Annotated in this window: 81 protein-coding genes, 2 tRNA genes and 1 other RNA gene (1 of these 84 cut by a window edge); 52 read left to right on the top strand and 32 right to left on the bottom strand. The window is 66.4% G+C overall.

Annotated features, from left to right (window positions below; genetic code table 11):
• Nucleotides 1-123 carry the 3' end of an ATP-dependent chaperone ClpB gene (clpB, locus tag BFE01S_RS06350; RefSeq protein ID WP_028224753.1) on the top strand. The gene continues 2,475 nt to the left of window position 1, outside the view, so only the last 123 of its 2,598 coding nucleotides appear in the window; its start codon lies beyond the left edge, outside the window; the stop codon is at nt 121-123.
• Between the two features lie 98 nt (nt 124-221).
• Here clpB and BFE01S_RS06355 read toward each other — a convergent pair whose 3' ends face one another.
• The 3 genes from BFE01S_RS06355 to BFE01S_RS06365 form a co-directional block, all read right to left on the bottom strand.
• Complete coding sequence (locus BFE01S_RS06355; protein WP_028224754.1) at nt 222-656, bottom strand: YidB family protein; 435 nt, start codon at nt 654-656, stop codon at nt 222-224.
• A 58-nt stretch (nt 657-714) separates the two neighbouring features.
• Nucleotides 715-1,308, bottom strand: coding sequence for a ComEA family DNA-binding protein (locus BFE01S_RS06360; protein WP_028224755.1), 594 nt, complete (start codon nt 1,306-1,308; stop codon nt 715-717).
• A gap of 280 nt (nt 1,309-1,588) precedes the next feature.
• Complete coding sequence (locus BFE01S_RS06365; RefSeq protein WP_028224756.1) at nt 1,589-3,553, bottom strand: sigma-54-dependent Fis family transcriptional regulator; 1,965 nt, start codon at nt 3,551-3,553, stop codon at nt 1,589-1,591.
• A gap of 461 nt (nt 3,554-4,014) precedes the next feature.
• Here BFE01S_RS06365 and BFE01S_RS06370 point away from each other — a divergent pair, with 461 nt between their 5' ends.
• From BFE01S_RS06370 to lipA, 5 genes are all read left to right on the top strand, one after another.
• Nucleotides 4,015-5,073 (top strand): ATP-NAD kinase family protein, encoded by a 1,059-nt coding sequence (locus tag BFE01S_RS06370; RefSeq protein ID WP_028224757.1) that lies wholly within the window; start codon nt 4,015-4,017, stop codon nt 5,071-5,073.
• Between the two features lie 169 nt (nt 5,074-5,242).
• Entirely contained in the window at nt 5,243-6,226 is a 984-nt protein-coding gene (locus BFE01S_RS06375) for a thiamine pyrophosphate-dependent dehydrogenase E1 component subunit alpha (protein ID WP_028224758.1), read from the top strand.
• A 47-nt stretch (nt 6,227-6,273) separates the two neighbouring features.
• Nucleotides 6,274-7,278 (top strand): alpha-ketoacid dehydrogenase subunit beta, encoded by a 1,005-nt coding sequence (locus tag BFE01S_RS06380; RefSeq protein WP_028224759.1) that lies wholly within the window; start codon nt 6,274-6,276, stop codon nt 7,276-7,278.
• A 4-nt stretch (nt 7,279-7,282) separates the two neighbouring features.
• On the top strand, nt 7,283-8,404 hold the full coding sequence (locus BFE01S_RS06385; RefSeq protein ID WP_028224760.1) for an acetoin dehydrogenase dihydrolipoyllysine-residue acetyltransferase subunit: 1,122 nt from the start codon (nt 7,283-7,285) through the stop codon (nt 8,402-8,404).
• Nucleotides 8,404-9,390, top strand: coding sequence for a lipoyl synthase (lipA, locus tag BFE01S_RS06390; protein ID WP_028224761.1), 987 nt, complete (start codon nt 8,404-8,406; stop codon nt 9,388-9,390). The genes BFE01S_RS06385 and lipA overlap by 1 nt, the downstream gene beginning before the upstream one ends.
• On the opposite strand, the gene BFE01S_RS06395 is transcribed toward lipA, so the two are convergent.
• From BFE01S_RS06395 to trxA, 9 genes are all read right to left on the bottom strand, one after another.
• Complete coding sequence (locus tag BFE01S_RS06395; protein WP_028224762.1) at nt 9,387-10,760, bottom strand: MATE family efflux transporter; 1,374 nt, start codon at nt 10,758-10,760, stop codon at nt 9,387-9,389. The two genes, lipA and BFE01S_RS06395, sit on opposite strands and share 4 nt — an antisense overlap.
• A 7-nt stretch (nt 10,761-10,767) precedes the next feature.
• Nucleotides 10,768-12,522 carry an ArnT family glycosyltransferase gene (locus BFE01S_RS06400; protein ID WP_028224763.1) on the bottom strand — a complete coding sequence of 585 codons (1,755 nt, stop codon included), beginning with the start codon at nt 12,520-12,522 and terminating at the stop codon, nt 10,768-10,770.
• Between the two features lie 292 nt (nt 12,523-12,814).
• Nucleotides 12,815-13,078: a type B 50S ribosomal protein L31 gene (locus tag BFE01S_RS06405; protein ID WP_028224764.1), complete on the bottom strand. Its 264-nt coding sequence runs from the start codon at nt 13,076-13,078 to the stop codon at nt 12,815-12,817.
• On the bottom strand, nt 13,075-13,239 hold the full coding sequence (locus tag BFE01S_RS44055) for a hypothetical protein (protein ID WP_156966927.1): 165 nt from the start codon (nt 13,237-13,239) through the stop codon (nt 13,075-13,077). Before BFE01S_RS44055 ends, BFE01S_RS06405 begins: the two co-directional genes overlap by 4 nt.
• A gap of 10 nt (nt 13,240-13,249) precedes the next feature.
• Nucleotides 13,250-14,092 (bottom strand): M90 family metallopeptidase, encoded by an 843-nt coding sequence (locus BFE01S_RS06410; protein WP_028224765.1) that lies wholly within the window; start codon nt 14,090-14,092, stop codon nt 13,250-13,252.
• A 32-nt stretch (nt 14,093-14,124) separates the two neighbouring features.
• Nucleotides 14,125-15,714 (bottom strand): MFS transporter, encoded by a 1,590-nt coding sequence (locus tag BFE01S_RS06415; protein WP_028224766.1) that lies wholly within the window; start codon nt 15,712-15,714, stop codon nt 14,125-14,127.
• 4 nt (nt 15,715-15,718) lie between these two features.
• A complete protein-coding gene (locus BFE01S_RS06420; protein WP_028224767.1) occupies nt 15,719-16,240 on the bottom strand; it encodes a MerR family transcriptional regulator in 522 nt (173 codons plus the stop codon).
• A gap of 159 nt (nt 16,241-16,399) precedes the next feature.
• Entirely contained in the window at nt 16,400-17,662 is a 1,263-nt protein-coding gene (rho, locus tag BFE01S_RS06425) for a transcription termination factor Rho (RefSeq protein ID WP_027797263.1), read from the bottom strand.
• A 330-nt stretch (nt 17,663-17,992) separates the two neighbouring features.
• Nucleotides 17,993-18,319, bottom strand: a complete 327-nt coding sequence (gene trxA / locus BFE01S_RS06430) for a thioredoxin TrxA (protein ID WP_027797264.1) — start codon at nt 18,317-18,319, stop codon at nt 17,993-17,995.
• Nucleotides 18,320-18,751: 432 nt separating this feature from the next.
• On the opposite strand from trxA, the gene ffs reads away from it, so the two are divergent.
• From ffs to BFE01S_RS06465, 8 genes are all read left to right on the top strand, one after another.
• Nucleotides 18,752-18,850: signal recognition particle sRNA small type (gene ffs / locus BFE01S_RS42220), an RNA gene on the top strand.
• A 229-nt stretch (nt 18,851-19,079) separates the two neighbouring features.
• Nucleotides 19,080-21,476, top strand: coding sequence for a DNA polymerase III subunit gamma/tau (gene dnaX / locus BFE01S_RS06435; protein ID WP_028224768.1), 2,397 nt, complete (start codon nt 19,080-19,082; stop codon nt 21,474-21,476).
• 71 nt (nt 21,477-21,547) lie between these two features.
• Nucleotides 21,548-21,874: a YbaB/EbfC family nucleoid-associated protein gene (locus BFE01S_RS06440; protein WP_028224769.1), complete on the top strand. Its 327-nt coding sequence runs from the start codon at nt 21,548-21,550 to the stop codon at nt 21,872-21,874.
• Nucleotides 21,875-22,000: 126 nt separating this feature from the next.
• The gene (recR, locus tag BFE01S_RS06445) at nt 22,001-22,597 is read left to right on the top strand and encodes a recombination mediator RecR (protein ID WP_028224770.1); all 597 of its coding nucleotides are present in this window, start codon (nt 22,001-22,003) and stop codon (nt 22,595-22,597) included.
• Nucleotides 22,598-22,716: 119 nt separating this feature from the next.
• A complete protein-coding gene (locus BFE01S_RS06450; protein ID WP_028224771.1) occupies nt 22,717-23,955 on the top strand; it encodes a CaiB/BaiF CoA transferase family protein in 1,239 nt (412 codons plus the stop codon).
• 58 nt (nt 23,956-24,013) lie between these two features.
• Entirely contained in the window at nt 24,014-25,054 is a 1,041-nt protein-coding gene (locus BFE01S_RS06455) for an ABC transporter substrate-binding protein (protein ID WP_028224772.1), read from the top strand.
• Nucleotides 25,055-25,135: 81 nt separating this feature from the next.
• Entirely contained in the window at nt 25,136-25,948 is an 813-nt protein-coding gene (locus tag BFE01S_RS06460) for an ABC transporter ATP-binding protein (RefSeq protein WP_028224773.1), read from the top strand.
• Nucleotides 25,949-26,037: 89 nt separating this feature from the next.
• On the top strand, nt 26,038-26,862 hold the full coding sequence (locus BFE01S_RS06465) for an ABC transporter permease (RefSeq protein WP_028224774.1): 825 nt from the start codon (nt 26,038-26,040) through the stop codon (nt 26,860-26,862).
• Between the two features lie 48 nt (nt 26,863-26,910).
• Here BFE01S_RS06465 and BFE01S_RS06470 read toward each other — a convergent pair whose 3' ends face one another.
• Entirely contained in the window at nt 26,911-27,882 is a 972-nt protein-coding gene (locus BFE01S_RS06470) for an NADPH:quinone oxidoreductase family protein (protein ID WP_028224775.1), read from the bottom strand.
• A 249-nt stretch (nt 27,883-28,131) separates the two neighbouring features.
• On the opposite strand from BFE01S_RS06470, the gene surE reads away from it, so the two are divergent.
• The 5 genes from surE to BFE01S_RS06495 are packed head-to-tail and all read left to right on the top strand — an operon-like array spanning nt 28,132 to nt 32,893.
• Nucleotides 28,132-28,893 (top strand): 5'/3'-nucleotidase SurE, encoded by a 762-nt coding sequence (gene surE / locus BFE01S_RS06475; protein WP_028224776.1) that lies wholly within the window; start codon nt 28,132-28,134, stop codon nt 28,891-28,893.
• Nucleotides 28,890-30,080, top strand: coding sequence for a protein-L-isoaspartate(D-aspartate) O-methyltransferase (locus BFE01S_RS06480; protein ID WP_028224777.1), 1,191 nt, complete (start codon nt 28,890-28,892; stop codon nt 30,078-30,080). Before surE ends, BFE01S_RS06480 begins: the two co-directional genes overlap by 4 nt.
• A 5-nt stretch (nt 30,081-30,085) precedes the next feature.
• Nucleotides 30,086-31,003 (top strand): peptidoglycan DD-metalloendopeptidase family protein, encoded by a 918-nt coding sequence (locus BFE01S_RS06485; RefSeq protein ID WP_028224778.1) that lies wholly within the window; start codon nt 30,086-30,088, stop codon nt 31,001-31,003.
• A gap of 13 nt (nt 31,004-31,016) precedes the next feature.
• Nucleotides 31,017-32,099 carry an RNA polymerase sigma factor RpoS gene (gene rpoS, locus BFE01S_RS06490; RefSeq protein WP_028224779.1) on the top strand — a complete coding sequence of 361 codons (1,083 nt, stop codon included), beginning with the start codon at nt 31,017-31,019 and terminating at the stop codon, nt 32,097-32,099.
• 17 nt (nt 32,100-32,116) lie between these two features.
• Nucleotides 32,117-32,893: a 3'-5' exonuclease gene (locus BFE01S_RS06495; RefSeq protein WP_028224780.1), complete on the top strand. Its 777-nt coding sequence runs from the start codon at nt 32,117-32,119 to the stop codon at nt 32,891-32,893.
• Nucleotides 32,894-32,930: 37 nt separating this feature from the next.
• On the opposite strand, the gene BFE01S_RS06500 is transcribed toward BFE01S_RS06495, so the two are convergent.
• Both BFE01S_RS06500 and bamE read right to left on the bottom strand, forming a co-directional pair.
• Nucleotides 32,931-33,791, bottom strand: coding sequence for an endonuclease/exonuclease/phosphatase family protein (locus BFE01S_RS06500; RefSeq protein WP_028224781.1), 861 nt, complete (start codon nt 33,789-33,791; stop codon nt 32,931-32,933).
• Nucleotides 33,792-33,899: 108 nt separating this feature from the next.
• Nucleotides 33,900-34,190: an outer membrane protein assembly factor BamE domain-containing protein gene (gene bamE, locus BFE01S_RS06505; protein WP_028224782.1), complete on the bottom strand. Its 291-nt coding sequence runs from the start codon at nt 34,188-34,190 to the stop codon at nt 33,900-33,902.
• A 327-nt stretch (nt 34,191-34,517) separates the two neighbouring features.
• Here bamE and rlmD point away from each other — a divergent pair, with 327 nt between their 5' ends.
• The gene (rlmD, locus tag BFE01S_RS06510; protein WP_028224783.1) at nt 34,518-35,924 is read left to right on the top strand and encodes a 23S rRNA (uracil(1939)-C(5))-methyltransferase RlmD; all 1,407 of its coding nucleotides are present in this window, start codon (nt 34,518-34,520) and stop codon (nt 35,922-35,924) included.
• A 117-nt stretch (nt 35,925-36,041) separates the two neighbouring features.
• On the opposite strand, the gene BFE01S_RS06515 is transcribed toward rlmD, so the two are convergent.
• Entirely contained in the window at nt 36,042-36,899 is an 858-nt protein-coding gene (locus BFE01S_RS06515; RefSeq protein ID WP_407668188.1) for an outer membrane protein assembly factor BamD, read from the bottom strand.
• A gap of 82 nt (nt 36,900-36,981) precedes the next feature.
• Here BFE01S_RS06515 and BFE01S_RS06520 point away from each other — a divergent pair, with 82 nt between their 5' ends.
• The 10 genes from BFE01S_RS06520 (at nt 36,982) to BFE01S_RS06565 (ending at nt 48,713) form a co-directional block, all read left to right on the top strand.
• Complete coding sequence (locus BFE01S_RS06520; protein WP_028224785.1) at nt 36,982-38,232, top strand: RluA family pseudouridine synthase; 1,251 nt, start codon at nt 36,982-36,984, stop codon at nt 38,230-38,232.
• Nucleotides 38,229-39,098, top strand: coding sequence for a peptidoglycan editing factor PgeF (gene pgeF / locus BFE01S_RS06525; protein WP_028224786.1), 870 nt, complete (start codon nt 38,229-38,231; stop codon nt 39,096-39,098). Before BFE01S_RS06520 ends, pgeF begins: the two co-directional genes overlap by 4 nt.
• Before the next feature lie 391 nt (nt 39,099-39,489).
• The gene (gene phaC / locus BFE01S_RS06530; protein ID WP_084169583.1) at nt 39,490-41,424 is read left to right on the top strand and encodes a class I poly(R)-hydroxyalkanoic acid synthase; all 1,935 of its coding nucleotides are present in this window, start codon (nt 39,490-39,492) and stop codon (nt 41,422-41,424) included.
• Between the two features lie 81 nt (nt 41,425-41,505).
• Nucleotides 41,506-42,687 (top strand): acetyl-CoA C-acetyltransferase, encoded by a 1,182-nt coding sequence (locus BFE01S_RS06535; RefSeq protein WP_028224788.1) that lies wholly within the window; start codon nt 41,506-41,508, stop codon nt 42,685-42,687.
• A 174-nt stretch (nt 42,688-42,861) separates the two neighbouring features.
• The gene (locus tag BFE01S_RS06540) at nt 42,862-43,602 is read left to right on the top strand and encodes a 3-ketoacyl-ACP reductase (RefSeq protein WP_028224789.1); all 741 of its coding nucleotides are present in this window, start codon (nt 42,862-42,864) and stop codon (nt 43,600-43,602) included.
• A 144-nt stretch (nt 43,603-43,746) separates the two neighbouring features.
• The gene (gene phaR, locus BFE01S_RS06545; RefSeq protein WP_028224790.1) at nt 43,747-44,331 is read left to right on the top strand and encodes a polyhydroxyalkanoate synthesis repressor PhaR; all 585 of its coding nucleotides are present in this window, start codon (nt 43,747-43,749) and stop codon (nt 44,329-44,331) included.
• A 239-nt stretch (nt 44,332-44,570) separates the two neighbouring features.
• Nucleotides 44,571-45,908: a 30S ribosomal protein S12 methylthiotransferase RimO gene (rimO, locus tag BFE01S_RS06550; protein ID WP_042337286.1), complete on the top strand. Its 1,338-nt coding sequence runs from the start codon at nt 44,571-44,573 to the stop codon at nt 45,906-45,908.
• A 5-nt stretch (nt 45,909-45,913) separates the two neighbouring features.
• Complete coding sequence (locus BFE01S_RS06555; RefSeq protein WP_028224792.1) at nt 45,914-46,840, top strand: sugar kinase; 927 nt, start codon at nt 45,914-45,916, stop codon at nt 46,838-46,840.
• 52 nt (nt 46,841-46,892) lie between these two features.
• Nucleotides 46,893-47,495, top strand: a complete 603-nt coding sequence (locus BFE01S_RS06560; RefSeq protein WP_028224793.1) for a hypothetical protein — start codon at nt 46,893-46,895, stop codon at nt 47,493-47,495.
• A gap of 33 nt (nt 47,496-47,528) precedes the next feature.
• Nucleotides 47,529-48,713 (top strand): cystathionine beta-lyase, encoded by a 1,185-nt coding sequence (locus BFE01S_RS06565; RefSeq protein ID WP_028224794.1) that lies wholly within the window; start codon nt 47,529-47,531, stop codon nt 48,711-48,713.
• 64 nt (nt 48,714-48,777) lie between these two features.
• Here the strand turns inward: BFE01S_RS06565 and serB are convergent, their stop codons facing one another.
• Nucleotides 48,778-49,617, bottom strand: a complete 840-nt coding sequence (serB, locus tag BFE01S_RS06570) for a phosphoserine phosphatase SerB (RefSeq protein ID WP_028224795.1) — start codon at nt 49,615-49,617, stop codon at nt 48,778-48,780.
• 302 nt (nt 49,618-49,919) lie between these two features.
• On the opposite strand from serB, the gene ligD reads away from it, so the two are divergent.
• Both ligD and BFE01S_RS06580 read left to right on the top strand, forming a co-directional pair.
• Nucleotides 49,920-51,008, top strand: a complete 1,089-nt coding sequence (gene ligD / locus BFE01S_RS06575) for a non-homologous end-joining DNA ligase (protein ID WP_028224796.1) — start codon at nt 49,920-49,922, stop codon at nt 51,006-51,008.
• Between the two features lie 184 nt (nt 51,009-51,192).
• Nucleotides 51,193-51,774: a DUF6013 family protein gene (locus BFE01S_RS06580; RefSeq protein WP_042337287.1), complete on the top strand. Its 582-nt coding sequence runs from the start codon at nt 51,193-51,195 to the stop codon at nt 51,772-51,774.
• Between the two features lie 22 nt (nt 51,775-51,796).
• Here BFE01S_RS06580 and BFE01S_RS06585 read toward each other — a convergent pair whose 3' ends face one another.
• Together BFE01S_RS06585 and BFE01S_RS37665 are read right to left on the bottom strand one after the other, a co-directional pair.
• Nucleotides 51,797-52,627, bottom strand: a complete 831-nt coding sequence (locus BFE01S_RS06585; protein ID WP_028224798.1) for an ABC transporter permease — start codon at nt 52,625-52,627, stop codon at nt 51,797-51,799.
• Nucleotides 52,624-53,400, bottom strand: coding sequence for an ABC transporter ATP-binding protein (locus BFE01S_RS37665; RefSeq protein ID WP_042337294.1), 777 nt, complete (start codon nt 53,398-53,400; stop codon nt 52,624-52,626). Before BFE01S_RS37665 ends, BFE01S_RS06585 begins: the two co-directional genes overlap by 4 nt.
• A 171-nt stretch (nt 53,401-53,571) precedes the next feature.
• Here BFE01S_RS37665 and BFE01S_RS06595 point away from each other — a divergent pair, with 171 nt between their 5' ends.
• On the top strand, nt 53,572-56,025 hold the full coding sequence (locus tag BFE01S_RS06595) for an AsmA family protein (RefSeq protein ID WP_028224799.1): 2,454 nt from the start codon (nt 53,572-53,574) through the stop codon (nt 56,023-56,025).
• Nucleotides 56,026-56,033: 8 nt separating this feature from the next.
• On the opposite strand, the gene BFE01S_RS06600 is transcribed toward BFE01S_RS06595, so the two are convergent.
• Nucleotides 56,034-56,531, bottom strand: coding sequence for a hypothetical protein (locus BFE01S_RS06600; RefSeq protein ID WP_028224800.1), 498 nt, complete (start codon nt 56,529-56,531; stop codon nt 56,034-56,036).
• A gap of 381 nt (nt 56,532-56,912) precedes the next feature.
• On the opposite strand from BFE01S_RS06600, the gene BFE01S_RS06605 reads away from it, so the two are divergent.
• The 3 genes from BFE01S_RS06605 to BFE01S_RS06615 all read left to right on the top strand — a co-directional run bounded on the left by BFE01S_RS06605 (nt 56,913) and on the right by BFE01S_RS06615 (nt 61,200).
• The gene (locus BFE01S_RS06605) at nt 56,913-58,634 is read left to right on the top strand and encodes a sensor histidine kinase (protein ID WP_028224801.1); all 1,722 of its coding nucleotides are present in this window, start codon (nt 56,913-56,915) and stop codon (nt 58,632-58,634) included.
• A gap of 49 nt (nt 58,635-58,683) precedes the next feature.
• Nucleotides 58,684-59,157, top strand: coding sequence for a response regulator (locus BFE01S_RS06610; RefSeq protein ID WP_028224802.1), 474 nt, complete (start codon nt 58,684-58,686; stop codon nt 59,155-59,157).
• Between the two features lie 63 nt (nt 59,158-59,220).
• Nucleotides 59,221-61,200 carry a hybrid sensor histidine kinase/response regulator gene (locus BFE01S_RS06615; protein WP_028224803.1) on the top strand — a complete coding sequence of 660 codons (1,980 nt, stop codon included), beginning with the start codon at nt 59,221-59,223 and terminating at the stop codon, nt 61,198-61,200.
• 81 nt (nt 61,201-61,281) lie between these two features.
• On the opposite strand, the gene mscL is transcribed toward BFE01S_RS06615, so the two are convergent.
• The 4 genes from mscL to mfd form a co-directional block, all read right to left on the bottom strand.
• On the bottom strand, nt 61,282-61,728 hold the full coding sequence (gene mscL / locus BFE01S_RS06620; RefSeq protein ID WP_028224804.1) for a large conductance mechanosensitive channel protein MscL: 447 nt from the start codon (nt 61,726-61,728) through the stop codon (nt 61,282-61,284).
• A gap of 167 nt (nt 61,729-61,895) precedes the next feature.
• Complete coding sequence (locus BFE01S_RS06625; protein ID WP_028224805.1) at nt 61,896-62,933, bottom strand: threonine/serine dehydratase; 1,038 nt, start codon at nt 62,931-62,933, stop codon at nt 61,896-61,898.
• A 38-nt stretch (nt 62,934-62,971) separates the two neighbouring features.
• Complete coding sequence (gene argE / locus BFE01S_RS06630; RefSeq protein ID WP_028224806.1) at nt 62,972-64,213, bottom strand: acetylornithine deacetylase; 1,242 nt, start codon at nt 64,211-64,213, stop codon at nt 62,972-62,974.
• Between the two features lie 267 nt (nt 64,214-64,480).
• On the bottom strand, nt 64,481-67,948 hold the full coding sequence (gene mfd, locus BFE01S_RS06640; protein ID WP_028224807.1) for a transcription-repair coupling factor: 3,468 nt from the start codon (nt 67,946-67,948) through the stop codon (nt 64,481-64,483).
• 324 nt (nt 67,949-68,272) lie between these two features.
• On the opposite strand from mfd, the gene ispD reads away from it, so the two are divergent.
• The 3 genes from ispD to BFE01S_RS06655 all read left to right on the top strand — a co-directional run bounded on the left by ispD (nt 68,273) and on the right by BFE01S_RS06655 (nt 70,859).
• Nucleotides 68,273-68,986, top strand: a complete 714-nt coding sequence (ispD, locus tag BFE01S_RS06645) for a 2-C-methyl-D-erythritol 4-phosphate cytidylyltransferase (protein ID WP_028224808.1) — start codon at nt 68,273-68,275, stop codon at nt 68,984-68,986.
• Nucleotides 68,987-69,020: 34 nt separating this feature from the next.
• Nucleotides 69,021-69,500, top strand: coding sequence for a 2-C-methyl-D-erythritol 2,4-cyclodiphosphate synthase (gene ispF / locus BFE01S_RS06650; RefSeq protein ID WP_028224809.1), 480 nt, complete (start codon nt 69,021-69,023; stop codon nt 69,498-69,500).
• A gap of 195 nt (nt 69,501-69,695) precedes the next feature.
• Nucleotides 69,696-70,859 (top strand): acyltransferase family protein, encoded by a 1,164-nt coding sequence (locus tag BFE01S_RS06655; protein ID WP_042337288.1) that lies wholly within the window; start codon nt 69,696-69,698, stop codon nt 70,857-70,859.
• Here the strand turns inward: BFE01S_RS06655 and BFE01S_RS06660 are convergent.
• The 3 genes from BFE01S_RS06660 to ompR all read right to left on the bottom strand — a co-directional run bounded on the left by BFE01S_RS06660 (nt 70,856) and on the right by ompR (nt 73,665).
• Nucleotides 70,856-71,404 (bottom strand): peroxiredoxin, encoded by a 549-nt coding sequence (locus tag BFE01S_RS06660; RefSeq protein WP_028224811.1) that lies wholly within the window; start codon nt 71,402-71,404, stop codon nt 70,856-70,858. The genes BFE01S_RS06655 and BFE01S_RS06660 overlap by 4 nt on opposite strands.
• Nucleotides 71,405-71,538: 134 nt before the next feature.
• Complete coding sequence (locus BFE01S_RS06665; protein ID WP_028224812.1) at nt 71,539-72,888, bottom strand: ATP-binding protein; 1,350 nt, start codon at nt 72,886-72,888, stop codon at nt 71,539-71,541.
• Nucleotides 72,889-72,930: 42 nt separating this feature from the next.
• On the bottom strand, nt 72,931-73,665 hold the full coding sequence (gene ompR, locus BFE01S_RS06670) for an osmolarity response regulator transcription factor OmpR (RefSeq protein ID WP_027814652.1): 735 nt from the start codon (nt 73,663-73,665) through the stop codon (nt 72,931-72,933).
• A 260-nt stretch (nt 73,666-73,925) separates the two neighbouring features.
• Here ompR and BFE01S_RS06675 point away from each other — a divergent pair, with 260 nt between their 5' ends.
• The 3 genes from BFE01S_RS06675 to BFE01S_RS06685 all read left to right on the top strand — a co-directional run bounded on the left by BFE01S_RS06675 (nt 73,926) and on the right by BFE01S_RS06685 (nt 77,307).
• A complete protein-coding gene (locus BFE01S_RS06675; protein ID WP_245621044.1) occupies nt 73,926-74,243 on the top strand; it encodes a hypothetical protein in 318 nt (105 codons plus the stop codon).
• Between the two features lie 237 nt (nt 74,244-74,480).
• Nucleotides 74,481-76,028 (top strand): DUF1800 domain-containing protein, encoded by a 1,548-nt coding sequence (locus BFE01S_RS06680; protein ID WP_084169592.1) that lies wholly within the window; start codon nt 74,481-74,483, stop codon nt 76,026-76,028.
• Nucleotides 76,029-76,086: 58 nt separating this feature from the next.
• Nucleotides 76,087-77,307, top strand: coding sequence for a DUF1501 domain-containing protein (locus tag BFE01S_RS06685; RefSeq protein ID WP_028224815.1), 1,221 nt, complete (start codon nt 76,087-76,089; stop codon nt 77,305-77,307).
• A 53-nt stretch (nt 77,308-77,360) separates the two neighbouring features.
• Here the strand turns inward: BFE01S_RS06685 and BFE01S_RS06690 are convergent, their stop codons facing one another.
• Complete coding sequence (locus tag BFE01S_RS06690; protein WP_028224816.1) at nt 77,361-78,194, bottom strand: squalene/phytoene synthase family protein; 834 nt, start codon at nt 78,192-78,194, stop codon at nt 77,361-77,363.
• A 299-nt stretch (nt 78,195-78,493) separates the two neighbouring features.
• On the opposite strand from BFE01S_RS06690, the gene BFE01S_RS06695 reads away from it, so the two are divergent.
• A tRNA-Leu gene (locus tag BFE01S_RS06695) sits at nt 78,494-78,580 on the top strand.
• Between the two features lie 178 nt (nt 78,581-78,758).
• On the opposite strand, the gene BFE01S_RS06700 is transcribed toward BFE01S_RS06695, so the two are convergent.
• Together BFE01S_RS06700 and BFE01S_RS06705 are read right to left on the bottom strand one after the other, a co-directional pair.
• A complete protein-coding gene (locus BFE01S_RS06700; RefSeq protein ID WP_028224817.1) occupies nt 78,759-79,205 on the bottom strand; it encodes a MarR family winged helix-turn-helix transcriptional regulator in 447 nt (148 codons plus the stop codon).
• 169 nt (nt 79,206-79,374) lie between these two features.
• Nucleotides 79,375-80,532, bottom strand: a complete 1,158-nt coding sequence (locus tag BFE01S_RS06705; RefSeq protein ID WP_028224818.1) for a glycerate kinase — start codon at nt 80,530-80,532, stop codon at nt 79,375-79,377.
• Between the two features lie 712 nt (nt 80,533-81,244).
• Here BFE01S_RS06705 and tig point away from each other — a divergent pair.
• The 7 genes from tig (at nt 81,245) to BFE01S_RS37670 (ending at nt 89,844) form a co-directional block, all read left to right on the top strand.
• On the top strand, nt 81,245-82,591 hold the full coding sequence (gene tig / locus BFE01S_RS06710; RefSeq protein WP_028224819.1) for a trigger factor: 1,347 nt from the start codon (nt 81,245-81,247) through the stop codon (nt 82,589-82,591).
• Nucleotides 82,592-82,752: 161 nt separating this feature from the next.
• Nucleotides 82,753-83,406: an ATP-dependent Clp endopeptidase proteolytic subunit ClpP gene (gene clpP, locus BFE01S_RS06715; RefSeq protein WP_028224820.1), complete on the top strand. Its 654-nt coding sequence runs from the start codon at nt 82,753-82,755 to the stop codon at nt 83,404-83,406.
• Between the two features lie 247 nt (nt 83,407-83,653).
• Complete coding sequence (gene clpX, locus BFE01S_RS06720) at nt 83,654-84,925, top strand: ATP-dependent Clp protease ATP-binding subunit ClpX (RefSeq protein WP_028224821.1); 1,272 nt, start codon at nt 83,654-83,656, stop codon at nt 84,923-84,925.
• A gap of 196 nt (nt 84,926-85,121) precedes the next feature.
• Nucleotides 85,122-87,551 carry an endopeptidase La gene (gene lon / locus BFE01S_RS06725; protein ID WP_028224822.1) on the top strand — a complete coding sequence of 810 codons (2,430 nt, stop codon included), beginning with the start codon at nt 85,122-85,124 and terminating at the stop codon, nt 87,549-87,551.
• Between the two features lie 242 nt (nt 87,552-87,793).
• Nucleotides 87,794-88,120, top strand: coding sequence for an HU family DNA-binding protein (locus BFE01S_RS06730; protein WP_281177391.1), 327 nt, complete (start codon nt 87,794-87,796; stop codon nt 88,118-88,120).
• Nucleotides 88,121-88,219: 99 nt separating this feature from the next.
• Nucleotides 88,220-88,295 (top strand) — tRNA-Val (locus BFE01S_RS06735).
• Between the two features lie 205 nt (nt 88,296-88,500).
• Nucleotides 88,501-89,844 (top strand): tyrosine-type recombinase/integrase, encoded by a 1,344-nt coding sequence (locus BFE01S_RS37670; RefSeq protein WP_048995066.1) that lies wholly within the window; start codon nt 88,501-88,503, stop codon nt 89,842-89,844.
• Between the two features lie 288 nt (nt 89,845-90,132).
• On the opposite strand, the gene BFE01S_RS06745 is transcribed toward BFE01S_RS37670, so the two are convergent.
• Nucleotides 90,133-91,059, bottom strand: a complete 927-nt coding sequence (locus BFE01S_RS06745) for a LysR family transcriptional regulator (RefSeq protein WP_028224823.1) — start codon at nt 91,057-91,059, stop codon at nt 90,133-90,135.
• A 195-nt stretch (nt 91,060-91,254) separates the two neighbouring features.
• Between BFE01S_RS06745 and BFE01S_RS06750 the strand changes: the two genes are divergently transcribed.
• Both BFE01S_RS06750 and BFE01S_RS37675 read left to right on the top strand, forming a co-directional pair.
• A complete protein-coding gene (locus BFE01S_RS06750; protein ID WP_028224824.1) occupies nt 91,255-92,886 on the top strand; it encodes an FAD-dependent oxidoreductase in 1,632 nt (543 codons plus the stop codon).
• A 51-nt stretch (nt 92,887-92,937) separates the two neighbouring features.
• Nucleotides 92,938-94,326 (top strand): MFS transporter, encoded by a 1,389-nt coding sequence (locus BFE01S_RS37675; RefSeq protein ID WP_049019178.1) that lies wholly within the window; start codon nt 92,938-92,940, stop codon nt 94,324-94,326.
• 4 nt (nt 94,327-94,330) lie between these two features.
• Here BFE01S_RS37675 and BFE01S_RS06760 read toward each other — a convergent pair whose 3' ends face one another.
• Nucleotides 94,331-95,698, bottom strand: coding sequence for a citrate synthase (locus BFE01S_RS06760; RefSeq protein ID WP_028224825.1), 1,368 nt, complete (start codon nt 95,696-95,698; stop codon nt 94,331-94,333).
• Nucleotides 95,699-95,914: the final 216 nt, after the last annotated feature.

Here is a 95,914-nt window from a genome sequence, read left to right on the forward strand (position 1 = left end):
ATCCAGCAGGAGATCGAAAATCCGGTCGCCAAGCTGATCCTCGCGGGCAAGTTCGGGCCGAAGGACGTGATCCCGGTGGACGTTCAGGACGGCAAGTTCGTGTTCGAGCGCGTCGTGCACTGAGCACGGGCGCCAGCAACGCAAAGGGCAACGGAGCGATCCGTTGCCCTTTTTTCATGCTCGCGGGCCAGGTTCTGCCCGCATCAAGCGCCGTTCAGCGTTCAGCCCTGCTTGTTGCCGCCGAAGAGCGAAGCGAGGCCGCCCAGCGTGCCCAGCACGCTTGCGGAGTTGATCTGGCCGCCGGCCGGCACTTCGCCGTTCGGCGTGCCGGCGTTGACCACGTGCGGCAGCACCTGGGCGAGCATGCTGCTCACCTGGTCGGGCTGCAGGCCGACCTTCTGCGCGAGACCCGAGACCGCGTCCGAGCCCAGCACGCTTTGCAACTGGTCGCCCGAAATGGCCTGGTTCTCGCCGTTGCCGACCCAGGACTGCACCACGTCGCCAAGGCCGCCTTGCTGGAACTTCTGGACCAGCCCGTTCAGGCCGCCGGGCTGGTTGTTGACGAATTCCATCGCCGCAGCGATGACTTGCTGCTGGCCGCCGCCTTCTTGCGACGATCCGCCGAGCAGGGATCCAAGGGTGTCTAGCAGGCTCATATCGATCTCTCTGGTGGTTGGCCGGCACGGGGGTGCGCGGCCGGAAAATACATGCGGATCAGGCGCCCGATGCGGCCGATGCCGCCTGGCCCTTCTTCGACTTCTTGCTCTTCTTCGCCTTGGTGTCGGAGGCCGCCGCCGGCGCGGAGGCCGCAGAACCGGCTGCGGCCGCGCTGGCTGCCGCAGCGGCCTTGTCCTTCTTGCTCTTGCGCTTCGATTTCGTCGCCGTGGCGTCCGACGCCGCGTTGGCGCCCGTCGTCGTTGCGTTAGCCGCGTTGGTGGTATTGGCCGTCGTAGCCGGTGCCGTCGTGGCGGCGGCGGTGGCCGCTGCCGTCTTGCTGCTCTTCGATGCGGACGCCTTGCCGTTGCCGGCCGGCGGCGCCGACGAGCCGTTGACGGTCAGGCCCGCGGCTTCGAGGTTCTGCACCGACTTCGGGCCGATGCCCTTGACGCGGCTCGCAAGGTCGTCGGCGTCCTTGAATGGGCCGTTCTTCGTGCGTTCGTCGATGATCGCCCTGGCGTGAACCGGGCCGATGCCCTTCACGGACTCGAGCGCGGTTTCGTCGGCGGTGTTCACTTCGACGGCGGCGGCCATCAGCGCAGACAGGGACAAGCCGAGCGCAACGAACAGCATCAGCAGCTTTTTCAGCATGGCAATCACTCCATTGAGGGCAAATCCAGTTAGCCGGGAACGGACGACGCATCCAGTCGTTAGTGCTGCGCTACAAGGATAGGACAGTTGGCGTATCCGTGGACGGGAAGCGGTCGATTTATACCGATCGATTGGTGGCAAGTAAATCGTGCCGCACAATCTTTAATACTTTTGTGGTGGGACCGTGCGACGGATGGGGGCGTGTGCAACGAATGCGTGCGCTTTTGCGGTGCAGGCGCCAGGCCGGTTGCCGTGCCTCGGCGCGCAGCCTCAGGCCGATTTATGCGCGGTGGGGCGGGACGATTCCGAGCTTTGCGATGCGCCGGTACAGCGTGGCGCGCGAGATGCCGAGCGCTTGCGCGGCGGCGTTGGGGCGCCAGTGATGGGCGCGCAGCGCGGCGACGATGCGCTCGCGTTCGCCGGGTGGGTCGCTGGCTTCTGGCGCGGCGGCGCCATCGGCGCCGTGCGCGGCGCGAGGCAACTGCGCGGCGAGATCGCCCGGAAGATGGCGCGCCTCGACGCGAACGGTGTCGCAAACCGCGCACGCGTAGCGCAGCGCATTGCGCAACTGGCGCAGGTTGCCGGGCCAGGGCCCGGCGGCGAGCCGCACGGCAAGCGCGCCGTCGAGCACGAGCGGGCGCCCGGCGGCCTGGGCCTCCTCGGCGAAAACCGTATCGATCAGGGTGCCGATATCGCGCCGTTCCCGCAGCGGCGGCAGCGTGAGCACCGCGCCGCAGAGCCGGTAGTAGAGGTCCTCGCGGAATTCGCCTTGCGCGGCCATGCCCGCGAGATCGCGATGCGTCGCGCAGATCACTTCGAGATCGACGCGCACCGGCGCCTCGCCGCCGAGCGGCACGACCTCGCCTTCGGCCAGCACGCGCAAGAGGCGCGTCTGGAGGGCGAGCGGCATGTCGCCGATCTCGTCGAGAAAGAGCGTGCCGCCATCGGCCATGGCGATCTTGCCGCGCGCGCCGTGGCGGCGCGCGCCCGTGAAGGCGCCCGGCGCATAACCGAACAGCTCGCTCTCGATCAGCGATTCGGGCAGCGCACCGCAGTTCACCGCGACGAAGGCGCGATGGCGGCGCGGCCCCGCGTCGTGGACCGCGCGCGCAAACACTTCCTTGCCGGCCCCGGTCTCGCCGAGCAGCAGGATGGGCAGCCGTTTGCCCGCAACGCGCTGCGCAATGCGGGCGTTCTCCGCCACGCGGGGATCGGCGCTGCGCAGAAAGGGGCCGAGCGCACTGCTGTCGTGCCGCGTCGGCGCACGCTCTTCGCGCAGCGGCACGGCGCCGTGCACGGCGGTGGCCGCCGTCGCGTGGCTGCGTCCGAGCGGCGCGCGGATGCGCGCATAGAGCATCGCGCCGTTTGCGCGCATCCGCAGCGCGGCGATTGCTTCGAGGCGGCCGACATCGCGCAGCTGCACGTGCGACGAATCGAAAATTTCGTCGATGTGGCGCGGCGCGTCGAGTCCCGCGATGCATTCGCGCGCGCGCCGGTTCGCGGCGACCACGTTGCCGTTCTCGTCGAAGGCGATCAGCAGTTCCGGCTGGGCCTCGACATAGTTGCGGCTTTGATGGCCGAACAGGATCCAGCACGAGGACGTGCGGTGCAGAAAGTAGCCGTCCTCGATGAGCGTCGCGCTCTGGCGCACGAGCTGATTGACGATGCACTGGCTGTCGCGGTTGTCGGGCGAGTGCACGGCCGAGGCGTCGAGCACGCCGATCAGTTCGCCGCCCGGCGAGAAGATCGGCGCCGCGCTGCAGGTGAGGGTCGTGAACGCGGCGCGAAAGTGATCGGTCTTGTGGACCGTGATGGGGGCGAGATCGGTCAGCACGCTCGCGATCCCGCAGGTGCCTTCCTCGCTTTCGGACCAGCACGAGCCGATGTAGAGCCCCGCGTGCTTGAAGTCGTTGCGGCGCTCGCGGTCGATGCGGTAGTCGATGGTGACGCCGTGGGCATCGGTCAGCATCACGCAGTAGTCGGCGTCGCGCACGGTTTCGTGCAGGCGCGTGAGGCATTGCCCCGAGGCGCGCAGAAAGGCTTCCTCGCGGTCGCGGATCTCGCGCAGTTCGCCCGCGCTCAGCACGCGCGGCCCGATCACCGAGCCGGGGTCGAGCTGGTAGCGCTCGAACGAGCGTTGCCACGAAGAGACGAGGCGTGCCGAATCGGCCGGCGCGGGCAGGCGGCCTTCTACGGCGCCGCGCACGCGTTCGGCGTGCCGGCTGGGCCCAATGGCGTAGGGCATGGCGGTTCCGGACTCTGGCGTCGGGCATGCAGCGCATGCGGAGGAGCTTTTTGTAGCACATCCGCGCCGGGCAATCACACCGCATTGCAGCATGCGAGACGCCTGAGACGTTCGTCTCACACCGTCGCACGCCGCTCGGACGGCGGCTGCGACGAGCGCCTGGCCTTGCGGCACAGGCGCGTGCAGCGGGGCAGCGCCGCGCGCTATCGGATCCTGTCTCGCCTCGCTGGCCGGCGCGGGCGGATCTGAGACGCCACCGGGCCTGCCGCTCGCGGGCGTCTGGCGAGGAGGGCAACGCTTTGAGGCCCGCCCCGGGCGGCTTCGCGGACGATGCCCGCCAATCGCGCGCAATTGGCACAACGCTTGCAGAGTCGGTCTCCAGAGGCGGCACGCGTACGCACCGCCTTCGATAAAGCCGTTCGCGCCACCCCGATGCGAACGGCACACAGGAGACAACGCTCGTGCCGAAGCCCGTGACCGCAGGCGTCATCGTGAACCCCGCGTCGGGGCGCGATATTCGCCGCCTGACCACGCATGCCTCCGTTTTTCCCACGGCAGAGAAGGCCAATATGGTCGTGCGCCTGCTCGCCGGCCTCGGTGCGCTGGGCGTCGCGCGCGTGCTGACCTTGCGCGATCGAACCGGCGTCGCGGCGTTGCTGCTGCGCGCCATCGAAACACACGAGGCGCTCGCCGCGGACGAACCTTGGCCGCACGTCGAATTCGTCGATCTGCCGATTGCCGATAGCGTGGCCGATACGCACGCGGGCGTCGCCCACATGGTTCGCGAAGCGGTATCGCTGATCGCGGTGCTGGGCGGCGACGGCACGCATCGCGCGGTTGCCGCGCATTGCGGCGATACCCCTTTGCTCGCGCTGTCCACCGGCACCAACAATGCGTTTCCCGAATTGCGCGAAGCGACCGTGGCGGGTCTTGCGGGCGCGCTGGTCGCCACCGGCACGGTGCCCGCGGACGTCGCGCTCGCGCGCAACAAGCGGCTCGTTGCGCGCTGCGTGGAAGGCCCGAACCGCGGGCACGAGGAAATCGCGCTCGTGGACATTTGCGTGGCGCGGCAGCCCTTCATCGGCGCACGGGCGATCTCTGAAAGTTCGGATATCGAAGCAATTTTTCTGGCGTTCGCGCAGCCGGACGGCATTGGCCTGTCTTCGATCGGCGGGGCCTTCGCGCCGGTGGGGCGCGATGCATCGCACGGCCTGCACATGACTTTCGCGCACGCGGGCGAGGCGGACGGCGTGCCGCTCATCGCACCCATCGCGCCGGGGCGCATCGAACGGCTCAACCTGCGCACCTGCCAGCGGCTCGAAGCCGGCGTGGCGCTGCCGCTCGACGCCGGCCACGGCACGCTCGCCTTCGACGGCGAGCGCGAAATCGAGCCCGCGCGCGGCGATCGCTACGAGGTATCGCTCGACTGGGGCGGCCCGCTCACGGTCGATGTCGTACGCACCTTGCGCTATGCGGCCTCGCATCAATTGCTGCGCGCGATGGCGGCAAGTCCCTCCTGACCCGCTTCCCTCCATCCATTCACCCGCAAAGGAGACACCCGATGACCCCATCGCCCATACGCTCGCCCACGGGCGCGGCGCCCTCGACCCGCCGCGGCTTCGCGTTGCACTGAAGCGCGGCTTGGCACCCGCAGGCAAGCCAGATTCCACCAACAGGAAGGAGACAACCATGTCTGTTACGACCCAGTTGAACAGGGAGCAGTTGCTGAAGGCCTATCGCTCGATGCGCACGATCCGCGAATTCGAGGAGCGGCTGCACGTCGAGTTCGCGACCGGCGAGATTCCGGGCTTCGTGCATCTGTATGCCGGCGAAGAGGCGTCGGCGGTCGGCACGATGACGCATTTGAGCGACGCCGACTACGTGGCGACCACCCACCGCGGCCACGGCCACTGCATCGCCAAGGGGGTGGACGTGCACGAGATGATGGCCGAGATCTACGGTCGCGCCACCGGGTCGTGCCGCGGCAAGGGCGGCTCGATGCATATTGCCGATTTGTCGAAGGGCATGCTGGGCGCGAACGGCATCGTGGGGGCGGGCGGCCCGCTCACCTGCGGCGCGGCGCTCGCCGCGAAACAGAAAAAGACCGGCGGCGTGGGCGTGTGCTTCTTCGGTGACGGCGCCTCGAACCAGGGCGTGATCTTCGAATCCATGAATCTCGCTTCGGTCTGGCGCCTCCCGGTGATCTTCGTCGCGGAGAACAACGGCTACGCCGAGGCCACCTCCTCGACGTGGTCCGTCGCCGCCGACAACATTGCCGATCGCGCCAACGGCTTCGGCATGCCGGGCGTGATCGTGGACGGTTTCGATTTTTTCGCCGTGTATGAGGCCATGGGCGAGGCGATCGCGCGTGCGCGCAACGGCGGCGGCCCGACGCTCGTCGAAATGAAGCTCTCGCGCTACTTCGGCCACTTCGAAGGCGACGCGCAGACCTATCGCGCACCGGGCGAGGTGCAAAAGCTGCGCGAAGAGAAAGACTGCCTCAAGCGCTTCGAAGAACGCGCGGTGCGCGCCGAACTCGTGAGCGCCGACGACTTGCGCAAGGTGGACGCGGAGGTCCGCCAACGGATCGACGACGCCGTGGCCAAGGCGAAAGCCGCGCCGCTGCCGGCCGACGAGGCGCTGCTCACCGACGTCTACGTGTCATACCCGTAATCGGACGGCACCCGAATTCATCAGGATTCCAGATCAAGGAGACGAAAATGGCACGGAAAATTACCTATTCGCAGGCGATCAACGAGGCGTTGGCGCAGGAAATGGCGCGCGACGATACCGTGATCGTGATGGGCGAAGACAACGCGGGCGGGGCGGGTTCGCCCGGCGAGCAGGATGCATGGGGCGGCGTGCTCGGCGTGACGAAAGGGCTCTATGGCAAGTTTCCGGGCCGCGTGCTCGATACGCCGCTCTCGGAAGGCGGTTTTATCGGCACGGCGGTCGGGGCGGCGGCGTGCGGTCTGCGCCCGGTGGCCGAGCTCATGTTCATCGACTTCATGGGTGTCTGCTTCGACCAGATCTTCAACCAGGCCGCGAAATTCCGCTACATGTTCGGCGGCAAGGCCGTCACGCCCGTCGTGATCCGCACGATGTACGGCGCCGGGCTGCGCGCGGCGGCCCAGCACTCGCAGATGCTGACCTCGCTGTTCACGCACATTCCGGGGCTCAAGGTCGTCTGCCCGGCCACGCCCTACGACGCGAAGGGCTTGCTGATCGAAGCGATACGCGACAACGATCCCGTCATTTTCTGCGAGCACAAGCTGCTCTACGGCATGGAGGGCGACGTGCCGGAAGAGTCGTATTCGATTCCCTTCGGCGAAGCGAACATCGTGCGCGACGGCGGCGACGTCACGATCGTGACTTACGGACGCATGGTGCACTACGCGCTGGATGCTGCGCAAAAACTCGCCAGGGAAGGCATCGAGGCCGATGTGATCGATCTGCGCACGACTTCGCCGCTCGACGAGGAAACGATTCTCGAAAGCGCCCGCCGCACGGGCCGCGTGGTGGTGGTGGACGAGGCCAACCCGCGTTGCTCGATTGCGACCGATATCGCGGCGCTCGTCGCGCAGCGCGCGTTTCATGACCTCAAGGCGCCCGTCGGCATGGTCACGGCGCCGCATACGCCGGTGCCGTTCGCGGGCGTGCTCGAAGACCTCTACATCCCGTCGGCGGACAAGATCGCCGAAGCCGCGCGCGCCGCAAGGAGCTGAAGTCATGCCGATCCACATGATCACGATGCCCAAATGGGGCCTCTCGATGGAGCAAGGCCAGGTGAACGGCTGGCTGAAGTCGGTGGGCGACACGGTGGGCAAGGGCGACGAACTGCTCGACGTCGAGACCGACAAGATTGCCTCGGGCGTCGAGTGCGCTTTCGAGGGCGTGCTGCGGCGGCAGATCGCTCAGGAGGGCGAAACACTGCCGGTGGGCGCGCTGCTCGGCGTCGTGGCCGATGCAGAGGCGTCCGACGCCGATATCGACGCGGCCGTGGCGGCCTTCCAGCGCGATTTCGTCCCGGCCGCGACAGCGCAGGACGATGCGGGACCGCAGCCCGAGAAGGCGCAGATCGGCGGGCGCACGATCCGCTATCTGAAGCTGGGCGAAGGCGCGGGCGTGCCGGTCGTGCTGATCCACGGCTTCGGCGGCGACCTGAACAACTGGCTCTTCAATCACGCCGATCTTGCGGCGGGGCACACGGTCTGGGCACTCGATTTGCCGGGACACGGCGAGTCCGGCAAGGCGGTCGAGTCGGGCAGCCTCGACGAACTCGCGCAAAGCGTGATCGATTTTCTCGACGCGCAGAAGATCGAGCGCGCGCATCTGGTGGGGCATTCGCTCGGCGGCGCGGTCGCGATGACGGTTGCGCAACGCGTGCCCGCGCGCGTCGCGTCGCTCGCGCTGATCGGCAGCGCGGGGCTCGGCAACGAGATCGACGGCGCGTATATCGAGGCCTTCGTCGCGGGCACCAACCGCAACGCGCTGAAGGCACCGGTCACGAAGCTCTTTGCCGACCCGGCGCTCGTCACGCGGCAACTCGTGGAGGACCTCGTGAAGTACAAGCGGCTCGAGGGGGTGCAGGATGCGCTCAGGAAGATCGCGGATGAGGCGTTCGAGGGCGGGGCGCAGCGCCACGTCCTGCGCGAGCGGCTCGCAACGCTTGCGCCGCGCGTGTTCGTGATCTGGGGCGACGCCGACCAGATCATCCCGGCCCGTCATGCCGAGGGGCTGCCGGAGAGCGTGCGCGTAGTGGTGATGCCGGGCCAGGGCCATATGGTGCAGATGGAGGCGGCCGCCGAGGTCAACCGCCTGCTCAAGGCCTTTTTCGACGGAGAGGGCTGATGGAGGCCGCCGCCCCGTTCGACACGCCGCGCGAGGGCGCGACCGCGCTCGGCCAGCGCGGCCTGCGCAGCCGCGAGAAGCTCGCGCGCATTCCCGTGAAGGTCGTGCAAGGCGAGGCGGCGTTGCCGAAGCCGCCCTGGCTGCGCGCGCCGCCGATGATGAGCGAGCGCGTCGCGGACCTGGCGGCCGTGCTGCGCGCGCATCGTCTTCATTCGGTGTGCGAAGAAGCCATGTGCCCGAATATCGGCGAATGCTTCGCGCAGCGCACGGCCACCTTCATGATCATGGGCGGACTCTGCACGCGCCGCTGCCCGTTCTGCGACGTGGCGCACGGCCGGCCGGAGCCGCTCGACGCCGGGGAACCCGGGCATCTCGCCCGCGCCGCCGCGGCGCTCGGCCTGCGTCACGTCGTGATCACCTCGGTGGATCGCGACGATCTGCGCGACGGCGGCGCGGCGCACTTTGCACGCTGCGTGGCGGCCGTGCGCGAGCAGGTGCCGGGTATCGGCGTCGAGTTGCTGACGCCGGATTTTCGCGGGCGCATCGGGCGCGCGCTCGATGCGCTTTCCTGCGCGTGGCCCGACGTGTTCAACCACAACATCGAAACCGTGCCGTCGCTCTACCGGGCGGCGCGGCCCGGCGCCGACTACGCGGGCTCGCTCGATCTGCTTGCGCGTGCGAAGGCCGCGTGCGCTGCGCTCGTCACGAAGTCGGGCTTGATGGTGGGGCTTGGCGAAACCGATGCCGAACTGCTTGCGACGCTGCGCGATCTGCGTGCGCACGGCGTGGAGGTGCTGACGATCGGGCAGTATCTCGCGCCGTCGCGGTTTCATCTGCCGGTGCGGCGTTACGTGAGCCCGGACGAATTCGCTGCGCTGCGCGATGCGGGGCTGGCGATGGGCTTCAGGGAGGTCGTGGCCGGGCCGCTCGTCCGTTCTTCGTATCACGCGGCACAGACCGTGGAGGCGGCCAGGGCGGCCGGCTAGCTCCGCGGGCTCTCGCGCAGATACCGGGTGCTCACGCGGGAGAGATACGCGGTGAGCCCCACGCCCGCGATCATCAGGCTCGCCGTGTTGGCGAGCCAGAAGCCGCGCGCCCCCGTGGCCCAGGCGGGCAGGTTGCCGGTCACGTCGAAGCCGAGCGCGTAGCCGCCGCCGAGACCCACGCCCCAGAGCGCGACGGCGTAGATCACGGTCGGCACGACGGCGACCTTGTACGCACGCAGCGCGAAGGCCGTGGTGACCTGCAGCGCGTCGAAGATGTGATAGAGCGCGACGATGGCCACGAGCGGCATCGCGGCCGCCGCGACCGCCGGGTCGGGCGTGTAGCCGCCGATGATGAGCGGGCGCAGCAGGAACACGGCGAGTGCGAACGCGCACGCGATCGTCAGGGCGGTGAGAATGCCGTGCCGCGCGAGCGTGCGCGCCTCGGCCGGGCGATTGCCGCCCAGCGCCTGGGCCGCGAGCGTCGAGGTCGCCACGCCGATGGCGAGCGGCGTCATGTACAGCACGGCGCCGATGTTGCCGGCGATCTGGTGCCCCGCGAGCGTCGTCGTGCCGAGGCGCGCGATGAAGATCGCCATGAACGTGTACGAGGTCACCTCGATCAGATACGAGAGCCCCATGGGGATGCCGAGCTTGAGCAATTCGGCCTGGCGTTTCCAGTGCGGCCAGCAGAAGTGCCGGAAGATGCCGAACGGCTCGAACACGTCGATTTTCGTGAGCGCGAGCACGGCGAAGGCGGCCAGTGCCCAGTTGATCGCCGTGCTGGCGAGCGCGCAGCCGGGGCCGCCCAGCGCGGGTACGCCGAGGCCGCCGAAGATGAGCCAGCGGTTGAGGGCCACCTTCAGCACGAGCGCGCCCACCTGGAGGAACATCACGAGCCGCGGCCGGCTCACGGCGTTGGCGAGCGAGCTGTAGATGCGGAAGAGGAGCCCGGCGGGCAAGCCGAACGAGAGCAGCCGCAGGTAATCGACGGTGCGTTCGCGCAGCGCCTCGGGCGCGCGGGCGAGGTCGAGCAGCGGACCGGGGAAGTAGAGGATCGCGCCGCCGATCACCATCAGCACGAGGGCGAGCCAGAGCGCCTGGCGCACCTCTTCGCCGATCTCGGCATCGCGCTGCGCGCCGTAGAGCTGCGCCGCGACGGGCTGCAGCGCAGTCAGGATGCCGGTGAGGCTGATATAGACGGAGACGTAGATCGACGAGCCGAGCCCCAGCGCCGCGAGATCGAGCGCGGCATAGCGGCCGACCATGGCCGTGTCGATCACGCCGAAGGCGATGATCGCGAGCTGCCCGACCAGTACCGGCCAGGCCAGCGCCGCTATGCGGCGGACGTCGCCGGATACCGTACCGGTCACGGCGGGCTCAGTCCGGGCGTGGGCGCCAGACGCGGCGCTTCGCGGGCGGCTGCGGGCGATCGATGCGCACGTACAGGCGGAAGCGCTCGTCGCGGTCGGCCGCGCGGCGGCCTTCCCAGACCAGCTTCCAGACGAAGTTCGACATCGAGCTGGGCTCGCCGTAGTCCTGGGTGTCCTGGCGCAGGATCACGTCGCAGTCTTCGTCGAACGAGAAGTGCATCTTGCCGAAGTAGGCGAAGGTGGCGATCTGCGCGTCGCCGAGCCGCACGGGCGAAATGCACGAGTAGTCGGCGGGCAGGTGCGCGGCAATCTGCTGCGCGACGTCGCGATAGGTCCGGCTGTAGTTGACGACCGGCAGCCAGAGCGTCATCAGCAGGACCCACATGAGCGTGGTGCCGCCGCTCGAAAGCACGACGCTGCGCCAGAGCACCTTGGGATGGCGCGCCACGCGCCACTGCACGAGCACCATCCAGCACACGGTCACGGCCACGGCGCAGGCAAACGAGAGGATCTTGAACTGCGGCGTGAAGCCCGGAGCGAGGCGTGCGAGGTTGCGCGCGAGCGGCGCCGGGAAGCCGGATATGCCCGCGAGCCACACGAGCCACACGAACGTACCGAGGATCGTAAAACTCAGGACGGCGAACCAGTCGATCGCGTTGATCGCGCCGCGCTTGAGCGTGGGCAGCGCGAACGCTGCGAGCACCGAAAGCGCCGGCAGCACGAGCATGAAGAGGCGATTGGTTTCCTGGCTCTGCACGACCACGAGGATCAGGAGCGGCACGATCACCGAAAGCGGAATGGCGATATGCGGGGCGCGGCGCAGGCCGGCCCAGCTGAACCAGGCCCACAGTGCGAGCGGCCACGCGGGCCACGTGAAGAGCGGCAGGTTGCGCACCGCGTAGAGCAGCACCGCCCCCGGCGGCCCGGCAAAGGCATTGACGCTCGAATGGGTCCACTGGTCGAGGAACCACACGGCGTCGTCGGGATAGAGGTGCAGCGCCGCGAGCGGCCACGAAGCCGACACGGCGAGCGCAACGGGCAGCCCTGCGACAAGGAGCCAGCGCGAGCGCGTTTCGGGAGCGATGGCGAGCATCGCGAGCGTGCCCACGAGCAGGGCGCCCACCAGCACCGGCCCGCTCGACAGCATGACGATGCCGAGCGCGAGGCCCCACCAGAGTGCGCCCTGGATCGGCTTGTCGATGGCGCGCACCACGCCGTAGAGCAGCATTGCAATGCCGACGAACTGCATGAGCTGCGGGGTCGTTTCGTGGCCGCGCGCGGCGAGGCCGAAGCAGGCGAGCAGGATGAGCAGCGCGCCGTCGGCGAGGGTGCGGCCGTAGTCGCGCGGCTCGGGCTCGCCGCCGAAGGCGTACTTGAACGGCTGAACCTCGGGGCGGCGCCCGAGCAGATAGGCGCTGTACCAGACAAACGCGCAGGCAAGGCAGAACAGCACGCCGGTGGCGACGCGCGAGGCATTGCTGGCGTCCACCCACGGTGTCAGCACGCGGATGCAGAGCGCGCCCAGCCAGTAGCCGAGCGGCCCGTTTTCCGTGATGTACTTGCCGACGAGGTTCGGCAGCAGCCAGTCGTGCGAGGTACCGCCCGCCATGGTCCACATCACGCCGAAGCCGGCTGCGTCCTCGTTCTTCCACGGGTCCCGGCCGAACAGGCCGAACGACGCGAACACGATACAGATGGTCAGCAGCAGCCAGCGCGGCAGGGCGCTGGTGGCGGAGGCGGTCAGTCGAATGGCTGGCTTCATTCAGTACGAGGTGAGCGGGTAAGCGGAGCGGCTCGCGGGCGCAGCGTGGCGGTCACCGCCGGCCCGAATCCGGCATTCTAGCCGGGCCGGCGCACGCGCGTCACGGCGGGAGCCGCGCCGAAATGCATGGAAACGACTGAAACAGGGCCGTGATCCTCCGGCGTTCGCGAGAAATCCGGGAGCGGGCGGCCCTGAGGCGAACCGCGATGCGGGCAATAAAAAAGGGCAGCAAACGCTGCCCTTTTTTCGGTCCGGGACCGGCGCCAGGGCCGGTTCAGGCGTTTTACGAAGCTTACTTCGTAGCCTTGCCCGTGGCGCGCGCGCCGAACTTCTTGTTGAACTTCTCGACACGGCCGGCCGTGTCCATGATCTTTTGCGTGCCCGTGTAGAACGGATGCGATTCCGACGACACTTCGATCTTGGCGAGCGGGTAGGTCTTGCCGTTGAATTCGGCGGTTTCGCGCGTCTGGATGGTCGAGCGGGTCACGAAGCGGAAGTCGTTCGAAACGTCGATGAACAGGACTTCGCGATAATCCGGGTGAATGCCTTCTTTCATGGTTTTTCCTTAAATCTGGCGGTAGCCAACCCGCGTGCCCGGCTGCGGGATTGCAGCACAAAGCGCTTTTGCCTGAAATCAGGCGCGAGCCACTTGCCCAAGTTCGAAAAACGGCGATTATGCCAGAAAATCAGCCGGTTGGCGAATTTCAGCGCGCGCATTGCACGCAATCTACGCCGCGCCGCTTAACCCCGCCAGCGCACCGGTTCGGGCCGGGTCCTGGCGGTAATAGCGCGCGAGCAGCCGGTACAACTCGGGATATTCGGCCTCGAACTCGCGCGGCTTCACGAACAGCGCCTCGCTGCACACGGCGAAGAACTCGGACGGATGATCGGATGCATAGGGATCGATCAGCGATTCGCGCTCGAAGCGCGCCCAGCGGCGCTCCGGCACGGCATCGACCTTCGCGCAGAACTGGTCGTAGGCATGGTCGAACACGTCGCCCCACATGGCGCCGTCGAGCGGGGCGTGCCAGCGCCGATAGAGGGGCGGATGGCCGTCGGTCTCGCCGTTGAGCATGTCGATCTTGTGGGCGAACTCGTGAATCACGACGTTGTAGGCGTCGCTGCCGTCGGTCATCTGCGCGTCCTCCCACGAGAGGATCACGGGGCCGCCGTCCCACGCCTCGCCGCTCGCGTCGTGCTCGACTTCGTGCACCACGCCGTCCTCGTCCTCCACGGTCTTGCGGATCACGAATTCGCCCGGGTAGACGATCACGCCGACCCATCCGCGGTACAGATCGAGCGAGAGGTTGAGCACCGGCAGCGACGCCTGGACGGCGATCGCCACCACCATCGCGTCGGTCAGTTCGAGATCGTGAGCGGTCGAGAACTCTTTTTGCGCGATGAAGAGGCTCGTGAGTTCGCGCAGGCGCACGAGGCCGGCGGCGTCGAGATGGCCGAGGAAGGGCAGGCCCTCGAGCGTGGCCTGCCAGAGCGCGTCGTCGATGGCGTGGGTGCGCAGGGCCTTTTCGCGGCGGCGCGCGCCGAACCACTGGGAGAGTTTCGATAGCATCGCCGGTGGGCTTCGTGAGGTGAAGTGCGTCGTCAGTTGATCTGCTTCTGCCAGGCCGCAAAGATACCACCGCAGACCGCCACGCCGATGAGGAAATAGAAGCCGTCGAGCGAGCTCAGGAAGCTCGCCTGCTGCGCGACCATGCGGCTCATCTGCACGATTGCGAGCCCGTGCGCTTCGCCGGGCGGGCGGCCGGGCGCCTCGAAGGCCTGGGTGAGCGTGGCGAGCGTGTTCTGGTAGACGGGGTTGAACGGATTCACGAATTCGGCGAGGCGCGACTGGTGCAGCGCCTGCCGGTGCTGCTCGATGATGATGACACTGGAGGTCGCGAACGACATGGTGATCTGCCGCACGATGTTCTTGAGCCGGTAGCCGTGCGTGAACTCCTCGATGGCGAAGATGCTGAACGTCACGTTCGCGACCGGCAGCACGATGAAGAGCAGCAGGAGGCCGCGCAGCAGGAGGGGCGCGATGAGCCACGATTCGCTGACGTCGGGCGGCATCTGCGTCATCCACAGAGAGACGCACGCGGCGAGCACGAAGCCCGGCACGATGATCCACTTCTTGCGCGTGACGAACTTCGCGTAGCGGAAATACAGGAAGAGCGCCGAAGCGGAGATCAGCGAGGTGATGCCGGTGAGTCGGCCGGCGTTCTCGACCGGATAGTTGAGCCCGCCTTCGAGAAAGCGCGAGACGAGATAGCTGAGCGCGGTGCTCTGATAGTAATAGACCACGTAGAGCAGGATGCCCGCGCGGAAGGTCTTTTCGCGCAGCGCGTGCAGGCGCATCAGGGGCTTGGGGTGATGCCACTGCTGCCAGCCGAACCAGGCGAGCGCGACGATGCCGCCCACGGTAAGCAGGATCAGGCCGGGCGACGTGCTGAACAGTTCGAAGCGGACCTGCTGCATGGCGATCTGCAGCGCGCCCTGCGCGAGCGCGAAGATGATGTAGGGCCAAAAATGCGTGCCGCCGCGCGCTTCGGGCAGCACGTGGCCCGAGTCGGGCAGGGCGAGGAGCGCAAGCACCGCGAACAGCACGCCGGCGGGCGCCGTGCAGAGAAAGAGCGCGCGCCAGTCGAACTGCGCAACGAGCATGCCGCCCACCAGCGGCGCGAGGGCGCTGGAGAGCACGATCAGGATCAGGAACGCACGCGTCGCCACGGGGCGTTGCTGCGGCGTGAAGCTGCTCTGGATGAGAATGCGGCAGGTGCCCATCATCGGGCCGATGAAATAGCCCTGGACGCCGCGTGCGAAGGCGAGTTCGATCGACGATTCGCAAAGTGCTGCGGCGACCGACCCCGCTGCGTAGAGCAGCAGGCAGCCGCCCACGTAGCGGCGGTAGCCGAGCCGCTCGACCCACCATTGCTGCTGCAGGATGCCAAGCACGGCGGCAACGGCGTAGGCGCTCGACGACCAGACCAGTTCGTCCGGCGAAGCGTTGATGCCGCCCGCGATGTAGCTCGTGAAGAACGAGAAGATTGCGTTGTCGAAGTAGTCGAGGCCGGTGGCGAGCGCGAGCACCCAGGGGAAGAAGTCGCCGCGCAGGCGCCCGGCGCCGAAGAGCGGCTGACGGCTTTGCGGCGGGGTCGGCGGCGGGCTGGGTGCGGCGGGTGCGCTGCTCATCGGTTCACGCCCCGGCGTTTCCGTCGCCGCCGTCGGAGGCCGGTGTCTTGTGACGCTTTTTCCTTGCGGCCAGACGCTCGTCGATCAGCGTTTCGGCGGGTACGCCCGCAAGGCGTTTTCCGAGGTAGTCGAGATCGCCGGCGAGTTCGGCGCGCACCGTCTGCGCTTCCTTCAGCTCGCGCCGCACGGCGGCGATGCGCGCGTCGAGCGTTTCGATCTGCCGGGTCAGCGCGTCGGCAATCTGCCGCAGCGAGTCCTGCGAATAGCGCCTGCGTCCGTCGTCAGCGGATTCGAGCGGGCGCTTGAGCATTTCGGCGATGCCGTGCAGCGAAAAGCCGAGCGAGCGCAGCCGCAGGATGCGCGAGAACTGCTCGATGTCGTCTTCGTTATACAGGCGGTAGCGGCCCTCGCTGCGCGTGGGCGTGACGAGACCCCGCTCCTCGTAGTACTTGAGCGTGCGCGGCGTGACGTTCAGGCGCAGTGCGGCGTCGCGCACCGTGAGCAGCGCGGGGGTATCCCGGGACATGGGCAACCGGCCGGATGGCGGCAGTGGAATCAGGTCGCCATTATAACCAGACGTGAACGTTCACGTACAGGTTGTGGCCGGGTCCGGCAGCGCCTGAAAAGGGTCGCCAGAATGAAAAACGCCCGCTTGCGCGGGCGTTCGTGGCGATGCGGGAGGGGCTTAGCCGCCGCGGCGCATCATGTCGAAGAATTCGGAGTTGTTCTTCGTCTGGCGGATCTTGTCGAGCAGGAATTCCATCGCCTCGACTTCGTCCATGTCGTGGATGAACTTGCGCAGCACCCAGATCTTCTGGAGGATGTCCGGCTTGATCAGCAGTTCTTCGCGACGCGTGCCCGACTTGTTCAGGTTGATCGACGGATAGACGCGTTTTTCCGCGAGGCGGCGCTCGAGGTGCACTTCCATGTTGCCGGTGCCCTTGAACTCTTCGTAGATCACGTCGTCCATGCGGCTGCCGGTTTCGATCAGCGCCGTGCCGATGATGGTGAGCGAGCCGCCTTCCTCGATGTTGCGCGCGGCGCCGAAGAAGCGCTTCGGGCGTTGCAGCGCGTTGGCGTCCACACCGCCCGTGAGCACCTTGCCCGATGCGGGCACCACGGTGTTGTAGGCGCGTGCGAGACGCGTGATCGAGTCGAGCAGGATCACCACGTCGTGCTTCATTTCGACCAGGCGCTTGGCCTTCTCGATCACCATTTCGGCCACTTGCACGTGGCGGGCGGCCGGTTCGTCGAAGGTCGAGGCGATCACTTCGCCCGCCACCGAACGCTGCATTTCCGTCACTTCTTCCGGACGCTCGTCGATCAGCAGCACGAACAGGATCACGTCGGGGTGATTCTGCTTGATGGCGTGCGCGATGTGCTGGAGCATCACGGTCTTGCCGGACTTGGGCGAGGCGACCAGCAGGCCGCGCTGGCCCTTGCCGATGGGCGCGATCATGTCGATGATGCGGCCCGTCACGTTCTCCTCGCCGCGCATTTCGCGTTCGAGCAGCAGCACCTTGTTCGGGTGCAGCGGCGTGAGGTTCTCGAACATGATCTTGTGCTTCGAGGCCTCGGGCGGCTGGCCGTTGACCTTGTCCACCTTCACCAGCGCGAAATAGCGTTCGCCGTCCTTCGGCGTGCGCACTTCGCCTTCGATCGTGTCGCCGGTGTGCAGGTTGAAGCGGCGGATCTGCGACGGGCTGATATAGATATCGTCCGTGCTTGCGAGATACGAGGTTTCGGGCGAGCGCAGGAAGCCGAAGCCGTCCGGGAGTACTTCGAGCGTGCCGTCACCGAAGATCGTTTCGCCCGTTTTGGCGCGCTTTTTAAGAATGGCGAACATCAGTTCCTGCTTGCGCAGGCGGTTCGCACTTTCGATCTCGAGGCCATTGGCCATCTCGATCAATTCGGAGACATGCAGAGACTTAAGCTCGGAAAGATGCATACGGAGAACCCGTCGGGGAGGAGTGCGACGAAAGGAGTCTGGGGGAAAAGAAGCGAGCGGAATCGCTCTAGGACTTGCTTGAGACTTTGCTTGGTACTTGCTTGCTACTTTATAAGGCGCCGGGTAGACGCTTTATGAATTCTAGCATAGCACACGCCAGAAACCGCCAGTGTGGCAGAACGGCATGTTTTTACGGTGCGTGTTGTCGGTGGACAACACGCACCGTTGCGGACCCGCCCGCCGGGCATGCGCCAAACGTGCCGAAAGCGCAGAACGCAGGCGCCGTGCCTTATGCCGCGCCAGCCGAAGAGGGCGGGTGCGGCCCGGGTATTACAGGTGGCTGTCCAGGAACGCGGTGAGCTGCGACTTGGAGAGCGCGCCGACCTTCTGCGCGGCGACGGCGCCGTTCTTGAAGAGGATCAGCGTGGGGATGCCGCGCACGCCGAACTTCACCGGCGTGGACTGATGCTCGTCCACATTGATCTTCGCGATCTGCAGGCGATCGCCGTAATCCTTCGCGACTTCATCGAGAATCGGCGCGATCATCTTGCACGGGCCGCACCATTCGGCCCAGAAGTCCAGCAGGACCGGCTTGTCGGATTTCACGACGTCCTGTTCGAACGATGCGTCGCTGATATGCTTGATTTGTTCGCTCATTTTATGAATACCTCTTTCGAATCGAGGCTGACTGAATAGTTGCTCGCCACGATACACCAAAACTGAAAACCTGGTCGGGCCCGCCAGGGCGCCTCGCTGTTCTGCGCAAGCCGCGTACCGGATCGCCCGCGCGGCCTGCGCCCAATGCCGACGCCAGTGTAGCCTAAATCCCTATGCGTTGCCGACGGTGATAGTACTCATGCCGGCAGCAGGGTTTCAGTCGGCTGACCGACGTTCGGAGCGCGTTTGTCGTGCGCCCCGGCGGCGGAAACTGCCCGATTGTCCCGTGATTGAGTGGGGCAGCCGGCTCCATGCCCTCCATATTGAGATGCCGCGCACGATTGCAAGAGTCCAACCACCGGCCAGCCGTCGCGCGACTTTTCGCGCGGCGGGGATTCGCATTGCAGCGCAACCAATGTTAGAATGCGACGTGACGGGCCTCCTCGCATGGAGGGGCGGTCAACCTGGTCAGGTCGGGAACGAAGCAGCCACAGCCGTTTTCCGCCAGTGCCGAGGGTCAGGCTCGTCACCTCAACTTTCTTCCTGTTTTTTCTCCGCAGTTTCTCCCGCGCTTTCTCTCTGTTTTGCTCTCCGGTTCGAGCCAGACAATCTCGTTCGCGCGTTGTCGCACCGTATCGGCGAAGCGCCGTTCCAGCCGCGCCAAAGCCTTGCGGCACACCGCGCAAAAGCGCCGTGGATCGCGCATTTCGCGCCTCTGCGATTCATCGGTGCGGCCGGGCGATGCTGATACAATTTCCGGATGACCTATCAAGTTCTCGCACGCAAGTGGCGACCGAAGGACTTTGCTTCGCTCGTCGGACAGGAGCACGTGGTGCGCGCGCTCACGCATGCACTCGACGGCGGCCGCCTGCATCACGCGTATCTCTTCACGGGAACGCGCGGCGTGGGCAAGACGACGCTGTCGCGCATCTTCGCCAAGGCGCTCAACTGCGAGACCGGCGTGACGTCGAAGCCGTGCGGCGTGTGCCGTGCGTGCCGCGAGATCGATGAAGGCCGGTTTGTCGATTACGTCGAAATGGACGCGGCGAGCAACCGCGGCGTCGACGAAATGGCCGCGCTGCTCGAGCGCGCCGTGTATGCCCCGGTGGATGCGCGCTTCAAGGTCTATATGATCGACGAAGTGCACATGCTCACGAACCACGCCTTCAACGCGATGCTGAAGACGCTGGAAGAGCCGCCGCCGCACGTCAAGTTCATCCTCGCGACCACCGATCCGCAGAAGATTCCGGTCACGGTGCTCTCGCGCTGCCTGCAGTTCAATCTCAAGCAGATGCCGGCGGCGAACATCGTCGAGCATCTCACGCACGTTCTCGGCGAGGAGAAGGTCGAGTTCGAGCCGCAGGCGCTGCGCCTGCTCGCGCGCGCCGCCGACGGCTCGATGCGCGACGCGCTCTCGCTTACCGACCAGGCCATCGCCTATTCGGCCAACCAGGTGACCGAGGAGGCCGTGCGCGGCATGCTCGGCGCGCTGGACCAGAGCTATCTGATCCGCCTGATCGACGCGCTCGTTGCGGCCGATGGCGCCGCCGTGCTGGCCATCGCCGACGAAATGGCGCTGCGCAGCCTGTCCTTTTCGACGGCGCTGCAGGATCTGGCAGGTCTGTTCCACCGCATCGCGTGGGCGCAGTTCGCGCCGGGATCGGTGCTGGAAGAGTGGCCCGAGGCCGCCGACCTGCGCCGTTTTGCTGCCGGACTCGCGCCGGAGCAGGTGCAGCTGTTCTATCAGATCGCCACGCTCGGACGCAGCGAACTGGGCCTTGCACCGGACGAATACGCGGGCTTCACGATGACGCTGCTGCGCATGCTCGCATTCGAGCCGGCGGCGCCGGGGGCGGGCAACGCAGGCAGCGCACCGGCTTCGAAGCCGGCAGCGGGGGGCGGCACGCGCACGGGGGCGCCGGCCATGGCATCGGCTGCTGCGAGCGCTAAAAGCGAGGCAGTGCCGCCGGTCGCCACGCCGAAGCCGGCAGTGGCTGAAACGGCTGCAGCACCGGCCGTGCCGCCGGCCGCAGCGAAGGCCGCGCAATCGGACGATACGGCGCATGCCCAGGTCGCCGAAAGCCGCATCGAAGCACCGGTCGTAGCACCGGCGCCCACGCGCGTCGTGCCGCCGTGGGAGTCGGCCGACGCGGCTTCGGCGGCGGTACCCGAAGCCGCGTCAGCCCCAGGTGCCGAACCCCGCTCGCAGATCGTGGCCGCCGAGGCCGAACCTCAAGCGCTGCGCGAAACCGCTGCGGCCGAACCGGCCGATCCGTTTGCGACAGCCGCCTCCGGCCCGCGCGGCGGCGCGAGCGCGGCACTCGACGTGCTCCGCAGCAAGGGCATGCGCGTCTCGGGCGAGCGGGGCGCACGCGCCGGTGGCGCCACAGCGACGGCCGCACCCGCAGCCGCGCCGAAGCCGGCCGCGCCGCGCGCCGAAGTGAAAGTGCCGACGCCCGATCCGGCGCGCCGCGCCGCGGCGGCACTGGAAGCCGAAACGCGCCGGCCGCCGCGCAGCCAGCCGGCGCAGGACGCCTCGGGCGCGCCGCCGTGGGACGACATTCCGCCTGACGACTACGTGCCGCTCGGTGCCGACGACGCGTATTTCGCCCCGCCCGACGACGGCTTCGTGCCGGCCTTCGACAGCGAGCCCGCCGCCCCGCGCGGCGCAGCGCCTGCCGCCGTTCCCGCCGCGGCCATCGTCGACGTGAGCAAGCTGCCGCCCGGTATCGCGCTCGATGCGATCGGCTTTGCCGGCGACTGGCCGGCGCTCGCCGCCACGCTGCCGCTCAAGGGCATTGCGTACCAACTGGCCTTCAACAGCGAACTGACGGCCCTCGAAGGCACCCTCCTCAAGCTGAGCGTGCCGGTGCCGCAGTACGCGGAAGCCTCGCAGGTCGCGAAGCTGAAGGCGGCGCTGGCCGGGACGCTCGGCCAGGCCGTGGAGCTCGCGGTGGAAGTCGGACCGGCGCGCCGCACGGCGGCCGCGCTCGACGCTGCCGCCCGCGCGCAGCGCCAGCGCGACGCGGAGCGCGAGATCGGCGCCGATCCGTTCGTGCAGCAACTGATTCGCGACTTCGGCGCGAGCATCGTTCCGGGCTCGATCCGGCCGATCGCACCCGAAGCCGCGCAGGGCGGCAGCCAGGCCGCCCATTGATTTGCGGCGCACGGCGCGCTACGGCGCCGCGCGCTTTTTCGAATACAGACGATCCTGAAGGAGTCACGATCATGATGAAGGGCCAACTCGCCGGGCTGATGAAGCAAGCCCAGCAGATGCAGGAAAACATGAAGAAGATGCAGGAGCAGCTTGCCCAGATCGAGGTCGAGGGTCAGGCGGGCGCCGGTCTCGTCAAGGTCACGATGACCTGCCGCAACGACGTGCGCCGCGTGTCGATCGATCCGAGCCTGCTCGCCGACGACAAGGACATGCTGGAAGACCTCGTTGCCGCGGCGTTCAACGACGCGGTGCGCAAGGCCGAAGCGACGTCGCAGGAGAAGATGGGCGGCATGACCGCCGGCCTGCCGCTGCCGCCGGGCTTCAAGCTGCCGTTCTGACGCCTGCGCTTTTGCAGCTGTCCGAATTTGCCTGAAGCCGTACCTGCGGGCCGCACTGCCGCGGCCCGCGTTGCGCGAGACGTGCGACGCCGCGCACAACCCATCGATCCGCCACGCCGAACCCGCATGAAACAACCTTCCGCCCTGGCGGCGCTCGTCGAGGCGCTGCGCACGTTGCCCGGCGTCGGGCCGAAGTCGGCGCAGCGCATGGCTTATCACCTGATGCAGCACGACCGCGACGGTGCAGAAAAGCTCGGCAACGCACTGCTCTTCGCCACCGAGAACCTGAAGCATTGCGAGAAGTGCAATACCTTTACGGAAGCTCAGGTGTGCGAAACATGTCTCGACGAGGAGCGCGATCCCACGCTGCTGTGCGTCGTCGAAACGCCGGCCGACCAGATCATGCTCGAACAGACCATGACGTGGCGCGGCCTGTATTTCGTGCTGATGGGGCATCTGAGCCCGCTCGACGGCATCGGCCCCAAAGAGATTCATTTCGACCGGCTCGTGAAGCGCGCCTCGGACGGCATCGTGAAGGAAGTCGTGCTCGCGACCAACTTCACGAACGAAGGCGAGGCCACCGCGCACTATCTCGGCCAGGCGCTGAAGGCGCGCGGCCTCGCGGTCACGCGTCTGGCGCGCGGCGTGCCGGTGGGCGGCGAACTCGAATACGTCGATGCGGGCACGATCGCCCGCGCGATGATCGACCGCCGCTCCATGTAGCACCCTGAGGGCTCGCGCAGAGCCCGCTCAGGCGCGCGCCTGCTGCGTTCGTTGCGAGCCCGGTGCCGCCCGGGCCCGGCGGCATGGCCGGATGCCTATCGAAGAACCCAAGGAGACCCATGAGCGCAGCCACTTCCCCCGAATCCGCGTCCGGCGGGCAACCTGTGGGGCCGCTCGCCGGCGTGAAGGTGCTCGAACTCGGCACCTTGATCGCCGGCCCGTTCGCGGCACGCTTTCTCGGCGAGTTCGGCGCCGAGGTCATCAAGATCGAAGACCCGAAAGGCGGCGACCCGCTGCGCAAATGGCGCAAGCTCTATCCGGAAGCCGGCGGCACGTCGCTCTGGTGGGCCGTGCAGGCGCGCAACAAGAAGTCGGTGACGATCAACCTGAAGGCCGAGGAGGGCAAGGAGATCGTCCGGCGCCTCGCGAAAGAGGCCGATATCGTCGTCGAGAACTTCCGGCCGGGCTTGCTCGAAAAGCTCGGGCTCGGTTACGACGTGCTCTCGAAGGAGAACCCCGGCCTCGTCATGGTGCGGCTCTCGGGCTACGGGCAGACCGGGCCGTATCGCGACCGTCCCGGCTTCGGCGCGATTGCCGAGTCGATGGGCGGCCTGCGCCACATCACCGGCTATCCCGATCTGCCGCCGCCGCGCATCGGCATTTCGATCGGCGATTCGATCGCGGCGCTTCATGGCGTGATCGGCGCGCTGATGGCGCTTCATCATCGCAACGTGAATGGCGGCAGCGGCCAGATCGTCGATGTGGCGCTCTACGAGGCCGTCTTCAACATGATGGAAAGCGTGGTGCCCGAGTACGGCGTGTACGGCATGGTGCGCGAGCGCACGGGCGCTTCGCTGCCGGGCATCGTGCCGTCCAATACGTATCCGTGCCGCGACGGCAGCATCGTGATCGGCGGCAACAGCGATCCTATTTTCAAGCGCCTCATGACCGCCATCGACCGCGAGGATCTGGCGGACGATCCCGGCCTCGCGCACAACGACGGCCGGGTGCCGCGCACGGCCGAGATCGACGGCGCCATCGCCGCATGGCTTTCCACGCGCACCATCGACGAAGCCCTCGAAGCGCTCAACGCGGCCGACGTGCCGGTGGGCCGCATCTACAGCGTAGCCGACATGTTCACCGACCCGCAGTTCATGGCGCGCCAGATGATCCAGCAATTCCGCTGGCAGGGGAAGGTGGACGTGGCGCTGCCCGCGGTCACGCCCAGGCTCTCGGCCACGCCCGGCGACACCCGCTGGCTCGGCCCGGAACTGGGTGAACATACCGATGAAGTCCTCGAGGCGCTGGGTTATGATGCACGACACATAGCGCGGTTGCACGCGCAACAGGTTGTCTGAGCCGCACGAGACGGCGGCTGCGCTTCGGATAAGTACAACAAGCCCTGGAGACTCGCACATGCAACGTAGAACCTTTCTCGCGGGCACGGCCGCGCTCGCAGGCGCCGCGTTGGCGGCGCCCTCGCTCGCCTTCGCGCAGCAACTGCCGCTCGAGACGAAGAAAGTCTCGATTGCCGTGGGCGGCAAGAACCTCTTCTACTACCTGCCGCTTACGATCGCCGAGCGGCGCGGCTTCTTCAAGGACGAAGGCCTCGAGATCGAGATCGCCGACTTCGCGGGCGGCTCGCAGGCGCTGAAGGCTGCCGTGGGCGGCAGCGCGGACGTCGTCTCGGGCGCGTTCGAGCACACCATCCTCCTGCAGGCGCAGCACCAGATGTTCCGCGAATTCGTGCTGCAGGGGCGCGCGCCGCAGATCGTGCTGGCCGTCTCGAAGAAGACCATGCCCAACTACAAGTCGATCGCCGACCTCAAAGGCAAGAAGATCGGCGTGACGGCGCCCGGTTCCTCCACCGCGATCATGGCGAGCTTCGTGCTCGCGAAGGCGGGGCTCACCGCGAGCGACGTTTCGTTCATCGGCGTGGGGGCGGGGGCCGGCGCGATTGCCGCGCTGCAGTCCGGCCAGATCGACGCGCTCGCGAACCTCGACCCGGTGATGACCAAGCTCGAACGCTCGGGCGACATTCGCGTCGTCTCGGACACGCGCACGCTTGCCGACACGCACACGGTCTTCGGCGGCGACATGCCGGCGGGCTGCCTCTACGCTTCGCAAAGTTTCATCACGAAGAACCCGAACACCACCCAGGCGCTCACGAATGCGATGGTGCGCGCGCTCAAGTGGCTGCAGTCGGCCACGGGGGCGCAACTTATCGACACCGTGCCCGAGAGCTATCTGCTGGGCGACCGTGCGCTCTATCTGGCTTCGTGGGAGCACGTGAAGGAGGCGATGTCGCCGGACGGCCTGATGCCGGCCGACGGCCCGGCCACCTCGCTCAAGACGCTGCAGACGTTCGACCCGAACGTGAAGGGCAAGCCCATCGACCTCTCGAAGACGTGGACCAACGACTTCGTGAAGAAGGCGCTCGCCACCGTCAAGAGCTGACGCCCGCAGTCTGCCGACCCTGCGCCGCGCCCCCGCGCGCCGTTGCTCGTGCAGGGGTTCACCGCACAGTTCCAGAAGACGATGACCGTACCCGCACTCGCGCTCGAGAACATCACCTGCACCTTTGCTTCGCGTGAGGACCGCTCGCAGCGCTATACCGCTGTTGCGAACGCAACCTTGCGCATCGCGCCCGGCGAGTTCGTTTCGGTGGTCGGGCCGACCGGCTGCGGCAAGTCCACGCTGCTCAACATCGGCGCGGGGCTCCTCGCGCCCAGTGCCGGCACGGTCAGCGTGTTCGGCGAGCCGCTCGCGGGTCTGAACCGCCGCGCGGGCTACATGTTCCAGGCCGACGCGCTGATGCCGTGGAAAAGCGCGCTCGACAACGTCATGGCGGGGCTCGCGTTTCGCGGCGTCGCGGCGAGCGAGGCGCGTGCGCAGGCCGAGGAGTGGCTCAAGCGCGTGGGGCTCGGCGGTTTCGGCGACCGCTATCCGCACCAGCTTTCGGGCGGCATGCGCAAGCGCGTGGCGATGGCGCAGACGCTGATTCTCGACCCCGACATCGTGCTCATGGACGAGCCGTTTTCGGCGCTCGACATCCAGACGCGCCAGCTCATGGAGAACGAACTACTCGGCCTGTGGGCCGCGCGCCGCAAGGCGGTGCTCTTCATCACGCACGATCTCGACGAGGCCATTGCCATGTCGGACCGCGTGGTGGTGCTGTCCGCGGGGCCGGGCACGCATCCGATCGGCGAATTCGCGATCGATCTGGCGCGGCCGCGCGACGTGGCCGAAGTGCGCTCGCATCCGCGCTTCGTTGAACTGCATGCGCAGATCTGGGGCGTGCTGCGCGACGAAGTGCTCAAGGGCTACCAGCAGCAGCTCGCGGGCGGCTGAGGCCGGGAGCGCTGCGAGCGCCGCAGGCGTGGTGGGCGTTACATGTGTCATCGGCGCCGCGCGCGTTTCGAGAGAGGGGAAACGAGATCATGTGGAAACGGCTGCGCCCGCATCGGGGCAACCTCATCGTCTGGCAGTGGCTGCTGCTCGTTGCGTGCTTCGGACTTTGGTACGTGCTCACGAGCCCGACGCTCCTGCCGCCGTTCTATTTCGACGATCCGAACAAGGCCGCCTTCTTCTTCGGCGAGCCGCAGAAGGTGCTGTTGCGCATCTGGGAATGGTTCACGGGCGGCGAGATCTGGCTGCACCTCTGGGTCACGCTGATCGAAACCGTGCTGGCGTTCGCGATCGGCACGGTGAGCGGGCTCGCGGTCGGCTTGTGGCTCGCGCTCGCGCCCACGGCCAGTGCGCTCTTCGACCCCTACATCAAGGCCGCGAACTCGATGCCGCGCGTGATCCTCGCGCCCATCTTCGGCGTGTGGTTCGGTCTTGGCATCTGGTCAAAGGTGGCGCTCGGCGTCACGCTCGTCTTCTTCATCGTCTTCTTCAACGTCTACCAGGGCGTGAAGGAAGTGAGCCCGGTCGTGCTCGCGAACGCGCGCATGCTGGGCGCGAGCCGCAAGCAGTTGCTGCGTCACGTTTATCTGCCGAGCGCCATGAGCTGGGTGTTTTCGAGCCTGCACACGTCGGTGGGGCTCGCGTTCGTTGGGTCGGTGGTGGGCGAGTATCTGGGGTCGGCGAGCGGTGTCGGCTATCTGATCCTGCAGGCCGAAGGCACCTTCGACATCAACACCGTGTTCGCGGGGATACTCGTGCTCACGGCCTTCGCGCTGATTCTCGATGCGCTCGTCGGGCTTGCGGAGCGGCGCCTCATGAAGTGGCAGCCCAACGCGGGCGACACCGAAAAACTCTAGACGGCGCGGCGCGCTTCGCGCGCGCCGTCTGCATCGCCTGGCCGAAGCTCAGGGCTCGATCACGATCTTGCCCGTCACCTTGCGCGAGGCCATGTCCTTGAGGGCCTGGGCGGTATCGGCGAGCGTATAGCGTTTCGACACGTAGGGCTTGAGCTTGCCTTCGCCGATCCAGCCCACCATCTGCGCGAACGCTGCGGCATTGTGCTTCGGCTCGCGCCGCGCGAAGTCCCCCCAGAACACGCCGACGAGACTCGCGCCCTTGAGCAGCGTGAGATTGAGCGGCAGCTTCGGGATCTCGCCATTGGCGAAACCCACCACGAGATAACGGCCGCGCCAGCCGATGCTGCGAAACGCGGGCTCGGCGTATTCGCCGCCCACGGGGTCGTAGATCACGTCGGGGCCGCGGCCGTCGGTGAGCGCCTTGATGCGCTCGCGCAGGTCTTCGGTGCTGTAGTTGATGGTGGCGTCCGCGCCGAAGCGACGGCACACCTCCAGCTTTTCTTCGCTCGATGCGGCCGCGATCACGCGCGCGCCGAGCACCTTGCCGATCTCCACGGCCGCAAGACCCACGCCGCCCGCCGCGCCGAGCACGAGCAGGGTTTCGCCCGCCTTCAGCGCGGCGCGGTCCACCACTGCGTGATGCGAGGTGCCGTAGGCGAGCGTGAAGGCCGCGGCGGTGGCGAAATCCGCGCCGTCGGGCAGCGGCACGCACGCGTCGGCATTGGCGATCGCCTGCTCGGCGAAGCCGCCCTGGCCGACGTACGCGACGACGGGCGTGCCCGGTGCGAGCCTGACGCCGTCGCCTGCCGCACGCACGACGCCCGCGACTTCCGCGCCCGGCGTGAACGGCAGCGGCGGCTTCACCTGGTACTTGTTCTCGATGATCAGCACGTCGGGAAAGTTGACGGCGGCGGCTTTTACGTCGATTACGACCTGGCCCGGACCGGGCGTGAGGTCGGGCAGATCTTCGAGCGTGAGCGAATCGGGCGGACCGTACTGGTTGCAGCGAATGGCGCGCATCGTGTCTCCTTGTCTGTCGCGTCGTTCATGAAATCGGGAGTGACTGACAGTGTACGGCAAATCGCCAGAATGCGAACGACCGTGCGTTTATTTGCGGCGCTAAAAAGAGGATTCGAAGCGGGCGTTCCGGCGCCGCGGCATGCGGCGCAAACGTCCACGCGGCAAGCCGGACGAAGCAGTCTGCCGGGCGCGCGCAAGGCGCGCCGGGCTGTCGTTCGCCTGCCTTCTTTCCTCGGTTACAATCGACCGATGCGAATACTACTCAGCAACGACGACGGTTATCTCGCCCCGGGGCTCGCGGCCCTCTACGAGGCGCTCCAGCCGCTCGGCGAGGTCACCGTGATGGCGCCGGAGCAGAACTGCAGCGGCGCATCGAACTCGCTTACGCTGTGGCGGCCGCTGTCGGTGCAGCGCTCCAGGACCACCGGTTTTCACTACGTGAACGGCACGCCCACCGACTCGGTGCACATCGCGCTCACCGGCATGCTGGAGCACCGGCCCGACCTCGTGGTTTCCGGCATCAACAACGGCCAGAACATGGGCGAGGACACGCTGTACTCGGGCACCGTGGCAGCCGCCACGGAAGGCATCATGTTCGGCGTGCCGGCCATTGCGTTTTCACTCGTTGACAAAGACTGGGCGCACCTCGATTCCGCTGCGCGCGTGGCCGCTGAAATCGTCGCGCATTACCTCGCGCATCCGTTGCCGGGGCATCCGTTGCTGAACGTCAATATTCCGAATCTGCCGTACGACGAACTCGGCGAGTGGCGCGTAACGCGCCTCGGCAAGCGCCACCCCTCGCAGCCGGTGATCCGGCAGACCGATCCGCGCGGCGAGCCGATCTACTGGATCGGCCCCTCGGGCAGCGCGCGCGACGCGAGCGAGGGCACGGATTTTCACGCGGTGTCGCACGGCCACGTGTCGATCACGCCGCTGCAACTCGATCTGACCCACACGCAGATGTTGCCGAAGACGCACGAATGGGTGCGCCGGGGCGGCAGCGCTTCATGACGGGCGAGCGCACCCGGCGTTTTCCGCTTGGACTCGCGGATCTCGTTCGCGAGCCGCGCCGCCGCGACGCGCGGCCAGCCGGTGCGGGCGCGGGCGAGACGCGGGCGCCGTTCGCGGGCGCGTCCAAACCTGCGGCGGTGAAAAGCGTGCCCGCGCCGGCGATGCCGCACGCGGGCGTCAAGAGCGGCGCCGCAGGCGGTGCCGCAGCGGCCAGGCCGATGCCGACGCGCGCGAGCCAGGCCGCGCAGGCTGCCGGGGCGAAGGGCATCGCGCAGGGGGCTGCGAATGGGCCGGCGAAGGTTCCAGCGAAGGTGACAACGAAGGTTCCAATGCAAGGCCCGGCGAAGGCGCCCGCTAAGAGCGCAATGCCTTCGCCCGCCCGCGCGGGCACCGTGCGCCGCAGCGACACGGCGCCCCGCGCCGCCGCGCCGCTACCCGCTTCCGCGAATCGCCCCGCCGGCGCGCGCCCAGCCGTATCCCCGCGTCCCGGCGCAGTGCCGGCCACTGGCGCTCCCGGCGTGCCGTTGAACAGCGCGCTTGCGCTGACTTCGGAACGGGTTCGCGAACGCATGGTCGAACGCGTGCGGGCGAACGGCATTGCCGACCCGCGCGTGCTCCAGGCGCTCGCGGGCGTGCCGCGCCACATGTTCGTCGATCCGGGTCTCGCGACCCAGGCCTACGAAGATGCGGCGCTGCCGATCGGCCATCAGCAGACCATCTCGAAGCCCTCGGTGGTGGCCCGCATGCTCGAACTCGCGGGCGCGGGCCGCACGCTGGATCGCGTGCTGGAGATCGGCACGGGCTGCGGCTATCAGGCCGCGGTGCTGAGCCGCATCGCGCGCGACGTGTATTCGATTGAACGCATCAAGCCGCTGTACGAGCGGGCGAAGACGAATCTGCGCCCGCTGCGCATCCCGAATATCCGCCTGCACTATGGCGATGGACGGCTCGGATTGCCGTCGGCGGCGCCATTCGACGCGATCGTGATCGCGGCCGCGGGCTTCGACGTGCCGCAAGCGCTGCTCGAACAACTCGCCATTGGCGGGCGGCTCGTGGCGCCGGTCGCGTCGGCCGGCAGCGATACGGTCCAGGTGCTCACGCTCGTCGAGCGCACGGGCCCGGCGCAGTGGCGGGAGTCGCGGCTTGATCGCGTTTTCTTTGTCCCCTTAAAATCCGGAGTGATCTGAAACCGATGAGTATGTTGCGCGCGATGCAAAGAAACCGCCCGAAAGCCGACCTGACCGTAGCCCAGCGCAGTGCTTCTGTCATCGCGCTCTGTCTGTTGACGGCCTGCGCGACGCGGCTCGATCAGGCGCCCGTCGTCGACCGCACGGAGCCGGCCGCTACCGCCGCCGCGCAGCCCGCGGTGCCGCTCGGACCGCCGCCTCCGGGATACTACCGGGTGAAACCTGGCGACACGTTATACAGAATTGCGCTCGAAAACGGCCAGAACTATCGCGACATCGCGACGTGGAACAATCTCACCAATCCGAATCAGATTGAAGTGGATCAATTGTTGCGCGTGGCGCCTCCGGGTGCGAACGTGGCGGGCTCCACACCGGGCGTCGTGACCGCACCGGTGCCGGGCGGCAACGTAACCAGCGTGCCGCCGGGTTCCGCCGCGGCCATGCCGCCGATGATCGGCTCGGGCGCCAACGGCGCTACCGCCGTGCCGCCGCAAACGCAGCCGCAAACGTCGCCGCAAGCGCAGCCGCAGGCGAGCGACAGCGCGGCGCCCGCGGGCAACATCGCGCTCGCGTGGCCGGTGCGCGGTCCCGTGCTCGCTGGTTTCGACGACACGAAGAACAAGGGCATCGATATCGGCGGCGCGGCGGGCGATCCGGTCAGGGCGGCAGGCGACGGACGCGTGGTTTATGCCGGAAATGGGCTGCGCGGATACGGCAATCTCATTATCATCAAGCATGACGCCACCTTTTTGACAGCGTATGCACACAACCGAGCTTTGATGGTAAAAGAAGGGGATGCGGTCACCAAAGGTCAGAAGATCGCCGAAATGGGAAATAGTGATTCGGACCGTGTGATGCTGCATTTCGAAGTTCGCCGTCAGGGCAAGCCCGTCGACCCACTGAAGTACTTGCCGCCGCAATAATAGCGAGCCGACCATGCCGAAATCGAAGCGCCGTCTGCAGCAAACCGAGTCTGACAGCCAAGCCGCCCCGGTTTCGGTCGAGGACGGCGCTGCGTCGGCCGACGACGAGGCGCTGTCCGAGAACGACAACGGCCGCGATTTCGACGAACGCGAAGCGGCGGCGGACGAAGAAGGCGGCACGCGCGAGGCCGCCGGCCCGGCGCCGGACGCCGACGACTTCCGCGCGATCCTGCAGGCCGAACTCACGGCCGACACCATCCAGCATTATCTGAACCGGATCAGCGTGAAGCCGCTGCTCACGGTCGAGGAAGAGCAGCGCTACTCGCGTCTTGCGAAGGCGGGCGAGTTCGAGGCGCGCCAGGTCATGATCGAGCGCAATCTGCGGCTCGTGGTGAGCATCGCGAAGGGCTACCTGAATCGCGGCGTGCCGCTGCTCGACCTGATCGAAGAGGGCAATCTCGGCCTCATGCACGCGATCGAGAAGTTCGATCCCGCACGCGGCTTCCGTTTCTCGACCTATGCCACCTGGTGGATCCGCCAGAGCATCGAACGCGCGATCATGAACCAGGCACGCACGGTGCGCCTGCCGGTGCACGTGATCCGCGAGTTGAACCAGGTGCTGCGCGCGAAGCGCCATCTCGAAAAGAATTCGCTGAATGCCGATAGGGCTTCCGAGCGGCGCGACGCGAGCATCGACGACATCGCCTATCTCACGGGCAAGACCACCGAGGAAGTCACCGACATCCTCGCGCTCAACGAACATACGGCTTCGCTCGACGCGCCGCTCGATCTCGATCCCGCGAGCAGCCTGCTCGATCTGCTCTCGGACGACCAGAGCCAGTCGCCGGACGCCGAAGTGCAGCACCGCGAACTCGAAACGCTCACGCGCGCGTGGCTCGGACGCCTCTCGGACAAGCACCGCCACGTGATCGAGCGCCGCTTCGGGCTGAACCATATCGAGCCCGCGACACTCGAAGAGCTGGCCGACGAAATGGGCCTGACCCGCGAGCGCGTGCGCCAGATCCAGCAGGAAGCCCTGGTGCGGCTCAAGCGCTTCTTCGCTTCCAACGGCGTACGCAAGGACGCCGTCCTGTAATTTCCGCAGCTCGATTCATGACACCTGTACTCGTATTCGACATCGAGACGATTCCCGATGTCGACGGCATTCGCCGTCTCGACAATCTTCCCGCTTCGCTGACCGACGCCGAAGTGGCCGGGCATGCCTTCGCCGCGCGCCGCGAGAAAACCGGCAGCGATTTTCTGCCGCACCATCTGCAGCGCGTGGCCGCCATCTCGTGCGTGTTCCGCGACGGCCAGGGTTTTCGCGTGCGCTCGCTCGGCACGCCCGAGGATGGCGAAGCCGCGCTCATCCAGTCGTTCTACCGCACGATCGAAAAGTACACGCCGCAACTGGTGTCCTGGAACGGCGGCGGCTTCGACCTGCCGGTGCTGCATTACCGCGCGCTCGTGCACGGCATCCGCGCGTCGCGCTACTGGGACCTCGGCGAGGACGACCGCGAATTCAAGTGGAACAACTACATCAGCCGTTATCACTCGCGTCACACCGACCTGATGGACGTGCTGGCGATGTACCAGGCGCGCGCGAATGCGCCGCTCGACGCGCTTGCGAAGCTCTGCGGCTTTCCGGGCAAGCTCGGCATGGACGGCGGCCAGGTGTGGAGCGCGTTCCAGGAAGGGCGCATCGAGGAAATCCGCAACTACTGCGAAACCGATGTGGTCAACACCTACCTGCTGTATTGCCGGTTTCAGTTGATGCGCGGCGGTTTTTCCGAGCGCGAATACGAAGACGAAATCGTGCACGTGAAGAACGCGCTGGCGATGGAGCCGGCGCCGCACTGGGCCGAGTATCTCGCCGCCTTCGGCGCGTGAGCGGCTGCCTCGAGGCGCTCGGGGCATATCGTACCGCTCAGTCTAGTTCCAGCACGATGGGCTGATGGTCCGAGGCCCGGGTCGCGCCGTCGATCTCGCAGCGTCGGAGACGCTCGCGCAGATCCTCGGTGACGAACACGAAATCGCACGCCATCGGTCCGGACGACCACTGCTCCGTGTCGTAGACGCCCGCTGTCGGCGGCGGCGTTGCGCCCGGGTGCAGCGCCATCCACGCATCGACGAATGCCGGGCTGTCTGCGATGGGTTCGAGCATGCGGGCGTACGCCTCGCTGCCCCACGCGCTGTTGAAGTCCCCGCACAGGATCGCGCTGACAGGGCGGCCTGTCGGCGCGAACGGGCCGTTACCTTTTTCTCCCGGCGCGGGGGCGGCCGCGTGGCCTGCCGCTTCGTGCTGGAGCCGCCGCAGTTCATCGACCTGCGCGAGCCGCTGCCGCGCCGAGTAAAACTCCAGATGCGTGACCAGCACGCGCAGCGCACCGCCCGGCGCGCCGAGCACGGCCTCCAGGGCGACCCGCTGCATGGAGGGCGCGGCGGGGTCGGCAGGCCAGGGCAGGGCGTGGCGGAACACCTGGGCGACGGGAAGCCGCGTTGCGATGGCGTTGCCGAACTGGCGCCGCCCCGCGTTGGCGGCGCCGGGCGCGGCCGGAAGATCGGCGCCGATGGCTTCGATCACGGTATAGCCGGGCAACCGTGCCGCCAGTTCGGCGAACTGATCGCCGCCGGGGGAGCCGGGCAGGCCGGCGAACCCACGCGTGACTTCTTGCAGGCAGAGCACGTCGAAGTCGGCGAGGCGCCGTGCCTCGTGCACGGTGTGGGCCAGATCGGCCACGCCTGCGGCGCTGCGTCCCCACTGAACGTTCCAACTGAGCAATTTCACGGACGACTCCCGAAGCGCAATCGACACGGCTTCAATGTAGCCGAACGCGGGTCTGCCCGTAGTGCGTGCCCTGGTGCGCGCCCCGGCGCCAGCCGGGCCAGAAACGCCTCAGCGCGGCAGACCGGGGCACGACCCGCGCATCGCGGCCGTGACGCGTTGCTGGTCGTCGAAAAACACGGCGAAATGCGTGCCGCTGTTGTCGCCCAGCGCATACTGGAAGCAACTGTTGCCGGAGGCGCCGTATTCGCTGTCCGGCGGCCCGATGCGTCGCACGACGTCTTGCTGGGTCATGCCTGGCGAGACCTGGCTGATGATCGTTTCGGGCTTGACGGAGGAGGCGCAGGCGGCGAGGCTCAGAAGGATGGCCGCGGCGATGGCGCAGTGAGTGAGCTTGCTCATTCGATTCCTGTTGGTGAAAGTGGCATTGTCCATGCGCGAGGCATGGAAGATCCATCGGGTTAATCGAGCAACGCGCGAGGCAGCCGGTGCGACGACACGGCCGGACGGGATCGGAAGACGGGATCGTTACAAAAGAATGCAGGGACGAATGCAGGGACCGGCGGGCGCAGCGCGGTGCCGGCCTCATCGTGCCGGGCGCGCGCGCCGACTTCGTCTACAATCTCGCCTTTGCCCAATTTTCACTCACCGTCTGTCAGGAATCCGCTGGTGTCTCAAGCCGCCCCCGACCCTCAACCCGAACCCGTAGAAGCCGCGCCCGCCGCGGCCGTGCCCGCGAAGCGCAGCAAGCGCGAGCGCCGGGCCGAGCGGCGTGCCGCCGCCGACGCGTCGGTCCTTCATGCCCCGATTCTGGAGATCGAGTCGCTCGATATGGAGGCGCGCGGCGTCGGCCGCACCGTCACCGAAACGGGCGAGCCGGGCAAGGTGATCTTCGTCGAGGGCGCACTGCCCGGCGAACGCGTCACCTATTCGAGCTACCGCAAAAAGCCGAGCTTCGAGCAGGCTCAGGTGGTGGACGTGCTCCGCGAAAGCGTGATCCGCACGAAACCGCAGTGCAAGTTCTTCGGCACCTGCGGCGGCTGCTCGATGCAGCATCTGGACGTGCGCGCGCAGATCGCCGTCAAGCAGCGCGTGCTCGAAGACAACCTCGCGCATCTTTCGAAGGTGCGCGCCGAAACCCTCTTCCGGCCCATTCACGGCCCGTCCTGGGGCTATCGCTACCGCGCGCGCCTGACCGTGCGCGACGTGCCGAAAAAGGGCGGGGTGCTGGTGGGCTTCCACGAGCGCAAGAGCAGCTACGTCGCCGACATGACGAGCTGCGAGGTGCTGCCGCCGCACGTTTCGGCGATGCTTGTGCCGCTGCGCCAACTGGTCGAAGGGCTGTCGATCCGCGATCGCATGCCGCAGATCGAGCTGGCCGTGGGCGCGAGCGTGACGGCGCTCGTGCTGCGGATCCTGGAGCCGCTCACCGCCGCCGACGAAGCGCTGTTGCGCACCTTCGCCGACGCGCACAACGTGCAGTTCTGGCTCCAGCCGAAGGGGCCGGACACGGTGTTCCCGTTCTATCCGCTCGATGCGCAGCTCGACTACACGCTGCCCGAGTTCGATATCCGCATGCCGTTCAAGCCGACGGACTTCACGCAGGTCAATCATCAGATCAATCGCGTGCTGGTTGGCCGTGCGCTGCGCCTGCTCGCGCCACAGCCGGGCGACCGCGTGCTCGACCTGTTCTGCGGCATCGGCAACTTCACGCTGCCGCTCGCGCGCCTCGCGCGCGAGGTGGTGGGCATCGAAGGCAGCGAAACGTTGACGGCGCGCGCGCTCGAAAATGCGCGTGCGAATGGGGTGGACGGCCACACGTCGTTCGCCTGCCGCAACCTGTTCGAAGTGACCGCGGACGATATGCGCGCGCTGGGTGCGTTCGACAAGTTCCTCGTCGATCCGCCGCGCGAAGGGGCGCTCGCCGTGTCGAAGGCGCTTGCGGATATCGCGCAAAGCGGCGAAGGCCCGCTGCCGAAGCGCATCGTCTATGTGTCGTGCAATCCTTCGACGCTGGCGCGCGATGCGGGCCTGCTCGTGCACGAGGCCGGCTACCGGCTGAAGGGCGCGGGCGTGGTGAACATGTTCCCGCACACGTCGCACGTGGAGTCGATTGCGCTATTCGAGCGCGATTGAATAACTGAGCGTCAGGGCCAGCGCCGGAGCGCAGGCGAAAAAAGCACGAAAAAAAGCCCCGCATTTTTCGCGGGGCTTTGTTTTTTCTGCACGGGCTGCCTGCCCGGCGCCGATGGCTTACCAGAGCTGCCACCACGACTTGCTGTCCTTGCCCGCGCGTGCGCGGCCCGTGATGTACGGGCTGTCCGGGAAGGTGGCGGCCAGCACGCGGCGGGTGTCGTCGGCGAGCTGCGGCTGGTCGAGCTTCTGGTACGACAGGACCATGATGTGCAACGCGTCTTCGATGGCCGGCGCGCTCTTGTACTCGGTGATCGCGAGCTGCGCGCGGTTGATCGCGGCCACATAGGCGCCGCGGCGGTAGTAGTAGTCGGCGGCGTGCACTTCGTGCGACGCCAGCGCGTTCACGATGTAGCGCATGCGCTGCGCGGCGTCCGGCGCGTACTTGCTCTGCGGATACTTGTCCACCACGACCTTGAACGCGTCATAGGACTCGCGCAGCGACTTCGGGTCGCGCTCGCTCATGTCCTGACCCGAGAAGCGGCCAAAGAGGCCCAGGTCGTCGTTGAAGTGGATCATGCCCTTGAGGTAGTAGGCATAGGAGATGTCCGGGTGATCCGGGTGCAACTGGATGAAGCGGTCGATGGCCTGGTCGGCGGCGTCGTTCTCGCTGTCCTTCCAGTCGCAGTAGGCCACGTTGATCTGCGCCTGCTGGGCGAAGTGACCGAACGGGTCGCGGCCTTCGAGCGATTCGAAGTACTTCGCGCACTTGCTCCAGTCACCGGCGGAGAGCGCGTCCTGGGCCTCCGTATATAATTTGTTGTTGTTCCACGTTGCCGTTTCGTCGGTCTTTTCCGGCAGGCCGTGGCAGCCCGCCACTACGGCGAGCGCGGCACCGCAGGCGGCGATGCGAATCACATTGCCGAGCTTGCCGAATATCGCCAGTGCGGGCGATTGCGCTTCCGTGTTCCGGGCCATCGCGTGTTGGGCCAGTTTCGTAATCGTGTTCAAGGCTCGCATTTTCCAGTTCAGCTTCAGGTCCCAGTTTGACCCAGACTCAATGACCCGTTCAGTTCTTCCGGGAGGCGGCGCCCCCGGCGCCCAAAACAGCATCGACCATTATAGCCTGGGCGAAGTGCCCGATGACGCTGCGCCCGGCGAGGCGCTCGACGACGACCTCGGCGCGGACGCGCGCGCGCGCGGCGGCGAGGCGCCGCGGCGCGTCCAGGTGCCCGACGAGCTTGCCGGCGAGCGGCTCGACAAGGTGCTCGCGAAAATCTTTCCCGAATTTTCGCGCAGCCGCCTGCAGGGCTGGATCGAGGCGCAGCGCGTGCGCGTGGACGGTGCGAGCGCCAAGGTGCGCCAGCCGGTGCCGCTCGGCGCCACGATCGAGCTCGTGCCCGATCTTTTGCCCGAGCAGCTTGCGTTTACGCCGGAACCCGTGCCGCTCGATGTCATTTACGAAGACGAGGCGATCGTCGTCATCAACAAGCCTGCCGGGCTCGTCGTGCATCCGGCCGCGGGCAACTGGAGCGGCACGATCCTCAACGGCCTCCTGCACCGCTACGGCGACGCGGCCGCGGGCCTGCCGCGCGCGGGCATCGTCCACCGGCTCGACAAGGAGACCTCGGGGCTGATGGTCGTCGCGCGCACGCTCGAGGCGCAGACCGATCTCGTGCGCCAGTTGCAGGCGCGCACGGTCAAGCGCCGCTATCTGGCGCTCGTGTGGGGCAACATGCCGGAAAAGGGCACCATCGACGCGCCGATCGGCCGCGATCCGCGCGAGCGCACCCGCATGGCCGTGGTGGCGGGCGCCTCGGGCAAGCCCGCGCGCACGCATTTCCGGCGAGTCGATTCGACGCTCTGGCACGGCCAGCCCGTGAGCGCGATCCATTGCGACCTGGAAACGGGGCGCACGCATCAGATCCGCGTGCACTGCGCGCATATCCGTCATCCGTTGCTGGGCGACCCCGTGTACGGCCACGCGCGCGGCAAGCGTTCGGTTGCCGCGCTGCCGGACGGCTTCGCGCGCCAGGCGCTGCACGCCTGGCGGCTTGGCCTGATTCATCCGGTGACGGGCCGCGCGATGCAGTGGCGCGCCGAGGTGCCCGACGACATGGATGCGCTGATCGCGGCGCTCGGTTTCGGCTCGGAAGAGGAGGACGAATACGGCTTCGACGACGAGGTCTTCGACAGCGCCTACACGGACGAAGGTTTCGTCATCGGCAGCGACGAAGAGAACGATGAGAACGAAGACGACACAGAAGACGACGCAGAAGACGATAGCGACAGCGAGGACCACCGCGCATGAGCACCACCGTTGAACTGACTTCTGCCGATCTGCTGCATCCCGACTGGCAGGCACCCGCGAAGGTCCGCGCCATCGTGACGACGCGCAATGGCGGCGTGAGCGCGCCGCCGTTCGGCCGCTGGCAGGCCGGGAGCGAGGGTGATGCAGATGGCGAGGGGCGCGACCTGCCGGACGGGCTGAATCTCGGCCGGCTTTCCGGCGACGAACTCGACGACGTCGAAGCGAACCGGGCGCGGCTGCTCGCGTATGCGGGCGTGCCGGCGGCGTGGCTCAAGCAGGTCCACGGGGCCGGCGTGGTCGAGGCCGGCGCGGCGCTCGCCGCGGCCCGCGCGGGCGAGCCGCTCGCGGCCGACGCGAGCGTAACCGATCGCCCCGGCATTGCCTGCACGGTGATGGTGGCCGACTGCATGCCCGTGCTGCTCTGCGACGACGCGGGCCGCGCCGTGGGCGCCGCCCATGCGGGCTGGCGCGGCCTGGCAGCCGGCGTGATCGAGCGCACGGCCGCGCGCGTGGCGGCACTGGCGGCCTGCGCGACGCAGGACCTGCATGCTTACCTCGGTCCGGCGATCGGGCCCGCGGCCTTCGAAGTGGGGGCAGACGTGCGTGACGCCTTCATGAACCACGCGGCGCATGTCGGCGAGGCACAACGCGAGGCGACGGCCGCGGCGTTCGTCGCGCGGCCCGAGGCGGCCGGCAAGTACCTCGCCGATCTGGGCGCACTGGCGCGCTTGCGGCTCGCGGCACTCGGCGTCACGCGCATCAGCGGCGGCGACCAGTGCACCTACACGCAACGCGAGCAGTTCTATTCCTACCGGCGCGATCACGTGACCGGCCGCATGGCCGCGCTCGTCTGGCTCGAATCCTGACATCGTTCGACGAGGGTATTTCCGCTGCATTCCCCGGCGCTTTTGCTGCGACGCATCAAGCGCCGGGAAACGCCGTGCGCGAACGAATGCCGATGGCGTGACAGGCCGCCGCATTGCATTGCAACCGCTTGGCGCCACGGCGCTTTTTAACGCATTGCGCGGCGCGCTGCTGTTTATGCGATGCTTGGGCGATAACTCACATCGGGAAAACGATAATAAAAAATTTATCGCAGTGCGGCAAAATCGGGCACAAGCATTGACACGCTTCGCAGTGGGGAGCAAGAATGTCCTTCACCTACGGGACAGGACGTGACGAGGCGCAACGAGCGCCGCGTCTGCGTACCACCTGCCTCTCAACCAGTCCTTCGGGGCATATCGGTCAAAAGCAGGCATGACGGCATCTGAACGTTCCACGAATTCCCCGGGCACGGGCGCTTCAACTAGCGGTGCGCAGCAATTCACTCCGGATGCCGCCGGAATGCAGCAGATATTCGACGCGTGGACCCAGGCCTGGCGCAATGCCATGAATGCTGCGCAGCAAGCCCAGCAAGGGGCGTCGCGGCAAGCGCCGTTTCCGAACCCCTGGTGGCCGCAGGCGGGTGCCGCTGTCAACGGCGCAGGGGCGCCTGGTGGCCTTGGCGGTCTCGGTGGCCTCAGTGGCCTGACCGGCGCCTTTGGCGCTCCCGGCGGCATGGCATCGCCCTTCGAGGCATTCCGCCTGCCGGCGGCTTCGATCGAGCCCTCACGTCTGCAGCAACTTCAGGCCGACTATTCGCGCGAGGCCCTCGACTTGCTGCGCCAGGCGTCGGACACCGCGCCGCAGGCGCCCGAACTGAAGGACCGCCGTTTCAGCTCGGACGCATGGAAGGCCACGCCGGCCTATGCGTTCACGGCCGCGTGGTATCTGCTCAACGCGCGCTACCTGCACGAGCTTGCCGACGCGATCAACGCCGATCCGAAAACCCGCGAGCGCATTCGCTTCGCCGTGCAGCAATGGACGGCGGCGGCTTCGCCGAGCAATTTCCTCGCGCTCAATCCCGACGCCCAGAACACCTTGCTCGAAACGCACGGCGAAAGCCTGCGCCAGGGCGTGATGAACCTCTTGGGCGACCTCACGCGCGGCAAGATCTCGCAGACCGACGAGTCGCGCTTCGTGGTGGGCCGCAATCTGGCGACGACCGAAGGCTCGGTCGTGTTCGAGAACGAACTGCTCCAGCTTATCCAGTACAAGCCGCGCACGGCGAGCGTGCGCGAGCGGCCGCTGCTGATCGTGCCGCCCTGCATCAACAAGTTCTACATCCTCGACCTGCAGCCCGAGAATTCGCTCGTCGCGTATGCGCTCGAACAGGGCCAGCAGGTGTTCCTCGTGTCCTGGCACAACGGCGACGCATCGATCGTCGACAAGACGTGGGACGACTACATCGAAGACGGCGTGCTCAAGGCCATCGATGTCGTGCGCAGCATCAGCGGCCGCGAGCAGATCAACACGCTCGGCTTTTGCATCGGCGGCACGATGCTGGCCACGGCGCTCGCCGTCGCCGCGTCGCGCGGCGAGCATCCGGCGGCGTCGATGACGCTGCTCACTGCGATGCTCGACTTCTCGGATACGGGCGTGCTCGACGTGTTCGTGGACGAGGCGCACGTGCAGATGCGCGAGCAGACCATCGGCGGGAAGAACGGCACGAAGCCCGGCCTCATGCACGGCGTGGAGTTCGCCAATACGTTCTCGTTCCTGCGCCCGAACGATCTGGTCTGGAATTACGTCGTCGACAACTATCTCAAGGGCCGCACGCCGGCGCCGTTCGACCTGCTGTTCTGGAACAGCGATTCGACGAGCTTTCCGGGGCCGGCCTACACGTGGTATCTGCGCAATACCTACCTCGAGAACAAGCTGCGCGAGCCCGGCGCGCTTACGGTGTGCGGCGAGGAGGTGGATCTTTCGCGCATCGACGTGCCGACCTTCATTTACGGTTCGCGCGAGGATCACATCGTGCCGTGGCGCACGGCGTACGCTTCGGTGCCGCTGCTCTCGGGGCCGCTGCGCTTCGTGCTGGGCGCGTCGGGGCATATCGCCGGGGTGATCAACCCGGCTTCGAAGAACAAGCGCAGTTTCTGGAGCATCGAAACCGATGCGAAGCACCTGCCGGCCGACGCGGAAGAATGGTTTGGGCAGGCGCAGGAAAAGCCCGGCAGCTGGTGGCCGACGTGGGCCGAATGGCTCGATCAGTATGGCGGCAAGAAGGTCAAGCCGCGAGCGCAGGCCGGATCGGCGGAATTTCCGGAGATCGAACCGGCGCCGGGACGTTACGTGCAGCAGCGCGATTAAAAGCGCACCGCTGCGGGAATGGGTTTTTAACTTGACGGGTCGGCGTCTCTCGCGACGTTCTACCGGCCGGAGGAACTGGAAATGACTGACATTGTGATCGTATCGGCCGCACGCACGGCAGTGGGCAAATTCGGCGGCTCGCTCGCGAAGATCCCGGCTCCCGAACTGGGCGCGGTGGTCATCAAGGAAGCGCTGGCGCGCGCGGGCATCAAGCCCGAGCAGGTGAGCGAAGTGATCATGGGTCAGGTGCTGACGGCCGGCTCGGGCCAGAACGTGGCGCGCCAGGCGGCGATCAAGGCCGGCTTGCCCGCTTCGGTTCCCGCCATGACGATCAACAAGGTGTGCGGCTCGGGCCTGAAGGCCGTGATGCTCGCGGCGAACGCGATCATCGCGGGCGACGCCGAGATCGTCGTGGCCGGCGGCCAGGAGAACATGAGCGCGGCGCCGCACGTGCTGCCGGGTTCGCGCGACGGCTTCCGCATGGGCGACGCGAAGCTCGTCGACACCATGATCGTGGACGGCCTGTGGGACGTGTACAACCAGTACCACATGGGCGTGACGGCGGAAAACGTCGCGAAGGAATTCGGCATCACGCGTGAAGAGCAGGACGCGTTCGCCGCGCTCTCGCAGAACAAGGCGGAAGCGGCGCAGAAGGCCGGCCGCTTCGACGACGAAATCGTGCCGGTCGCGATTCCGCAGAGGAAGGGCGAGCCGCTCCAGTTCAAGACCGACGAGTTCGTGCGCCACGGCGTGACGGCCGAATCGCTCGCGAGCCTGAAGCCGGCGTTCAACAAGGAAGGCACGGTGACGGCGGCGAACGCCTCGGGCCTGAACGACGGCGCGGCCGCGGTGGTCGTGATGTCGGCGAAGAAGGCCGAGGAACTGGGCCTCAAGCCGCTCGCACGCATCAAGGCGTACTCGAACGCGGGTCTCGATCCGAAGATCATGGGCATGGGCCCGGTGCCGGCGTCGAAGCGCTGCCTCGAACGCGCGGGCTGGACGCCGCAGGACCTCGATCTCATGGAGATCAACGAAGCCTTCGCGGCGCAGGCGCTCGCCGTGAACAAGCAGATGGGCTGGGACACGTCGAAGATCAACGTGAACGGCGGCGCGATCGCCATCGGCCACCCGATCGGCGCGTCGGGTTGCCGCGTGCTCGTCACGCTGCTGTACGAGATGCAAAAGCGCGACGCGAAGAAGGGCCTCGCCTCGCTGTGCATCGGCGGCGGCATGGGCGTGGCGCTCGCGGTCGAGCGCGCCTGAGGCAGCGAACGAAGCGGGGCGCCCCGGGGCGTTGCAGGGCGGCCTGCTTCGGTGCCGCGCGCCGCATGACGGGCGCGGGCGGCACCGGTCCCGTGCGCGAGCGCCGGGACAGAGGAAAGGGCGAGGCCGGGGCCGTCGTTGGGCGTCCCGGAAAACGATAATGGAGTTGGGTTTATGTCACAGCGTATTGCGTATGTAACGGGCGGCATGGGGGGCATCGGCACCGGAATTTGCCAGCGCCTCGCGAAGCAGGGCTTCATCGTGGTAGCCGGCTGCGGCCCGAACTCGCCGCGCCGTGTCAAATGGCTGGAAGATCAGAAGGCGCTCGGTTTCGACTTCGTGGCCTCGGAAGGCAACGTCGGCGACTGGGATTCGACGCGTCAGGCGTTCAACAAGGTCAAGGCCGAAGTGGGCGAGGTCGAAGTGCTCGTCAATAACGCGGGCATTACGCGCGACGTGGTGTTTCGCAAGATGACGCGCGAAGACTGGACCGCGGTGATCGACACGAACCTCACGAGCCTCTTCAACGTGACGAAGCAGGTGATCGACGGCATGGTGGAGCGCGGCTGGGGCCGCATCATCAACATCTCGTCGGTGAATGGACAGAAAGGCCAGTTCGGGCAGACCAACTACTCGACGGCCAAGGCAGGCATCCACGGCTTCACGATGGCGCTCGCGCAGGAAGTGGCCACCAAGGGCGTGACGGTCAACACCGTCTCGCCGGGCTACATCGGCACCGACATGGTGAAGTCGATCCGCCCGGACGTACTGGAGAAGATCGTGGCGACCATTCCCGTGCGGCGCCTTGGCGCCCCCGAGGAAATCGCCTCGATCGTCGCATGGCTCGCCTCCGACGAATCGGGCTTTGCAACCGGTGCGGACTTCTCGCTGAACGGCGGGTTGCACATGGGCTGATCCGGCGCGCCGCGCGCCTTGCCTTCGGGCGTGCGCGGCACCGCAGGGATCCACACGGACCGCGCGCCTCGCTGCACACCGGGGCAGGCGCCGCATCCGGGCTAGACCGGCGCGCAGGCGCGGCCGGGCGAACAAGGGCGACATATGACGACTACAAAGAAAACCGCCGAACGACTGATCAAGAAATATCCGAACCGTCGGCTGTACGACACGGAGACGAGCACCTACATCACGTTGACCGATGTGAAGCAACTCGTGCTCGATCAGGAGGAGTTCAAGGTCATCGACGCGAAGACCAACGAGGATCTGACGCGCAGCATCCTGCTGCAGATCATCCTGGAAGAGGAGAGCGGCGGGCTGCCGATGTTCTCCTCGTCGATGCTGTCGCAGATCATTCGTTTCTACGGCCATGCGATGCAGGGGATGATGGGGACCTACCTGGAGAAGAACATCCAGGCGTTCATCGACATCCAGAACAAGCTCGCGGACCAGTCGAAGAACCTCTACGAAGGCAACGCGATGAACCCCGAGGTCTGGTCGCAGTTCATGAACATGCAGGCGCCCATGATGCAGGGCATGATGACCAGCTACATCGAGCAGTCGAAGAACATGTTCGTCCAGATGCAGGAGCAGATGCAGAACCAGGCGAAGTCGATGTTCAGCAGCTTCCCGTTCAAACCTGCCGCTCCCGCGCAGGGCACGCCCGAGAGCGAAGACGAGAAGAAGTGAGCGGGGCGAACGCGGCGGGGTAGCGGCGGCGCGCTCAGCGCACTTGCTCGTGCGCGCGCCCCCGCGCGCGGCCGCCGGCCCGGCATGCAGGAATGCCGCTCCCGATGACATCCGGGTAAAATGGTGGATTGGCTCGATCTCGCGCGGCGCACTGGCCGCCGGGCGCCCCACATCCGGACGTACACGTGAAAAACCCAGTTGAATCAACGACCTCCCGCACTCCTGCTCCGCGTGTGGGGATGGTTTCCCTCGGCTGCCCGAAGGCGCTTGTCGACTCCGAGCAGATCATCACGCAGCTGCGCGCCGAGGGTTACGAAATCTCCGGCACCTATGACGGCGCCGATCTGGTCGTGGTCAACACTTGCGGTTTCATCGACGAGGCGGTGCAGGAAAGCCTCGACGCCATCGGCGAAGCGCTGAGCGAGAACGGCAAGGTGATCGTCACGGGTTGTCTCGGCGCGAAGCAGAGCGCGAGCGGCTCGAATCTCATCGAGGAAGTCCATCCCAAGGTGCTGGCCGTGACCGGCCCGCACGCGGTGGGCGAAGTCATGCAGGTGGTTCACACGCATCTGCCCAAGCCGCACGATCCGTTCGTCGATCTCGTGCCGCCCGCGGGCGTGAAGCTCACGCCGCGCCACTATGCGTACCTGAAGATATCCGAAGGCTGCAACCACCGCTGCACGTTCTGCATCATCCCGTCGATGCGCGGCGATCTCGTTTCGCGTCCGGTTGCGGAAGTGATGCTCGAGGCCGAAAACCTCTTCAAGTCGGGCGTCAAGGAACTGCTCGTCATCTCGCAGGACACGAGCGCCTATGGCGTGGACGTGAAGTACCGCACCGGCTTCTGGAACGGCCGTCCGCTCAAGACCCGCATGAACGATCTCGTCGGCGCGCTGGGCGAGCTGGCCGCGCAGTATGGCGCCTGGGTGCGCCTGCATTACGTCTATCCGTATCCGAGCGTGGACGAAGTCATTCCGCTCATGGCCGAAGGCCCGTTCAAGGGTCACGTGCTGCCGTATCTCGACGTGCCGTTCCAGCACGCGCATCCCGAAGTGCTCAAGCGCATGAAGCGCCCCGCGAACGCGGAGAAGGTGCTCGAGCGCGTGCAGGCCTGGCGCGCGATGTGCCCGGACCTCACGATCCGCAGCACGTTCATCGCGGGCTTTCCGGGCGAGACGGAAGCGCAGTTCGAAACCCTGCTCGACTTCATCCGCGAGGCGGAGCTCGACCGCGTGGGCTGTTTCGCCTATTCGCCCGTGGAAGGCGCGAGCGCCAACGAACTCGACGGCGCGTTGCCCGACGAAGTGCGCGAGGAGCGCCGCGCGCGCTTCATGGAAGTGGCCGAGGCCGTGTCCGCGAAGCGCATCCAGCGCAAGGTCGGCAAGACGCTCAAGGTGCTGATCGACGAGATCAATGTCGATGGCGGCATTGGCCGCACCGCCGCCGACGCGCCCGAGATCGACGGCGTGGTCTACGTCGCGCCGGCCACCAAGGCGTCGAAACGCTACAAGGTCGGCGACTTCGTCTCGGTGAAGATCACCGGCGCGGACGGGCACGATCTCTGGGGCGAGGTCTGAGCCGCATGAGCGAAGCCGCGCCGCAAGTCCTCGCGTTCGGCGAGGCGATGGTCGAATTCAATCAGGCGTCCCAGGACAAGCCCGAGTACCTGCAGGGCTTCGGCGGCGATACGTCGAACTTCTGCATTGCCGCCGCGCGCCAGGGCGTGCGCACGGGCTTCGTCTCCGCCGTGGGCGAGGACCCGTTCGGGCGCCTCCTGCTCGATCTGTGGGCGCGCGAGGGCGTCGATACCGCTACCGTGCGCCTCGACGCAGCGGCACCCACCGGCGTTTATTTCGTCTCGCACGGCCCGAACGGGCATGCGTTCGACTATCTGCGCGCGGGCTCGGCGGCAAGCCGCTACGCGCCGCGCGATTTGCCGCGCGAAGCACTCGCGGCGGCGCGCGTGCTGCATCTTTCCGGCATCAGCGTGGCGATCAGCAACACGGCCTGCGACGCAGCGTTTGCCGCGATCGATCTCGTGCATGCGGGCGGCGGCCAGGTGAGCTTCGATACGAACCTGCGGCTCAAGCTCTGGCCGCTGCCGCGCGCGCGGGCCGTGATGAGCGAAGTGCTGCGCGCCACCGACATCTGCCTGCCGAGCTGGGACGACGTGACGGCGCTCACGGGGCTCGACGACCGCGATGCGATCGTCGACTGGCTGCTCGCGCGCGGGCCGCGCGTGGTGGCCCTGAAGCTCGGCAAGGAGGGCGCCTATGTGGCGACCGCCGGCGAGCGGCGTCTCGTGCCGGGCCGCGCGGTCGCGGCGGTCGATGCGACGGGGGCGGGCGACTGCTTCGGCGGCGCATTCATCGCGCGCCTCGTGTCGGGCGACGACCCGTTCGCGGCGGCGCGTTACGCGAATACGGCGGCGGCACTTTCGACGCTGGGCTTTGGCGCCGTTGCGCCGATTCCGCGTCGCGAGGCGGTCGAAGCCATGCTGGCCGCGTAAGCGGCCACCAGGTCGCCGTCCGGCGCACGGCTCACTCGAAGGTAGGAAACCGATGGAAAACTCGACCTTGAAGCAAGGGATCGCCGCTACGCGCGGCATGCGCCGGATGGCTTGCGCGCTCGCCGTGGCGGCGTTTGCCCTGCCTTTGTCCGCACGCGCGCAGAACGCGGTTGACCCCGTGAAAGCACTGGCCGCGCCGCCGCCGATCTCGTTGCCGCTCAAGCCGAACCCCGAATTCGCGCAGTTTCCGCGCTATGTGGGCATGCTCGGCAAGCGGCAGATCGTGATGCGGCTCGGACCGAAGACCGACGACCCGAGCGGCGTGCACGGCGAGTATCAATTCACCGACACGGGCGAGGTCATCCTGATCGCGGGCGACCGCGAGGGCACGACGCTCGAAGGCGAGGAGTCGAACGACGGCACGCACATCACCGGCAACTGGGTGGGGACGTTCTCGCCCGACGGCACGGTGTCGGGCGAGCGCATGGAAGTGGACGATTCCAACCCGGTCGATTTCGAGCTGAAGCCGCTTGCGGCCGGGCAGCCGGTGCCGGCACCGACACCGGCTGCCGCCGCGGCGCCTGCGGCGGCTCCCTCGGCACCCGCGGGCGCCCAGCCCGTGGGCGGCGTCAGCAATCTCACCACCGGTCAATAGCCCGCCAACAGCCTGCCAACAACAGCCTGCCAAATGAACAAAACCGACTCCAGCCGCGCGTTGCAGACGCGCATTCTCCATCCAGAAGGCGAGATCACGCCGGGTTTCGAGTCCTTTGCCGCGCCCGTCACGCGCGCCTCGACCGTGGTCTTTCCCGATCTGGCGACGCTGCGCGCGCTCGACTGGCGCGACGATGCGCAATGGCGCTACGGCCTGCATGCGACGCCGACCTCGGCGATGCTGGCCGGGCGGCTCGCGGCTATCGAAGGCGGCGAGCACGTGCTGCTGCAGCCTTCGGGGCTCTCCGCGATCTCGAACGTGTATTTCGGCCTCGTGAAAGCGGGCGACGACGTGCTGATTCCCGACAACGCCTATTCGCCGAACCGCGAGCATGGCGATTGGCTCGCACGCGACTTCGGCGTGACGGCACGCTATTACGATCCGCTGATCGGCGCGGGCATCGCTTCGCTGATCCAGCCCAACACGCGGCTGATCTGGATCGAAGCGCCGGGCTCCGTCACGATGGAAGTGCCCGACGTGCGCGCGATCACCGCGGCGGCGCGGGCGCGCAACGTGGTGACGGCGATCGACAACACGTATTCGGCGGGGCTCGCGTTCAAGCCCTTCGAGCACGGTGTCGATATCTCGGTGCAGGCGCTCACGAAATACCAGTCGGGCGGCAGCGACGTGCTGATGGGGGCGACGATCACGCGCGAGCGCGACGTGTATCTGAAGCTCAAGCAGGCGCGCATGCGCCTTGGCATCGGCGTGTCGGCGGACGATTGCTCGCTCGTGCTGCGCGCGCTGCCGAGCATGAAGGCGCGCTTCGAAGCCCACGACCGCAGCGCATTGGCGCTCGCGAGCTGGCTCAAGACGCGCGGCGAAATCGCGGCGATGCTGCACCCCGCGTTCGAAGATTGCCCCGGCCACGCCGAATTCAAGCGCGACTTCACGGGCGCGGGCGGCCTCTTTTCCGTGGTGTTCCAGGAACGCTACAGCCCGGAGCAGATCGATACGTTCTGCGAATCGCTCGAACTTTTCGCGCTGGGCTGGAGCTGGGGCGGGGCGCACAGCCTCGTGATGCCTTACCACATCGATTCGATGCGCACGGCCTCGCGCTGGCCGCATCGCGGCACGCTGGTGCGCTTCTACGTCGGTCTCGAAGACGAAGCCGACCTGCGTGCCGACATCGAGCAGGCGCTCGCGAAGCTGGCCTGATCGTTGTCCGATGCCCGCCGGGCACCTCTACGCCCGGCGCGCGCCCGCAGTCTGGAAATGCCGGTCAGAGCAGCCGCAGCAAGCCGTCGAGCCCGACGAAGTTGAACGCCACGCTCGCGGCTTCGCGCACCACCGGTTTCGCGCGAAACGCCACCGAAAGGCCGGCTTCGGCCATCATCTTCAGATCGTTCGAGCCGTCGCCCATCGCAATCGCGCGGCGCGGCTCGATGCCGAGCTGCGCGCAGGTTTGCACGAGCGTGCGGGCCTTCACGTCGGCGTTGACGATCTCGCCGCTCACGCGGCCTGTCAGCTTGCCATCGACGATTTCGAGCGTGTTCGCGTGCGTGTAGTCGAGCCCGAGGCGCGCCTTCAGGCGCTCCGTGAAGAACGTGAAGCCGCCGGAGACCAGCAGCGTCTTCAGGCCGGCCGCCTTCGCGCCTGCCAGCATCTGTTCGGCGCCCGGCGAGAGTTGCAGGCGCTCTTCGTACACGCGTTCGAGCGCGCCGGCGTCGAGCCCCTTGAGCAGCGCCACGCGGCGTGTGAGGCTTTCGTTGAAATCCTTGATCTCGCCGCGCATCGACGCTTCGGTAATCGCCGCGACCTCGGCTTTGAGGCCGCAGAAGTCGGCGATCTCGTCGATGCATTCGATCGTGATGAGCGTCGAGTCCATGTCCATCGCAACGAGGCCGAAGTCGGCGAGCGTGCGGCCCGCTTCGACGAACGCGTAGTCGAGCCGGTGCGTGCCGCAATACACGTCGAGGTCGGCGCGCTGGCCCGGCACGGCGTCGTCGATGCGCAGGGCGTAGTCGTCGAGCGGCGTGAGGCGGCTGCCGCGCGCGAGCGCGAGAAGCGGCTTGTGGTGGACGGCAGGCAGCGGGGCGGGGCTCTGGATGACGAGATTCATGTCGTGGGTGGGCAGCGGACGAAGGCGCCGCGCCCGGATGCGCGGCAAACCGCAACATTGTAACTGCTCGAAGCGGGCGTCCGGCCGGGTGCCTGAGGCCCGGGGCTTTCGGTTGTGCGGCGCAGTGGCACGCGATCCGTCCCGCTGCACACCTTTGCGCGACGAAAGCTTGCGTTCGTTGCACAATGAAAGCTCGCGCGGCGGTCCGACGGGGGGCGGCTGCCGCATGCCGTCAACCGCACGCGCCGCGACTCGCGTCGCGCGGCGCGTCACGTGCGCCTCGCTGCGCGAGGGGAACCGGTATGCAGGACGCTCCCAAACCCCAACATTCGACCGCCGGGCGGGCGCCGCGCCGCGCGCGGCAAGCGGCAGCAGCGGATCCGGCCGTCGCGCCCCGCGCGGCCTCTCCGGCTCCATCGCCGCGAGCGGCCGGCTCGCCGCGCAAGCCGCGTTCGACCCGGCATCTCGCCGATCCCGGGGGCGATGCCGAAATCGCCGGTGTCGCGATCACGAGTCCCCGGCGGGTCATCGATCCCACCAGCGGCATCCACAAGCTCGATCTCGTGCGCTATTACGAGCGCGCCGCGCGCTGGCTGCTGCCGCATCTGCAAGGGCGGCCGGTTTCGCTCGTGCGTGCGCCGCGCGGCCTGGCCGGCGAGATGTTCTTCCAGCGCCATAACGGCCGCGCGCCGATTCCGGGCGTGACCCAGCACGAAGGCCTCGATCCGGGCCATCCGCCGCTCATCACGATCGATACGCTCGAGGCATTGATCGGCGCGGCGCAGCGGGACGTTATCGAACTGCACACGTGGAATGCGCAGGTCCCGGACATCGAACAGCCCGACCGCGTGGTGTTCGATCTCGACCCCGATCCGGCGCTGGGCTGGGACCGCATGATCGAGGCGGCCGAGATGACGCGCGACTTGCTGCGCGAGCTCGGTCTTGCATCGTTCTGCAAGACGAGCGGCGGCAAGGGGCTGCATGTCGTCGTGCCGCTCGTGCCGCTTGCGCCCGATTCCGGCTGGGCCGACGCGAAAGCGTTCGCGCGCGCCGTGGCGCAGCATCTGGCCGCGTGCGCGCCAACCCAGATCACGGCGCACATGGGACCCGAGCATCGCAAGAAGCGCATCTTCGTCGATTACCTGCGCAACGCGCGCGGCGCCAGCACGGCAGTTGCTTATGGCGTGCGCGCGCGGGCGGGGATGGGCGTGTCGGTGCCGCTTGCCTGGGACGAGCTTGGCGCGACCACGGGCGGCGCGCAGTGGACGCTGCACAACATCGACGAGCGCTTTGCCGCCCTCGCAGGCATCGATCCGTGGGCCGGTTATGCGCAGTCGAAGCAGCGCGTGACGGCCGGGCTGACGATCGGGCTGGAGGAGCGGAGCAGGTAGGGGTACTGAGCGTGCTTCGCTGCTGCGCCTGCAAAAGCAGTGTGATGGCAAGCGGGATAAAACCTGGTCGGCGGGGTGCGAACCTTCGGCGCACGGCGTGCGCCGGCGAGCTAGACTAGGTGGAAGACCCACCGCCGCGTGCCGCAGCTTGCAGTGCGCGGCGGCCCCCGTCAGGAGGTGACGCATGCATTGCCGCCGCTTACTCCGCTATTTACCCTATTCGCGCCGCATTCACGCGGCACTTGCCGGCGCCGCGCTTGCTGTTTCATGTGCGCTTGCACTGCCCGCGCTTGCGACCACGCCGATCAAGGTGACATCGAAAGCGGCCACCGACGGGCCGATCCGCTACACCGTGCGGGTCACGTCGAAACAGTACGGCAACGCCACGGAAACGCGCACGCTGCGCTCGGGCGACACCGACGACTTCACCTGGCGCACCACGCCGCCCGGCGGCCCCGTGCCGGCGCCCGACGGCTGCCCGGACAACGCCTCGCTGCCGCTCGACGCAAACGGCGCGATGGTGCGGGAAACGCAACTGCGCCTCGCGCCTATCGTCGACGAGCACGGCACGGCGAACGTCCAGGTGAGCTTCCGCGCCCAGGCGCCGCGCGGCACGCGCAGCGTGGCGCACGGCGGCGCGACGCTGACCTGTCCCGACGCCGTGTCGTACAGCGAGGTGGTGCGCTTCTCGATGCCGACCAACGGCACGGCGAAGCTCGTGACGCTCGGCGACGGCACCCAGCTCTCGATCTCCGCACAACGTTAGCGGTCGGGCCGCCCTGGAACGGCTAGCGCCATGCCACACGCTTTTTCGCACCCGCGCTTCGCTCGACGAGGCGCGAAGCGAGAAAGCGATGCTCGGCCGAGAACACGCGCCGGTACGCGAGCAGCACGGCGCCCACGGTGCCGAGCGCCGACGAAGCCGCGATCAGGAACATGATCACGATCTGGTAGCGCACGGCCTGCAACGGTGACTGGCCCGCGAGCACCTGACCCGTCATCATGCCGGGCAGGCTCACCACCCCCACCACGGCCATCTGGTTGAGCGTCGGAATCATGCCGGCGCGCACCGCCTCGCGCGCGGGCGCCTGGGCCGCTTCCCAGCGCGTCGCGCCGAGCGCCAGCGCGCTGTCCACGCGGTCGCGCCGCGCCGTGAGTTCCTGCGTCATGCGCTCGACGCCGAGCGAAACGCCGGTCAGCGTGTTGCCGAGAATCATGCCGAGGATCGGAATTGCATACTGCGGCTCGTACCACGGGCGAATGCGGATCACGGCGAAGAGCCCCACGGCAGCCACGAGCCACGCGCTCACCCAGATCGAGACGATGCTGTCGACGCGCTGTCCCGCATAGGTGCGCTCGCCGCGATCCGAACCGGCGACGCCGGCGATCAGCGTCATCAGCGCCATGAGCGCGAGCACGACGTACCAGCGGTCGAACGCGAACACCCAGCCGAGCACATAGCCGATGGCGAGCAACTGGACCACGGTGCGCACCGCGGCCCAGGCGAGCTTGCGTTCGAGGTCGAGCTTGAGCAGCACCGAGGCGGCGCCGTTCACGAAGACGAGCAGCGCCGCGATCGCTACGTCGCCGAGGCCCAGGTTCTGGAGGACGGGACTCATCGAAGCACTCCGCCGCCGGCAGGGGGCGACATTCGCGCCGTGGCAGGGCCGGTGTCGGCATCGAGCACGCCGGCCTTCATCGTGAGATGCCGGTTGCCCACGCGCGCGGCCTGAGCGGGATCGTGCGAAACCCATACCGTGGCGCGCGCCGTGCGGGCGCGCTCGAACCAGCCGCTCACCAGCGCTTCGACGGCGCGTGCGGACTCGGGGTCGAGCGAGGCGGTGGGTTCGTCGAGCAGCAGGGCGTCGGGGTCGAGCTGAAGCACGCGCACGAGCGCGACGATCTGTGCTTCGCCCCCGGAGAGCTCCGAGGCGTCGCGTCCGGGAAAGTCTGCGGGCCTTCCCGCGGCTTCGAGGAGCGCGCCGGCGCGCGCCGCGTCGAAAGCCACGTCGCGATAGACCGCGAGCGAATAGGGGTAGCGCAGATTGTCCTCGACGCTGCCGTCGACGAGCGCGGGCCGCTGCCGGACGTAGGCAATATGGCGGCGAAAGCGCGGAATGTTTTGACGCGCGACCGGCGTGCCGCGCCACAGCACTTCGCCGCCATCGAGCGGATCGAGCAGGGCGAGGGCGCGCAGGAATACGCTCTTGCCCGAGCCGGACGGCCCGGTCAGCACGGCGCGCTCGCCCGCATACAGCGCGAAGTTGGCGGGATGGAGCAGATATTGGCCGCTCGTCGAGGCACGGCGCTGAATCTGCCGGGCTTCGACGAGCCGCGTGCGGCGGGCCGGGGCGCTCTCGTTCTGCTGGCTGGAATCGGGTGATGGGGTCATCGAAGGATGGCAAACAAAAGCGCCCACCGGCATGCTGCGTTGCGGCATGATGGCGGCTGCAATAAACGGCTGCAATAAACGGTTGCAACAAACAGCAGCACTAAGCGGGAGCAGGCATGCAGGCTGCTCCCGACAGGTCTGGCAAGAACAACGCAGAAATACGGAGAGCGTATGACGTCACCGCAACCCAAGGCTCGCGGCGTGGGCCGCACGCTCGCCAGGATCTTCGCATGGCTCGCGCTGCTTGTGGTTGTCCTTGCGGCGGCGCTCGCGGTTTTTATCCTCACCTTCGACTGGAATCGCGCAAAGCCCTGGGTCAACGAGAAAGTGAGCGAGGCCATCGGACGGCCGTTCGCCATCGAAGGCGACCTGAAGGTCGGCTGGCGTGCACCGGCGGGCGAGACCGGCTGGCGCGCGTGGGTGCCCTGGCCGCGCTTTTCCGCCACGCAGATCGAAGTGGCGAACCCGGACTGGGCGAAGGCGCCGCATTTCGCCACGCTCGACGAGATCGACTTCGAGGTCATGGTCCTGCCGCTCGTCGCCCGCGACATCGTCATTCCGGCCATCAATCTCGTGAATCCGTCCGTGGACGTGGAGCGGCTCGCGGACGGCCGCAACAACTGGACCTTCAAGCTGCCTGCTTCGAGCGGGCCTTCCACGTGGAAGCTCGACCTGCACGACATCGCCTTCGCGAAAGGCAACATCGCCGTGAGCGATCAGCAGACGAAGACCGATGTACAGATCGCCGTGGATCTGCTCGGGCGCGGCATTCCGATCGGCGAGGTGATGCAGCAGCAGGAGGCGGCCTCGCGCAGCGGCTCGGCACAGGTGATCGGCGCGGCCGGCGCGCGGCGGCTCGCGCAGCAGGCCGCGGCGCAGCAGGCTTCGGAGGCGGCGGCCGCAAGTGCGGCGAGTGCAGGCAGTGCGGCCGGTCAAACCGGGGCGGCGAGCGAGGCGGGCAGCGCTCCGCCGGGTTCGGCCAGTACGGGAACGGCACCGGCTTCCGCCACTACCGCGACCGCCTCCACGGCCAGCGGAGCGCAGCCGGGAGGCTCGCCGGCCGAACCCTTCTACGCAATCGGCTGGACGCTCAAAGGCACGTACAACAAAACGCCCGTATCCGGCACCGGCAAGCTGGGCGGCGTCCTTGCGCTGCAAGACCCGAAGCGTCCGTTCCCGGTCCAGGCCGACGTGCGCGCGGGCGACATGCACATCGCCCTGGTCGGCACGCTCACGGACCCCGCGCATCTGGCCGCTGTCGATCTGCGCCTGTGGTTGCAGGGCGAAAGCATGGCCCACCTCTACAACCTGACTGGCGTAACCCTGCCCGAGACGCCGCCCTACGCGACGGAAGGCCGCTTCGTGGGCGCATTCCATCCCGGCGCCAGCGAGTTCCGCTATGAGCAATTCACGGGCCGCGTCGGCGGCTCGGACCTGAACGGCACGCTCGCGTACGTCCAGCGCACGCCGCGGCCGCTCCTCAAGGGCGATCTGGTGTCGAACCTGCTGCAGTTCTCCGACCTCGCGCCGATCATCGGAGCGGACAGCTCGTCGAGCAAGGCGAAGCGCGGCGACACGGTGAAGCAGCCGGCCGACCGCGTGATTCCGGTCGAACCGTTCCGCACCGACCGCTGGAGCGCCATCGACGCCGACGTGACCTTCACGGGCCGCCACATCGTCAAGCAGGGCAGCCTGCCGATCTCCGACCTCTACACGCACGTGGTGATGACCGATGGCGTGCTGGCACTCGATCCGCTGCGCTTCGGCGTGGCGGGCGGCACGCTCGCCACCCGCCTCACGCTCGACGGCAGCGGCGTGCCGCTCAAGGCTCGCGGCACGGTGGAAGCGCGCCATCTGAAGCTCAAGCAGTTGTTCCCGAACTTCCAGTCGATGCAGTCGGCGCTCGGCGAGGTCAATGGCGACGCCTCGCTTTCGGCCACCGGCAATTCGCCGGCCGCGCTCGCGGCCACCTCGAACGGCGAGGTGAAGGCACTCGTCACGCAGGGCAGGATCAGCCGCCTGCTGATGGAGGCGGCGGGGCTGAACGTGGCGAACGTGGTGTACGAGAAGCTCTTCGGCAATCGCGACGTCGAGATCAACTGCGCCGCCGCCGATTTCGTCGCGACCAACGGCGTGCTCGATCCGCGCGTTTTCGCGCTCGATACCGACGACGCCGTGATCGACATCGACGGGCCGATCAACCTGCGCGACGAGTCGCTGGATCTGAAGATCCATCCGCACACCAAGGGCTTCCGGGTGTTTTCGCTGCGCTCGCCGCTCTACGCGAAGGGCACCTTCAAGAATCCGCACGTGGGCGTGGATGCGACGGCGCTCGCGCTGCGCGGCGGAGCGATGGTGGGGCTCGGCCTCCTCAATCCGTTTGCGGCCCTGATTCCGCTGATCGCGCCGAGCAACAACAAGCCGCTGCCGTGCGGCGAACTCATGGCGCAGATGCGCACGCATCCGGTGGCGCCGCCGCCCGGCCAGGCGATGCGCGCAGGCCCGGGCGCGGCCAAGGCCGCCGCGGGCAGCACGGGCAATGCGGGCAGTACCGGGAATGCGGCGAGAACGGTTCGCCCGCCTGCGGTGCAGGCGGACCCTTCGACGCTTTACAAGGGAAGCTGAGACGCGCGCTAGCGCAGCGAACGCGGGGCGGTGTCTCCCGCCGCGTCCTGGCGGCGGGTCACGCGGCGCGAGGAGAGCGTGGGCCGCACTGCGCCGAATTCGGGCAGGATGCGGCTGCGTGCGCAACTCGCGAACACGAGGAAGCCGAAGCCGTCCGCCTCGTACCAGTAGCCGCCGTTCTCCAGGCCTTCGATAGGCTGTTCGAGCGCATGCGCAATGGATTCGATGCAACGCCGCCGCAACTCGCTCGTGGCGGGATAGGGCGGCTGCGCACCGCGCACGCTGCACAGGAGGACGTCGAGCCCCGGCAGGACATGGGCGTAGAGCACCGGCTCGTCCTGCGCGCGGGCGCGCGCGATCTTGGTGTCGAGCTGGCCGAATGGCTTGAAGTGGCTGAGCACGGCGAGGAAAGACTCGTCTGCGTCCGCCTTGGAGCGTTTACGCTTTTTCGGGAAGGACATAAAAACTCGCCTGAAAAAGGATTGCAAAAAACGCAGCTGTCCCATGCGACCACTCCCGGTTTTGCGCGCCGCACGTCGATCCTTTATAGCATAGGGTCTTGCAGGATTCACGAGGATTCGAACCTGGCCTTCGCCCTCGCGGGATGCTGCGTTCACTGTGCTGGACCGCTCGCCGCGCTCTCATGTAAGTATCCCGGCGTTCTTTCTTCCTGTTCTTTGTCTCCGTATTCATAATAGACCCGACGGCCCGCACGGTGGGGGCATCGTTCATAAAAAAACGGCCTTTTTCCGCCCATCTGTGAGTGGCGCCACATCCGTTGTCAGCGCGGAATTTCGCGTCGATAATATTCGGGTTCTGGTGCCTGCGGCCGCCCTGCGTCGTGCGGGCTACCGCGCCGGCCCGACCCGCCCACCGCCAGACCCGTCATGAAACTGTTCACCAAGGGGTTGCTGCTGATTGCGATTCCCAGCGTCATCGAACTCGTGCTGCTAGGCGTCGTGTTCGACACGCAGGAGGCCGCCACGCGCGCCGCGCGCAGCGCCGAAAACAGCAAGCAGATCCTCTGGCAGGCCTCGAGCCTCGTCGATCCGCTCCTGCGCGAGTCCGCGCGCGTGCGCACGGGCATTGCGCTCGAAGACCCGTCCTTCATCGATCGCCACGCGGTCTGGACCGAGTTTGCGGACCGCATTGCGCTCCTGTCGCGCATGGTGGCCGATAACCCGGCGCAGCTCGCGCGCGTCGATCACATGCGCGCGGCTGCCTACGCCTGGCGGGCGCAGGCGGGCGACGTCGCCGACGCCCTGCGCGCGGGCCGCAGCATTGCCTGGGCGCGCGCGCAGGGCGCCGCGCTGCCGCCCGAGATCGAAACCGTGCGCAGCGAACTGGCCGAATTCATCGACGCGGAGGCGCAGCTCGACGCGCGGCGCACGGCGTCGTCGAGCTTCACGCGCGAGCGCCAGCAGGATGCGCTGATCGCCGCCGTGGTCGGCTCGATGCTGGTGTGGGGCGCGGCCGCCATCGTGTTTGCGCGCAACGTCGGCGGGCGGCTCGCGGCGCTCGGCGACAATGCGTGGCGCCTGGGCGAGGGGGGGAAGCTTGCGCCGGCGCTCTCGGGCAATGACGAAATCGCCGCGCTCGACGCCGTGCTGCATCAGACCAGCACGCGCCTGCGCGACGCGGAACGCGAGCAGGTGGCGCTCAAGCGCCAGTTGCAGGCGCGCGCCGCCGACCTCACCGGCGCCAACGAGCATCTGCGCCAGGAAACGCAGGACAACGAGATGTTCATCTACAGCGTCTCGCACGACCTGCGCTCGCCGCTGGTGAATTTGCAGGGTTTCTCGAAAGAGCTCCAGGTCTCGTGCGATGATCTGCGCGCACAGATCGATTCCGCGGGCCTGCCCGCCGACGAGCATCGCCGCATGACCGAACTGCTCGACGGCGACGTGAACGAATCGCTGCAATTCCTGCGCCAGGCGGTGGGACGCGCAGCGGCCATCATCGACGCGCTGTTGCGCATCTCGCGCGTCGGGCGGCTCGAATACCGCTGGCAGCGCGTGAATATGGGGCGCATCGTGGAGCGGGTGCTCACCGGACTCGAATCGGGCCGCGGGCTCGATGCGGCGCGCATCGACGTGCGCGAGCTGCCGCCCGCCTGGGGCGATCCGGCCGCCATCGAGCAGATTTTCGGCAATCTGGTCGATAACGCGCTGCAGCATCTCGATCCGGGCCGCCCGGGACACATCGAAATCGGTGCGCTCGCGGTTCTGCCGGAGGAAGGCGGCGCGGGCAACGCGAGCGAAGTGAGCAACGTGGACGGCCGGGAGGCGGCGGCAAAGCCGGCGCCCCGCACGGGCGCGGCGACGCAGCCCCGTACACGGACCTATTATGTGCGCGACAATGGCGTCGGGATACCGGCGGCCTACCTGCCGAAGCTGTTCCGTGCGTTCCAGCGCCTGCATGGCGCAGGCACGGGCGGCAGCGCGGGCCGGGAAGGCAAGGCGAGCAGTGTGGGCGGCGAGGGCATCGGCCTCGTGCTCGCCCGCCGCATTGCGGAACGGCACGGCGGGCGGATGTGGGTGGAATCGGTCGAAGGGAGCGGCTCGACGTTTTTCGTCGCGCTGCCGGAACAACCGCTGCGTGCAGCATGAAAGCGGCCGCGCACGCCGGCGGGAAGCCGAGACCCCTTGGAGAAGCGAAATGACAAACGGGGAACGCGTCAGCATCGTGCTGATCGAAGACGACGATGGACATGCCACGCTGGTCGAGCGCAATTTGCGGCGCTCGGGCATTTCGAACGGGTTCGTGCGGTTTTCGGACGGCCAGCAGGCGCTCGATTATTTCTTTGGACCGCCGGGCGCCGTGGCGCCGGATATCCCCGCGCGCGACGACCTCGCGAATTTCGTCGTGCTGCTGGACCTGCGCATGCCGCGCGTGGACGGGTTCGAGGTGCTGCGCCGCCTGAAGGCCGATCCGGTCACGGCGTCGGTGCCGGTGATCGTGCTGACCACCACCGACGACCCGCGCGAGATCGAGCGCTGCTACGAACTGGGCTGCAACGTCTATGTCACGAAGCCCGTCGAGTACGATGCCTTCATCGAAGCCGTGCGGCGGCTCGGCTTCTTCCTGCAGGTGGTCAAGCTGCCGCCGGGGCACCGCTACACCGGCTCGTGACGCCCGCAACCCGATGAAACGATCAATACCGCGCGTCCCGACGCCCGGAGGAATGTCCCGCGCATGAACGACGAAGTCACCCTGCTGGAGGGCGCGCACGTGCTGGTCGTCGACGACGACGACGGCATCCTGCGGCTCGCGCGCAAATCGCTCGTCCGCGCCGGCGCGCGCGTGGACACCTGCACGAGCGTAGGCGAGGCGGGAGCGCTGCTCGCGCTGCAAACGCCGGACGTACTCGTGCTCGACTATCAGCTCGACGGGGCGGAGACCGGGCTCGACTTCTTTCGCCGCCTGCGTTCGCAGGACGTGCGCGTGCCGGCCATACTCGTGACCGGCTTCACCGACGAATCGCGCGTGATCGCCGCGCTGCGCGCGGGCGTGTCCGACGTGGTGCCGAAGTCCGGCGACTATCTCGACTACCTGCCCGAGGCGGTGGCGCGCGTGCTCTCCCAGGTCGCGCTGCAACGCGCTTCCGACGAGTCGCTCCTGCTGCGCGATCGCGAGGAGCACTACCGCACGCTTTCGGAGGCGCTGCCGCACCTCGTGCTCACCTGCGGCGCGGACGGCAACTGCGACTTCCTCTCGAAACAGTGGCTCGAATACACGGGACTCGACTCGCGCTATTCGCACGGTCTCGCCTGGCTCGACGCCGTGCATCCCGACGACCGCGAGGACATCCGCCGCAGTTGGCTGAAGGCCGTGGGGAGCGGCGCGACCGATTACCGCCACGAACTGCGCATTCGCCGCCACGACGGCGCGTATCGTTGGTTCGATGTCCGTATCGTTGCGATGCGCAATCCGCGCGGCGGCGTGAACAAGTGGTTCGGCAGCTGCACCGACATTCACGCGCAGCGCGAATCGACCGAGGAACGCGAGCTTCTGCTGGCTTCCGAGCAGGCCGCGCGCCAGGCGGCGGAAGAAGCGAACCGCGCCAAGGACCGCTTCCTCGCGATGCTCTCGCACGAGCTGCGCACGCCGCTTACGCCGGTGCTGGCCGGCACGCGGCTACTCGAACAGATTCCCGATCTGCCCGAGGCCGCGCGCGCAGGCGTGCTGATGATCCGCCGCAACATCGAACTCGAAGCCCGCCTGATCGACGACCTGCTCGACCTCACGCGCGTGGCGAACGGCAAGCTGAGCCTCGCGCTCGATACGGTGGACGTGCACGAGGTCATCGACGCCGTGCTCGAACTCTTCCACAGCGAAATCCAGGTGAAGCAGCAGGACGTGCATGTCGATCTGCGCGCGCAGCACCATTACGTGCGCGGCGACCGCGCCCGCCTGCAGCAGATGTTCTGGAATCTCGTGCGCAACGCCGCGAAGTTCACGCCGGACGGCGGACATATCTACGTGCGCACGCGCGACGAACGCATGCACGTGCTGATCGAAGTGGAAGACACGGGCATCGGCATCGAGCCCGAGCAGATCAGCAAGCTTTTCAACGCCTTCGAGCAGGGCAGCCACAACATGACGCGGCAGTTCGGCGGCCTCGGCCTCGGTCTTGCTGTGACCAAGGCGCTGACCGAGGCGCACGGCGGCACCGTGACGGCGAAGAGCCCCGGCACGCATTGCGGCGCGACGTTTTCCATCGTGCTGCCCACCGCTACGCCGGTGCCGGGCGCCGACGTGCCGGCGGACCGGGACAGCCCGCATCTGGCCGGCGCGCTCGACATCCTGCTGATCGAGGATCACGAAGACACGGCCGAGGTCATGTCGCAGTTGATCCGTGGGCTCGGCCACGAAGTTGCGGTGGCAGGCAGCGTGGCCGATGCGCTCGCGCTCGCGGCGCAAGTGCGCTTCGATCTCGTGGTGAGCGACATCGGCCTGCCGGACGGCACCGGCATCGACTTCATCCACGCGTTTCGCGAGCACTCGGAGGCGCCGGCCATCGCGCTCACGGGTTTCGGCACCGACGACGACGTGCGCCGCTGCCTCGACGCGGGCTTCACGGCGCACCTCACGAAGCCCATCAACTTCGAGCACCTCGAGCGGCTGATCGACGATGCCGCGGTGACACGCGCGACGCAGCGCCCCGCGTTTTGATGCGCGCGCCTCCGCAATGAAAAAGCCCGCGCAGGCATGACGCCTGCGCGGGCTTTCGCGCATGCCGCCGTGAGCGGACGTTCAGCGCGGATTGCTCTTGAGCGAATCGCGAATCTCACGCAGCAGGATCACGTCTTCCGGCGTGGGCGGCGGCGCTGCCGGAGCGGCTTCGGCCGGCTGGCGCAGCTTGTTGATGAACTTCACCATCAGAAAGATGATGAACGCGAGGATCACGAAGTTGATCGCGACCGTGATGAACGAGCCGTAGCCGAACGCGGCTACGCCGGCCGTCTGCAGGTCCTTGTACGAATCGGGGTTGCCCTTGAAGCTCGGCGGAATGTCGCCGAGGCGGATGAACTTGTTCGAGAAGTCGAGGCCGCCCGTGATGACGCCGATGACCGGCATGATCAGGTCTTTCACCACCGAGTTGACGATGTTGGAAAACGCCCCGCCGATAATCACACCGACGGCGAGGTCCATCACATTGCCTTTGACGGCGAATTCCTTGAATTCCTTGATCATGCTCATGGGCGGGTTCTCCGGGAGTGGCAAGTGGGATAGGGTGAATCCATGGCGCAATGATAGCGAACGCCCCCGCGATGCGGTAGCGATTTGACATTTCCTGACGCTGGGCGCGACGCGAAACGCGGCATGTCCGGGTCGCGCAAACTGCCGGGCCGCTTCAGGGCACCGCTTCAGGGCACCGTTTCAGCGGGCCGGCAGAAGCTGCCCGGCAGAAGCTGCCCGGCGAGACTCGCGGGATCGGTATTGGTCCCGCACAGCAGGACGCCCACGCGCCGGCCCTGCAGCGTGTCGCGCAGCGGCCCCAGCAGGCCCGCTGTGGCCGTCGCGCAGGCGGGCTCCACGGCCAGCTTCAATTGATCGAAGAGCACGCGCATGGCGGCGCGCAGGTCGTCGTCCGATACGGTGACAATCCGGTCGATATGGCGCCGGCACAGTTCGTAGCTGTATTGCTCCGTGTGCGGCGCCATCAGCGAATCGGCGATCGAATGCATGTGGCCGAGGCGCACCGTATGGTTGGCGGCAAAGCTGCGGCTCATCGCGTCGGCGCCTTCGGGCTCGACGCCGTACACGCGCACGCGCGGATTGGCGAGCCGCAGCGCGGTCGAAACGCCCGCGGCGAGACCGCCGCCGCCGATCGGCAGGATCACCGCGTCGACGTCGGGCGCCTGGGTGGCCCACTCGTAGCCGAGCGTGGCCGTGCCGAGCACCGTGCGATAGCCGTTGAACGGATGCACGAAATAGCGGCCTTCCTCGGTCTCGATGCGTCGCACGATATCGAACGCCTCGCTGCTGTTGCCGGCCACGACGATTTCGGCGCCGAAGCGCCGGCATTGCGCCACGCGCTCCGCGCTCGCCGTGCGAAAGAGCACGACCTTCGCGCCGATGCCGAGGCGCATGGCCGCATACGAGACCGCGATCGCGTGGTTGCCGCCCGAAACGCAGGTCACGCCCGCACTGCGCTGCGCGGCGTCGAGCTCGAGCAGATGCGTGAACGCGCCGCGCACCTTGAAGCTGCCGCTCGCCTGCAGCAGTTCGAACTTGAAGTTGACGAGCGTGCCTTCGAGCGAAGGCAGATCGTTGCGGTCGAACACCGGCGTGCGCAGCACCCACGGCGTGAGCGCGAAGTGCTGCGTGGCGATGTCGTCGAGCGTGGGGATGGCTTCGCCGTCGATCGTGTGGTCGGTGGGAAGCGGCGTGCCGGTGGACATGGCGGTCGCGGGCGCGGTTGCGTGGCGAAGCGACGCGGCTAGCGAGCGAGCGCTTCGACCGACATCCCGTGTATCAGCTTGCGCAGGAAACCTTCGCACGCGGCGAGCTGTGCGAGCGAGACGAACTCGTTCGCCTTGTGCGCCTGCTCGATATCGCCGGGGCCGCACACCACGCTCGGAATGCCGGCGCGCGCGAAAAGGCCCGCCTCGGTGCCGTAGGCCACCTTGCGCTGCGCCTGGTCGGCCGTGAGCGTGCGCACGAGCTGCGTGATCGCGGCCTGTTCCGCGGCATCGAGCCCGGGCGCCGCGGCGATCTTCGTGAATTCGATCGCGGCGGCGGCGTGCTCGCGCTGCATTTTCGGCAGGAGCGTTTCGCGTGCGTAGCGCTCGATGCGCGCGAAGATGGCATCGGGATCGAGCGCCGGCAGATTGCGGAACTCGAATACGAAGCGGCACTCCGCCGGCACCGTGTTGATCGCGTTGCCGCCTTCGATCGTGCTGGCCTGCGCGGTCGTGAACGGCACGTCGTAAAGCTCGTCGAACGGACCCTGCGCGCGGAACTCGTCGGCCATGTCGCGGATGTAGCAGATGAGCCGCGCCGCATATTCGATCGCATTCAGGCCGCGCGGCGTGAGCGACGAATGCGCCGCGTGTCCGCGCACGCAGCATTGGTAAGCGTTGATGCCCTTGTGGGCGACGATGGGGCGCATGCTCGTCGGCTCGCCCACGATGCAGCCTTCCGGCTTCACGCCGCGCTTCACGAGTTCTTCGATCATGAGCGGCGCGCCCGCGCATCCCACTTCTTCGTCGAACGAGAGTGCGAGGTGGATCGGCTTGGCGAGCTTCGTGCGCTGCATCTCCGGCACGAGCGTGAGCGCGGCGCCGATAAAGCCCTTCATGTCGCAGGTGCCGCGGCCATAGAGGAGGCCGTCGCGGATTTCGGGCTTGAAGGGATCGCTGTCCCACTTCTGGCCATCCACCGGCACCACGTCGGTGTGGCCCGAGAGCACGATGCCGCCGTTCGTTTCGCCGTCGTGCGCAGGCACGGTGGCGAACAGGTTGGCCCATTTGCCGTCGTGGCCGTAGGTCAGCGTCGATTCGACGCCTTGCGCGCGCAGCGCGTCACGCACCGTCTCGATCAGGCCGAGATTCGGATGACGGCTGACCGTGTCCATCGACACGAGGCGGGTGACCCAGGGAAGCGAGACGGGGGAGGTGGCGGAGGCGGACGACGACGGGGACGACTGCGTGGTTTGCGCTGTTTCAGCGGCGACAGACATTTGAGGACTCCAGCGTGCCAGAATCCCAATATTACCCAAAAAGGATGAAATCGCCTAAAACTGCCTGCCTTCGCGGCGCGATTGCGGCGTGTTTGCGGCACGATTGTGCGCTGCGGCATCTGCGGCATCTGCGGCATCTGCGGCATCTGCCTTGACGGCGGGGCTGCCGCCATGGCGCTCGCGAGCGGCGCCCGGGCGCGCATGCACGCCCGGCGGCATTCATCGCGCCGCTGGCCGGGCCGCCTTGCGACGTGCCGGCAGTCCCGCTTATCGCGCCGCCGTGCGCGCCGGCGCGCCGAGCGCGCGCAGCGTTTCCTTCACCGTTGCCACGCGCACCGCGAGGTCGGGGCTGCGCGTTTCGATGCGCAGCTTGTCCTGGCCCGCGAGCTTGACGTGCTTGTGCTTCTGCACCATCTCGATGATGCGCATAGCGTCGACAGGCGGATTCGGCACGAACTGCAGCCCGATCACCGCTTCGCCCGCGTCGATCTTCGTGATCCCGAGCGGCTTCGCGGCAAGCCGCAGCCGGTGCGTTTCGATCAGCGCGTGCGCCTGCGGCGGCATCTTGCCGAAGCGGTCGATCAGCTCTTCCTGGATGCCGTCGATCGAATCGTCGTGCTCGCAGTTCGCGAGGCGCTTGTAGAGCGACAGGCGCTCCTGCACGTCGCCGCAGTAGTCGGCGGGCAGGATGGCGGGCGCGTGCAGGTTGATCTCGGTTGTCGCCGCGAGCGGTGCGTTCAGATCGGGCTCGCGGCCCTCCTTGAGCGCCTTCACCGCGTCGTTGAGCATGTCGGTGTAGAGCTGGAAGCCGATTTCCTGGATCTCGCCCGATTGCTTGTCGCCCAGCACTTCGCCCGTGCCGCGGATTTCGAGGTCGTGCATCGCGAGATAGAAGCCCGAGCCCAGTTCCTCCATCTGCTGGATCGCTTCGAGGCGCCGCTGCGCCTGCTTCGTGAGCCCCTGCGGATCGTGCACGAGCAGATACGCGTAGGCCTGGTGATGCGAGCGGCCCACGCGCCCGCGCAACTGGTGCAACTGCGCGAGGCCGAACTTGTCGGAGCGGTGGATGAGGATCGTGTTCGCGGTCGGCACGTCGATGCCGGTTTCGATGATCGTGGTACAGAGCAGCACGTTCGCGCGCTGCGCCACGAAATCGCGCATCACGGTTTCGAGTTCGCGCTCGTGCATCTGGCCGTGCGCAACGGCAATGCGCGCCTCGGGCACGAGCGCTTCGAGCATCGCGCGGCGATTCTCGATGGTCTCTACTTCGTTGTGCAGAAAGTACACCTGGCCGCCGCGTTTGAGCTCGCGCAGCATGGCCTCGCGAATCACGCTGTCTTCCTCGCGGCGCACGAAAGTCTTGATCGCGAGCCGCTTCTGCGGCGCGGTGGCGATCACCGAAAAGTCGCGCAGGCCTTCCAGCGCCATGCCGAGCGTGCGGGGAATCGGCGTGGCCGTGAGCGTGAGCACATCGACCTCCGCACGCAGGGCCTTCAGCGCCTCCTTCTGGCGCACGCCGAAGCGGTGTTCCTCGTCGATGATGACGAGCCCGAGGCGCTTGAACTGCACGTCCGAAGAAAGCAGCTTGTGCGTGCCGATCACGATGTCGACGCTGCCGTCGTTGATCTGCTGGATCGCCGCGTTCACTTCCTTGGTCGACTTGAAGCGCGAGAGCTCGGCTATGCGCACGGGCCAGTCGGCGAAGCGGTCGGTGAAGGTTTGGGTGTGCTGTTCCGCGAGCAGCGTGGTGGGCGAGAGGATGGCAACCTGCTTGCCGCCCATCACGGCGATGAAGGCCGCGCGCAGGGCCACTTCGGTCTTGCCGAAACCCACGTCGCCGCACACGAGGCGGTCCATGGGCTTGCCGCTCGTCATGTCGCCGATCACGGCCGCAATCGCGGCCGCCTGGTCGGGCGTTTCCTCGAAGCCGAAGCTCTCGGCGAACTTCACGTAGTCGCGCGGGTCGAGCTTGAACGCGTGGCCTTCGCGCGCGGCGCGGCGCGCGTAGAGGTTGAGCAGTTCGGCGGCCGTGTCGCGGATCTGCTGCGCGGCCTTGCGGCGCGCCTTTTCCCACTGGCCCGAGCCGAGCGCATGCAGCGGCGCGCTGTCCGGATCGGCGCCGCTGTAGCGCGAGATCACGTGCAGTTGCGAGACCGGCACGTAGAGCTTGCTGCCGCTCGCGTATTCGAGGTGCAGGAACTCGGTGTCGCCTTCGCCCAGATCCATCGTGACAAGGCCGTGATAGCGGCCGATGCCGTGCTGCGCGTGCACGACCGGGTCGCCCACCTTGAGCTCCGAGAGATCGCGCACCATCGAATCGACGTTGCTCGCCTGTTCCTGGCGGCGGCGTCCGGCGCGGCGCGCGAGCGGGCCGTAGAGCTCCGTTTCGGTGATGACGGCGAGGCCCTCGGCCGGCAGCGAGAAGCCCGTGGAAAGCGGGGCGACGCCCAGCGCGAAGCGCTCGTCGGAGGTGAGCCAGTCTTCGTAGCTGTCCGCGGAGGTGGGCCGCAGCCCGTTGTCCGCGAGCAACTGGGCGATGGTCTCGCGGCGTCCCGCCGATTCGACCGCGAACAGCACGCGGTTTTTCGTGGTGGCCAGATAGTCGCGCAGGGCGGCGAGCGGTTCGTCGGCGTGGCGGTCGATCGCGAGACTGGGCAGCGCCGTGGCCCAGCCGCCCGCGCTGGCCCCAGGCAGCACGAGGCGCGCGAAGGGCTTCGCGAGCGTGAAAAAGTCGTCGTCGCTCAGGAAAAGGCGATCCGGTTCGAGGATCGGGCGCTCGCGGTCGTGCGAGAGGAAGTTGTAGCGCTGCTTCGTATCGGCCGAAAAGCGGCGGATCGCGGCGTCGAGGTCGCCCGAGAACACTAGCTGCGCGTTGTCCGGCAGATAGTGGAAGAGCGTGGCGGTCTCTTCGAAAAAGAGCGGCAGGTAGTACTCGATCCCGGCCGAGGGCACGCCGCTGCCGATGTCCTTGTAGATCGTCGCGCGGCTTGGGTCGCCTTCGAACACCTCGCGCCAGCGGCTGCGAAATGCCGTGCGCGACGCTTCGTCGAACGGGAACTCGCGGCCCGGCAGCAGGCGGATCTCCTTCACCGGATAGAGGCTGCGCTGGCTGTCCGGATCGAACGCGCGGATCGAATCGACCTGGTCGTCGAACAGGTCGAGCCGGTAGGGCAGCGGCGAGCCCATCGGGAACAGGTCGATCAGCGAGCCGCGCACACAGTATTCGCCCGGGCGCACCACCTGGCTCACGTGCTCGTAGCCGGCCAGCGTGAGCTGCGATTTGAGCTTCGCTTCGTCAAGGCGCTCGCCCTGCGCAAACGAGAACGTGTAGGCCGCGAGAAACGAGGCCGGCGGCATGCGGTAGAGCGCCGTCGTGGCCGGCACCAGCAGGATGTCGCAGCGGCCTTCGCCGAGATCGTGCAGCGTGGCGAGCCGCTCGGAAACCAGATCCTGGTGCGGCGAGAACGTGTCGTACGGCAGCGTTTCCCAGTCCGGCAGAAGGCGCACGCGGGCCTCGGGCGCGAAGAACGGGATCTCCTGGGCGAGACGCTGCGCGTCGACGGCGCTTGCGCAGATCACGGCCAGCAGCGGCGCGCCCGCGCGCGACGCCTCGCGATAGCGGGCGATCAGGAGCGCGTCGGACGAACCGTGCGTGCCGTCGAACGCGAAACGCTGCCCCGGCTTGACGACGGCGACGGGGGACGGAGACTGCTGGGATGCGGCGATATCGGACATAGGCAACAGGTTGGCCCGATTGGGGCCTGGTTAGGCTAGTCATGCGGCCCGGACTCCCGACCGTGCCGGGTTCGAGGCGCGAGTCCAGCGAATCCGGCGAATCCGGCGGGTCCGCCCGGTGCTCGCAGGCGCACCGGACAAGGCATCGGCAGGGCGCGCGGCGGCTCGCCCCGCCCGGCGCACCCGCGCCGGGCGGGCTCTTGCCGCCCCTTGCGGGGACCGGGAGCGGCTCGGTGCCGGGTGCCGCTGCGGCGGTCTGACGTGCGGGCAAAGGACCTATTATAAAATCCGTCCTTTACTTTGACTGCTGCGGCAAGCACTACCGTGACCTCACGCCTCTTCGCCCTGATCCCGTGCGCCGGAACCGGCAGCCGCTCGGGCTCGGCCATGCCGAAACAATATCGAACCGTCGCGGGCCGCGACCTCCTGCACTATACGCTGGCCGCCTTCGACGCCTGCAGCGAATTCACGCAGACGCTCGTGGTCATTGCCGCCGACGACGGCCACTTCGACGCGCGCCGCTTCGGCGGCCTGCGCTTTGCCGTGCGCCGCTGCGGCGGCGCTTCGCGCCAGGCCTCGGTGTACAACGGGCTCGCGGCGCTGGCCGAGTTCGGCGCGCGCGACGAAGACTGGGTGCTCGTGCACGACGCGGCGCGCCCCGGCATCACGCCCGCACTGATCCGCACGCTCGTGGAGTCGCTCAAGGACGACCCCGTGGGCGGCATCATGGCGCTGCCCGTGGCCGACACGCTCAAGCGCGTGGCGCCCGGCGGCGGCGGCGCGCGCATCGCCCGCACCGAGGCGCGCGACGGGCTGTGGCAGGCCCAGACGCCGCAGATGTTCCGCGTCGGCATGCTGCGCACGGCCATCGAGCGTGCGCAGCAGGACGGCCACGACCTCACCGACGAAGCGAGCGCGATCGAATGGCTCGGCCATGCGCCGCGTCTCGTGCAGGGCAGCCTGCGCAACTTCAAGGTGACGTACCCCGAAGACTTCGCCCTCGCCGAGGCCATCCTCGGCAGCCACGCGGCGAGCTGAACGCCGCGCGCCCCTTCACTACGGAAACCCACTCATGGATATCAGAATCGGACAAGGCTACGACGTGCACGCGCTGGTGCCGGGACGCCCGCTCGTGATCGGCGGCGTGACCGTGCCGTACGAGCGCGGGCTGCTCGGCCACTCGGATGCCGACGTGCTGCTGCACGCCATTACCGATGCGCTCTTCGGCGCCGCGGCGCTGGGCGACATCGGCCGCCACTTCCCGGACACCGACAAGCAGTTCTACGGCGCCAACAGCCGCGTGCTGCTGCGCGAGTGCCTGCGCCGCGTGAAAGAGGCGGGGTTTTCGCTCCTCAACGTCGATAGCACCGTGATCGCCCAGGCGCCGAAGCTCGCGCCGCATATCGAGGCGATGCGCGCGGCGATTGCGGAAGATCTGGGCCTGCCGCTCGATCGCGTGAACGTGAAGGCGAAAACCAACGAAAAGCTCGGCTACCTGGGTCGCGGCGAAGGCATCGAGGCGCAGGCCGCCGTGCTGCTGCTGCGCGCGTGATTCACGTGTAATTCACGCGTAATTTGTGCGACCGTGCGCGCATTCGCGCACATCAATCAGGCGCGGAGCAGGGCACGTACCCGCAGTCCGGATGACCGGCGATGGCATTGCCCATCGCCGGTCATTTTTTTCTTGCCGATTTATTTCCGCTTTTTTTTGCCCATACTGGCCCGGTGAGGTTAAGCGGGAAGAGTCATGACGGCGAACGAAAGGCGGGTGAAAGGCCTCGACGGTCTCCGGGCGCTGGCAGTGCTGCTGGTGTTTCTGTCGCACAAGGCACACGTCGATGCGGTGGACGTGGGCCAGTTGGGCGTATGGCTGTTCTTTCTGATCAGCGGCTATCTGATCGTCGGCGAACTGCATCGCAACCGCGTGCGGCTGGAAGCGGGCGCGGCGCGCAGGGACGCCGTGCTTTGCGTGTTCTTCGTCAAGCGCGCACTGCGCATCCTGCCGGTCTACTATCTGCTGCTGATCGCGCTGACGCTTGCGCACGCACTCTTTTATCAACGCGAAGTGGATCTCGGCCTCGCATGGCATTTCGCATTCCTCTCGAATTACTGGATCGGCGTCGTGCACGACCGATGGCCCGGCACGGTGTCGCATTTCTGGAGTCTCGCCGTCGAGCAACAGTTCTATCTCGTCGCACCGTTCGCATTGCTGTTCACGCGTGCTTCGCGGCATCTCGCGCTTTGCGTCGTCGTCATCGTCGCTGCTGCGCTCGTGCACTGCGGACTCTATCTGCATGAGGCGAGCGAGCCGCTCGTCTACGCATTCTCGCCGTGGAATTTCGCGTTGATTGCGCTGGGTGGCGCGATGGCGATTGCGGGGGCGCGGGTGCCGCGCACGCGCGCCGCGGGGAGCATGGTGTGGCTCGCGACGAGCGTTGGCGTACTAGTCGCCTGCGCGCTGGCGCGGACGCATTGCGCGGCGTGCGCGGCCGAGGCGGTCTCGATCGTGCCGGGCGTTCTCGACATCGCGCTTTCGCTTGCGCTCGGCGCCGCGTTGCTGTGGATCGTGCGCCACCCGGAGTCGGGTCTCGTGGCGCTGCTGGAGGTGCGTCCGCTTGTCTGGCTGGGTACGATCAGCTACGGCTTCTATCTGTTCCACAATCTCGTGCCCGCGAAGCTCGGCGTCGATCCCACGCTTTATGCGTACTTCGGCTTGCCGCCGTTCGCCGATGCCGTGCTGCCGCTGGTACTCCAGTTCGCGCTCGCACTGCTGCTCGCCCATCTGTCGTGGCAACTGCTCGAAAAGCGCGTGCTGGAGTGCAAGCGCCCGCTGGAAGCGGCGATCCGGCAGCGCATGCCGCTGCGCGCCGCCGCGGGCGCCGATTCTCTTTCGGCCGTCGCCGAGCGCTAGAGCGTCACGCCGCCGATTGCACGCCCGCTCGGGCACATCGCACCGGTTTGCAGCGCATCGAGCACGCGCAGAATTTCGTCGGGGCTGCGCCCGACGTTGAGGTTGTCTACCGAAACGTGCTGGATCGTGTTGTCGGGATCGACGACGAACGTGGCGCGCAGCGCGACGCCGGCCTCCTTGTCGCGCACGCCGAGCTGGTCGATCAGCTCGCCCTTCACGTCGCCGAACGAGTAGTGGTTCAGCCGCGAGAGATCCTGGTTCTCGCGCCGCCAGGCGAGCTTCACGTATTCGTTGTCGCAACTGCCGCCCATCAGCACGGTGTCGCGGTCCTCGAATTCCTTCTGCAGCCGCGCGAAGCCGACAATCTCCGTCGGGCACACGGTCGTGAAGTCCATCGGGTAGAAGTAGATGACCTTCCACTTCGTGGAGAAGGTCTGCTCGGTGATTTCGAGGAAGGCCGATTCGCCATTTTCCTCGGGTTCGTTGAAGCCGGGTTTCGCCGCGTTCACGGTGAAGGCTTCGAGTTTGTCGCCGACGGTTTTCATGCGGCAATTCCTTGAGTGAGGGTGGCTTCGACGAGGCCGACGGGGCTGACGAGGTTGATTGTGGCAGGCGCGGCGCCCGCGCGCTGCGAGCGTGCGCGCGGCAAGCCAGGGAAAATCAGGGCAGCGGGAGGCAGTCAGGTGCCCTTGGCGAGCGGGAACTCGATCGTCACTTCGAGCCCGGGGCCGGGCAGGCGGTTGCGCAGGCGCAGCGCCCCCCGATAGCGGCCCACGAGCCGCTGCACGATGGCCATGCCGAGACCGGTGCCGTTCGCCTGGGTGCGCGCGCTGTCCACGCGATAGAACGGCCGCGTGACGAGCGCGAGCTGGTCTTCGGGAATGCCGGGACCTTCGTCCACGACCGAAAGCTCCACGCGCGAATGCGAAACGCGCGTCTCCAGCATGATGTGCGGAATGCCGTCCGAGGCGCTCGCGCCGTACTTGCGCGCGTTCTCGATCAGGTTGCCCACCACGCGCCGCATGTCGGTGTCGTCGGCTTCGATCACGGCCGACGGCGCGAGCCGCGTGATGAGCCGCACGCCGTCTTCGCCCGCCATGCGCGCGGCCATCTCGCCCGCGATCACGGAGAGATCGACCCGCTCGGGCATGCGCTGCACGGGCCGCGCGTAGTCGAGGAAGCGGCCGATGATCATGTCCATCTGCTCGATGTCGTCGATCATCGCGTCCTTCGTCGCCTGGTCGGACGGGCTCATTTCCGTTTCGAGCCGCAGGCGCGCGAGCGGCGTGCGCAGATCGTGGGAAATGCCGGCCAGCATCAGCGCGCGGTCGGCTTCGAGCTGCTCCAGATCGCGCACCATCTGGTTGAAGCTGCGGTTGGTTTCGGCGGCCACGCCCATGCCGCTTTCGGGCAGCTTCGCGGGCGACTGCCCGGAGCCGACCATGCGCGCCGACATGGCAAGCCGCGCGAACGGCCGGTTCACGAGGCTCGTGATGAACGCCGCGCCGAAGAGTGACAGCGCGAGCGCGGAGATGCCCCAGCCCACCCACTGCAGGCCCGTGACGTTGTCGAGCTGTTCGCGGTCGAGCGCGACCCAGTAATCGTCGTCGTCGATCTTGAAGCTGATCCACACGCCCGGAATGTCGTTGACCGACTGGGCGATCACGGTGTCGTCGCCGAGGCGCCCGCGGATGTCGTGCTCGATGAGGCGGTTGAGCGATTCGTCGGGCTGGAGCTTGTACTTGTCGGTGGTTTCGCGCGGATACACGCGCACGCCTTCGTTGCTCTCCAGATCCTGGAGCAGCGCGCGGCGCAGATCGGGATCGGAGTAGAGCAGGGCCGTGCGCGTGAGCTTGACGATGGCGACGAGCTGAAGCGCCACGCGCTGCGCGCGTGGTTCGCGCTCGATCACGCGAAAGCTCTGGAACCAGGCCGCAAGGCTGACCGCGATCAGGAGCGCGATCAGCAGGAAGGTGCGCCAGAACAGGTCGCCGAACGCAAGCGTCAGCACACGCCGGTCAATCCGCATAACCCTTCCTGTCGACTGAGGTATGGCAGACATCCAGCCGGATCAGGCAGCGCCGTCCGGGATGAACACGTAGCCGAGGCCCCAGACCGTCTGGATGAAACGCGGGCTGCCCGGATCCGGCTCGATCAGCTTGCGCAGACGCGAGATCTGCACGTCGAGACTGCGGTCGAACACTTCGTATTCGCGGCCGCGCGCGAGCTCCATGAGCTTTTCGCGCGAGAGCGGCTGGCGCGGATGGCGCGCGAACACCTTGAGCACCGAGAATTCGCCCGTGGTGAGCGGAATTTCCTGGCCGGCCTTCGTGAGCGTGCGGGTGGCGAGATTCAGGGCGAATTCGCCGAACTCGAACACTTCGGTGGTTTCGGAAGGCGCGCCGGGCAGCTCCGAAGGCGCCTGGCGGCGCAGCACCGCGTGGATGCGCGCGACGAGCTCGCGCGGATTGAACGGCTTGGGCAGATAGTCGTCGGCACCCATCTCGAGGCCCACGATGCGGTCCACGTCCTCGCCCTTGGCCGTGAGCATGATGATCGGCGTGCGGTCGTTGCTGCCGCGCAGGCGGCGGCAGATGGAGAGGCCGTCCTCGCCGGGCAGCATCAGGTCGAGCACGAGCAGGTCGAAACGCTCCCGCACCCACAGCTTGTTCATGGCCGGCGCGTTTTCCGCAACGTACACGTTGAAACCTTGTTCGCCGAGATAGCGCCGCAGCAGGTCGCGCAGGCGCGGATCGTCGTCGACTACGAGGATTTTCGAGGGGTTTTTGGTTTCCATGCCTGGCATCTTATCGCGATTGGGTAGGGGTGCGAGTTTGCACCAATTATCGGGTTACAGTCAGTTACAAAATTTACCGGTGCCGTGGCACGGCCGCAAGTCCTGACAGATAGACTGCTTTACTGAATGCGGCCGTTCGGTAGATACTTCAACCGACTTTTAAATCGTTAAATCGCCACCCGTGTCCGGGGCGGGTCCGTGTCTGTTTTCGAGGTAGCCGTTTGCCGCGTCACGAAGGGAACAAAATGAAGGGAGGGGTCGGGCCGACAATGCGCCACACCATGATTGCACTGGCGCTGGCCAGTGGCGTCGTGGCGGCATTGAGCGCACCGGCAGCCCGGGCCCAGCCTTCGTCGGAGCACTTCGGCAATTCCCGTCCGCCTTCGCATCCCCCAGGCTACAAGCCGCCCGCACACCGCTTCCGCAGCGATCCCCCCGACACCACCGCCTCCGACCTCAGCATGCGCACGTCCGCCGTGCCGCCGGACCTCGACCAGCGCCGCCGCGACGGCCACATGACGCCCGAAGAGCGGCGCCTTCTGCGCCAGCACATCGAAGACGCCGTACGCGAACTGTACAAGCGCTGATAGCAAGCGCTGATTGCTGCGCACGCCCTGTGCCGCGCTACGGCGCCGTAACACTTCGTGGCAACTGAAAAGATCGGTAGCAATTGCGTCGTCAACAATCGTTCCGGCGCGGCCGTTAAGCCGGTACATTCAATCTGCGCGAGCCGCCCGGCGGCCTGCGCCCTCACTCTGGTCCGAGGCGATATGAATCCGCTCTGGCGTTCCCTCAGGCGTCCGTTCGGCAGTCCCGTCACGTCGATGAATCCTGCGAATCTGGCGGCGGCCGGTGCGTTGCTCGCGAGCGCGCTGCCGTTGCGTGCGAGCGCCAGCGAAGCGCCGCCCGCGCGTCACGGCAGACCCACCGCGCCGGGCGAAGACGAACTGCTCGACCCCGACGACGCCCGCCATCTGCTGCTGCGCACCGGCTTCGCGCCCACTGCGTCGGAGGTCATGCCGTACGTGGGCCTCGCGCGCGGCGAAGCCGTCGACCGCGTGCTCGCCACGGGCCGCACCGCCGCGCTCACGCCGCTGCCCGATTGGACCGCCGAGCCGCTGCCCACCCGTGCCGAACGCGCCGCCTGGACGCCGGATCAGCGCCGCGACGCGGACCGCCAGCGCGGCCAGCACTACGACGAGCTGCGCGCCTGGTGGCTGCGCGAAATGCTGGTCACGCCGTCGCCGCTCACGGAGCGCATGACGCTCTTCTGGCACAACCACTTCACGTCGGGCCAGGACAAGGTATCCGAGCCGCAGTTGATGGCCAACCAGAACGCGCTGCTCAGAAGCGAGGCGCTCGGCAATTTCGGCGCGATGCTGCATGCGATCGGCAAGGATCCGGCGATGCTGCTCTATCTGGACGGCGCGGGCAATCGCAAGGGCAAGCCCAACGAGAATTTCGCGCGCGAGGTGATGGAGCTCTTCACGATGGGCGAAGGGCAGTACACGCAACGCGACGTGACCGAAGCCGCGCGCGCTTACACCGGCTGGGGCATCGATCCGGACACGCAGCGCTACGTGTGGCGCCCCGGGCAGCACGATAGCGGCGAGAAGACCGTGCTCGGCAAGAGCGGTGCGTTCGATGGCGACGAAGTGCTCGACATCCTGCTTCAAGCGCCGCAAACGGCCCGCTTCGTGACGGCCAAACTCTGGCGCGAGTTCGTTTCGCCGGCGCCCGACGAGGCGCAGATCGAACCCGTTGCCGACCGGTTTCGCGCGAGCGGCTACGATATCCGCGCCGGCCTGCGCGCGCTGCTGCTTACGCCGGCCTTCTGGGACGAAGACAATCGCGGCGTGCTGGTCAGCTCGCCGGTCGAATTCGTCGCGGGCACGGTGCGGCGCTTCAGCGTCTCCTATGGCGATACGATGCCCTTCGCACGGACGGCCGCCTCGCTTGGCGAGAACCTGTTCTATCCGCCGAACGTGAAGGGCTGGCCGGGCGGCACGGCGTGGATCAACAGCTCGACCTTGCTCGCGCGCAAGCAGTTCGTCGAACAGCTTTTTCGGGCGACCGAAGCGGCGCGGCCGCAAAAGAACGGCGGCATGACGAGGACAGCGGCTTCGATGCCGCAGCCGAAGAGCGTGCCGTCGAAGAGCGCACCCATGGCGCAAGGCGGCATGCGTTTCGATCTCGACGGCTGGCTGTCACACTTCGGCGTGAGCGCTGACGAAACGCCGGGCCTTTCCGCGCAGTTGCAGATGCAGCATGCGGTGCTGCCGCTTGCGCCAGTCGATGCGATCGCGGCGGGCAGCAACGCGGGCGCCTATCTCGAAGCACTGCTTATGGACCCGGTGTACCAGCTCAAATGAACATGCGATTCGATGAACCGGGCGGCGCCGGCCGCCAAGACGAGGAGCGAGGCGGAGCATGAAACGACGCGAGTTTCTGGCGGCGGCCGCGGTAGCGGGCACGTCGCTCTGGCTGCCGGGCGCCGCGCGCGCGGGCAACGAGGCGGCCGTGCGTGGCGCGGCGGCCACGGGCTACGACAATCTGCTGATCCTCATCGAACTGAAGGGCGGCAACGACGGCCTGAACACCGTCGTGCCGTTCGCGGATCCGCTTTACTACAGCTATCGCGCGAACATCGGCGTGCGCCGCGACCAGGCGATCCAGCTCGACGAGCGCACCGCGCTGCATCCCTCGCTCGCGCCGCTCCTGCCGATGTGGCGCGCGCAGCAGCTTGCGATCGTGCAGGGCGTCACGTACCCGCAGCCCAACCTCTCGCACTTCCGCTCCATCGAGATCTGGGACACGGCTTCGCGCTCCGATCAATATCTGCGCGAAGGCTGGTTGACGCGCGCGTTCGCGAATGCGCCGGTGCCGAGGGGTTTCGCCGCAGACGGCCTCGTGCTCGGCAGTGCCGAGATGGGGCCGATGGCGAACGGCGCGCGTGCGATCGCGCTCGTCAATCCGGCGCAGTTCGCGCGGGCGTCGCGGCTCGTTACGCCGGTCTCGCTCAAGGAGCGCAATCCGGCGCTTGCGCACATTCTCGACGTCGAGAACGACATCGTGCATGCGGCCGACGATCTGCGGCCGCGTCCCGGTCAATACGCACTGAAGACGGCGTTTCCGCCCGGTGCGTTCGGTTCGTCGATCAAGACGGCCATGCAGGCGCTTGCTTCGGGCGACACCGCGCAAGGCACGCCGGTGCCGGGCCGGGGCGTGGCCGTGATCCGCCTGACGCTCAACGGGTTCGACACGCACCAGAACCAGCCCGGCCGCCACGCCGATCTGCTGCGCCAGTTTTCGACGGGCATGGTTGCGCTGCGCGATGCGCTCGTCGAGTTGGGCCGCTGGAACCGCACGATGATCGTTACCTATGCCGAGTTCGGCCGTCGCGTGCGCGAAAACCAGAGCCAGGGGACCGACCACGGCACGGCGTCGGTCCACTTCGTGGCGGGCGGGCGCGTGGCGGGCGGCCTCTACGGCCAGGCACCGCAACTCGCGCGGCTGGACGGCAACGGCAATCTGCCGGTGGGCGTCGATTTCCGGGAGATTTACGCGACCGTGCTGGGGCCGTGGTGGGGGCTCGATGCGCCCACGGTGCTGCAGGGGCGTTTTCAGCCGCTGCCGATTCTGCGGGCGTGATCCGCGTTCGCGAGCTCGTCAGCGTGTGCGGCACGCCGCGCGTGCGCGCAAATTCAGGTGCGCTGCGCGGCGCGCCAGGCAATCCAGAGCTTGCGGATCGGCGTGAGCACGATCTGCTGGTGCAGGACCTGGAACTGTTCGCGCTCGACTTCGGCGAGCAGGGCGAGCGATAGCGCAGCCAGCGCGCGCAACGTACCCTGGCCGCGGCGCTCCGCAGCGGGGATGGCGGCCAGCGCCGCCTCCACGGCCTCGCGTGCGCGCGCCGTCTGGAACTGCATGAGTTCGGTGAAGGCGTCGCTGTAGCGGCGATTGATCAGGTCGGCGGCCGTGACGTTGTAGCGCTGCAGTTCGTCGATCGGAATATAGATGCGGCCATGGCGTGCATCGTTGCCGATCTCCGGCACGAACTGCGCGAGGACGAGGGCGTTGCCGAGCGGCGCGGCCCAGGCTTCGGCGGCTTGCGGATCGCGTGCGCTCACGCGCGCCACCAGCGCGGCGAACGTGCCGCCCACGCCGTCGATATAGCGCCGCAGATTCGGATAATCCAGGTAGCGTGCCTGCTCGAAATCCATCTCATAGCCGGCGAGCAGGGCCTGGAGCGCCGGGTACGCGGCCTTCACGTCGGGCAGGTGATGCGCGAGCGCCTGGGTGACGGGGTGGGCCGCTTTGCCTTCGGCGAGTGCGGCCAGTTCCTTTTGCCACCATGCAAGCTTCGTGCGGCCCACCGTGGGGTCGCTCGTTTCCTTCGCGGTTTCTTCGAGCTCGCGGCGCAGGGCGAACAGCGCGGCCAGCAGCGGCTGCTGTTTCGCGCTTGCCTGGCGCAGCGCGTAGTAAGTACTGGATCCGGGCGGGGCCGCCTTTTGCAGGCAGTAATCGTCGAAGTTCACGGCGTTCGGAAGGTGGGGAGGGGTGTGCGCGCGGTCTTGCTGCGGTCTTGCGCCTGTTGCCCGCGCTTGCCCGAAAAAGGCGGTGGCGGGCGCCGCGGCGGCAGACGCGCGATTCTAGCATCGCGTATGGAAATGCCGCACGTGCGCATGCAGACAAGCGCCGGGCAATCGGTTAGAATCTCGCGCTTGGCGCTTCCGGGCAGCGGGAAATGGCGGGGCGCCGAAGGTTCGCAACAGGTTTGCAGCAAGTTGACTCGCACGCGACATCGCAGCGGTCCTGCCGGCCAGGCGAAAGATTCGCGTGAGTGGCGAAATTGGTAGACGCACCAGGTTTAGGTCCTGACGCCCGCAAGGGTGTGCCGGTTCGAGTCCGGCCTCACGCACCAAAGCAAATCGAAGCAAAAAAACGAAGGGCCGCGCACCGCCAGGTACGCGGCCCTTTTTGCATGGGTCCGGCCCGTGCGCAGCGTCCCCCGCCTGACTCGGTGCATATGCACGCAGGCGCGGCCTGTTTCCCCCGACCTATGCGCGCACCCGTGCATCGATGACGCGCGGGCCGCCCACTTACATGTCCGCCTGCGCCGCTTCGATGACCTTGTCGAGCGCGCGACGCAACGTTTCGCGCTCCTTGTCGTCGAGGCAGGAGAAGAAGTCCGTGTTCCACTTGCGGGCCACGGGCATCACCTTGCGGTAAAGCGCTCGTCCTTCCGGTGTGAGCGAAACGAGTACGAGGCGTCCATCGTCCTCGCTCGCATCGCGCTGCATGAGGCCGCGGCGCATCAATGCCTCGGCCGCACGGCTCGCCTGGCTCTTGTCGAGATTCGCGTGGCGTGCGAGCTCCATCACCGAGAACGGGCCGAATGCGCCCACTGCCGCAATGAGGCGCGCCTCGGGCAGGGTGACGCCGAGCTTCGCCTGGTAGCGTTCCGTGCTGCCCCGTTCGGAGAGCTTGTTCAGGACATGGAGCCGATAGGTCAGAAACTGCTCGAGTCCGGCTTTGCTTGCCTTCATGGTCGTCCTGGTCGCGTGAAGATGGCGCGAGGGTATCGCGCGTGATGTGATTGTTGCCGCAACCGGCTCGCGGGTCAACGCATAGCGCATAGCGCGCCACGCGTGAACGTGGCGCGCACATCTTTTAATCGCTTAAGTAGGAAGGCGAAATGCTTGCCGGCGAGGCGTGCTAGCGCGCCTCGCCCGAACCGAAGCGCAGCCGCGTGAGCTGTTCGGCTTCGTTGGCGAGCAGCTTCGCGGCGTCGCGAATGGCCGTGTCGAGCGTGATCGGGCCGGGGGCGGGCGAGAAGCATCCGCTGAAATGTTCCGAGAGGCGCGGCAACGCGGCCGGATCGACGGCGCCCGAGAGCAGCGTGGCCGGCACCCTGGCCGCCTGTGCGTGGCGGCAGGCGATGAAGGGCGCCTTGCCATGCAGCGTTTGCACATCCGAGCGGCCTTCGCCGGTGATGAGCCAGTTCGCGTCGGCAAGCGCCGCGTCGAGGCCGATCTGGCGCGCCACCACTTCCGCGCCCGGTTCGAAGCTCGCGCCCAGCATGCGCAGCGCGAAGCCGAGGCCGCCCGCGGCGCCCGATCCGGCTTCGTCGCGCACGCGCCGCTCGAGCGCGGTTTCGATGAGATCGGCGAAGCGCGCGAGCGCGGCGTCGATGGGCGCGACCTGCTCCGGCGTCACGCCTTTTTGCGGGCCGAAGACGGCCGTTGCGCCATGTTCGCCGGTGAGCGGGTTGTCGACGTCGGACATGCCGATGAACGAGGCTTCGGCAAGACGCGCGTCGAGTGCCGACACGTCCACGCGCGCCACGCGCGCGAGCGCCTCGGGCGTGGGGGCGAGCGCCTCTCCATCGACGTCGAAGAGCCGCACGCCGAGGCCCGCGAGCAGACCCGCGCCGCCGTCGTTGGTGCTGCTGCCGCCGAGCGCGACATAGAAGCGCCGCACGCCTTCGTCGAGCAGGGCGCGGATCGCCTCGCCCATGCCGAGGGTGCTGCGTTCGGCCACCGGCACGCTCATGCCCACCGGGTCCGTGATGCCGACGATCTCGGCCGTTTCGACGATGGCGCTGCCGTCGTGCAGGATGCCGACGGCCGCGTCCCGCGTCGGCCCCGCGGCGCCGCGCACGGTCATGACGCGGCGCTCGCCGCCCACGCTCAGCATGGCGTCGAGCGTGCCTTCGCCGCCGTCGGCCATCGGGCAGGTGCGGATCTGCGCGTCCGGGCGGGCGCGGCGAATGCCTTCGGCTATCGCGGCGGCGACCCCGTCCGCACTGAGCGAGCCTTTGAAAGAATCGGGAGCAATGACGACGACAGGTGCGTCGGATGACGGGTTAGGCATGGTGTCTCTGCTGGCAAGGGTTGACGTGTCTCTGGCGTCGGCTGAGGCCGGCGGGGCATCCGGCTCGCCCGTAAGCTTAACAGCCCCGCGGGGCCCGCTGGATACCTGGGCTGCGATAGCCCGGATCGCAGGGCCGCATGGCGCGGCCGCACGGGCCGTGGCGGGCGTAAGGGCGTAAGGGCGCGCGGGCAGGCCACGCGCGCTTGCCCTGGCAGGCCCGCGCATTGCATCGCAAAATTGCAGTTTTGGGCCGATTTTGGCGCTGCTTCAGGACGGATTCGGGGCATTTCGGGCGAACCCGTATGGCAAATCCGTTTGGTGGCGGAAATAGTTTGCTAAAATACTCGGCTCTTTTGACGGAACCGCGTCGCAAGCCGCCCGAACGCCACTCGTGAGTCCACGGGGCCAGGTCGGGCAGCCAGGTTCCGGAGCGCATCACCGGCGGGCGCGAGCTTGCCGGCGCGGCGCCAGACAGGCGGCGCGGGCGTTGCCGGTGAAAGGCGCACGCAGCGTGCAGAAAGGGGCGCAAGCGGCGCACGAACACCCGTGCACCTGTGAGCGCCTGCAGGCAGCGCTACACGGTGCTGGTGCGGTGCAGGGTGCCGCCGGGACAAAAAACAGGGCGCCCAAGCCGCCATCCCCAGTGGGTGGCGGGCCGCGGCACAGCAAAGATTACTGATTCGCTCGAATAAATTTTAGGACGATTGAAGCCATGGCTAACGTTGTTGAAAACCTCGGCAAGCTCGAACGCCGCGTGACGATTTCCCTGCCGAAGGATGCCGTGCAGAAAGAAGTGGATTCGCGCATCCGCCAACTCGCGAAGAACGTGCGCATGCCGGGTTTCCGCCCGGGCAAGGTGCCGCTCAAGATGGTCACGCAGCAGTACTCGGGCCAGGTGGAAGCCGAAGTGCTGAGCGACAAGGTCGGCAAGGAATTCTTCGACATCAGCCGCGCCGAGAACCTGCGCGTGGCCGGCCAGCCGAGCTTCGCGCCGAAGGCCGACGCCACCGAAGGCGACTACGCATTCGACGCGACCTTCGAGGTCTATCCGGAAGTGAAGCTCGGCGACGTGGCGACGGCCGAAATCGAGCGCACGACCACGAACATCACGGAAGCCGAAATCGACCGTACGCTCGACATCCTGCGCAAGCAGCGCGTGCACTTCCACGCACGCGGCGAAGCGGGCGAGCACGGTGACGGCGGCGCCGACACGGCAGCGAAGAGCGGCGACCGCGTGACGGTCGACTTCGTCGGCAAGATCGACGACGTGGCATTCCCGGGCGGCAGCGCCGAAGGCTTCGCATTCGTGCTGGGCGAAGGCCGCATGCTGCCGGAATTCGAAACCGCGGCGACGGGCCTGAAGCAAGGCGAGTCGCGCGAGTTCGACCTCAAGTTCCCCGAGGACTATCACGGCAAGGACGTGGCCGGCAAGACCGCGAAGTTCACGATCACGATGCAGAAGATCGAGTGGCCGCACCTGCCGGAAATCGACGCGGAATTCGCGAAGTCGCTCGGCATCGCCGACGGCGACCTCGACAAGATGCGTGCCGAGATCAAGGAAAACCTCGAGCGCGAGGCGAAGCGCCGTACCCAGGCCATCGTGAAGAACCAGGTCATGGACGCGCTCCTGAAGATCGCCGAGCTCGACGTGCCCAACGCACTCGTCGAGCAGGACCAGCTGCGCCTCGTCGAAATGGCGCGTGCGGACCTCGCGCAGCGCGGCGTGCCCAACGCCAAGGACGCGCCGATCCCGGCCGAAATGTTCAAGGAGCAAGCCGAGCGCCGCGTGAAGCTGGGCCTCGTGCTGGCCGAGCTCGTGAAGTCGAACGGCCTCGAGGCGAAGCCCGAGCAGATCCGTGCCGAAGTGGACGAATTCGCGAAAAGCTACGAAGACCCGAAGGAAGTCGTGCGCTGGTATTATTCGAACCAGCAACGCCTCGCTGAAATGGAAGCCTTCGTCGTCGAATCGAACGTCGTGGACTTCGTGCTCGGCAAGGCCAGGGTGACGGACAAGCTGGTGAGCTTCGAGGAACTGGCCAGCGCAACGGCTCAGGCTTAAGGCTGCTGTGCTTCGGCGTGCCGGCCGTCGGGGCGACCGACGGCGAGCACGCCGTTTTTGTATCTACGCAATTTAGCCATGCTCGCCGTGTGGTTGATTTACGCAGGGTCCGTCGCCATACCGGTTGGACAGAATAACTTTTCCAGACAAGGATGCACCGCATGACCATTCGCGCTCAATCGCTGGATACGTTGACCTCCCACGCTTCGCGGGACCTCGACCCGCAGGCGCTCGGGCTCGTGCCGATCGTCGTGGAGACGAGCGGTCGCGGCGAGCGCTCGTACGACATCTACTCGCGTCTCCTGAAGGAGCGCGTGGTGTTCCTGGTCGGCGAAGTGAACGACCAGACCGCGAACCTCGTCGTTGCCCAGTTGCTGTTCCTCGAAAGCGAGAATCCGGACAAGGACATCAGCCTGTACATCAACAGCCCGGGTGGTTCGGTGTCGGCCGGCATGGCGATTTACGACACGATGCAGTTCATCAAGCCGGATGTTTCGACCCTTTGCATGGGCCTCGCGGCCAGCATGGGCGCCTTCCTGCTCGCATCGGGCGCGAAGGGCAAGCGTTTCGCGCTGCCGAACTCGCGCGTGATGATCCACCAGCCGCTGGGCGGCGCACGCGGCCAGGCTTCGGACATCGAGATCCAGGCCCGCGAAATCCTGTACCTGAAGGAGCGTCTGAACCAGCTGCTCGCGCACCATACGGGCCAGCCGGTCGAGCGCATCGCGCGCGACACCGACCGCGACAATTTCATGTCCGGGGACGACGCCCAGGCGTACGGTCTCGTGGACCAGGTGCTGCACAAGCGCCCCTGATCCGGCCTGCTCCGGTTTGGTCTGGCCCGCGTAGCTTTACCCGGCGCCGCCCGCAATAAGGGGGCCCTTTCGCCCCCGTACAAAAAGGGATTGGCGCCGCCGCGCGGACCGTGTGGAATAATCGGCATACGCGCTCGCAGCCTGCGGCCCACACGCCGTCACAGCAAGCGGTTCATGCGCCCCCCGCCCGGCGTGGCTGGGGGAAACGGCGTATCATGTAACAGAGTGTCCGGAGGCTCATCTATCCATGGCGGACAAGAAAGGTTCTAACAGCGAAAAGCTGTTGTATTGCTCGTTTTGCGGCAAAAGCCAGCATGAAGTGAAGAAGCTGATTGCGGGGCCGTCGGTGTTCATCTGCGATGAATGTATCGACCTGTGCAACGAGATCATTCGCGACGAGGCCGCGGGGGCGGGCGTCGATGCGGCGCTGTCGCGCTCGGACCTGCCGAGCCCGCAGGAGATTCGCGACATCCTCGATCAATACGTGATTGGCCAGGAGCGCGCGAAGAAGATTCTCGCAGTGGCGGTGTACAACCACTACAAGCGCCTCAAACATCTCGACAAGAAGGACGAAGTCGAGCTCTCCAAGAGCAACATCCTGCTGATCGGGCCCACCGGCTCGGGCAAGACCCTGCTCGCGCAGACGCTCGCGCGCCTCCTGAACGTGCCGTTCGTGATTGCCGACGCCACCACGCTGACCGAAGCCGGCTACGTGGGCGAGGACGTCGAAAACATCATCCAGAAGCTGCTCCAGAACTGCAACTACGAAGTTGACAAGGCGCAGCGCGGCATCGTCTATATCGACGAAATCGACAAGATCAGCCGCAAGTCGGACAACCCGTCGATCACGCGCGACGTGTCCGGCGAGGGCGTGCAGCAGGCGCTCCTGAAGCTGGTCGAGGGCACGATGGCCTCGGTGCCGCCCCAGGGCGGTCGCAAGCACCCGAACCAGGACTTCATCCAGGTCGATACGACCAACATCCTGTTCATCTGCGGCGGCGCGTTCGACGGCCTCGAAAAGGTCATTACCGACCGTACCGAGAAGACCGGCATCGGCTTCGGCGCAAGTGTGAAGAGCAAGCAGGAGCGCGACGCGGGCGAAGTGCTGCGCGAGACGGAGCCGGAAGACCTGATCAAGTTCGGCCTGATTCCGGAACTGATCGGCCGTCTGCCGGTGGTCGCGACGCTCGGCAAGCTCGACGAAACCGCGCTCATGAAGATTCTGGTCGAGCCGAAGAACGCGCTCATCAAGCAGTACCACAAGCTCTTCAACATGGAGCGCGTGGAACTGGAAATTCGCCCGGCCGCGCTGCAGGCCATCGCCCGCAAGGCGATCCGCCGCAAGACCGGGGCACGGGGCCTGCGCTCGATCCTGGAGCAGGCGCTGCTGGACGTGATGTACGAACTGCCGGCAATGAAAGGTGTCAGCAAGGTAATCATCGACGACAACGTGATCGATGGCGACGGCAAGCCGCTCCTGATCTACGAAGACGCTCCCAAGGTTGCAGGGTCGAACTGATGGTGGTGATCGGCTAAAGAGTTCCGGGAAAAAGCCGTTCATACAATGGGATGAACGGCTTTTTCGTTTCGTTTATCTTGTGGTCGATGGCGCACTATTTTGGAGTCACTGAACTTTTCCCACACGCGAGAGGCTTGTAATCGCTTTTTCAGGCCTCACTTACCGAACGAACTGATTCCACTCATGGGGAAATGAAATGTCAGGAACCCAACTCCTTCCGCCGGAACGCACCACGCTCCCGCTGCTGCCGCTGCGAGACGTCGTAGTCTTCCCGCATATGGTGATTCCCCTTTTCGTCGGCCGGCCGAAATCGATCAAGGCCCTCGAAGCGGCAATGGAAGGCGGCAAGCACATCATGCTCGTCGCGCAAAAGACTGCCGCCAAGGATGAGCCGACCGAAAAAGATATGTACGAAGTGGGATGCATCGCAAACATCCTGCAAATGCTCAAGCTGCCCGACGGCACCGTGAAGGTGCTGGTCGAAGGCCTGCAGCGCGCGAAAACCCTCTCGATCGAAGAGCAGGAAACGCAGTTTTCGTGCGAAGTCATGCCGCTCGAACCCGACCACGCCGACAGCGCCGAAACCGAAGCGCTGCGCCGCGCGATCGTCTCGCAGTTCGACCAGTACGTGAAGCTGAACAAGAAGATCCCGCCGGAGATCCTGACCTCGTTGTCGGGCATCGACGAGGCCGGTCGTCTTGCTGATACCATCGCCGCGCACCTGCCGCTCAAGCTCGACCAGAAGCAGCACATCCTCGAGATGTTCCCGGTCGTGGAGCGTCTGGAGCATCTGCTCGCCCAGCTCGAAGCCGAAATCGACATTCTCCAGGTGGAGAAGCGCATTCGCGGCCGCGTGAAGCGCCAGATGGAAAAGAGCCAGCGCGAGTACTACCTGAACGAGCAGGTCAAGGCCATCCAGAAGGAACTGGGCGAAGGCGAAGAGGGTGCCGATCTCGAAGAGCTCGAGAAGCGCATCACCGCCGCGCGCATGCCCAAGGAAGCCAAGAAGAAGGCCGACGCCGAACTCAAGAAGCTCAAGCTGATGTCGCCGATGTCGGCCGAAGCCACGGTCGTGCGCAACTACATCGACACGCTGATCGGCCTGCCGTGGCGCAAGAAGAGCAAGGTCAACAACGACCTCACGAACGCCGAAGCCGTGCTCGACGAAGACCACTACGGTCTCGAGAAGGTGAAGGAACGCATTCTCGAGTATCTCGCGGTGCAACAGCGCGTGGACAAGGTGAAGGCGCCGATCCTGTGCCTCGTCGGGCCCCCCGGCGTCGGCAAGACCTCGCTCGGGCAGTCGATTGCGCGCGCAACGAACCGCAAGTTCGTGCGTATGGCGCTGGGCGGCGTGCGTGACGAGGCCGAGATCCGCGGCCACCGCCGCACGTATATCGGTTCGATGCCGGGCAAGATCCTGCAGAGCCTCACGAAGGTCGGCGTGCGCAATCCGCTCTTCCTGCTCGACGAAGTCGACAAGATGGGCATGGATTTCCGCGGCGATCCGTCGTCGGCGCTGCTCGAAGTGCTCGATCCGGAACAGAACCACACGTTCGCCGATCACTACATCGAAGTCGATTTCGACCTCTCCGATGTGATGTTCGTCGCCACGTCGAACTCGCTGAACATTCCGCCGCCGCTGCTCGACCGGATGGAGGTGATCCGCCTCTCGGGCTACACGGAAGACGAGAAGGTCAGCATTGCGCAGCGTTATCTTCTGCCCAAGCAGAAGAAGAACAACGGTCTGAAGCAAGGCGAGATCGAAGTGACCGAAGGCGCGATCCGCGACATCATTCGCTACTACACGCGTGAAGCGGGCGTGCGTTCGCTCGAGCGCGAAGTGTCGAAGATCTGCCGCAAGGTCGTGAAGATGCTGCTCCTGAAGAAGGCCGACAAGGCCGTGACGGTGGACGGCGGCAACCTCGACACCTTCCTCGGCGTGCGCAAGTACGACTTCGGTCTGGCGGCGAAGGAAAACCAGATCGGCCAGGTCACGGGTCTCGCGTGGACGGAAGTGGGCGGCGATCTGCTCACGATCGAAGCCGCGGTCATGCCCGGCAAGGGCAACGTGATCCGTACGGGTTCGCTCGGCGACGTGATGAAGGAGTCGGTCGAGGCGGCACGTTCGGTGGTGCGTTCGCGTTCGCGTCGCCTTGGCGTCAAGGACGAGGCGTTCGAGAAGCAGGACATCCACATTCACGTGCCCGAAGGCGCGACGCCGAAGGACGGTCCGTCCGCCGGTATCGCGATGACGACGGCGCTGGTGTCCGTGCTCACGGGCATTCCGGTGCGCGCCGATGTCGCGATGACGGGTGAGATCACGCTGCGCGGCGAAGTGCTGCCGATCGGCGGGCTGAAGGAGAAGCTGCTTGCGGCGCATCGCGGCGGCATCAAGCTCGTGCTGATTCCGGAAGAGAACGTCAAGGATCTCGCCGAGATTCCCGACAACGTGAAGAACGCCATCGAAATCGTGCCGGTCCGCTGGATCGACAAGGTGCTCGAACTCGCGCTCGAACGGGTGCCGCAGGCGCTGCCGGAGGAAGAAGTGAAGGCCGAGGACGCCAAGGCGCCCGTGGCCGAGTCGAAGGACGCCGGCACGACGACCGAAGTGGTCAAGCACTGAAGTTGCTGTATTGCGAATATCCGGATCTGCCGGATACCCCAAAAACCCGCGGCTTTGCCCGCGGGTTTTTTTCTGCCTGGCCGCCGCGCACCTGCTCGCGGATACGGTATCGAAGAATCCCTCGAAAGCCCCGCCGGATCAGGCTGAATCCCGCTTGACACCGTGGTTTCGGCCTCGTTAAATGAGCGGGGCCCGGCGTCCTGCCGGGCTGTCTGTTCCTGTTTGTTTCTGTCTGTTCCATTATCCGGCGCACGAAGCGCCATAACGATTGCCCAAACACATTCTCGGGGGCTGGAATGAATAAAACGGAATTGATCGACCACATCGCGCAGCAGGCCGACATCTCGAAGGCGGCCGCGGGGCGTGCACTCGACGCCGTGATCGGCGGCGTCAAGGGCACGCTCAAGAAGGGCGGGTCGGTCACGCTGGTCGGCTTCGGCACCTTCGCCGTCGGCAAGCGCACGGCACGCACGGGCCGCAATCCGCGCACGGGAGATGCCATCAAGATCAAGGCGGCAAAGGTCCCGAAATTCAGGCCTGGCAAAGCGCTGAAAGATGCGCTAAACTAGCGGGCTCGCTGGTTGACGCAGCGCCTGGATGAAAAGTCCGGGATGCGCGGGCCGGCTGAGGTCCTGAAAAGCAGGAAGCAGTGCAGGAGTCGTGAATCTGGGTGCTTAGCTCAGTTGGTAGAGCGGCGCCCTTACAAGGCGTAGGTCGGGAGTTCGAGCCTCTCAGCACCCACCAGTTTCGTGATCTGCAGTTGTCCAGCACAGTCTGATAAAGTAGGTTGTAGTCCCTGAAACCCGTACGGCCATTGGCTTTGCGGGTTTTTTGTTTTCCGTGGACGGTCCAGAAACGTCCACGGTCGGCTGTTAGAACCCGGACTTTTATCGTTGTATTTTCCGATGTATGTTGTATCCGTCGTCAGCTCCAGGCACGGTATACAACGATGGCGCGATCTCCTCTCCACCAGCTCACCCGACTCGAGATTGTTAACGCGAGGCCTGCAGTCAAACCCTACACGCTCTCGGACGGCGGTCGGCTCTACGTGCTGGTCAAGCCCGACGGCGCCAAGCTGTGGCGCTGGAACTATGACTTCTCTGGAAAGACCAAGACGATGGCCTTTGGCAACTGGCCGGAGGTCTCGGAGAAGGAAGCGCGCGCCGCGCATGCAGCCGCGCGGGAGCTGTTGCGCCAGGGCATAGATCCCATGCAAAGGCGGCGCGAAGACAAGCGTCGTTCAAGATTCAGCGTGAATGCGACCTTTGAGGCTGTCGCGAAGGCATGGATCGCCTCGCAGAAAGCGCACTGGTCCGCCGATTATCTCGACAAGATCGAACGAAGGCTTGCCAAAAATGTGTATCCGTGGATCGGCAAACGGCCGATTGCCGAGATCACTACGCCCGAATATGTGGAACAGGTCATCCATCGCGCGCGAGATCGTGGTGTGCTCGACACGGCGAGAAGGGTGAGAGAGACCTGCAACTGCGTGTTCCGCCATGCTGTCGAGAACGGGCTTATCAAGTCGTCCGAAAATCCGGCGATCGATCCCAAGGTAGGCGGCGTCAGAACGCCTCCGGTGCAGCACTATGCTGCCATTGTTAATCCGGAATCGCTCGGGCAGTTGATGCGGGCAATTCGCGCTTATAAGGGCACACCGATTGTCCGCGCCGCCCTGCAGTTTGTGCCACTTGTCTTTCAGAGGCCAGGCCAGATCAGAGCGGCCCGATGGGAGCAGTTCGATCTGGACAATGCAATCTGGGTATGTCCGGCCACTATGATGAAAGGTAAATTGGCACGCAAGAGCAGTGGGCCGCCTCATCTGGTGCCGCTATCGCACCAAGCCGTAGCGGTACTGCGGGATCTGTATCCGCTGACTGGTCCGGAAGGTTACGTGTTTCCAAGTCGCAAAGCAGGCCTCCCGATGTCGGACGGTACTATCAATGCCGCGCTGCGGACTATCGGGTATTCAGGCCACGAAATGACCGGACACGGTTTCCGTGCTACCGGCCGTACCCTCATTCGCGAGCGCTTGGGCTATGACAAGGAAGTTGTCGAGCGCCATCTGGCGCATGGCAGCGATGAGGAGTTGGGAGACGCATACGATCGAGCCCAATTCTTCGATCAGCGACGGCAGATGAGCCAAGATTGGGCCGATTATCTGGACCGATTGGCAAGCGAGGAAGGTCAAGGCGATCGTGAATGGCCGCATGCCGAAGCGCGGGATGAGACCCTGTCCGTCGACGTACGAACGACCAGTGAGGAATTGCGACGCTCGACAACCGCATACTGAGTCTGACGCTCCTCGTGGGAGTTTAGCGGACCGCAGCCGCTTCTCGTCGGCCTTTAACGTCGCGATGATCGCAAAGCTGGTGGTTTCATCACCGATTCGCAGGAGTTCATTGTGCCGAGCGCGAGTCGGCGGGCCTTCAGGCCGTCCGCCCGAGATGCTTGTTGTCCGTGGGTCAGGATTCGCTGCAAATTAACACCAGCGTCTCCAACGGACCGCGTACTTTATGTCCATCACTTCTCCCAGATCAGATTGCGCCGGACAAACCGGTGAGCACCGCCGGAACGGGAATCACTTCGGTGTAGGGAGCGTCCCACGGTCGTGTGCGTTTTGCCATGACAGACCGGCGATGGCCTGTCGAAGCCAGCGGTTGCCGGGATCTTGATTGACTTTCCTGTGCCAGAACTGGCGCACTTCGGCGTGTGCGATGTCAAGCGGCAAACGCTGCAAACGAAATTTGCCCGGATCAGCGACGAAATTCCGCGGCACGATGGCGACCAGGTCGGTCTTTGCTACGACCTCGGCCGCCGTGTGGTAGTGCGTCACCACCAGCGCGATTTTCCGCCGCATACGTTGCCGCGCGAGTTCATTGTCCACCAGCGATTCGGCGTTGCCGCTGCTCACCCGGATATGTTCGAACTGCAGATAATCGTCTATTGTCAATTCCTGCGTCGCCCTACGATGCCGTTTCCTGGTGATGCAGCAGTATTCATCGTCGAACAGTCTCTGCTGGAAGAATCCGGACTTGAGAAACGGCAGGTTTCCGACGGCCAGGTCCGCGGAGCCCGATTCGAGCATGCTTGCGTACAGTTCGTGCGGAATCTGCATGGCCTCCACGCGCACTTCGGGCGCAGCCTTCGCGATGGTGTTGATCAGTAGCGGCAGCACAATGGCTTCCCCCGCGTCCGACATCAGGAGGCGGAATACCCGGCTTGACGACGCGGGCGTGAATTCAAAGGGCGACTCGAACGCGTTCGATAGCAGGGCAAGGGACTCCCTGACCGGATCGGCGAGTCGTTCCGCAAGTGCCGTCGGTTTCATCCCCTGGTTGGTTCTGACAAACAGTTCGTCGTTGCAGCTTCTGCGCAACCGCAATAGCGCATTGCTCATCGCGGGCTGCGTGAGCCCGATCGAGCCGGCAGCGCGTGAGACGTTTCGTTCGCGGTACAGCGCGATGAATACCCGAAGTAGATTGAGGTCGAGCGTGTTGATGTTCATGGCGTCTCACTTCAGCGGTTTTCGATTTGCGCTTCGGCTCTCTGACTGCGCACGACGCCGAGAGTAATATTCACCGAATGAATATAGCATCTCTCCACTATCCATTGGACGTCGTCGGGTCCACCTGCCAATATTTTTGGGCGCAGAGCGGTCAATTTTGATGTGACCGGACGATATCAAACTGGAGAACGCTTCGTGAATGAGACAATCAAAACCCCCGTGCTGATCGTCGGTGCGGGTCCAGTCGGGCTCGCAATGGCCATCGACTTGGGCCAGCGCGGAATTCAGTGCACGTTGGTAGAACGTGGCGATGGAAACATCGAACATCCCCGTACCGGCCTGGTGGCCGTCCGTACGATGGAAGCTTTTCGCCGGTGGGGGCTCGCCGATCGTGTACGAAATTGCGGTTTCCCCGAAGACTACAAGCTGTCGATGGTCTTTTGCACGAATCTGAACGGATTCGTCCTCGACCGCGAAGACTATCCGAGCATGCGCGACGCGCCGACCCCGCCGCAGACGCCGGAAAAAAAGCAGCGCTGCCCGCAACTGTGGCTGCAACCCATCATGGCCGATGTAGCCAAATCGACCTCTGCCGTGTCGATCCTGTACGAGCACCACTTCGAGGGCTTTGTCGAGTCAGCGGACGCCGTCCGATCCGTCGTGACGGATCTGCGCACAGGCAAGCAGATGACCATCGAAAGCCAATACGTTGTTGCATGCGACGGCGCGACGAGCGCGATCCGCGAGCAGTTGGGCATTAGCATGCAGGGGCGCTTGTTGAGTTACTCGGTCAACGTTCTGCTGTGTATCCCGGAATTCAACAGTTCGCACCTGATGGGGGAGGCGGAGCGTTACCTCTTCGTTGGCCCGGACGGTACGTGGGGCAACCTGACTGTCGTGGATGGTCGGGAGATCTGGCGGCTTACCGTTCTCGGCTCCGAAGAAAAGATGAACCTCGACACGTTTGACGCTGGTGCATACGTTCGTGCGGCGCTGGGGCGTGATGATGTTCCGTTCGAGGTGGAGTCGGTCGTGCCGTGGCGACGAAGTGAAATGCTGGCGGAGCAGTTCGTAAAGGGACGCGTGCTGCTGGCCGGCGACGCGCTGCACACGATGTCTCCGACCGGCGGCATGGGTATGAACACCGGGATCCAGGAAGTGCTGGACCTCGGTTGGAAGCTGCAGGGGTTGATCGAAGGCTGGGGCGGACCGGGCCTGCTGGCGAGTTACGAAGTGGAGCGTCGTCCCGTAGCGCAACGTAACATCGATTTTTCTACCCTCAACTTCCGCGCATGGAAAGATGCGCCGGACGCGTCCGCAGTTTGTGACGACACGGAAGAGGGCGAACGCGTACGCAAGCTCATCGGGAGCCGGATGCGGGAATCGACGCGAGTCGAATGGGAGTCGCTCGGTCTGCAGATTGGTTACCGCTACGACGATTCCCCGATAGTTGTGCCGGACGGTACCGACACCCCGCCGTTTGACTACTGCCTCTATGTACCGACCGCGCGACCGGGCGCGAGGGCGCCGCACGCGTGGCTGAAGGACGGCCGCTCGACGCTCGATTTATTTGGTCAGGCGTTCGTGGTGGTGGCATTTCCGGCGGCTCAGGCAGCGGAGGTCGAGCGCTTGCACGACGCACTGCGTGAACGAGGCGCGCCGGTCGCGATACACACAATTGACGATGCGGACATTGCGCAACTCTACGGTTCGCCGATCGTGCTCGTTCGCCCCGATGGACACGTTTGCTGGCGAGGCGCGACGACCGGTGATGCCGCTAGCATAGTCGAGATAGTGACGGGTTCGCACGCCGAAGTCCACGCTTGATCGCCTGAGTTTGGTGGCACCTAAACAGACAAGAACATCTTGGAGACACACATGAATCGCAGGCAATATGACGTAGGAGCCGAAATCGACAGCAGGCGAATCGGGGCTCAACAGTGGCTTCTGTTTGTCCTCTGCGCGCTGGTGATTCTGCTCGACGGATTCGACATTCAGGTCGTGAGTTTTACTGCGCCGCTGTTGGCACAGCATCTCGGAACGAAGGTCACTTCCCTTGGACTTGTCTTTGCTTCCGGGCTCACGGGTCTGACGATCGGGTCATTGCTCATCGGACCAATCGCCGACCGGTTTGGCCGCAAACGTCTCTTGCAACTGTCGTGTGTGATCTTCGGTCTTTTTACTGCGCTCACCGTATTCGCCAACACTGAATCGGCACTTATAGCCGCCCGGTTTTTCTCCGGTATCGGCCTTGGCGGTTGTATTCCGAATGCGCTGGCGCTCGTCGCGGAATACTCGCCTCAACGCGCCCGCGCGAGAACAGTCGCCATCACTGTCAGTGCGACCCCGCTGGGTGCCGTTATCGGGGGCATCGCGTGCTGGACGCTGATTCCTCGTTTCGACTGGCAAATCGTCTACTGGATTGGCGGGATTGTGCCCGTCGTCCTGAGCGTAATTCTGGGCTTGACGTTGTCTGAGTCGATCCGCTTCCTCGTTACCGTCGGTCACGACGACCGCAAGATCGCGAAGCTGCTGACGCGAATTGCGCCGGACTTCAAGTATGAGGAAGGCGGCACGTTCGGTCATGCGCAGGGCGTGCAGCGAAGCGGCTCGGTCAGTTTGCTGTTCACTGAAGGACGAACCGCCCGCACGTTGCTGTTGTGGGTGCCGTACTTCATGGTTTTCCTTGTCTCGTTCCTGATCTCAAGCTGGCTGCCGTCGATGCTCAGGGAGGCAGGGCTGCCGCTGACCCGTGCGATGAGTGCGCTGGTGATGTTCAATATTGGCGGCGTAGTGGGTGCCGCTATTCTTGGCAAGCTTGTTGACCGTTACGGGGCATACCGGATCATGACCGCTTCCTTCCTGCTGTGCGCGATCTCGGTGGCTGCGCTCGGCTATGTAACGGGCATCTACAACGGCATCATGGCGGTCATTTTCATGGTCGGCATCTGCGTCCAGGGGACGATTTGCACGCTCTATGCGCTCGCCAGTTCTGTGTACCCGACGGCCATCCGTGTGACGGGTATTGGATGGGCGTCTGCAATGGGGCGGTTTGGCGCGATTTTCGGTCCGCTGGTTGGAGGTGCGATGCTGCAGGCGCACTGGAGCATGCGAGAGCTGTTTGCCGCGGCGAGCGTTCCCGCGTTGATTTCCGCCTGTGCGCTGGTGAAGCTCGGTCTGATGAAAGCTCGGGAAGTTCATCAGTCGCCGCTGTCGTCGTCGACGGGAGGGATCGGCGACGCATCCGATCCCGTCGTTCATCACTGAATGTTCAAAGGCCGTTGGTTCCCTGGTCTCCGCGGGAGCCAACGTACTTTGCGCGTGGCCGCAGCATCGCTCCCGTCAGGCGTTGCTCGACGACGTGCGCGAGCCATCCAGACGTCCTGCCGATCGTATGAATCAGCGCCGCAGTGCCCGGCGGCAGGCCGATTGCGCAGGCTATGACGACCAGTGCGGCGAAGATATTCGGATATTGACCGCTTTCGCGGTCCGTTCTTTCGATGAAGTCGAGAATTTCCGACGTGCCGGCTCGCGGCTGATCCAGACCAGCAACGAGTTCGAGCAACGCGACGGCGCGCGGATCGCGCGCGTAAAGCGGATGGTTGAAACACGGCAGGCCGGTACGGGCGTAACCGGCGGGCCGGGTTGCGAGGCCGACATTTGCAGCCGTGAGGGCCGCGAGCATGATTTCGACATCAGCCGTGCCACCAACCTGCATCGGACCCGACTGAACCTGTAACGCGCTGGAGATGCAGGCATACAAGTCGGCACCAGTCGATGCGCAGATGCGGGCGGCAAACGCGGGCGGGGAGAGTTCGTTTTCGGCCGACAGTACGAGCGCTGCATCAATAATGCGGATAACGTCGGCATTGTCCTCTTGCCCGAGTCCGCGCGCGATGCATGCGGCTATCGCTTCCCCTTCGCGCGGTGGCGTGTAGGTGCTGCTGGAACCGATCAGTCCCGCAGCGCCCGAAAACGCCTGAATGATCCGGATACCGGTGTTGACGGGGTCCTGAGTGTGAGTCGGCGCCTCCGGAGCCGCTGGTGTGGCTAGCAGTTGGGCAAGCAGCGTAAGCCTTGAGAGCGGCGATGTGCCAGGAACCTCGGCCTGGTACGTGCCGATCATGCGGCCAAGATGGGCGGGGAGCGTCTGCTGCGGCCAGACTGCGTCGCGCGAGTTCAGTACGCCAGTCCAGAGCAGTTCAGCGACGGCCTCGAAGGATCGTTGGGCTGTTGCCAACTTCGTCGCAAGATGCCCCCGGTAGCGTGGCCCCTCATCAGTGATTTCGCTGATCCAGGTTTGTACGACGGGCTCGCCGTAGCGCAGCGTGTGCGATACATGAGGCCTTTCGGACGCTCCATTGGAGCGGGGGCGGAGCTTTTCGATATCGGATTTCAGGTAGAGACGGCGACGCCCGTCGTCGTGCGCTGTCGTTCGAATCATGCCGCGGCTGACGTACGTGTAGAGCGAGGCTCGCTTGATTGACAACATGCGAAGCGCCTCGTTACTCGACACATATTCCACGTCGTTAATCCGGCGTGCGGCGTCCTCTGCATAGACCGGCGTCGTTGTTTCGTCCGACGCGTGGGCGCGGGCCGCTGCGCGCGGATGCGGTTTTTTGGTCGATTTCGATTCCATATATCGACTGTTTCCAGTCCTCGATCAACGTCGTATAGACCGAATATTATGGTAATCACGGCAGAAACTGCAAATAGATCGATTTAAGAATCGATCTATACATCGACTAATCGACGTATTAGTATGCATTGTACGCATTCCCCCCACGTTTTCGGACGGATTTCGAGGAGACACTCATGAGTACTGCTAAGGAAAAGATCATCCGGCTGCAGCCGG

The sequence above is a fragment of the Paraburkholderia ferrariae NBRC 106233 genome (genome assembly GCF_000685035.1).
Lineage (GTDB): Bacteria > Pseudomonadota > Gammaproteobacteria > Burkholderiales > Burkholderiaceae > Paraburkholderia > Paraburkholderia ferrariae.

Excerpts from the sequence above, each read along its gene's own strand:
- BFE01S_RS06355 (WP_028224754.1), bottom strand. The coding sequence starts at position 656 with ATGAGCCTGCTAGACACCCTTGGATCCCTGCTCGGCGGATCGTCGCAA.
- BFE01S_RS06360 (WP_028224755.1), bottom strand. The coding sequence starts at position 1,308 with ATGCTGAAAAAGCTGCTGATGCTGTTCGTTGCGCTCGGCTTGTCCCTG.
- BFE01S_RS06365 (WP_028224756.1), bottom strand. The coding sequence starts at position 3,553 with ATGCCCTACGCCATTGGGCCCAGCCGGCACGCCGAACGCGTGCGCGGC.
- BFE01S_RS06375 (WP_028224758.1), top strand. The coding sequence starts at position 5,243 with ATGTCTGTTACGACCCAGTTGAACAGGGAGCAGTTGCTGAAGGCCTAT.
- BFE01S_RS06380 (WP_028224759.1), top strand. The coding sequence starts at position 6,274 with ATGGCACGGAAAATTACCTATTCGCAGGCGATCAACGAGGCGTTGGCG.
- BFE01S_RS06385 (WP_028224760.1), top strand. The coding sequence starts at position 7,283 with ATGCCGATCCACATGATCACGATGCCCAAATGGGGCCTCTCGATGGAG.
- lipA (WP_028224761.1), top strand. The coding sequence starts at position 8,404 with ATGGAGGCCGCCGCCCCGTTCGACACGCCGCGCGAGGGCGCGACCGCG.
- BFE01S_RS06400 (WP_028224763.1), bottom strand. The coding sequence starts at position 12,522 with ATGAAGCCAGCCATTCGACTGACCGCCTCCGCCACCAGCGCCCTGCCG.
- BFE01S_RS06405 (WP_028224764.1), bottom strand. The coding sequence starts at position 13,078 with ATGAAAGAAGGCATTCACCCGGATTATCGCGAAGTCCTGTTCATCGAC.
- BFE01S_RS44055 (WP_156966927.1), bottom strand. The coding sequence starts at position 13,239 with ATGCGCGCGCTGAAATTCGCCAACCGGCTGATTTTCTGGCATAATCGC.
- BFE01S_RS06410 (WP_028224765.1), bottom strand. The coding sequence starts at position 14,092 with ATGCTATCGAAACTCTCCCAGTGGTTCGGCGCGCGCCGCCGCGAAAAG.
- BFE01S_RS06415 (WP_028224766.1), bottom strand. The coding sequence starts at position 15,714 with ATGAGCAGCGCACCCGCCGCACCCAGCCCGCCGCCGACCCCGCCGCAA.
- BFE01S_RS06420 (WP_028224767.1), bottom strand. The coding sequence starts at position 16,240 with ATGTCCCGGGATACCCCCGCGCTGCTCACGGTGCGCGACGCCGCACTG.
- rho (WP_027797263.1), bottom strand. The coding sequence starts at position 17,662 with ATGCATCTTTCCGAGCTTAAGTCTCTGCATGTCTCCGAATTGATCGAG.
- trxA (WP_027797264.1), bottom strand. The coding sequence starts at position 18,319 with ATGAGCGAACAAATCAAGCATATCAGCGACGCATCGTTCGAACAGGAC.
- dnaX (WP_028224768.1), top strand. The coding sequence starts at position 19,080 with ATGACCTATCAAGTTCTCGCACGCAAGTGGCGACCGAAGGACTTTGCT.
- BFE01S_RS06440 (WP_028224769.1), top strand. The coding sequence starts at position 21,548 with ATGATGAAGGGCCAACTCGCCGGGCTGATGAAGCAAGCCCAGCAGATG.
- recR (WP_028224770.1), top strand. The coding sequence starts at position 22,001 with ATGAAACAACCTTCCGCCCTGGCGGCGCTCGTCGAGGCGCTGCGCACG.
- BFE01S_RS06450 (WP_028224771.1), top strand. The coding sequence starts at position 22,717 with ATGAGCGCAGCCACTTCCCCCGAATCCGCGTCCGGCGGGCAACCTGTG.
- BFE01S_RS06455 (WP_028224772.1), top strand. The coding sequence starts at position 24,014 with ATGCAACGTAGAACCTTTCTCGCGGGCACGGCCGCGCTCGCAGGCGCC.
- BFE01S_RS06460 (WP_028224773.1), top strand. The coding sequence starts at position 25,136 with ATGACCGTACCCGCACTCGCGCTCGAGAACATCACCTGCACCTTTGCT.
- BFE01S_RS06465 (WP_028224774.1), top strand. The coding sequence starts at position 26,038 with ATGTGGAAACGGCTGCGCCCGCATCGGGGCAACCTCATCGTCTGGCAG.
- BFE01S_RS06470 (WP_028224775.1), bottom strand. The coding sequence starts at position 27,882 with ATGCGCGCCATTCGCTGCAACCAGTACGGTCCGCCCGATTCGCTCACG.
- surE (WP_028224776.1), top strand. The coding sequence starts at position 28,132 with ATGCGAATACTACTCAGCAACGACGACGGTTATCTCGCCCCGGGGCTC.
- BFE01S_RS06480 (WP_028224777.1), top strand. The coding sequence starts at position 28,890 with ATGACGGGCGAGCGCACCCGGCGTTTTCCGCTTGGACTCGCGGATCTC.
- BFE01S_RS06485 (WP_028224778.1), top strand. The coding sequence starts at position 30,086 with ATGAGTATGTTGCGCGCGATGCAAAGAAACCGCCCGAAAGCCGACCTG.
- rpoS (WP_028224779.1), top strand. The coding sequence starts at position 31,017 with ATGCCGAAATCGAAGCGCCGTCTGCAGCAAACCGAGTCTGACAGCCAA.
- BFE01S_RS06495 (WP_028224780.1), top strand. The coding sequence starts at position 32,117 with ATGACACCTGTACTCGTATTCGACATCGAGACGATTCCCGATGTCGAC.
- bamE (WP_028224782.1), bottom strand. The coding sequence starts at position 34,190 with ATGAGCAAGCTCACTCACTGCGCCATCGCCGCGGCCATCCTTCTGAGC.
- BFE01S_RS06515 (WP_407668188.1), bottom strand. The coding sequence starts at position 36,899 with ATGGCCCGGAACACGGAAGCGCAATCGCCCGCACTGGCGATATTCGGC.
- BFE01S_RS06520 (WP_028224785.1), top strand. The coding sequence starts at position 36,982 with ATGACCCGTTCAGTTCTTCCGGGAGGCGGCGCCCCCGGCGCCCAAAAC.
- pgeF (WP_028224786.1), top strand. The coding sequence starts at position 38,229 with ATGAGCACCACCGTTGAACTGACTTCTGCCGATCTGCTGCATCCCGAC.
- phaC (WP_084169583.1), top strand. The coding sequence starts at position 39,490 with ATGACGGCATCTGAACGTTCCACGAATTCCCCGGGCACGGGCGCTTCA.
- BFE01S_RS06535 (WP_028224788.1), top strand. The coding sequence starts at position 41,506 with ATGACTGACATTGTGATCGTATCGGCCGCACGCACGGCAGTGGGCAAA.
- BFE01S_RS06540 (WP_028224789.1), top strand. The coding sequence starts at position 42,862 with ATGTCACAGCGTATTGCGTATGTAACGGGCGGCATGGGGGGCATCGGC.
- phaR (WP_028224790.1), top strand. The coding sequence starts at position 43,747 with ATGACGACTACAAAGAAAACCGCCGAACGACTGATCAAGAAATATCCG.
- rimO (WP_042337286.1), top strand. The coding sequence starts at position 44,571 with ATGGTTTCCCTCGGCTGCCCGAAGGCGCTTGTCGACTCCGAGCAGATC.
- BFE01S_RS06555 (WP_028224792.1), top strand. The coding sequence starts at position 45,914 with ATGAGCGAAGCCGCGCCGCAAGTCCTCGCGTTCGGCGAGGCGATGGTC.
- BFE01S_RS06560 (WP_028224793.1), top strand. The coding sequence starts at position 46,893 with ATGGAAAACTCGACCTTGAAGCAAGGGATCGCCGCTACGCGCGGCATG.
- BFE01S_RS06565 (WP_028224794.1), top strand. The coding sequence starts at position 47,529 with ATGAACAAAACCGACTCCAGCCGCGCGTTGCAGACGCGCATTCTCCAT.
- serB (WP_028224795.1), bottom strand. The coding sequence starts at position 49,617 with ATGAATCTCGTCATCCAGAGCCCCGCCCCGCTGCCTGCCGTCCACCAC.
- ligD (WP_028224796.1), top strand. The coding sequence starts at position 49,920 with ATGCAGGACGCTCCCAAACCCCAACATTCGACCGCCGGGCGGGCGCCG.
- BFE01S_RS06580 (WP_042337287.1), top strand. The coding sequence starts at position 51,193 with ATGCATTGCCGCCGCTTACTCCGCTATTTACCCTATTCGCGCCGCATT.
- BFE01S_RS06585 (WP_028224798.1), bottom strand. The coding sequence starts at position 52,627 with ATGAGTCCCGTCCTCCAGAACCTGGGCCTCGGCGACGTAGCGATCGCG.
- BFE01S_RS37665 (WP_042337294.1), bottom strand. The coding sequence starts at position 53,400 with ATGACCCCATCACCCGATTCCAGCCAGCAGAACGAGAGCGCCCCGGCC.
- BFE01S_RS06595 (WP_028224799.1), top strand. The coding sequence starts at position 53,572 with ATGACGTCACCGCAACCCAAGGCTCGCGGCGTGGGCCGCACGCTCGCC.
- BFE01S_RS06600 (WP_028224800.1), bottom strand. The coding sequence starts at position 56,531 with ATGGGACAGCTGCGTTTTTTGCAATCCTTTTTCAGGCGAGTTTTTATG.
- BFE01S_RS06605 (WP_028224801.1), top strand. The coding sequence starts at position 56,913 with ATGAAACTGTTCACCAAGGGGTTGCTGCTGATTGCGATTCCCAGCGTC.
- BFE01S_RS06610 (WP_028224802.1), top strand. The coding sequence starts at position 58,684 with ATGACAAACGGGGAACGCGTCAGCATCGTGCTGATCGAAGACGACGAT.
- BFE01S_RS06615 (WP_028224803.1), top strand. The coding sequence starts at position 59,221 with ATGAACGACGAAGTCACCCTGCTGGAGGGCGCGCACGTGCTGGTCGTC.
- mscL (WP_028224804.1), bottom strand. The coding sequence starts at position 61,728 with ATGAGCATGATCAAGGAATTCAAGGAATTCGCCGTCAAAGGCAATGTG.
- BFE01S_RS06625 (WP_028224805.1), bottom strand. The coding sequence starts at position 62,933 with ATGTCCACCGGCACGCCGCTTCCCACCGACCACACGATCGACGGCGAA.
- argE (WP_028224806.1), bottom strand. The coding sequence starts at position 64,213 with ATGTCTGTCGCCGCTGAAACAGCGCAAACCACGCAGTCGTCCCCGTCG.
- mfd (WP_028224807.1), bottom strand. The coding sequence starts at position 67,948 with ATGTCCGATATCGCCGCATCCCAGCAGTCTCCGTCCCCCGTCGCCGTC.
- ispF (WP_028224809.1), top strand. The coding sequence starts at position 69,021 with ATGGATATCAGAATCGGACAAGGCTACGACGTGCACGCGCTGGTGCCG.
- BFE01S_RS06655 (WP_042337288.1), top strand. The coding sequence starts at position 69,696 with ATGACGGCGAACGAAAGGCGGGTGAAAGGCCTCGACGGTCTCCGGGCG.
- BFE01S_RS06660 (WP_028224811.1), bottom strand. The coding sequence starts at position 71,404 with ATGAAAACCGTCGGCGACAAACTCGAAGCCTTCACCGTGAACGCGGCG.
- BFE01S_RS06665 (WP_028224812.1), bottom strand. The coding sequence starts at position 72,888 with ATGCGGATTGACCGGCGTGTGCTGACGCTTGCGTTCGGCGACCTGTTC.
- ompR (WP_027814652.1), bottom strand. The coding sequence starts at position 73,665 with ATGCCAGGCATGGAAACCAAAAACCCCTCGAAAATCCTCGTAGTCGAC.
- BFE01S_RS06675 (WP_245621044.1), top strand. The coding sequence starts at position 73,926 with ATGCGCCACACCATGATTGCACTGGCGCTGGCCAGTGGCGTCGTGGCG.
- BFE01S_RS06680 (WP_084169592.1), top strand. The coding sequence starts at position 74,481 with ATGAATCCTGCGAATCTGGCGGCGGCCGGTGCGTTGCTCGCGAGCGCG.
- BFE01S_RS06685 (WP_028224815.1), top strand. The coding sequence starts at position 76,087 with ATGAAACGACGCGAGTTTCTGGCGGCGGCCGCGGTAGCGGGCACGTCG.
- BFE01S_RS06700 (WP_028224817.1), bottom strand. The coding sequence starts at position 79,205 with ATGAAGGCAAGCAAAGCCGGACTCGAGCAGTTTCTGACCTATCGGCTC.
- BFE01S_RS06705 (WP_028224818.1), bottom strand. The coding sequence starts at position 80,532 with ATGCCTAACCCGTCATCCGACGCACCTGTCGTCGTCATTGCTCCCGAT.
- tig (WP_028224819.1), top strand. The coding sequence starts at position 81,245 with ATGGCTAACGTTGTTGAAAACCTCGGCAAGCTCGAACGCCGCGTGACG.
- clpP (WP_028224820.1), top strand. The coding sequence starts at position 82,753 with ATGACCATTCGCGCTCAATCGCTGGATACGTTGACCTCCCACGCTTCG.
- clpX (WP_028224821.1), top strand. The coding sequence starts at position 83,654 with ATGGCGGACAAGAAAGGTTCTAACAGCGAAAAGCTGTTGTATTGCTCG.
- lon (WP_028224822.1), top strand. The coding sequence starts at position 85,122 with ATGTCAGGAACCCAACTCCTTCCGCCGGAACGCACCACGCTCCCGCTG.
- BFE01S_RS37670 (WP_048995066.1), top strand. The coding sequence starts at position 88,501 with ATGGCGCGATCTCCTCTCCACCAGCTCACCCGACTCGAGATTGTTAAC.
- BFE01S_RS06745 (WP_028224823.1), bottom strand. The coding sequence starts at position 91,059 with ATGAACATCAACACGCTCGACCTCAATCTACTTCGGGTATTCATCGCG.
- BFE01S_RS37675 (WP_049019178.1), top strand. The coding sequence starts at position 92,938 with ATGAATCGCAGGCAATATGACGTAGGAGCCGAAATCGACAGCAGGCGA.
- BFE01S_RS06760 (WP_028224825.1), bottom strand. The coding sequence starts at position 95,698 with ATGGAATCGAAATCGACCAAAAAACCGCATCCGCGCGCAGCGGCCCGC.